Source organism: Enterococcus raffinosus (assembly GCF_019175485.1).
Taxonomy (GTDB): domain Bacteria; phylum Bacillota; class Bacilli; order Lactobacillales; family Enterococcaceae; genus Enterococcus_A; species Enterococcus_A raffinosus.
Genome location: NZ_CP072888.1, coordinates 2248872 through 2364214, shown reverse-complemented (window position 1 = coordinate 2364214; position 115343 = coordinate 2248872). Strand labels below are relative to the sequence as shown.

At 39.9% G+C, this 115343-nt stretch carries 112 protein-coding genes, 1 tRNA gene, 1 pseudogene and 1 other annotated feature (2 of these 115 cut by a window edge); of the genes and pseudogenes, 82 read left to right on the top strand and 32 right to left on the bottom strand.

The genetic code is table 11. From position 1 onward, the window contains the following. The 3 genes from amaP to J9537_RS11555 all read right to left on the bottom strand — a co-directional run. Nucleotides 1-328, bottom strand: the 5' portion of a protein-coding gene (gene amaP, locus J9537_RS11565) for an alkaline shock response membrane anchor protein AmaP (RefSeq protein WP_010745606.1). 248 nt of this gene lie to the left of the window's left edge; only the first 328 of its 576 coding nucleotides appear in the window; the start codon lies at nt 326-328; its stop codon lies off the left edge, out of view. Between the two features lie 263 nt (nt 329-591). After that, on the bottom strand, nt 592-2334 hold the full coding sequence (locus tag J9537_RS11560; protein ID WP_010745607.1) for an ABC1 kinase family protein: 1743 nt from the start codon (nt 2332-2334) through the stop codon (nt 592-594). A 115-nt stretch (nt 2335-2449) separates the two neighbouring features. Further along, nucleotides 2450-2911, bottom strand: a complete 462-nt coding sequence (locus J9537_RS11555; protein WP_010745608.1) for a DUF441 domain-containing protein — start codon at nt 2909-2911, stop codon at nt 2450-2452. Nucleotides 2912-3079: 168 nt separating this feature from the next. Here J9537_RS11555 and J9537_RS11550 point away from each other — a divergent pair, with 168 nt between their 5' ends. The 3 genes from J9537_RS11550 (at nt 3080) to J9537_RS11540 (ending at nt 5476) form a co-directional block, all read left to right on the top strand. Further along, nucleotides 3080-4030 carry an aromatic acid exporter family protein gene (locus J9537_RS11550; protein WP_010745609.1) on the top strand — a complete coding sequence of 317 codons (951 nt, stop codon included), beginning with the start codon at nt 3080-3082 and terminating at the stop codon, nt 4028-4030. A gap of 87 nt (nt 4031-4117) precedes the next feature. Beyond that, nucleotides 4118-4933, top strand: coding sequence for a DUF4097 family beta strand repeat-containing protein (locus tag J9537_RS11545; RefSeq protein WP_010745610.1), 816 nt, complete (start codon nt 4118-4120; stop codon nt 4931-4933). A gap of 27 nt (nt 4934-4960) precedes the next feature. Then, entirely contained in the window at nt 4961-5476 is a 516-nt protein-coding gene (locus J9537_RS11540; RefSeq protein WP_010745611.1) for a VanZ family protein, read from the top strand. 78 nt (nt 5477-5554) lie between these two features. Here the strand turns inward: J9537_RS11540 and J9537_RS11535 are convergent, their stop codons facing one another. Then, on the bottom strand, nt 5555-6244 hold the full coding sequence (locus tag J9537_RS11535) for a YoaK family protein (RefSeq protein ID WP_010745612.1): 690 nt from the start codon (nt 6242-6244) through the stop codon (nt 5555-5557). Between the two features lie 460 nt (nt 6245-6704). Here J9537_RS11535 and J9537_RS11530 point away from each other — a divergent pair, with 460 nt between their 5' ends. Both J9537_RS11530 and J9537_RS11525 read left to right on the top strand, forming a co-directional pair. Next, on the top strand, nt 6705-7460 hold the full coding sequence (locus J9537_RS11530; protein ID WP_010745613.1) for an AzlC family ABC transporter permease: 756 nt from the start codon (nt 6705-6707) through the stop codon (nt 7458-7460). Further along, a complete protein-coding gene (locus J9537_RS11525; protein ID WP_010745614.1) occupies nt 7453-7770 on the top strand; it encodes an AzlD domain-containing protein in 318 nt (105 codons plus the stop codon). Before J9537_RS11530 ends, J9537_RS11525 begins: the two co-directional genes overlap by 8 nt. A 32-nt stretch (nt 7771-7802) precedes the next feature. On the opposite strand, the gene J9537_RS11520 is transcribed toward J9537_RS11525, so the two are convergent. The 3 genes from J9537_RS11520 to J9537_RS11510 all read right to left on the bottom strand — a co-directional run bounded on the left by J9537_RS11520 (nt 7803) and on the right by J9537_RS11510 (nt 9919). Next, nucleotides 7803-8111: a hypothetical protein gene (locus J9537_RS11520; protein ID WP_010745615.1), complete on the bottom strand. Its 309-nt coding sequence runs from the start codon at nt 8109-8111 to the stop codon at nt 7803-7805. Nucleotides 8112-8198: 87 nt separating this feature from the next. Then, nucleotides 8199-9248 carry a sensor histidine kinase gene (locus J9537_RS11515; RefSeq protein WP_010745616.1) on the bottom strand — a complete coding sequence of 350 codons (1050 nt, stop codon included), beginning with the start codon at nt 9246-9248 and terminating at the stop codon, nt 8199-8201. Further along, nucleotides 9245-9919 carry a response regulator transcription factor gene (locus tag J9537_RS11510; protein WP_010745617.1) on the bottom strand — a complete coding sequence of 225 codons (675 nt, stop codon included), beginning with the start codon at nt 9917-9919 and terminating at the stop codon, nt 9245-9247. Before J9537_RS11510 ends, J9537_RS11515 begins: the two co-directional genes overlap by 4 nt. 130 nt (nt 9920-10049) lie before the next feature. Between J9537_RS11510 and J9537_RS11505 the strand changes: the two genes are divergently transcribed. Further along, nucleotides 10050-12398 carry an ABC transporter ATP-binding protein/permease gene (locus tag J9537_RS11505; protein WP_010745618.1) on the top strand — a complete coding sequence of 783 codons (2349 nt, stop codon included), beginning with the start codon at nt 10050-10052 and terminating at the stop codon, nt 12396-12398. 75 nt (nt 12399-12473) lie between these two features. On the opposite strand, the gene J9537_RS11500 is transcribed toward J9537_RS11505, so the two are convergent. Both J9537_RS11500 and J9537_RS11495 read right to left on the bottom strand, forming a co-directional pair. After that, nucleotides 12474-13775, bottom strand: a complete 1302-nt coding sequence (locus tag J9537_RS11500; protein ID WP_218256175.1) for an ISL3 family transposase — start codon at nt 13773-13775, stop codon at nt 12474-12476. Between the two features lie 167 nt (nt 13776-13942). Continuing rightward, nucleotides 13943-15136: a YdcF family protein gene (locus tag J9537_RS11495; protein ID WP_010745619.1), complete on the bottom strand. Its 1194-nt coding sequence runs from the start codon at nt 15134-15136 to the stop codon at nt 13943-13945. A 205-nt stretch (nt 15137-15341) separates the two neighbouring features. Here J9537_RS11495 and J9537_RS11490 point away from each other — a divergent pair, with 205 nt between their 5' ends. Beyond that, complete coding sequence (locus J9537_RS11490; protein ID WP_010745620.1) at nt 15342-15827, top strand: GyrI-like domain-containing protein; 486 nt, start codon at nt 15342-15344, stop codon at nt 15825-15827. Between the two features lie 85 nt (nt 15828-15912). Here J9537_RS11490 and J9537_RS11485 read toward each other — a convergent pair whose 3' ends face one another. From J9537_RS11485 to J9537_RS11470, 4 genes are all read right to left on the bottom strand, one after another. Beyond that, on the bottom strand, nt 15913-17205 hold the full coding sequence (locus J9537_RS11485; protein WP_010745621.1) for a serine hydrolase: 1293 nt from the start codon (nt 17203-17205) through the stop codon (nt 15913-15915). 143 nt (nt 17206-17348) lie between these two features. Beyond that, nucleotides 17349-18143 (bottom strand): TPM domain-containing protein, encoded by a 795-nt coding sequence (locus tag J9537_RS11480; RefSeq protein WP_010745622.1) that lies wholly within the window; start codon nt 18141-18143, stop codon nt 17349-17351. Continuing rightward, entirely contained in the window at nt 18140-19213 is a 1074-nt protein-coding gene (locus J9537_RS11475; RefSeq protein ID WP_010745623.1) for a TFIIB-type zinc ribbon-containing protein, read from the bottom strand. The genes J9537_RS11480 and J9537_RS11475 overlap by 4 nt, the downstream gene beginning before the upstream one ends. Nucleotides 19214-19243: 30 nt before the next feature. After that, on the bottom strand, nt 19244-20479 hold the full coding sequence (locus tag J9537_RS11470) for an SPFH domain-containing protein (RefSeq protein ID WP_010745624.1): 1236 nt from the start codon (nt 20477-20479) through the stop codon (nt 19244-19246). Nucleotides 20480-20661: 182 nt separating this feature from the next. Between J9537_RS11470 and dnaX the strand changes: the two genes are divergently transcribed. The 11 genes from dnaX to J9537_RS11415 all read left to right on the top strand — a co-directional run bounded on the left by dnaX (nt 20662) and on the right by J9537_RS11415 (nt 29352). Continuing rightward, nucleotides 20662-22407 (top strand): DNA polymerase III subunit gamma/tau, encoded by a 1746-nt coding sequence (dnaX, locus tag J9537_RS11465; protein WP_010745625.1) that lies wholly within the window; start codon nt 20662-20664, stop codon nt 22405-22407. Nucleotides 22408-22498: 91 nt separating this feature from the next. After that, a complete protein-coding gene (locus J9537_RS11460; RefSeq protein WP_082718843.1) occupies nt 22499-22813 on the top strand; it encodes a YbaB/EbfC family nucleoid-associated protein in 315 nt (104 codons plus the stop codon). Between the two features lie 28 nt (nt 22814-22841). Continuing rightward, nucleotides 22842-23438, top strand: a complete 597-nt coding sequence (gene recR / locus J9537_RS11455; RefSeq protein ID WP_010745627.1) for a recombination mediator RecR — start codon at nt 22842-22844, stop codon at nt 23436-23438. Between the two features lie 63 nt (nt 23439-23501). Continuing rightward, nucleotides 23502-24146 (top strand): dTMP kinase, encoded by a 645-nt coding sequence (gene tmk / locus J9537_RS11450; protein WP_010745628.1) that lies wholly within the window; start codon nt 23502-23504, stop codon nt 24144-24146. Nucleotides 24147-24158: 12 nt separating this feature from the next. Next, a complete protein-coding gene (locus J9537_RS11445; protein ID WP_010745629.1) occupies nt 24159-24488 on the top strand; it encodes a cyclic-di-AMP receptor in 330 nt (109 codons plus the stop codon). A gap of 1 nt (nt 24489) precedes the next feature. Further along, entirely contained in the window at nt 24490-25428 is a 939-nt protein-coding gene (gene holB, locus J9537_RS11440; RefSeq protein WP_010745630.1) for a DNA polymerase III subunit delta', read from the top strand. A 26-nt stretch (nt 25429-25454) separates the two neighbouring features. Then, nucleotides 25455-26267, top strand: coding sequence for a PSP1 domain-containing protein (locus tag J9537_RS11435; RefSeq protein WP_010745631.1), 813 nt, complete (start codon nt 25455-25457; stop codon nt 26265-26267). After that, a complete protein-coding gene (locus J9537_RS11430; protein WP_028021248.1) occupies nt 26267-26614 on the top strand; it encodes a DNA replication initiation control protein YabA in 348 nt (115 codons plus the stop codon). The genes J9537_RS11435 and J9537_RS11430 overlap by 1 nt, the downstream gene beginning before the upstream one ends. Nucleotides 26615-26760: 146 nt before the next feature. Beyond that, on the top strand, nt 26761-27621 hold the full coding sequence (gene rsmI / locus J9537_RS11425) for a 16S rRNA (cytidine(1402)-2'-O)-methyltransferase (RefSeq protein WP_035016309.1): 861 nt from the start codon (nt 26761-26763) through the stop codon (nt 27619-27621). Nucleotides 27622-27772: 151 nt separating this feature from the next. Beyond that, a complete protein-coding gene (locus J9537_RS11420) occupies nt 27773-28987 on the top strand; it encodes an ammonium transporter (protein WP_010745634.1) in 1215 nt (404 codons plus the stop codon). Between the two features lie 20 nt (nt 28988-29007). Then, entirely contained in the window at nt 29008-29352 is a 345-nt protein-coding gene (locus J9537_RS11415; protein WP_010745635.1) for a P-II family nitrogen regulator, read from the top strand. A 35-nt stretch (nt 29353-29387) separates the two neighbouring features. On the opposite strand, the gene J9537_RS11410 is transcribed toward J9537_RS11415, so the two are convergent. Then, nucleotides 29388-29927, bottom strand: a complete 540-nt coding sequence (locus J9537_RS11410; RefSeq protein ID WP_010745636.1) for an SHOCT domain-containing protein — start codon at nt 29925-29927, stop codon at nt 29388-29390. A gap of 591 nt (nt 29928-30518) precedes the next feature. Between J9537_RS11410 and J9537_RS11405 the strand changes: the two genes are divergently transcribed. The 6 genes from J9537_RS11405 to asnS all read left to right on the top strand — a co-directional run bounded on the left by J9537_RS11405 (nt 30519) and on the right by asnS (nt 38149). Continuing rightward, nucleotides 30519-31622: a baeRF6 domain-containing protein gene (locus J9537_RS11405; RefSeq protein WP_010745637.1), complete on the top strand. Its 1104-nt coding sequence runs from the start codon at nt 30519-30521 to the stop codon at nt 31620-31622. A 191-nt stretch (nt 31623-31813) separates the two neighbouring features. Next, nucleotides 31814-32014: a cold-shock protein gene (locus J9537_RS11400; protein WP_010745638.1), complete on the top strand. Its 201-nt coding sequence runs from the start codon at nt 31814-31816 to the stop codon at nt 32012-32014. 271 nt (nt 32015-32285) lie between these two features. Continuing rightward, on the top strand, nt 32286-35039 hold the full coding sequence (locus J9537_RS11395; protein ID WP_010745639.1) for a helicase C-terminal domain-containing protein: 2754 nt from the start codon (nt 32286-32288) through the stop codon (nt 35037-35039). Between the two features lie 54 nt (nt 35040-35093). Next, nucleotides 35094-35597 (top strand): cell wall elongation regulator TseB-like domain-containing protein, encoded by a 504-nt coding sequence (locus tag J9537_RS11390; protein WP_060789087.1) that lies wholly within the window; start codon nt 35094-35096, stop codon nt 35595-35597. A gap of 26 nt (nt 35598-35623) precedes the next feature. Beyond that, the gene (locus J9537_RS11385) at nt 35624-36811 is read left to right on the top strand and encodes a pyridoxal phosphate-dependent aminotransferase (protein WP_060789086.1); all 1188 of its coding nucleotides are present in this window, start codon (nt 35624-35626) and stop codon (nt 36809-36811) included. 39 nt (nt 36812-36850) lie between these two features. Continuing rightward, nucleotides 36851-38149, top strand: coding sequence for an asparagine--tRNA ligase (gene asnS / locus J9537_RS11380; RefSeq protein WP_060789085.1), 1299 nt, complete (start codon nt 36851-36853; stop codon nt 38147-38149). A 50-nt stretch (nt 38150-38199) separates the two neighbouring features. Here asnS and J9537_RS11375 read toward each other — a convergent pair whose 3' ends face one another. The 4 genes from J9537_RS11375 to J9537_RS11360 form a co-directional block, all read right to left on the bottom strand. Then, nucleotides 38200-38400 (bottom strand): hypothetical protein, encoded by a 201-nt coding sequence (locus J9537_RS11375; RefSeq protein ID WP_060789084.1) that lies wholly within the window; start codon nt 38398-38400, stop codon nt 38200-38202. 17 nt (nt 38401-38417) lie between these two features. Further along, a complete protein-coding gene (locus J9537_RS11370; protein WP_218256174.1) occupies nt 38418-38618 on the bottom strand; it encodes a hypothetical protein in 201 nt (66 codons plus the stop codon). Between the two features lie 38 nt (nt 38619-38656). Then, nucleotides 38657-38908, bottom strand: coding sequence for a hypothetical protein (locus J9537_RS11365; protein ID WP_060789082.1), 252 nt, complete (start codon nt 38906-38908; stop codon nt 38657-38659). 74 nt (nt 38909-38982) lie between these two features. Next, the gene (locus tag J9537_RS11360) at nt 38983-39621 is read right to left on the bottom strand and encodes a TetR/AcrR family transcriptional regulator (protein WP_060789081.1); all 639 of its coding nucleotides are present in this window, start codon (nt 39619-39621) and stop codon (nt 38983-38985) included. 247 nt (nt 39622-39868) lie between these two features. Between J9537_RS11360 and J9537_RS11355 the strand changes: the two genes are divergently transcribed. From J9537_RS11355 to dinB, 8 genes are all read left to right on the top strand, one after another. Further along, the gene (locus tag J9537_RS11355; protein WP_060789080.1) at nt 39869-41926 is read left to right on the top strand and encodes a heavy metal translocating P-type ATPase; all 2058 of its coding nucleotides are present in this window, start codon (nt 39869-39871) and stop codon (nt 41924-41926) included. Nucleotides 41927-42083: 157 nt separating this feature from the next. Continuing rightward, nucleotides 42084-42524: a CopY/TcrY family copper transport repressor gene (locus tag J9537_RS11350; protein ID WP_060789079.1), complete on the top strand. Its 441-nt coding sequence runs from the start codon at nt 42084-42086 to the stop codon at nt 42522-42524. 28 nt (nt 42525-42552) lie between these two features. Then, on the top strand, nt 42553-42762 hold the full coding sequence (gene copZ, locus J9537_RS11345; protein ID WP_010745648.1) for a copper chaperone CopZ: 210 nt from the start codon (nt 42553-42555) through the stop codon (nt 42760-42762). Nucleotides 42763-42801: 39 nt separating this feature from the next. Then, entirely contained in the window at nt 42802-44937 is a 2136-nt protein-coding gene (locus J9537_RS11340) for a heavy metal translocating P-type ATPase (RefSeq protein ID WP_373278372.1), read from the top strand. Nucleotides 44938-44949: 12 nt separating this feature from the next. Further along, nucleotides 44950-47067: a heavy metal translocating P-type ATPase gene (locus tag J9537_RS11335; protein ID WP_060789077.1), complete on the top strand. Its 2118-nt coding sequence runs from the start codon at nt 44950-44952 to the stop codon at nt 47065-47067. Nucleotides 47068-47175: 108 nt separating this feature from the next. Continuing rightward, nucleotides 47176-48204, top strand: coding sequence for a helix-turn-helix domain-containing protein (locus J9537_RS11330; RefSeq protein ID WP_060789076.1), 1029 nt, complete (start codon nt 47176-47178; stop codon nt 48202-48204). 179 nt (nt 48205-48383) lie between these two features. Beyond that, nucleotides 48384-48914: a hypothetical protein gene (locus J9537_RS11325; protein ID WP_010745652.1), complete on the top strand. Its 531-nt coding sequence runs from the start codon at nt 48384-48386 to the stop codon at nt 48912-48914. Between the two features lie 408 nt (nt 48915-49322). Then, the gene (dinB, locus tag J9537_RS11320; RefSeq protein WP_010745653.1) at nt 49323-50444 is read left to right on the top strand and encodes a DNA polymerase IV; all 1122 of its coding nucleotides are present in this window, start codon (nt 49323-49325) and stop codon (nt 50442-50444) included. Here the strand turns inward: dinB and nrdG are convergent. Further along, nucleotides 50436-51038, bottom strand: coding sequence for an anaerobic ribonucleoside-triphosphate reductase activating protein (gene nrdG, locus J9537_RS11315; protein WP_060789075.1), 603 nt, complete (start codon nt 51036-51038; stop codon nt 50436-50438). The two genes, dinB and nrdG, sit on opposite strands and share 9 nt — an antisense overlap. 84 nt (nt 51039-51122) lie before the next feature. Further along, on the bottom strand, nt 51123-53312 hold the full coding sequence (gene nrdD, locus J9537_RS11310; protein ID WP_060789074.1) for an anaerobic ribonucleoside-triphosphate reductase: 2190 nt from the start codon (nt 53310-53312) through the stop codon (nt 51123-51125). Nucleotides 53313-53699: 387 nt separating this feature from the next. Between nrdD and J9537_RS11305 the strand changes: the two genes are divergently transcribed. The 7 genes from J9537_RS11305 (at nt 53700) to dltD (ending at nt 61262) form a co-directional block, all read left to right on the top strand. Next, complete coding sequence (locus J9537_RS11305; protein WP_060789073.1) at nt 53700-54467, top strand: ABC transporter ATP-binding protein; 768 nt, start codon at nt 53700-53702, stop codon at nt 54465-54467. Further along, nucleotides 54457-56469, top strand: coding sequence for an FtsX-like permease family protein (locus J9537_RS11300; protein WP_060789072.1), 2013 nt, complete (start codon nt 54457-54459; stop codon nt 56467-56469). Before J9537_RS11305 ends, J9537_RS11300 begins: the two co-directional genes overlap by 11 nt. 176 nt (nt 56470-56645) lie before the next feature. Further along, nucleotides 56646-56795 carry a teichoic acid D-Ala incorporation-associated protein DltX gene (locus tag J9537_RS11295; RefSeq protein WP_010745658.1) on the top strand — a complete coding sequence of 50 codons (150 nt, stop codon included), beginning with the start codon at nt 56646-56648 and terminating at the stop codon, nt 56793-56795. A gap of 36 nt (nt 56796-56831) precedes the next feature. Beyond that, entirely contained in the window at nt 56832-58343 is a 1512-nt protein-coding gene (gene dltA / locus J9537_RS11290) for a D-alanine--poly(phosphoribitol) ligase subunit DltA (RefSeq protein ID WP_060789071.1), read from the top strand. Next, complete coding sequence (dltB, locus tag J9537_RS11285) at nt 58343-59563, top strand: D-alanyl-lipoteichoic acid biosynthesis protein DltB (protein WP_060789070.1); 1221 nt, start codon at nt 58343-58345, stop codon at nt 59561-59563. Before dltA ends, dltB begins: the two co-directional genes overlap by 1 nt. 200 nt (nt 59564-59763) lie before the next feature. Then, complete coding sequence (dltC, locus tag J9537_RS11280; RefSeq protein ID WP_016250129.1) at nt 59764-59997, top strand: D-alanine--poly(phosphoribitol) ligase subunit DltC; 234 nt, start codon at nt 59764-59766, stop codon at nt 59995-59997. Then, nucleotides 59997-61262: a D-alanyl-lipoteichoic acid biosynthesis protein DltD gene (dltD, locus tag J9537_RS11275; protein WP_060789069.1), complete on the top strand. Its 1266-nt coding sequence runs from the start codon at nt 59997-59999 to the stop codon at nt 61260-61262. Before dltC ends, dltD begins: the two co-directional genes overlap by 1 nt. Before the next feature lie 307 nt (nt 61263-61569). On the opposite strand, the gene J9537_RS11270 is transcribed toward dltD, so the two are convergent. After that, nucleotides 61570-62990, bottom strand: a protein-coding gene (locus J9537_RS11270) for an IS3 family transposase (protein ID WP_376713219.1) whose coding sequence is annotated in 2 segments (ribosomal slippage) — nt 61570-62513 and nt 62513-62990 — 1422 coding nt in all. Because the reading frame shifts where the segments join, the coding sequence is not laid out codon by codon here. 177 nt (nt 62991-63167) lie between these two features. On the opposite strand from J9537_RS11270, the gene J9537_RS11265 reads away from it, so the two are divergent. Continuing rightward, nucleotides 63168-64253 (top strand): hypothetical protein, encoded by a 1086-nt coding sequence (locus J9537_RS11265; protein ID WP_060789539.1) that lies wholly within the window; start codon nt 63168-63170, stop codon nt 64251-64253. 101 nt (nt 64254-64354) lie between these two features. Here the strand turns inward: J9537_RS11265 and J9537_RS11260 are convergent, their stop codons facing one another. Then, the gene (locus J9537_RS11260; RefSeq protein ID WP_010745666.1) at nt 64355-64987 is read right to left on the bottom strand and encodes a response regulator transcription factor; all 633 of its coding nucleotides are present in this window, start codon (nt 64985-64987) and stop codon (nt 64355-64357) included. Between the two features lie 54 nt (nt 64988-65041). After that, on the bottom strand, nt 65042-66142 hold the full coding sequence (locus J9537_RS11255; protein ID WP_060789538.1) for a sensor histidine kinase: 1101 nt from the start codon (nt 66140-66142) through the stop codon (nt 65042-65044). Nucleotides 66143-66294: 152 nt separating this feature from the next. Between J9537_RS11255 and J9537_RS11250 the strand changes: the two genes are divergently transcribed. The 3 genes from J9537_RS11250 to J9537_RS11240 are packed head-to-tail and all read left to right on the top strand — an operon-like array spanning nt 66295 to nt 69536. Beyond that, nucleotides 66295-67227, top strand: a complete 933-nt coding sequence (locus J9537_RS11250; RefSeq protein ID WP_010745668.1) for an ABC transporter ATP-binding protein — start codon at nt 66295-66297, stop codon at nt 67225-67227. A gap of 10 nt (nt 67228-67237) precedes the next feature. Beyond that, complete coding sequence (locus tag J9537_RS11245) at nt 67238-68377, top strand: ABC transporter permease (RefSeq protein WP_060789537.1); 1140 nt, start codon at nt 67238-67240, stop codon at nt 68375-68377. Next, complete coding sequence (locus J9537_RS11240) at nt 68364-69536, top strand: ABC transporter permease (protein WP_071875981.1); 1173 nt, start codon at nt 68364-68366, stop codon at nt 69534-69536. The genes J9537_RS11245 and J9537_RS11240 overlap by 14 nt, the downstream gene beginning before the upstream one ends. 39 nt (nt 69537-69575) lie before the next feature. Here J9537_RS11240 and J9537_RS11235 read toward each other — a convergent pair whose 3' ends face one another. Continuing rightward, nucleotides 69576-69986 (bottom strand): NUDIX domain-containing protein, encoded by a 411-nt coding sequence (locus J9537_RS11235; protein ID WP_060789536.1) that lies wholly within the window; start codon nt 69984-69986, stop codon nt 69576-69578. 152 nt (nt 69987-70138) lie between these two features. On the opposite strand from J9537_RS11235, the gene J9537_RS11230 reads away from it, so the two are divergent. From J9537_RS11230 to J9537_RS11210, 5 genes are all read left to right on the top strand, one after another. Next, a complete protein-coding gene (locus J9537_RS11230) occupies nt 70139-71218 on the top strand; it encodes a M42 family metallopeptidase (protein ID WP_060789535.1) in 1080 nt (359 codons plus the stop codon). Nucleotides 71219-71499: 281 nt separating this feature from the next. Beyond that, entirely contained in the window at nt 71500-72273 is a 774-nt protein-coding gene (locus J9537_RS11225) for a DUF975 family protein (protein ID WP_060789533.1), read from the top strand. Beyond that, nucleotides 72270-73007, top strand: coding sequence for an MBL fold metallo-hydrolase (locus J9537_RS11220; RefSeq protein WP_060789532.1), 738 nt, complete (start codon nt 72270-72272; stop codon nt 73005-73007). Before J9537_RS11225 ends, J9537_RS11220 begins: the two co-directional genes overlap by 4 nt. A gap of 39 nt (nt 73008-73046) precedes the next feature. Further along, nucleotides 73047-74054, top strand: a complete 1008-nt coding sequence (lplA, locus tag J9537_RS11215; RefSeq protein WP_060789531.1) for a lipoate--protein ligase — start codon at nt 73047-73049, stop codon at nt 74052-74054. Nucleotides 74055-74236: 182 nt separating this feature from the next. Continuing rightward, nucleotides 74237-74944 (top strand): GntR family transcriptional regulator, encoded by a 708-nt coding sequence (locus J9537_RS11210; protein ID WP_060789530.1) that lies wholly within the window; start codon nt 74237-74239, stop codon nt 74942-74944. A gap of 85 nt (nt 74945-75029) precedes the next feature. On the opposite strand, the gene J9537_RS11205 is transcribed toward J9537_RS11210, so the two are convergent. Continuing rightward, nucleotides 75030-76229, bottom strand: a complete 1200-nt coding sequence (locus tag J9537_RS11205; protein ID WP_060789529.1) for an enolase C-terminal domain-like protein — start codon at nt 76227-76229, stop codon at nt 75030-75032. A 274-nt stretch (nt 76230-76503) separates the two neighbouring features. Here J9537_RS11205 and J9537_RS11200 point away from each other — a divergent pair, with 274 nt between their 5' ends. The 3 genes from J9537_RS11200 to J9537_RS11190 are packed head-to-tail and all read left to right on the top strand — an operon-like array spanning nt 76504 to nt 79987. Continuing rightward, on the top strand, nt 76504-78333 hold the full coding sequence (locus J9537_RS11200) for a glucose PTS transporter subunit IIA (RefSeq protein ID WP_060789528.1): 1830 nt from the start codon (nt 76504-76506) through the stop codon (nt 78331-78333). Between the two features lie 12 nt (nt 78334-78345). Further along, nucleotides 78346-78999, top strand: a complete 654-nt coding sequence (locus J9537_RS11195; protein ID WP_060789527.1) for a bifunctional 2-keto-4-hydroxyglutarate aldolase/2-keto-3-deoxy-6-phosphogluconate aldolase — start codon at nt 78346-78348, stop codon at nt 78997-78999. Then, nucleotides 78992-79987, top strand: coding sequence for a sugar kinase (locus J9537_RS11190; RefSeq protein WP_060789526.1), 996 nt, complete (start codon nt 78992-78994; stop codon nt 79985-79987). The genes J9537_RS11195 and J9537_RS11190 overlap by 8 nt, the downstream gene beginning before the upstream one ends. A 48-nt stretch (nt 79988-80035) precedes the next feature. Here J9537_RS11190 and J9537_RS11185 read toward each other — a convergent pair whose 3' ends face one another. Continuing rightward, complete coding sequence (locus tag J9537_RS11185; protein ID WP_060789525.1) at nt 80036-81640, bottom strand: MFS transporter; 1605 nt, start codon at nt 81638-81640, stop codon at nt 80036-80038. A gap of 277 nt (nt 81641-81917) precedes the next feature. On the opposite strand from J9537_RS11185, the gene J9537_RS11180 reads away from it, so the two are divergent. Continuing rightward, complete coding sequence (locus J9537_RS11180; protein ID WP_010745683.1) at nt 81918-82421, top strand: S24/S26 family peptidase; 504 nt, start codon at nt 81918-81920, stop codon at nt 82419-82421. A 35-nt stretch (nt 82422-82456) separates the two neighbouring features. Here J9537_RS11180 and J9537_RS11175 read toward each other — a convergent pair whose 3' ends face one another. Next, nucleotides 82457-82765, bottom strand: a complete 309-nt coding sequence (locus tag J9537_RS11175; protein ID WP_060789524.1) for a hypothetical protein — start codon at nt 82763-82765, stop codon at nt 82457-82459. Between the two features lie 170 nt (nt 82766-82935). Next, nucleotides 82936-83301 carry an ACT domain-containing protein gene (locus tag J9537_RS11170; protein ID WP_060789523.1) on the bottom strand — a complete coding sequence of 122 codons (366 nt, stop codon included), beginning with the start codon at nt 83299-83301 and terminating at the stop codon, nt 82936-82938. 134 nt (nt 83302-83435) lie between these two features. Here J9537_RS11170 and J9537_RS11165 point away from each other — a divergent pair. The 4 genes and pseudogenes from J9537_RS11165 to J9537_RS11150 all read left to right on the top strand — a co-directional run bounded on the left by J9537_RS11165 (nt 83436) and on the right by J9537_RS11150 (nt 86456). After that, nucleotides 83436-84389, top strand: a pseudogene (locus tag J9537_RS11165) (zinc-binding dehydrogenase). Nucleotides 84390-84492: 103 nt separating this feature from the next. Then, nucleotides 84493-85380 (top strand): helix-turn-helix transcriptional regulator, encoded by an 888-nt coding sequence (locus J9537_RS11160; RefSeq protein WP_060789522.1) that lies wholly within the window; start codon nt 84493-84495, stop codon nt 85378-85380. A gap of 66 nt (nt 85381-85446) precedes the next feature. Beyond that, nucleotides 85447-86076 carry a GyrI-like domain-containing protein gene (locus tag J9537_RS11155; RefSeq protein WP_060789521.1) on the top strand — a complete coding sequence of 210 codons (630 nt, stop codon included), beginning with the start codon at nt 85447-85449 and terminating at the stop codon, nt 86074-86076. Between the two features lie 113 nt (nt 86077-86189). Then, nucleotides 86190-86456, top strand: a complete 267-nt coding sequence (locus J9537_RS11150; RefSeq protein WP_060789520.1) for a hypothetical protein — start codon at nt 86190-86192, stop codon at nt 86454-86456. Between the two features lie 94 nt (nt 86457-86550). Here the strand turns inward: J9537_RS11150 and J9537_RS11145 are convergent. From J9537_RS11145 to J9537_RS11130, 4 genes are all read right to left on the bottom strand, one after another. After that, nucleotides 86551-86624 (bottom strand) — tRNA-Arg (locus J9537_RS11145). Nucleotides 86625-86684: 60 nt separating this feature from the next. Then, nucleotides 86685-87524 carry an alpha/beta hydrolase gene (locus J9537_RS11140; protein WP_060789519.1) on the bottom strand — a complete coding sequence of 280 codons (840 nt, stop codon included), beginning with the start codon at nt 87522-87524 and terminating at the stop codon, nt 86685-86687. Between the two features lie 99 nt (nt 87525-87623). Then, on the bottom strand, nt 87624-88292 hold the full coding sequence (locus J9537_RS11135; protein WP_060789518.1) for an O-methyltransferase: 669 nt from the start codon (nt 88290-88292) through the stop codon (nt 87624-87626). After that, nucleotides 88292-88939 (bottom strand): uracil-DNA glycosylase, encoded by a 648-nt coding sequence (locus J9537_RS11130; protein WP_060789517.1) that lies wholly within the window; start codon nt 88937-88939, stop codon nt 88292-88294. The genes J9537_RS11135 and J9537_RS11130 overlap by 1 nt, the downstream gene beginning before the upstream one ends. A gap of 146 nt (nt 88940-89085) precedes the next feature. Continuing rightward, nucleotides 89086-89157: a sequence feature (ribosomal protein L21 leader region), on the top strand. A 20-nt stretch (nt 89158-89177) separates the two neighbouring features. Between J9537_RS11130 and rplU the strand changes: the two genes are divergently transcribed. The 26 genes from rplU to J9537_RS11000 all read left to right on the top strand — a co-directional run. Next, nucleotides 89178-89486, top strand: coding sequence for a 50S ribosomal protein L21 (gene rplU, locus J9537_RS11125; protein WP_010740661.1), 309 nt, complete (start codon nt 89178-89180; stop codon nt 89484-89486). A 17-nt stretch (nt 89487-89503) separates the two neighbouring features. Continuing rightward, complete coding sequence (locus J9537_RS11120; RefSeq protein WP_010745707.1) at nt 89504-89854, top strand: ribosomal-processing cysteine protease Prp; 351 nt, start codon at nt 89504-89506, stop codon at nt 89852-89854. 12 nt (nt 89855-89866) lie between these two features. After that, on the top strand, nt 89867-90160 hold the full coding sequence (rpmA, locus tag J9537_RS11115) for a 50S ribosomal protein L27 (protein WP_060789516.1): 294 nt from the start codon (nt 89867-89869) through the stop codon (nt 90158-90160). A gap of 107 nt (nt 90161-90267) precedes the next feature. Next, nucleotides 90268-90534 carry a SemiSWEET family transporter gene (locus J9537_RS11110; protein ID WP_010745709.1) on the top strand — a complete coding sequence of 89 codons (267 nt, stop codon included), beginning with the start codon at nt 90268-90270 and terminating at the stop codon, nt 90532-90534. A 241-nt stretch (nt 90535-90775) separates the two neighbouring features. Further along, nucleotides 90776-92143 (top strand): Trk system potassium transporter TrkA, encoded by a 1368-nt coding sequence (trkA, locus tag J9537_RS11105; protein WP_060789515.1) that lies wholly within the window; start codon nt 90776-90778, stop codon nt 92141-92143. Between the two features lie 12 nt (nt 92144-92155). Further along, the gene (locus J9537_RS11100; protein WP_060789514.1) at nt 92156-93595 is read left to right on the top strand and encodes a TrkH family potassium uptake protein; all 1440 of its coding nucleotides are present in this window, start codon (nt 92156-92158) and stop codon (nt 93593-93595) included. A gap of 385 nt (nt 93596-93980) precedes the next feature. Continuing rightward, the gene (locus tag J9537_RS11095) at nt 93981-96755 is read left to right on the top strand and encodes a sigma-54-dependent transcriptional regulator (RefSeq protein ID WP_060789423.1); all 2775 of its coding nucleotides are present in this window, start codon (nt 93981-93983) and stop codon (nt 96753-96755) included. 201 nt (nt 96756-96956) lie between these two features. After that, a complete protein-coding gene (locus J9537_RS11090; protein ID WP_010745713.1) occupies nt 96957-97457 on the top strand; it encodes a PTS sugar transporter subunit IIB in 501 nt (166 codons plus the stop codon). A 76-nt stretch (nt 97458-97533) separates the two neighbouring features. Continuing rightward, a complete protein-coding gene (locus tag J9537_RS11085) occupies nt 97534-98523 on the top strand; it encodes a mannose/fructose/sorbose PTS transporter subunit IIA (protein ID WP_010745714.1) in 990 nt (329 codons plus the stop codon). A gap of 33 nt (nt 98524-98556) precedes the next feature. Then, complete coding sequence (locus J9537_RS11080; RefSeq protein WP_010745715.1) at nt 98557-99360, top strand: PTS mannose/fructose/sorbose transporter subunit IIC; 804 nt, start codon at nt 98557-98559, stop codon at nt 99358-99360. Nucleotides 99361-99381: 21 nt separating this feature from the next. After that, complete coding sequence (locus J9537_RS11075) at nt 99382-100293, top strand: PTS system mannose/fructose/sorbose family transporter subunit IID (protein ID WP_010745716.1); 912 nt, start codon at nt 99382-99384, stop codon at nt 100291-100293. Between the two features lie 109 nt (nt 100294-100402). Further along, nucleotides 100403-100774 (top strand): DUF956 family protein, encoded by a 372-nt coding sequence (locus tag J9537_RS11070; RefSeq protein ID WP_010745717.1) that lies wholly within the window; start codon nt 100403-100405, stop codon nt 100772-100774. Nucleotides 100775-100933: 159 nt separating this feature from the next. Further along, a complete protein-coding gene (locus J9537_RS11065) occupies nt 100934-102700 on the top strand; it encodes a PTS mannitol transporter subunit IIBC (RefSeq protein WP_082718865.1) in 1767 nt (588 codons plus the stop codon). Between the two features lie 87 nt (nt 102701-102787). Continuing rightward, nucleotides 102788-104839 (top strand): BglG family transcription antiterminator, encoded by a 2052-nt coding sequence (locus J9537_RS11060; protein WP_060789403.1) that lies wholly within the window; start codon nt 102788-102790, stop codon nt 104837-104839. A 28-nt stretch (nt 104840-104867) separates the two neighbouring features. Then, nucleotides 104868-105305: a PTS mannitol transporter subunit IIA gene (locus J9537_RS11055; RefSeq protein WP_060789404.1), complete on the top strand. Its 438-nt coding sequence runs from the start codon at nt 104868-104870 to the stop codon at nt 105303-105305. Nucleotide 105306: 1 nt separating this feature from the next. Next, nucleotides 105307-106446: a mannitol-1-phosphate 5-dehydrogenase gene (locus J9537_RS11050; RefSeq protein ID WP_060789405.1), complete on the top strand. Its 1140-nt coding sequence runs from the start codon at nt 105307-105309 to the stop codon at nt 106444-106446. Between the two features lie 460 nt (nt 106447-106906). Continuing rightward, nucleotides 106907-108175, top strand: coding sequence for a M20/M25/M40 family metallo-hydrolase (locus tag J9537_RS11045; RefSeq protein WP_060789406.1), 1269 nt, complete (start codon nt 106907-106909; stop codon nt 108173-108175). Further along, nucleotides 108172-108978, top strand: a complete 807-nt coding sequence (locus tag J9537_RS11040; protein WP_028020710.1) for a DUF3100 domain-containing protein — start codon at nt 108172-108174, stop codon at nt 108976-108978. Before J9537_RS11045 ends, J9537_RS11040 begins: the two co-directional genes overlap by 4 nt. After that, on the top strand, nt 108959-109447 hold the full coding sequence (locus J9537_RS11035; RefSeq protein WP_010745724.1) for a hypothetical protein: 489 nt from the start codon (nt 108959-108961) through the stop codon (nt 109445-109447). The genes J9537_RS11040 and J9537_RS11035 overlap by 20 nt, the downstream gene beginning before the upstream one ends. Nucleotides 109448-109603: 156 nt before the next feature. Continuing rightward, the gene (nagB, locus tag J9537_RS11030; RefSeq protein ID WP_010745725.1) at nt 109604-110305 is read left to right on the top strand and encodes a glucosamine-6-phosphate deaminase; all 702 of its coding nucleotides are present in this window, start codon (nt 109604-109606) and stop codon (nt 110303-110305) included. 233 nt (nt 110306-110538) lie between these two features. Continuing rightward, complete coding sequence (locus tag J9537_RS11025) at nt 110539-111114, top strand: CatB-related O-acetyltransferase (RefSeq protein ID WP_143142298.1); 576 nt, start codon at nt 110539-110541, stop codon at nt 111112-111114. A 95-nt stretch (nt 111115-111209) separates the two neighbouring features. Next, nucleotides 111210-111917 (top strand): pseudouridine synthase, encoded by a 708-nt coding sequence (locus J9537_RS11020; RefSeq protein WP_060789408.1) that lies wholly within the window; start codon nt 111210-111212, stop codon nt 111915-111917. 69 nt (nt 111918-111986) lie between these two features. Continuing rightward, the gene (locus tag J9537_RS11015) at nt 111987-112691 is read left to right on the top strand and encodes an MgtC/SapB family protein (protein ID WP_010745728.1); all 705 of its coding nucleotides are present in this window, start codon (nt 111987-111989) and stop codon (nt 112689-112691) included. 115 nt (nt 112692-112806) lie between these two features. Beyond that, complete coding sequence (locus J9537_RS11010; protein ID WP_060789409.1) at nt 112807-113481, top strand: response regulator transcription factor; 675 nt, start codon at nt 112807-112809, stop codon at nt 113479-113481. Continuing rightward, a complete protein-coding gene (locus tag J9537_RS11005) occupies nt 113454-114581 on the top strand; it encodes a sensor histidine kinase (RefSeq protein WP_060789410.1) in 1128 nt (375 codons plus the stop codon). Before J9537_RS11010 ends, J9537_RS11005 begins: the two co-directional genes overlap by 28 nt. A gap of 141 nt (nt 114582-114722) precedes the next feature. After that, a protein-coding gene (locus J9537_RS11000) for an ABC transporter ATP-binding protein (RefSeq protein ID WP_218256173.1) crosses the window boundary here: on the top strand, nt 114723-115343 show its 5' portion. Its footprint extends 39 nt past the window's final position; 621 of the gene's 660 nt are visible here — the first part of the coding sequence; it begins with the start codon at nt 114723-114725; its stop codon lies off the right edge, out of view.

Genomic DNA, 115343 nt, shown 5'->3' with positions numbered 1-115343 from the left:
CTTCCTGTTTGATACTTGTCCGGACATACCCTTCAATCGCACGCTTGTCTAAAGCTAGTTTTCCACGTTCTTCCTGTAAAACGAACTTGGTCACTCTCTTTGGATAAAACAGGATGATGAAAATCCCGATTACCGTTAAAATTGCTAAAGCTGCTGCAACCCAGAATAAATAAATCTGAGCATAATTATTCGTTAACACGAACTGTTGCAGGGCACTTAGGTCTAACGGATTTGAAGCGATAAAGTAATAGATTGCTACGACGGATAGAAAAATAGAAAGTAAAACCAATGAGAAAATAATTAAAATGGTTTTAAGAAATTTGTTCATACCGTACCTCCTCACTTCACTATTATTTAACTGTTTACAGTAAAATAATAGAATCTTATTGCTTTTTTGTAAAAAAATCTGCTTATCATCAGATTAAAAAAATCTTTTTTATATAGGTTAATAGAGAATAAGGCAAAGAATAATAATCTTTTCGACCATTTTTCGGTTTTTTTATACTTGGAGAAAAAAATGATAGAGCAATTTTTTTGCGAAAAAAAAAGAAGTGTGCTAGAAATTGTGCACACTTCTTTTTAAGTAATTAATTAACGATCCTTCCATTTTCGGTATCGTCGATAAAGACTCTCGACAATTAGGAAGAGAATGGAGAGGGCTGCGACAGAATAACCAAAGATTCCTAAATCAGAAATAAAGGTATTCCCTTCAGAAGAGGTTTGAACAAGTATCGATGAACCGATTACTAAAGCGGAAAGGATCAGACCGATCACTAACCGATTAACCATTGCTTCCGCACGCTCTAATAGGTTCCGTTGATTTTTCAATTCTAAATTCAATTTTCCTTTGCCTTTTCCAAAGGTGTCTAGAGCATTTAAGGCGTGACTTGGAATTTTAGGTAAGGCTTTTAATGTTGTGAGATAATCCAATCCCGTTTCTTGTAACTCATCTTTCAAGTTCAGCTGTTGGAGAAAGTATTTTTGAGCGAACGGCGCAACGACTTCAAATAAGGACAAATCTGGATTAAGATCCTCAATCACTCCTTCGAGCGTACCAAAGGCTTTGATCAGCATGGTGACCGAGTCATCGATCTGTAGGTTATTCTCATGACAAATAATGACGACCTGAGAAAAAACTTTTTGTAAATCAATTTCTTTAACTGGTAAGTTCAAATATCGATTTAAAAAATCATCCAGTTCATAGGTAAATTTCTCTTCGTCAAAGCTGCCGACCTGTTTGCAGATTGCGTGAACCGCGTTCGTGATCCGTTGATTATCTTTGCTATAGATCGCAATAATCGTGTTGCTCATTTTTGCCTGCATTTCACGATTGATCGTGCCCATCATACCAAAATCAATAAAGTTCAGACGGAAAGGGCGGAGTTTTTCGTTTTTTGCATACGTAAATTCATATGGAAAGCGCCCCATTTTCCCCTGGCGGTTCTTTGTTTTCATTTGCTGATCTTTTTGATTTTCTTCCTTGCTCATTAATTGCAGCAAAATATTGCCAGGATGAGGATCGGCGTGAAAGAATCCGTCTTCGAATACTTCCTTCATAAAATGTTCTATCAGCAATTCACTGATTGTCTTTTTTAGTTCTTTATATGTCGTTTCGCCATGTGCAACTTTAGCATCCTCGGCACTGATTAATTCCTTTAAATTGTTGCCAGGCATTAATTCCATGACAATGACTTTTTTTGTGGAGTAAGCAGGGACCATTTGAGGAGACCGAATTTCTTTCCAACCATTATTCAAACGATAAAATTCTTCTGCTAGAACTAATTCTTTTTTGAAGTCTAACTCATTTTGTAGAGATTCACGGATTTCCTTCAAAATGTTTTTTAGATCAATGACTTTACTTTCCGGTACCCAATTAGCAATTGGAATGGCTTTTTCAAATAAAGACAAATCCAACTCAATTTCGGAGGCGATCCCCGGATGCTGGACTTTCACGACGACCTTCTGACCGTTTTTCAATCGTGCGTGATGTGCCTGGGCAATTGAGGCTGAGGCGAAGGGTTGTTCATCAAAATTGTCAAAAATCTCGGTTAAAGGGAGCTCTAGTTCTTTTTCAACAAGCGATTTAACGGATTCAAAGGAATCTGTTTTCACATCATCCTGCAGCTTGCGTAATTCCTTAGTGAAAGCCAGTGTAAAAATATCTGTACGAACAGACATCATTTGTCCAACTTTAATGAAGGTAGGCCCGAGTTCCTCAAAGGCTTTTCGGACTTCTTCAGGATTCTTTTGCTGAGTAATGTTTTTAACGACGCTGTAATGGTTAACGATTTTTACGATTTGACGCAAACGCGCCGCTTTAGATTGTTTCCCCATCGTTAACACCTCCCACATTTAGGATTGATAGTTAATAGTATGCTTCTATCTTACAAGAGAACTTTCCTAGTTACAAATACCCCTCTGTTTCTTTTGTAGAAGCAGAGGGGGAAGATTAATGATTGGTCACTACTTGAATGACTTGCATAATGCAATAGGTGATTCCCGCAGCAATTACAGGACCTGCAGCGACCCCTTTGAGGAAGACAACGCCCATGATTGTACCAAAAACTAAAGCGACAGTAACTTCTGGGGATTGATTGATCAGTCCCACTCCTTTTGAAGATAAGACAGCGACTAACACACCGCAGATTGTAGCGACCCAGCCGAGAGGAGACTTTAATGTGTTCAGTAAATCTTTCAAAACGATGTCACCAGTGGCGATCGGAACTAAGATGGTCGCCGAGATCAGGGTAACGCCCCAATTGATCCCCTGCTTGTTTAAAAGGGATAAAAATTTATCTGAATGGGGAATTAGTTTTAAAAGTAAAATCGCTAGGGTCGCGATCAATAAACTTTGATTTTTTGCGATAAACGCAATCAGTAAAATAACTCCTAAAAAAAGCCAGCTTTCCATTTCTTCACACCTTCTATGATCCTGCAATTTTCTCAGAAATAAACTAGTCATAGCTTCCAAGAAATAGGTAAATTTTTCAACGTATCTACTATACAAGATTATTCAGGAAGTTGCGACTTTTTTCCAAAGCCACTTTAGTGTAAGCTTTTAATGGAAAGGGGGAAGCAAATGAAGATAGGATTACGTACAATAAAAACAGCCGTTGCAGCACCGATTGCTTTATTATTAGCTAGTGGATTACATCTGGAATCGGCTGCTTCGGCTGCAATTATTACGATTTTGACAGTAACAAATACGAAACGTTCTACTGCTAAGACAGCTTTGAATCGGCTTTTTTCTTTGACCTTGGCGACATTGATTGCGGCAGTCTGTTTTTCGCTTTTAGGGTTTCATCCAATAGTCTTTGGTTTCTATTTACTAGTATTCATCCCATTATCGATTCGCTTTGATTTAGCGGAAGGAATAGCGGTTAGCTCGGTTCTGATCACCCATTATCTGGTTGCTGGAGAGATGCCTATAAGCCTGATTATCAATGAATACCTGCTGATGATCCTTGGTGTCGGTTGTGCGTTAGTAGCCAATCTGTATATGCCTAATACAGAGAAGAAGATTCAAGAAGATCAGATGGTGGTAGAGGTTTCGATGAAAAAGATGTTGGGGCAAATGTCTGCATATTTGAATCAGCCGGCGAAAGAAGAAGAACTACGCCACGAGTGCTTAACTTTGCGGGACTTCGTTCGGGAAGCGCAAGTTCGCGCGCAGGAATTCGAAGAAAACCGCTTCTTTTCTGGTAATAGTTATTATTTCGAATATTTTGCGATGCGCCGTTTGCAGCTACGTGTACTCGCAGACATGCTACAAATTCTAAATCGGTTGGACGCTGCCCCTGAAGATGTTCAGGAATTAAGGGAATTATTTGAATTTACCTCACGAACTTTAGCTGAGGAAAATGACGGTTCTGAAATTTTAACGAAAATTGCTGAGACAGATCAGCGGTATCAGCAAAAACAATTACCGGAAAGCCGTCAGGCTTTTGAAGAGCGCGCGATGCTTTTTCAGCTCTTTCAACTTTTTCAAGATTTTATTGAAATTAAAGCCGGCTTTAATCGGAAAAAGTAATGAGAAAGAATCAGTCTTTTGTCCCATGTAAACGGTTGATAAATTCTTTATGATAAAGATAAGAAAAATAGATAAGGGGTATAAAAAATGAAAAGAGTGGTTATTGGGTTAATTTTAGTTGGGGCTGCGTTAGTAAGTATAAGCAGTATGTTTTTTCATAATCGAATGAGTAACGAGACCTTCACGACAACAAAAGCTGTGAACAAATTAGTTGTGGACGATCGTAATATGCCGATTGATGTTGTGGGTGTTTCTGGAAACAAGACACGGATCAGTTATAAGAAAAGCCGAGATATCAAATATCGAATCAAACAAACAAGCAATTCTCTGCATTTAGAACGTAAAAGAACGATAGGGTTTAATTTTAGCTTCTTCAATCTTGGGAACAGTAATCCAAGAGTAACCATCGAAATTCCGAGAGCGAAGCTCAAGGACTTACAGGTTGAAACATCTAACGGTAAGATTTCGACAGAGAATTTGTCTCTGGACAATCTCGATTTGGAAACAAGCAATAGCAAGATGATTATCAATGATGTTGATGCGCATTCTGTTGATGCAGAAACCAGTAATGGAAAACTAGAGCTCGCGCAAATGAAATTTGAGGACGGCTCTTTTGAAACCAGCAATAGTAAAATGAGTTTGCACAATCTGGAGTTTAGAGAAGGCGAATTTCAAACTTCAAATGGCAAAATTGACTTGATGGATTTGAAGCCGACGGAGTCTTTATCGCTTAAAACAAGCAACTCAAAAATAAACGGAACGATCATTGGAAGCAAAGAGGATTTTGCAACGGACGCTAAGACAAGCAATGCCTCGAATAATTTAGACAATCGTGATAGCGGCTCAAAGGAGTTAGAAGTGAGAACCAGCAATGGAGATATTGAAATTGCCTTTGTTCGATAGTCAGTTTTCTTAAGGGGAGGAGACCTAATGGCTACTAAGAAATTAAGTAAAATATTGCTGCTCATCTATTCATTGTTGCTGATCTGGATTTTGTTGTTCAAACTATCCTTGTCTTTTTCAGAAATTACCGAAAGTTTGGCCCATCCCATGAGATCCATTAATCTTATCCCTTTTCAAGATTCGATGATCGTTAATGGAAAGGTTGCATTAAATGAGATCCTGTTAAATGCAGTCATATTTGCGCCATTAGGTGTTCTTCTAGGCATTTCAGCAAAAAATTGGTCCTTCTTAAGGAAAATTGGTTTTATTTTCTTGTTTTCATTTGTCATAGAAATGCTGCAGTTTATTTTGGGGATTGGTGCGACGGATGCTACAGATTTATTGATGAATTTTGTTGGCGGCTTTTTAGGACTCATTTTCTACCAGGGGCTAAAACAGGTTATTCCAGAGACGAAATTAGATAAACGACTGATCGTAATCGGGACAATAGCAGGTATTTTCTGTCTAGGAGTAATTCTGTTATTGATTTTTGGCAATCGTTAGGCGTATAAGAAAGGGAGTGGTGACAAAAAAACTTGTCACTACTCCCTTTTCTGTATAAACGGTGTTCTAGAGAATCTTCTATTTTTTTTGCAGGATGTTTGTCTTTCGTTGAAAGCGCCAAACTAAAATTGTTTCCGAAATAGCCAAATACAGGAATAATCCCGCAATGATTAAAACGGCATCTGTTCCAAACCTTCGATAAGAAAATACAGACAAAATTGCTCCTGCGATAAAGGCCAAGACGACTAAAAGAAAATGGATGAAACCGGTTTTAGCTGCTTGATCCTTCGTGCTTAAATAGTCGTAAAGATTTGTTGCCACTCCTTTAAGGTTTCCTGTAGTGAACAGATTCGTGTAAGCAAGTCCATTGATTTTATCAAAGGACACCCACTGGATTGCGGCAGTAAAAGCAATAATGATTGTGATGACTGCAGGGTGTGGTTGTAAGACCTGTAGGCTGATAACAAAAAAGACAATCGCTTCGAAATAAAGCAAGAACAAACGCCAAAAATGTTTTTCTTTTCTTTTAAAGTAATCAATTAAGAACTTTGCTAAAAGAATACCCATAAAAAAGAATAAAGTGGAAAGCAATTTTTTTCCAACCATATTCCACTGTCGCTCATAGGCTTGAATGATCGCTAAAATTAAGTTCCCAGTTTGAGCAGAAGCGAAAGCTTCATAACGAATATAAGTATAGCTATCAACCATCCCACCAATAAAAGTCAGCACTAGTCCTACGGAACGATTCTCATGAAAACTATTCTCCATCTATGATTCATCTCTTTTCGCTGACTATCTTACCATATTTTTCAGAAAACCGTTAATCAGTTTCACGATTGCTTCGAAATGATAGGACAAGAATCTGCGTCTCCATGATAACTCGTACAAAAAATAGTGGATTACCATGATTTGGGAATAATTCTTCAGTATATAAACAAGAAACGGGTGAAAATCTACATGAAGTTTTCATAAGAAAACTTTAAAACTTTCCTCTTTTTCTTTAGCAAAAGCAAATAATTGCTTCTTCTTTTATTTTATAATTCGGATTATTGTCGCTGAACCTTGTTTATAGTAGTAGCTATTGTGAAAAGCATAGGATTTTACGAACGGTTGGGTAAAAATTTACTGAAGTAACAAGTTGTTCACAAGGTGCTACTTTTTTATAAAGAATGTGTTAGAATGAAAATGCTTTTTATCCTGTGAACGTGAAGGGAATTGAGAACACACCATGCCTGTAAAAAAAAGGACACCATGGTTAGAGGCATTTTACGCGGCATTGCCGCTTTGTTTGAGTTATATTCCGGTTGGCTTGGCCTGTGGCATGTTGCTGCAAAAAGCGGGATTTAACATCCTATTAACTGTCTTACTTTCGATGCTTGTTTTCTCTGGAGGCGCACAATTTTTAGTCGTCTCAATGATAAGTGTGCATGCGTCATTTGTGTCCACAATCTTAATGGTTTTTTTCTTGGAGCTGCGTTATGCATTACTGGGCTCCAGTTTGTCACAATTTTTTAAAAAGGAAAAGCGATCATTTATTGCACTGTTTTCTCAGTCAATGAATGACGAGAATTATGCGGTAAATTATTTAAAATATTCTACTGATCCTGAATGGAATCGAAAAAAAGCTTTGTTTGTCAATTGGTTTTCAATGGCTTCGTGGACAGCCAGTACCGTAGTAGGCAATATTTTTGGTTCTGTGATCCATGTGGATACAGAATTGGTTCATTTTGCCTTAACAGCAATGTTTATCTTTATGTTTATGATGCAGTTGAACAATGGTCTTTTACTTGTTACTGGTTTGTTATCTGGCGGTTTGGCAGTCATTTTTATGTTAGTAATCAAAAATACTTTTGGTTTGATTTTGGCGACATTATTAGCTTCGTTCACTGGTTATCTTATCGAGCGGTTTCGTAAAACTGCTGATAAGAAAAATGATGGACCGGACCATTATGATTTGACTGGCGAGGAGGTCCACCATGAGTAATACTTCATTGCTTTTGTTAATTCTTTGCCTATTTGGGGCATCCTATTTACCGAGACTTTTTCCAATGCTATATTTTTCGCAACGACAAGTGCCTCAGTGGTTTAGTGATTGGATGAAATATGTGCCGATCTCATTGTTTGCGGCATTAGTCTTTAAGGATGTATTTATCAGTAATAATAGCTTTGATTTGATTGGCAATACTCGAATCATTGCAATGTTTTTAGTGGCTGGTGTTGCCTATAAGACTCGCTCGATGGCTATTTCAGTGATTACCGGTTTAGCCGCTGTGTTTTTATTATCGATGCTTTAAAAAATAGACATCCTTAAATGGATGTCTATTTTTTAATTTTGATATTCAGCAATTGGCCGATAAGTTAAGACCTGCATTTTTCGGTAAAAATCAGCTGGTAGATTTTTCCACGATTCCAAAAGATTGTGGAAAAAACCTCCTTCAGCATTAATAATGTATTCGTTTAATAAAAGACCAAAAGATTTTTTTGGTTTTTCTTTGACTAATTTTTCATAAAACTCAGTTGCTTGCTCTGGATTATCAGCGACAAAAAGAGTATTGACTTCAACATAAGCGCCTTCGATGTTTTGTGTTTCTTCGACAAAATAGACTGATTTAGTAATTTTTTGTCCCTCCATCATATGAGTCATCCTTTCTTATAAGTTACTCATAGCATACAAAACAAATATTAACTAACTGTGAATTTTAAGCCGCTTCGACTCAAATAATTATGAATTTTTTGGGTTATTTGGCAAAAATATTTTAAAAACACTTCCTTGATTGAGGGAACTGTTGACTTTTATTGTTCCTTGGTGTAGCTCGATGATTTGTTTTGCTAAAGCTAAGCCTAAACCATTGCCTTTGGTTTTTCGACTCGTATCACTTTGGTAAAACTTATCAAAAATGCGACTCGACACCTCGTTGGTCATACCGATCCCTTCATCACTGAGAGTGATTACTTTCCCATCTTCTACATCGCTTAAATGAACATGGATGCTACTATTTTTTTGACTATATTTAATGGCGTTATCCATTAAATTCAGCCACACTTGGTAAAGAAATTCTTCATTTCCATTGTAAATCGTATGAGGCAAATCTAAATCCAATGTTAGATTTAACTGCTCCCACTTCGGCTGAAGGAATAGGATGACTTCACGAATTTGTTCGTCTAATCGAAAGTGTTGAAAATCTAATCCCAAGCCTTGATTTTCAAGTTTGCTAAGCTTCAATATGTTATCTGTCAAATGTGTCAGCTGCTGAGTGCCATCTAGCATGCGTTCCAAATAATTTTGACGTTCTTCCTTAGATAAAGAGTCGTCTTGCAACAGCTGTACGTATCCTTTGATTGTAGCAATAGGTGTTTTAAATTCGTGAGAGACGGTAGAAACAAAATCATTTCGTAAGGTTTCAATGCTGCTGAGTTCTTTTACCATAACGTTAAAATCATGATAGAGTTCCTTCACATCCTCCATTTGCTGTTGTTCATCTAATTGGATTGCGAAGTCGCCCTTTGACACTTTACTCATGGCTTGTCTCAAATCACCGATAGGCTGCAAAATACGTTTGCCGACAAAGAATGAAAGGGCAGCACCAATCACTAAACTCAAAAAAATGATGAAATAAAATGGAAAAAGGTGACCTTCTCGCTCGGGGGCTAGCAGCTGATAGTGATTGACCGTAAAAAGCAGACCCACGAAAACAGACAGAACGATGACCATCATTAAAAAGGTAATTGCGACAAAGTAAATCCATAATTGGGAAAACAATTTTTTTCTCATGTGTGGATGACCGCCTTATAGCCTAGCCCGCGAATGGTCTCAATCGAAAAATTAGGATTTGTTTCTAAACGCGTACGAAGCCGTTTGATGTGAACATCAATCGTTCGTTCATCAGTATCCGAATCTAGCCCCCAAATTTCATCCATTAATTGTTGCCGAGTAAAAATTTTATTGGGGTAGGCAAGTAGTTTATAAAGAAGCAAAAATTCTTTCTGTGGTAACGTTTCAGTTAGTGAGGGTGTTTTAATTTGATAGGTTTCCTGATCAAGACGGGTATCACCAATGGTCAACTCTTTCGTATGAACAATTTGTGCTCGCCTTAATAAGGCGTCGACACGTAAAAGCATCTCATTTACATCAATCGGCTTTACCATATAATCGTCAATACCGATCTTAAAGCCGCGTTTCTTATCTTCAAAAGAATCTTTTGCCGTGATAAAAAGAATCGGAAGATCATAGTCTGCTTCTCGCAAACTTTCAGCCAATTCATAGCCATCCATGTCAGGCATCATGATGTCACTGATGATTAGGTCTATAAATTGTTTGTCCAAAATATCTAAGGCTTCTATGCCGTTCATCGCACGAAAAACTTCAAAGCGTTCGTTTTTTAAAGCGGATTGATAAAGTAAGGATAAGTTTTCATCATCTTCCACGATAAGTATTCGATTCATTTGCGTTGCCCTCCCTTTTGCTTAATAATAGTATCAAATCACTGTGAACCTAGTATGAATTTTTGTTCATTTTGAGTTAATAATGCCATGCTATCTTGGCAAAGTAAACTAAGAGAAAAAGGGTGACGCAATGTTAGAGTTAAAGGATATAAAAAAATATTATCATGTGGGGGATACCACCACGAAAGCTTTAGATGGTGTATCTGTCGCATTTCGTCGACAGGAGTTTGTCGCGATTCTAGGTGCCAGCGGTTCTGGTAAGACCACTATGTTGAATGTAATCGGGGGATTAGATAACTATGACTCAGGGGACATGGTGATCGATGGGAAATCGACGAAAACATTTAAGGATTCAGATTGGGATGCTTACCGAAATAATTCTATTGGCTTTGTTTTTCAAAGCTATAATTTAATCAGTCATTTGGGTATTATTGATAATGTGGAACTTGGAATGACCTTGAGTGGCGTTTCGAAAGAAGAAAAGAAACAACGGGCTGAAGATGCGCTGAGACGTGTCGGCTTAGAGGATCACATGCATAAGAAGCCTAATCAGCTTTCTGGCGGACAAATGCAGCGGGTCGCGATTGCACGAGCATTAGCCAACAATCCAGACATTTTACTTTGTGATGAGCCTACTGGTGCATTGGACACAGAAACCAGTGTACAAATTATGAATTTGATCCAAGAGTTATCAAAGGAAAAATTGGTTATTATGGTAACCCACAATCCTGAATTGGCAAGTAAATATGCGGACCGTACCATTCGATTTTCTGATGGTCGGATTATGGATGACTCTCATCCTCATATTGAAGGGAAAAAAGGTGAACAATTTCAGCTAAAACGCACGAAAATGAAATTCATGACTGCCTTGAAGCTTTCCTTTAATAACTTGCGGACGAAAAAGGGACGGACCTTCTTAACAGCCTTCGCTTCAAGTATTGGAATCATCAGCATCGGGATCGTCCTATCTCTATCAAGCGGCTTCCAAAAGCAAATTGATAGTACCCAAGCCGAAACGATGGCGAAGTATCCAATCACAATCTCAAAAACAACCACTGATCAAACAGCCAATCGAAATCAAGCGCTGGGGTCGGAAAAAGCCAGTGGGGCAAGTAAAGAAAATAAGAACAATATTGTTGCGAAAATTAGTGATGAGGATAAGGCGCAGCATACAAATAAAATTAATCAAGACTATGTAGATTACATTAATGATATAGATCCTAAGCTGAGCAATAATATCGGGTTTACTCGTGTTGTGGGAATGAATCTTCTGCGCGATGTAGACGGCGATGTAAAACCAGTAAAATTATCGAACGAAGCACCTGACAGTGGTCCTTCGATGATGAGTGCGATGTCTAGTATGACAGGAATGGGCGTTTCCTCTTTTCCAACACAGTTAGATAAGAATTCAGGGAATTTCTTAGAGGACAACTACAAGCTTTTGTCAGGAGCTTATCCAAAAAGCGATACAGATGTTGTATTAATTGTGGATGCGAATAACAGCACCAATATCAACTCATTGAAGAATCTAGGCTTTGATGTCAAAGATGGCGAGAAAATTGATTTCGATAAAATCGTGGGAACGGAATTTAAGCTGATTAATAATAATGAGTATTACACGAAACTTCCAACAGGCAATTTTATTCCCAACAATGATTACAAAGCGATGTATGATAATGCCAATAATGATACGCTGAAAATCTCTGGTATTTTACGAGTAAAACAATCTTCAACGATGAATCTTTTAGCACCGGGGATTGCTTATAGTAATGAGCTAACCTCGAAAATCGTAAAAGACAATGAGAACTCAGAAATTGTTAAAGCGCAAAAAGAGACCGATACAAACGTTATGACGAACGAGAAATTAGATGATACAACGAAAGATAGTACAATTGCTTTTCTAGGTGGAAGCAGCATTCCAAGCAGTATTATGATTTATCCGAATAATTATAAGGATAAGGAACAAATTTTGAGTTATTTGGATGACTATAATAAAGGCAAGAAAAAAGAAGATAAAATCATCTATACTGACTTAGCAGGAACAATGACAGAGTTAACCGGGGGATTGATGGATGCCATCACGTATGTCTTGGTAGCTTTCGCTGGTATTTCATTGGTAACCAGCATGATCATGATTGGGATCATAACGTATACTTCAGTAATTGAGCGGACGAAAGAAATTGGTGTATTAAAAGCTTTAGGAGCGCGGAAAAAGGATATTACACGTGTATTTGATGCAGAGACCTGTATTTTAGGAGTTGCCTCAGGAACACTGGGTGTCGTCATTGCTTATCTAGCGACATTCCCTATCAACGCGATTTTATACAACATGACTGAATTAAAGAATGTTGCCCAATTGAATCCCGTTCATGGAATTATCTTGATTGTTGTTTCAACAGTCTTGACGATGATTGGCGGACATATCCCGGCAAGAATGGCAGCGAAAAAAGATGCTGCAATTGCTTTACGAGCTGAATAGAAAAAGAAGGGCTCTTTGTCAAATAGGACTGATAGAGTGAGATAAGTACATCTAAGGTAGAATTCCTTTTCTACTTTAGATGTTTTTTGATTCATAGGTAATCAGATTATTTAGTAAGAAAATTCTAGTCTTCATTTTCCGAAAGCTTCGAAAGCCATAAGCGACTCGTTTTAATGCTTTGATGTGGGTATGCAGATTTTCTATTTTGGCATTTGAATAAGGCAATTCCAGGGCTAAACGAATGCCGGATTCATAGGTTATAAAAGCTTTTTTTATATGATGTAGTTCTTTTGGAACGGAATTGGGCATCGTTCTTACAAGTTTAAAGAAAGTGTCCGCCTCTTTGTCGTGAAACGCTTGAAGAATTTCTTGATAGTAAAAATAGGCGATTCGTAATTCGTCAGAGATTGAAAGCAGACGATCCACCACTTCACTTTCGGTGAGATACGCCCAACCAAAATTGCGCCATTTGGTCCATTTGTCATAAACAAGCTTGTCCTGTCGTTTGATCAGAAGCCGAGACAACGCCTTTAATTGTCGATAATATTTGGCTTGTGTTGGATCGTTTCGATCAAAGCTTTTCATGATTCGTACGCGAATATCCTCAAATTTACGAATGAGATGTTTGACAATGTGAAAACGATCCACAACGAGTTTTGCCTTTGGAAAACATTCCTTTATCAGAGAGGCATAAGAAACATTCATGTCCGTCACGATGACCTTTACCTTCAATCGTGCGCGTCGTTCAAATTGCATAAAATAAGAAACGAGAGCCTTTTTCTTCCGTGAAGGAAGAATATCCAGTAATTTTCCAGTATCGCCATCCATACAAGAAAAGGAGTAGGGACCGACTTGATTTTTCAGTGAACGAAATTCATCCATTAATAAACAACGCGGTAACCAATTTCTTTTTACTTTTGTCATGGGGATCAGAGAAGCGAGTGTCCGAGAAACGGTCGACCAAGAAACTCCGCAATGCTTAGCGATTGTCGTCATTGCTTGTTTTTCCGTTAGCTCTTCTAAAATTTTATAGCGCACTTGTTTAGCGATAAAGCAGTTTCTATCGACAATGTAGGTATTCGCCGTAAAATAGGTGTGGCAGCCACGACAGTGGTAGCGTTGTTTCGCTAAAGCAAGATAAGTCAGTTGGTTCGCACATTTATTAAGTTGAATGAGCGATTTTTTCTTTCCGTTCTTAACGATCATGCCTTCATGGTTCACCTGTTTACACAAAGGACAGCGGTAAATTTCTTTACTCAATGTCGCAGAAACAACAAGACTCTTAATCTTTTTAATCCTCTTCGATTCTACATTTGTGATGAGAATGTTTTTATCTTTGATTCCAAGTAGTAGTTTGATATGATGAAGATCAGGCATACAGAACGCTCCTTTGATTGTGTTGTGGTGATTCAATTCTAACGGAGCTTCTGTATGTTTTGTTTTTTCATGCTCAAAAAGGACCGATAGAATGATTTTCTATCAGTCCTAGAAATTATAGAGCCAAAAGAAGGAATGCCAAGATTAAGGCATTCCTTCTTTTGATTTTATCCGATAAAAAAATAATTGATTACTGCCAGAGCAATAAAACCTAAGGCAATCAGTCCACAGACAAAGAGATGAAGGCGTTTATTCATCAAGGCAACGGCAATAAATTCTCTTAGAAACGCATTCGGCAAATAATAGCGTGCGGTTTTTGAACCGATTCCGTCGATTTTTAAGCCAACCTCTTCAGCATACATCCCTGCACGGAAAATATGGTAATTGTTAGAAGTGAAGATCGCGTGATAGCCTGACGGGTTTTCCCGTTCCATAATTTCTTTACTGAAACGCATATTTTCAAGCGTATTCGTTGATTGAGCCTCCATTAGGATATCTTCATCTGGAATTCCTTGCTCCAAAGCATATTCACGCATAGCCTGTGCTTCCGGAATTTTTTCATCCGGCCCTTGTCCACCGGACATTAAAAGCTGCGGCGGCGATAACGTCTCTTCGCTTTGCTTTTTATAAAATTGAATGGCTCGGTCGATCCGTTTTGCTAATAAAGGAGTAACCTTTTCACCACCAATTAAACCAGCACCTAAAACAACGATATAATCTTGATTGAATTTTGGTTGATTAAATTGATAAATGATAGAGATGGATAAAAAGTTCCAAAAGACAACAAAAAAATAAAAAGCAATGGTGGTAGGAATGGATAATAAAATGACTGACCAGTTTGGTAGAATTTTCGGTCCATAAATTTGCATGACTATCAGTGCAATAATTGCCAATGCTAAGATTAATGTTAACAAATTCGGCAGTCTTCGCGATTCATGTCGGAGAACAATAAAACTATTCCCAATCAAAAAAATAATCGCCGCATATAAGCCAAATAGAATAACAATTAAGAAAAGGACAGCTAATATGGCAAGAATTCCCGCGCCAATCAGTGAGCCATTTGTAGCTGTAACAATAGCGACATAGCCCATAAAGCTAATGAGCATTAAGTTAAACAACCACCCGTTTCTTAAGCGACATTTTTCTTTAAAGTAGAAATAGCAGAATAGTAAAAGAAAAAATAATGGAATTAAAATAAAGAATGTCCGATTTTGTATTTCAAGGATACAAAAATATAAGAGCATAAAAATCCCCGTCCAAATAAGAAATCGACTTAGCCGCTTTCCTTTGAAACGAATCCACAAGCCAATTAGTACAATAAAATAAAGAGCCATAGCAATAAAATCTCTTTGCATGCCCAAGTGTATCACGCCTTTCCAAGTTTAAAGATACGACAATTTATGAATGCTGTTCTGCTTCCATATCGTATTTAATAAAATTTCGATAAAATTGTCTATTTATTTCTCTATGTTAGTATACCAAAGAAAAGAGTAAATACTTAGTTAGGAACTATTAGTTGGTTTTATTTTGGAAGATTAGTAAAATTGTGGGGGAGGAGGAATGAGCATGGAGATAAAAGGAGTCAATCGTGTAGATCTGCCTGCGACTTTTGTCATCGGTAAAGAAGGAAGCGGCTTATCAGAAGATAGCGCATCATGGGTCCCTTTGCTATGGGATCAGATGAATAGCCATTTTGAAGAAATAGTGGATCTTTTAGAGGATCAGGAAATGAAAGATTTGCATCTATGGGGACTGATGAGTGACAGCGAACACTGGTTAGAGCCATGGCAAGAAGAAGGACGCTATTTGGCTGGCGTTCAAGTACCAGAAGAGGCTAAAGCTCCAGAAGGTTGGGTACGTTGGGAACTGGCGCCAATGAGCTACTTGACAGTAATGGCCAGTGCAGAAAAAATTGAGGAAGCGACCAATCTAATGTTGGGAGAAATCTTTCCTCTAGAAAAGCTAGAACTTGCTGGAGCAATCCAGGAACATTATTTACCGCATTTTGCAGAAGGTGAAGTTGAATTATATTTTCCTTTCAAAGCAAAATAAAAAAATCGGCTTCACTCTCGAATACTTGGAGTGAAGTCGATTTTTTTATCATCCTGTCTTTTCAAACGATGTCAAAAGCTTTTTATTAAGCAAACAGCCCAGTAATTTTTTGCCAAATTAATTCAAAGGTGCTGGCTTTTTGAACCTCATTCTTTGTTACAAGATCAGTCGTTGCCGCCTCATTTGCTTGAACATAACCTAAGGTATCTTGTGTCAAGGAAACACTGACAGTACCGAGTTTTTCATTTTTGTGAACAGGAGCAATGACAGCATTATTGTCTAATAAAGATTGATCTAAGGTAGTCTTAATCGTTAAGTTTTTTGGGTCCATGTCATTTCGTACCCAAAGTTTGACGGGTTTCTCCATAGCTAGACCAACTGTTTTTTCCTTGCCTTCAGTGACTTTCAGTTCTTTTTTGTCTGTCGGTGTTTGACCTGCGACAGTCACATCCTGCTGACTCCAATTATTTAAGCAGTAATCCATCAACTTGCTCGTTTCTGCGAAGCGCGCATTTTCATCGTTTGGTTGATCTAAAGCATTTAAGATGACGGTAATGACACGGCGACCATCTTTTTGGATCGTACCGACAAAACAAGCACCGGCAAGATCGGTTGTTCCGGTTTTTAGACCATCGACGCCTTCTTTATAGTTGGGGCCATCAAATAGCATGACGTTCCAATTCTTCATTTCATCTGGCTGAGAGGTATTGGGAGCGAAAGTTTTTTCTTTGATTTTTGAAGTTTCTAAGACTTCAGGGAAATCTTTGATCAAATGCTGCGCAACAATGGCTACATCACGAGCAGACATCAAATTCTCATCGTTTTCCTGCGTTCCTGGATACATATGTTCACCGAGGTAGACATTACTTAAGCCAGAAGAATTAATGATAGTCGCATCTTTAATATCCCATTTCACAAGCTGCTCGCGCATTTGGTTGACGAATGTATGCTCATTGCCAGCAATTAATTCAGCCAAAGCCACCGCACAGGCATTTGCTGATTGAACGATCATAGCCTCAAAAAGATCCTTGACCGTGTATTTTTGACCACGGACTAACGTAACATTGGATAAATCAGGAACTGTGCTCAGTTTTTCAGCATATTCTGAAATCGGTACTTCTTGCTCCCAGGTAATTTTTTGTTGTTTAATTGCGTCTAAAACGAGGTATGCCGTGATCGTTTTAGTGATGGAAGCAATGCCTTTGGGAGTATCACCGTCTTGGTTGAAAAAAACTTTTCCTGAGTCAGCGTCAATGGCGTACCCCGCATTAGCATTGACAGAAAAGTCGTCAGCTGCTCGGGCGGAGATTCCTATGAGGCTTTGGAAAAAAAGTACCAGGACGACCAAAACAAAGGGGAATCTTTTCTTTTTATTCATTGGTGGGCTCCTTTACTTCTATTAACCATAAAAGTTTAGCAAAATCATAGGGTGAATTCAAGAAAATACATGAAAACACTAGAGTTTTTCATTAATTCTGAAAGACTCTAGTGTCAGATGATAACATTTTTTATTTTATTTGTTTAAAAGCTGCGTCCGCCTCCGCCAAAGGTTCCGCCTCCACTGGAATTTGTCGTGCTGCCGCCACCTCCGCCTCCGTTGTTATTGGAAGGCTTTGGAATTCGACGAGTAGTGACAAAGGAGTTAACCAATTGATCTTGGCGTTCAGTTAGATCCAATTGGGCATTTTGACGGTAAGGGTAGTGATAGGTTCCAGTCTTTAGTTGATAACGTAAGCGCACAGAGACGAAGAATCCAATTGCCGCCACTGCTGCAATGATCACACCAATTGTAAGTTCAACAGGGGTGATTGATTTGTAATAAGTGATTTTACCAGTTTTTTCATCTTTTCGATAGGAACCGCCAGGGACACCGGCATCAACAAAATCTTTAGCATTAGATAGGTAAGCGGCACTGGCTTGGTAGTAATTGCCATCCTTCATCGCAGCGGTCACATCATCTAGAAGCTGATCTCTTCGCTTATCAGTAATAAAATCGATCATATTCCCTGATGTTGATAGATAAATTTCCCGTTGATTCATATCCAATAAAAGCAACGCGCCATTATTATTTTTTCCAACCCGATCCATTAATTGATCATTAGCGTACTTTCGAGGTTCTTCGGAATTAGTCGTTGTTGTTAGGATAAAGACTTCGCCTTTGATTTCTTTATTGATGGCATCTGCTTGCTTCGATAGCTCTGTTCGTTCTTCTGGAGACAGCAGGTTTGCTTGATCCTCTACTGTATCTGAGGCAGCAAAAGTTCTTAACGGATTGAACAGTGCGAGAAAGCCTAAGAGTAAAAGGAGTTTTTTCATAGCAAATAATACCCCACAATCATTGCGATTATCAGAACAGTCGCGAATATCCCACCAGAAAACAGGCCTAAGCGTTTGTTACTGATTGGCAGCACGCCGCTGACTTTCCCTGTTTGTCCGTTCATGGCATAGTAATACGTTTTATCAGAGGCATTTTGATACGTTACCAGCCAAACAGGTAGCAGCATATAATGATTATCTTGCTTTTCAACATCAACGGATTTATTACTTGGTGTGAACGTAGTATAACCAGAAACGGTATCACGCAGTAAATCTTCCGTGTAGTCCTTCAATTCATGGTTTATCTGCTCAGCAAGATCTTGGATTTCTATATCTCGTTTTTCCGCTTGAAAACCTGATAGGTACTCTGTGTGAAAGTCTACAGCTTGATCAATTGGGAATGGCTGGACGCCTTCAACCATTTTTTGCTGTATATTTTTCTTCAGCGCGTTCTTAGTCAGATGCTTGATTTTTGCTTTTCCTTTACGAAAAATCTGATAAACTTTCGTTTCGGTATATTCGATCTCACCAACGATCCATACACGCAGAGAAGTTCCTTTGCCAGTCAAATTTCCAGAGGTTTCAGCATCTACGACCCAATAAGGAAAATAGACACCCGTCATCTTCTCAATCTGTTGCTCGTTAAAGAAATCTTTCGGTACGAACCGTTTTTTCTGAGTCCATGCCAAAAAATCAGCGACCGCTTTTTTGCGATCAATTTTGAAAGGCAATACTTTATTTGGTAAAAATTCACCAGTCAAACGTCCCGACAAGACAACGGGGTTATGACAAAAGTAGCAATAGGTGGCGGCAGTAGTATGATCCGTAACAATTTGAGCACCGCAACTGGGACAGAGAAAAAGATCCATGTCGCTATCAGTTGTTTCAGTAGAGCTTGTCGGCTCAGAAGAAGCTTCTACGGTCGTATCAGGATTCTTCGCTTCAAATTTTTCAATATCTGCTACAGTAAAAATACTCAGACAATAATCACAGTGGAATTTTTGATCAGTGGGATTAAACGTCAAAGGTCCGCCACAGTTGGGACAGTGATGTGTTAATACGTCTGCCATGTACAAGCCCTCCTGTAGATAGTGGTAGTTTTAGTCTAATGGAACAGCTTTAAAGGGTTTGCCGCAATGAGGACAGAATTTTGGCACACCATTGCTTAGATCAACAACTTCTCCGCATTCACTGCATTTCATTTGAATCTTTGCTGCTGTAGCTGGAGCAGGTTTCGGTTCGCCGCAGTTGCTGCAGAATTTACCAGTATTTTCTTCTCCGCATTTTGGACAAGTCCATTGATCGCCTGCAGATTTTTGTTGTGCTTGTTGGTTCTGGTGTATTTGCTGATTGTTACTCTGCGATGCTTGGTTAAGGAAGTCACCGCCAGCATTCATCCCCATCCCCATTCCGAAGAAGCCTGTAGCGGCTCCTGCGTCATTTTTACCAGCAGCTTCCATACCTCGGGCGACTGAGCCTTGAACATAGCCTTCACGAACATTTGGGTCTCCTAGCATAGCGCCCTCATTCCGCATATTGATCAATTTTGTGGAATCATCTGTGTAAGAGATGCTGGCGACAGCGACAGATACAATCTCCATGCCACGCAGTTCCTTCCAACTGTCATCCAGTACGTCAGATAAGTATTTACTTAGCTCCATACTTTTTGACGGTACATAAGAAATACGTTGACCATCCGCGGACATTTGATTAATTGCCGCTTGTAGCCCAGTTAGAAATTCTTGCAGATATTGTTCATTGATATCGCTGATGTCCACTTGGTCCATGTTTCGTGGAATGGCATTAGCGAAAAATAGAATTGGGTCTGTTACTTTAATCGAGTACGTTCCGTGTGCTCGCAAGAATAGCTCCGCATTGTAGAAATTATCAAAATAATTCAAAGGTGTACTAGTTCCGAATTTGATGCCTTTAATTTCTTGCAGATTTATATAGAATACTTGTTGTTTCTGTGGTGTCACACCGCCAAATTTGAAACGGCTAAAGGTTTCAGCAACAGCTTCCTTTAATGAGCCATTAAACATTGAAGGAGCAGAATTGTTCTCCACCGTGTAATAGCCTTCTTCAGCAGTATAGTCGATGATTTTTCCGCCATCGACAAGAAGCATCATCATATTTGGATAAACGTGAATAACAGAGCCATCTGTAATCACGTCACTGGTTCCTTTTTTATTGCTGCCGCGTTTGTCATCTTTTCTTACGGCGACGCCTTTTGACATGACCGTAGACTGTCCCATATTGGCTGGTTCAATAATTTCTAGCCACTGATCAGCAAGGCCTCCGCCAATACTGCTAGTTGCTGCTTTAAATAGTCCCATGAATATCCCTCCATAAAAACGTTTTTTCTATTATACCACAGGGTTTTTTCGAAACAGAAAGGATGCAACCGGACAGATTAAAAGACGTTAAACAATTGAAGCGAACAATTGGTTTCTATAGTTTTTTTGTACAAAATCACGTATAATAAAAAGCAGTGATTTTGAAAGAAAAGAGGAAAATTATGGCGTATCAAGCACTTTACCGCGTTTGGCGGTCGCAGCGTTTTGATGATTTAGTCGGACAAGAGGCAATCACAAAGACACTGAAAAATGCGATCCAGCAGCAGAAAACTTCCCACGCCTATTTATTTACCGGCCCACGCGGAACAGGGAAGACTAGTGCGGCGAAAATTTTTGCCAAAGCCATCAATTGTCCCAACAGTGTTGATGGTGAGCCTTGCAACGAATGTGAGATGTGTCGTTCTATTACTGAAGGACGGCAAGAAGATGTGATTGAAATTGATGCTGCAAGCAATAATGGTGTGGAAGAGATCCGCTTTATTCGTGATCGCGCGAATTACGCGCCAACTGCGGCTAACTATAAAGTTTATATTGTTGATGAAGTCCACATGCTTTCGACAGGTGCCTTTAACGCGTTGCTAAAAACGCTGGAAGAGCCTAAAGAACATGTGATTTTCGTATTAGCGACGACAGAGCCTCATAAGATTCCTGCAACGATTATCTCAAGAACCCAACGATTTGACTTCAAGCGAATCGATGTTCAAGCAATCATTGGGCGGATGGCCTATATTCTGGAACAAAGTAATCAACCCTATGAAGAGCAGGCCTTATCCGTGATCGCCCGTGCGGCAGAAGGCGGTATGCGGGATGCTTTGAGTATCTTAGACCAAGCAATCTCCTTTAGTAATGAAACCATTACTTTGGAAGATGCTTTGGCTGTGACTGGCAGCCTGACGACTGAAATGATGGATAGCTTCATCGGAGCTTGTCTACATCAGGATGTCAGCGGGGCACTGGAGGTCTTAGAGGGCATCCTGTCTGAGGGAAAAGAGGCTCGTCGATTGACAGAAGACTTACTATTGTATTGTCGAGATCTGTTGATTTATCAGCAAGCCCCCAAGCTTCTGGAGAACCGTGCTGCTTACTTAACAGATACGTTCAAACAACTAGCGGAATCGACACCTTCTGAACGTCTATATGTGATGATTAAGCTTTTAAGCGAAACACAAAACGAAATTCGCTTTACAAACCACGCCAATGTCTATTTGGAAGTGGCCACTGTTAAATTGGCAACACCGCAAACGACTGAGGGTGCTCTATCAATAGAACAGCCGATGAGTTCAGCGGCACCAACTGTGACAAACCCAACGGATCAATCAGAATTAGTAGCATTGAAAAGTCAATTGCAGCAATTACAGAATGACTTGCAGCAATTAAAAGCCAATCCAACAGTTGAAAAAGAAGAGCGGAAAGTAACGCCGAAGAAAACAACTACCAGCTATCGCGTACCAACTGAGCGAGTTTATCAGGTACTGAGTGAAGCAACGAAAGATCATTTGATGAATGTAAAAAATGTTTGGGAAGATCTATTGATGGCTTTACCTGTGACGCAGCGTGCGATGCTAAAAGCTAGTGAACCGATGGCTGCTGGTCCGGGCTTATTACTAGTCGCTTTTGATTATGAGATTGTTTGTCAGAGAGCGGACAGTAGCGAGGAACTGCGCTTGAATATGCAGAACAGTTTGAGTATGATGGTCAAAGATTATACCCCGGACTTTGTCTTCATTACTCGGGAGAGCTGGCCAAGTCTAAGAAAAGCGTTTGTCAGTCAGCATCATGACCGTCCAGTAGCGGCGGAATCAAATGATACTGAAGAAGAGATCAGTCTGATACCGGAAGAAACAAATGAAGTCGTAGAACAAGCCAAAAGCCTCTTTGGTGAACTTGTAACAATTAAGGATGACTAGAGACGGACACGGTTTTCGTAAAGATAGTAAATAGCATGTTAAAAATGAATCGTAAATTAAGTTAAACACGAAGAAGGAGCGAATAGATAAAATGATGCGCGGAATGGGAAATATGCAAGGCATGATGAAACAAATGCAAAAAATGCAAAAAGAAATGGTAAAGGCTCAAGATGAGTTGAATGCGAAAGAATTTACAGGCAGCGCGACCAATGATTTAGTAACAGTGACGTTCACTGGAGATAAAACGATGAAATCAATGAACATCAATCCTGAGTTGATTGATCCGGAAGACCCTGAGATGCTGCAAGACATGATCGTTTTAGCGGTTAATGATGCGATTACTAAGATCACAAAGGAAACTGATCAAACAATGGGGAAATACACAAAGGGACTTCCTGGAATGTAAGCGACTTTGTTCAGAGAGGAAGGACAGAATGCAATATCCAGAACCAATTGCAAAGCTGATTGAAAGCTATATGAAGCTTCCGGGAATCGGACAGAAGACCGCGACGCGCTTAGCTTTTTTTACGATTGATATGAAGGATGAATCGGTCAACGAGTTTGCACGCTCATTAATCAGTGTGAAACGAGATTTGCGTTTCTGCAGTATTTGTGGAAATATTACCGAGGAAGATCCATGCGAGATTTGTTCGGATACGACTCGTGATCGCAGCACGATCTTAGTTGTAGAAGAACCTAAAGATGTTATGTCAATGGAAAAAGTACGTGAATATCACGGTCTATATCATGTGCTTCATGGGGTGCTATCCCCCATGGAAGGGACAGGACCAGAAGATATTAATATCGCGCCATTAATCAAACGGCTTCATGATGATGAGGTCAAAGAAGTGATCATAGCGACAAATGCTACCACCGAAGGCGAAGCGACAGCTATGTATCTATCACGTTTAATTAAGCCTGCTGGAATCAAAGTAACACGATTAGCTCATGGGTTATCAGTCGGCAGTGATATCGAGTATGCAGATGAAATCACGTTGTTAAAAGCAGTGGAAGGACGCCGCGAACTATAAATATATTGCGGTGTCTTTTTGAAAAAGAGACAGAAGATCAAAATTATTTGGGGGATAAAAAAAGTGAACGGATTATTTATTACGATTGAAGGGCCAGACGGTGCAGGAAAAACGAGTGTACTGAATGAACTTTATCCAAAATTACAATTGACGGCGAAACGATCAATTGTCAAAACGAGAGAACCTGGAGGCATCCCGATCGCTGAAAAAATTCGTCACGTGATCCTTGACCCAAGTAATGACCGAATGGATGATCGAACAGAGGCGTTGCTTTATGCAGCAGCGCGCCGTCAGCATCTAGTAGAAAAAGTATGGCCCGCACTGGATGAAGATAAAATCGTTTTATGCGACCGCTTTGTTGACAGCTCGTTAGCCTATCAAGGTGCAGGCAGAGGGATCGGCATAGAAGAAGTTGCCAAGATCAATGAATTTGCTATTGAAGGAACAATCCCTGATATCACGCTGTATTTAGATGTTGATTCAGACACTGGATTACAACGAATCATGAAGAACCGAACCAATCAAATTGACCGTTTGGACTCGGAAGGGTTACAATTTCATCAGAGGGTCCGACATGCTTATTTAAAATTAGCGGATGCAAATCCAGATCGGATCATAAAAATCGATGCTCGGAAACGTTTAGATGAAGTCGTGAGAGATTGTTTTTACGAATTGTTGACACGTTGTCCAGACTATTTCCAATCATGAGAGGTGTAAACTATGAAACTTATTTTAGCGATTGTTCAAGACAAGGATTCTAACCGCTTAGCCAATGAATTTATTGATGCCAACATTCGAGCAACAAAACTATCTTCTACTGGTGGCTTTTTAAAAGCGGGTAACAGTACATTCATTATCGGGATTGAAGACGAACGAGTAGAAGATACATTGGCGTTGATCAAAGAAACATGTCAAGCGCGTACACAATACGTCACGACACCAGTGACATTGGATATTTCCCTAGATGGACAGGTCCCTTATCCTGTTGAAGTTGAAGTCGGCGGTGCGACAGTCTTTGTCTTGCCTGTCGAAGGCTTTCACCAGTATTAAAATGGAAGAAGCACAAAGACTGCAGTCAATTCAGCCAATTGTTTTTCGTCAATTACAAAATAGTTTTGAGCATGGGCGTTTGGCCCATGCTTATCTTTTTGAGGGCGATCAAGGGACCGGTAAAGCGGAGCTGGCGCTATGGTTTGCCAAGCATATGTTTTGCTTAAATTTACAAAATGAAATGCCTTGCGAAAAATGTAATAATTGTCTGCGAATTACTAGTAAAGATCATCCCGATGTAGTAGAAATTGAACCTGATGGTCAGTCTATCAAGGTTGATCAAATTCGTGCATTGCAAAGTGAACTGGCTAAAAGCGGCTTTGAATCTGCGAAAAAAGTCGTGATTATCCACCAGGCTGAAAAAATGAATTCAAACTCAGCGAACAGCCTATTGAAGTTCTTAGAAGAACCACCTGCGAACTTTATGATTATTTTGGAAACTCAATCACTAGGAAAAATACTCCCAACAATTCGTTCGCGTTGTCAAACCATTCATTTTCAGGCGTTGTCCACAGAACGACTACAATCACGTTTGGAATCTGAACAAATCCCTGCGAAAACCGCGAAACTATTAGCAAATTTAACAAATAGTTACGGAAAAGCTGTTGAAATCTCAAAAGATGAATGGTTTAATGAATCTAGAGATGTTGTTATTCAATGGTTTAATTATCTCGAAAAAAATGATCCGCAAGCGTTTATCTATGTTCAAAAGAAATTGGTAAAGACATTCAAGGACAAAACGCAACAGCAGTTTGCCTTTGAAATGTTAGCGTATTTCGTTAAAGAAAAACGTAATCAAGTGATGAAACAAAATCAAACAGCTCTAAAGACGTACAATTATCTGTTGGAAGAAGTTTTGTCAGCCAGTCGAAAACTAGAAGCGAACGTATCATTCCAAAATATCGCAGAACAAATAACGTTGCGCATTGTGTTTGCTTAGCGTTATTTAAGAGAGTAGGGAGAACCATGGTTGAAGTTGTGGGTGTTCGTTTTCGTGATGCCGGTCATATTTATTATTACGCATCGGGGAAAAATGAATATTTTTATAATGATAAAGTCTTGGTCGAGTCGCAGCAGGCGCACCAGATTGCGACAGTGGCAATTCCAAAAATAGAGATAGCAAAAAAGGATTTATCGGATGATTTAAAGACGATTTTACATAAAGCATCTGATAAGGAATTAAAAAAGGTAGCTCAAAATGAAGCTGATGCAGAAGCAGCTTTTAAAGTCGCGAAGGAAAAGATTCGTGCCCATGAGCTAGAAATGAAGCTGATCCAAGTAGAATATACTTTTGATCGCAGTAAAATGATTTTCTATTTTACGGCTGATGGGCGGATCGATTTCCGCGAATTAGTAAAAGATCTAGCAGGTGTTTTCCGCACACGGATTGAACTGCGACAAATTGGTGTACGCGACGAGGCGAAAATTCTTGGAGGAATCGGACCTTGTGGGCGGCCATTGTGTTGTTCGACGTTTTTAGGGGATTTCATTCCAGTTTCGATTAAAATGGCTAAGGATCAAGGGTTATCGTTGAATCCAACGAAAATTTCTGGACTTTGTGGCCGGTTAATGTGCTGTTTGAAATATGAAAACGGCGAATACGAGGCAGCAAAAAAGGAAATGCCTGATTATGGTAAAGAAATCAATACACCTGAAGGACGTGGGAAAGTCATCGGCTTGAATCTACTGAGTAAGGTAGTAAAAGTACGGCTGTTCGGTCGCGATGCGACAGTAGATTTTGATTATCAAGAACTGGTTGAAGCAGGTGATGTATCATGATGGATCGACGTTCCTTGTACGATGGCTTAAATCAATTAGAGCAAGAGATGAATAAAAATCTTGAAGATTTGGTATCTATGAAAGAAACCTTGCTTGATCTTGTTGAGAAGAACGCGACATTGGAAATGGAAAATGAACGCTTGCGGGAACGAATTCGCGAGATTGATGAAAAGAACTCGCCTGTCTTAGATGAGCGCCAGGAGCTTTCAGAATCTCGTTTAAATCTTGAAAAGATTTACGAAGACGGATTCCATGTATGCAATTTGCTCTACGGATCACGTCGAGAACAGGATGAGCCATGCGCATTTTGTTTAGATGTCATCTATCGTGAGAGCAAACAAAAATAAATAGAAAATCGTTTCTGAAGTAAATTGCTTCAAAATCGCTTTTTATTCAATATTAGTGGGTATGACGTTGCTTAGTCACACCCGCTTTTTCTTTATGACTGTTTAGATATACCTACATTAATTTGTATAAAAGCGAAAAAAGGAGAATGACCGTGAAGATTCAAAAAAGCTTTGCGCAGCAGACAGGTACACTGTATTTAGTTCCTACACCAATCGGTAACTTGGAGGACATGACTTTTCGCGCTGTTAAGACATTACAAACAGTGGATTTGATTGCTAGTGAGGATACGCGTAATACACAAAAGCTATTAAATCATTTCGAAGTAAAAGTGCCGCAAAAAAGTTTGCATGAACATAATTATAATGAGCGTATCCCTGAATTGATGAATTTTTTAAAAGAAGGGAACTCAATTGCTCAAGTAAGTGATGCGGGAATGCCCTCAATTAGTGATCCAGGACATGAACTCGTTGTTGCTTGCATTGAAGAAAATATTCCTGTTGTCGCTTTACCGGGTGCAACTGCTGGGATGACAGCCCTCATTGCCTCTGGGTTAATGCCGCAGCCTTTCCTTTTTTATGGCTTTTTGCAACGAAAGAGAAGCATTCAAAAGAGAGAACTAGAGGAATTAAAAAAACAAAAGGTAACGCTGATTTTTTATGAGTCCCCCCATCGAATCAAAGAGACACTGAAAAATCTATTAGAAATTCTCGGTAATCGTGAAGTAGTCATTTGTCGTGAATTAACCAAACTTTACGAAGAGTATTTAAGAGGAACAGCCGAAGAAGTAATCGACTACTTGTCTGAACATGCCTTGAAGGGCGAATGTTGCTTACTAGTCTCTGGTGCAACGGATGCGGAAGAAGAGGAAGTCTTTGAAGGAACCTTGAAAGAGCAGGTCGAAGCGTTGATTTTGGATGGAACGTCTTCTAAAGAAGCAATTAAAATAGTAGCGAAACGACAGGGGCTAAAGAAACAAGATGTATACAAAGAATATCATGAGTTGTAAGAGCAGAAGGTTCCTTCTGCTCTTTTTATGTTAAGTTTTATGACATGAGAAGTTATTAAATTAGATAAAAGTGAAAAAAATGAGAAAAAACTCTTTTTTTATCCAGGATTGATGTTAGAATACTTAACATAAAGAGAAATGGAGTGATTTGATGGCTGCAAATATTGCATTTATTTTGATTTGTTCAGGGTTAGTCTTTCTTATGACACCCGCACTGGCTTTTTTCTATGGAGGGTTAGAACGGCGGAAAAACATTTTGAACACGATGATGATGGTAATCTGTACGATGGGATTAGCTTCCTTAATTTGGGTAGCTATTGGGTATTCTTTATCATTTAGCGGTGGGGGAGATTTTATTGGGAACTTAGATAAGGTGTTTTTCAATGGAGTTTCTACGACGAAAGGTAATAGCATTCCAGAAGGGCTATTTGCCTTCTTCCAAATGATGTTCGCATTAATTACCACAGCAATTTTAACAGGATCAGTTGCTGGTCGGATGCGTTTTTCTGCAATCTTCTTGTTTATTGCTGTTTGGTTGGTGGTCGTGTACTTCCCTATGGCACATATGGTTTGGGGCGGCGGCTTCCTCGATAAAATCGGATCGATCGATTTTGCCGGTGGAAATGTGGTGCATATCAGTTCAGGTATTTCAGGTTTAGTTTTAGCGATCGTTTTAGGTCGCCGACGGGAGTATCACCTTGGCGGTTATCGTCCTCATAATGTTCCGTTTGTTGTTTTAGGAACAGGCCTTTTATGGTTTGGCTGGTTTGGTTTTAATGGCGGCTCAGCTTTAGCCGCAGACGGATTAGCAATTCACGCGATGATTACTACGAACACAGCAGCGGCATGTGCAATGCTATCGTGGATGTTGATTGAGAAAGTTTTAAATGGGAAACCGACAGTGGTGGGTGCATGTACAGGTGCTGTCGTAGGGTTGGTTGCAATTACGCCTGGCGCAGGCTTCGTGTCTATCTGGTCAAGTCTATTAATTGGTGCTCTGGTAAGTCCGTTTTGCTACTTCTTTATCTCAGTAATCAAACAGAAACTAGGTTTTGATGATGCTTTAGATGCATTTGGTTGTCATGGAGTTGGCGGTATTTTTGGTGGTATCGTAACGGGGATTTTCGCAGATCCAGCGATTGGTGGCAGAACAGGTCTAATTTATGGCGACACACATTTATTTATTGCACAGATAGAGAGCGTGCTCTTTACACTAGTTTTTGCCGGTGTAGCCAGTTATTTGATTATTTCCTTAATCAGAGTATTCATGCCAATTCGAGTTTCTCAACAAGAAGAAGCGCTGGGATTGGATAAAATTGAACATGATGAGAATGCTTATCCAACATTTATGGGAATGGATTCTTAAAATAGCAGGAGGCGAATGCGATGAAAAAAGTTGAAGCAATTATTAGACAAGAAAAATTAGAAGCGATAAAAGCGGCGATTGACCAGGAAATTGAAGTAAATGGGATGACAGTCAGTCAAGTATTAGGCTGCGGCTTACAAAAAGGTCAAAAGACTCATGTTCGAGGACAAGAAATTATCACTACACTATTGCCTAAGGTTTCAGTGAGTTTCATCTTGGCTGATGAAGATGTGGAGCGTGTGATTGACTTGATTTTAGAAACGTGTCAATCGGAAGAATGTGGAACAGGAAAAATTTTCGTTTATCCGATTGAAGAAGCTATCCGTATTCGTACACGGGAAACGGGTAAGGCAGCTATCCAATAAAAAATCTGTCCAAGAATTATTCTTGGACAGATTTTTTATTGGAGAATATCTTTTTTGATCTTAGCAAATTCTTCTTCCGTCAAGATTCCTTGATCTAGTAATTCTTTCATTTTTAAAAGCTGTTCAGCTTTACTTAAGGAATCCTCAGTGTTATTTTCTTTCGTTATCTGCTGAATAGTATCTTCCAATTTAGTCAAAACCTTTGGAGCCTCTTCCTCTGTTAAGACGATCTTGATAGCCCCCTCTAAAGAAGTTATTTCCAAAAGATCTAAACTTGTTTCTTTCAACAAACGAAGTCCCTGCATATTAGCTAATGGAATGACCTTGAAATCATCGCCAATCATTTTCTTTTGCCCCATGATAAAGCGCTGATTGGTTAGACCATAAGCGTAAAAGCCGTCATTTTTAGTGGGAGAGGTTCGATTGTGCAGGCCGATAAAGCAAACCAAGATTTCTTCATCTACTCCTAAGTGTTTCTCTAATACAGAAAAAAGCTTCACCGCCCATTGGCGATCCGAACCTGAGAAAAATCCAGTGTCTTGGCAAAATTGATACATTTCTTCAGCAGTTTTCATAAGGTACTCCTTTGTTTTGTTAGTCTCAGTTTAGCAAAACTTGGAAACGCAAACAAATTTTTTTGAAAAGCACAAAAATTTGTTTGATTTTCATTGCGCCTATCATCTAACTAAAGGTTACAGACGAAGATAAAGTCTGAGATTCTATTTTGTCAGACTGGCTTGAGTAACTGTGAAAGGTAAGACTGACAGCTAGTTCATTAGGGAGGAGTGAATTTTTCTAACGTAAAAAATCAAAAGACTTTCGTGCGCATAGGATTCCACTAACGCGCTAAAAGTGAGAAGTGGAACTCGCAAAAAACCACCATAGCCGTCACTATGGTGGAAATGAAGGTTGTTATTTACTCTTGGTAGGAGTAAGTATGAAAAACCAATTCGGGATAATTGGTATGTTTTTATGATAAAGCAAAGAGTCAATGAATTCATGAATACCCGTTTGTTAATTACTAAGAAATGTATTAGAAAAAACTTATGCAAATTCCAGTAAAATTTTTCAGTTAATTTCATAATGTAAGGGTTGCGTTTCGTTTTAAGGAATTTACTAGCTATGGTACACTTGATTTGGAAGATTTAATATAGGAGGGTACATTTATGGCAAATATCAGTAAAAAGTTACTAACTGAATTGACTTCAGAAGAAGCAACCGGTCCGTTTATCACATTTATGTTAAACACGCATCACGCGCATCAAGATGTTGAAAAAGATCAAATCATGTTTAAAAACTTTGCTAAAGAAGCGAAAAAACGCTTTGAGAAGAAATACACTGATCACAGCTTTGAACCATTCCAAGAAAAAATCGATCAATTACTCGCTGATGGAGATTTTTGGCGCAGCGGTACGAAAAGTGTTGCGGTGATCTTGACCGCAAATGAAAGCTATATTCATCGATTGAGCATTTCTGTCGATGATCAATACTATGTGAGCGACTTACCCTATTTATTAGCGATCATAAAAAATGCCCAATTCAATTATGCGTATTACTTGATGGCATTGAACAGAGATTCTATGAAACTTTACTTTGTCCGAAACAAAGAAGTAAAAGTGGTTGAACTTCCAGATGACGCTCCAAAAGATATTGTAACGGCCTTAGGCGACGAGTTGACAGGCGGCAATCTAAATGTTTCTGCTCGTGGTGGAGAAGTGGGTAGTTACCATGGAGTGAACACGAAAGACGAAGAGGTTGAAATTGACTGGGTAAATTATTACCAAACAGTTGATAATTTTATAAAAGAGCTAGATAATCCTGATCAGCTGCCACTGTATCTTTTTGCTTTACCAGAAAATCAAACGCAATTCAAAAAGGTTGCGAAAAATTCTTATTACTCGGATAAAGCAGCAATCAGTGGTTCACCAGCTCAGGCTAGCTTCAATGAAATCAAGGAAGAAGCGCAAAAGCTTTCTGAGCAACTAGCAGAGGTAGAGACGCAAACCTATCAAAAATTGATTAATCGCAAGTTTATTGATCAATTGGTTGATATAGTGCCAGCCGCAAAAGAAGGAAAAATTTCCCATCTATTTATTGCAACTTCTAATCTTGTGGACGGCTTTGGAGAGGACCCAGACGTTGAGTATGACCGTCGTCAAGTGTTGAATGAAATTGCCGACAATGTTATCAAAAATGGTGGACAGGTCTTTGTTCTAGACCAAAAGGATGCACCGGATGAGAAAAGCTTATTGGCGATTTTACGCTATTAATCCTTAAACAGGTCAAATTTATTAAGTAAAAACTTTTTGAGCGATAACCTAGTGTTATCGCTTCATATGTGTTATACTTCTAATTGTAGTTTTTGTACGGTAATATTGGCAAGTTTGTTTCAGACAACATCTTTCCTATTTCACCATTCAAGTAATTACAAATTAATTTTTATCCTAGGAGGATGTTTAACATGGAACAAGGTACAGTAAAATGGTTCAACTCAGAAAAAGGCTACGGATTTATTACAGCTGAAAACGGAAATGACGTATTCGTACATTTCTCAGCTATCCAAGGCGACGGCTTCAAAACTTTAGAAGAAGGTCAAGCAGTGACTTTCGACGTTGAAGAAGGCCAACGTGGACCTCAAGCTACAAACGTTAACAAAGCTTAATTATAGTAGACTTTTATGCCAGATGCGCGAGCATCTGGCTTTTTTTTGCCTAAATTTTGATTATAGAGATTTATTGAATAGAGAATTTCTTTGGAATCGTTTTAAACAAAGATCATTCTTGTAGAAAGTGGTACTATTCAGATATAATGCGTGAGGAAGGTCTTAATAATTATCTTTGATTTAAGAGTGTATTTTCGAATGAGAAGTCTATTAAGGTTATTCATCGAAAGTGATAAAATCAACGCACGAGTTCGGGGAAGGAGGGGTGAGTGTGAAAAAAAATTATGCAGTCGTTGATATCGAAACGACAGGAACTGACCCCAAAACGGATCGGATCATTCAATTTGGTTGTGTATTGATTGAAGAAGGAAAAATCGTTACCCATTTTTCAACGGATATTAATCCAGATCAATCTATCCCACCACAAATTCAGACACTGACAGGAATTACGAATCAGCGTGTTCGAAGGGCGCCCTATTTTGAAGATGTCGCTCAGACGATTACCAATTTATTGGAGAATACGGTTTTTGTCGCCCATAATATCCATTTTGACTATCCCTTTTTAAGTAATGAGTTGGAACGTTGCGGTATGCCGCCGTTAGCAATACCAGGGATTGATACGGTGGAATTGGCACAAATATTCATGCCTACGTCATTGAGCTTTCGACTGAAGGATTTGGCTGAAGAGTTGCATTTAGTCCATGAAAATCCTCATCAAGCAGATAGTGATGCAGATGTTACTGCTCAACTATTATTGAACCTAGAATCAAAAATAAAAGAGTTGCCGATTGTCACCTTAGAGAAGATTATCGAAACCGCCGATCAGATGGCTTTTCAAACGAAGGATTATTTAGAAGATTGTTTAAAAGAAATGCAGGCTGATCCTAGACCCTTATCAAAAGATTTAGTTATTGTACAAGGTTTCGCTCTGCGAAAAAAAAGCGTACCGCTGTTTTCAGAGAATTACTTTGGAACAAAGGCGTATCCTCGCTCTCGAAAGGCAAAAGAAAAAGTTTACCAGGATGAATTGGAGTTTCGAAAAGAACAGGCTCGCTTAATGAATCTTGTCTATGATTTCTTTCATAAAAAAGAGGATAAGAACATCTTAGTAGAAGCGGCGACAGGGATCGGGAAGACATTAGGCTATTTACTGCCAATGAGTTTTTTGGCAACCCCTGAAAAACCGATCATTGTCAGTACGGTCTCTTTGCTGCTGCAGGAACAGATTATAAATCATGATTTACCGCTGATTAATCGATTATTGGATCAGCCGCTGCAGGCTGTAGTAATGAAAAGCAGTCGACACTATATAGATTTAGAGCGTTTCTATCAAAGCTTTCAAAAGAAATCCAAGCAAAAACAGTATACGTTTTACCAGATGGCCCTACTTGTCTGGTTGACCCAGACTGAAACAGGGGATTTTGATGAATTGAATATGACTAGTTTGAAGCATCCATTCTGGCAGGATGTTTCCCACTTAGGTCCGCACACATTGAATTCCAGCAGTCCTTTTTACGACGTGGACTTCATTCGTCATCGTCAGAGGAAACTAGCACAGAGCAATCTAATTGTTACGAATCATTCCTATTTGGCTCAAGAAGATCAGCGAAAGGAACCACAACTGCCTAAAAGTCTCTATCTCATTATTGATGAGGCGCATCATTTGAACCGTGTTTTGGAGAAAATCAGCAGCCAGCAGTTTAATTTGTTGGCGATCCAGCGAGGATTTCATCGATTGTTTGATGATCAGCAATTTGCTGTTTGGCAAAGCCTAGTCCAGAAGGATCATCAGACACTGCATGTACTTGAGATACTTCAAGATGTCATCCAAGAATTGAACGAAGATTTGACAGATTTTTATCAGATTTTTAAAGATGAGTATCCTACAGAAGATGAACGTTTAATTACGAAGGATATGATCGATCAGTTATCCTTAGCTGGAGAACAAGTATTGCAGCGAATCAGACGATTGTATCAAGACGCCTTGACTCTAGGTGATCAGATCCAAGGTTATTTTAGAACGCATAAAGAGACGTTTGGTATCAAAGAACAAGCTGATTGGAGTGATTTCCAGGCATTACTAGAGAATCTAGAGCAACAGCAGGTGGCTTTTGAAACGTTCAGTGAAAAATGGGATGCTCGATATATTCATTGGTTCAATGCTAAACGAAAAACGTTTCAGGTTCAGGACTTAGAGGCTTCATTGATTAGTCAAACAAAATGGTATGAACGGTATCGGCAGATTCTTTATCTAGGTGGAACGTTGAAAATCGGGAGTGATCGTCATTACTTTGCTAAACGCTGGGGAATTCCTGATACGCCATTGAAGATTATCAGTAGTCCCTACGATTATGCGAAACAAGCGCGATTGTACTTACCAACTAATAGTATCAGTGTTCAGTCAACATCGCCTGATCAGTATGCGAATTACGTCGCCGGTGTCGTTCAAAAAATGTCAGAAAATCAGCAACGCCCGATATTGGTATTATTTACCTCACATGATATTTTGAATCGTGTTTATCAACGTGTACGCGTCCCTTTATTAAATGAAGGAAGGGAAGTATTAGCTCAAGGAATCGGCGGCAGTCGAGAAAAGCTGCTAAAACGTTTCTTGTTGTCCAAGGATGCGCTATTGTTTGGAGCGGATAGTTTTTGGGAAGGCATTGATTTACCTGGCGATATTCTGCAGATTTTGATCGTTACCCGTTTGCCCTTTGAAAATCCTCAGCGGCTGCAGGTTAAGGCTCGCAATGATTTTTTGGCCTCTGAAGGGATAAATCCATTTTTCCAAGAGGCAGTTCCCCATGCTGCTTTGCGTTTACGACAAGCACTTGGGCGCCTGATTCGATCAGATAATGACAAGGGAGTTATGCTGCTTTTAGATCAGCGCTTCATCACTGCCAAGTACGGGGAAAAATTGAGGAAGGCGTTACCTAAAGAATTGCCGATCAAACAATTACCACTAGAAGAAATTTTGGCAGAAACTGATCAATTTTTAAATTCTGACAAAAGTGAAGAGAATTAATGAGTGAACGCCCTTCTTTTGGTATAATGTAGCTTGTCTGAGAGGAGTATGATTTTGGATACGAATAGTGCAGGACAACAGAAGCTCAATCGCTGGCTATTAGGAATCGTGACTTTTTTATTGATCATTATTGTGGCAGCGACCATGATTTTTATCCGTTCAAATCGTCCGATGCACCAGGCCAAAAAAGAAGCTGTTCAAATGGCAGAGAAATATGCCGACTTAAAAACGGTGGATCAATTTTATTGGTTTAACCGAGAAAAGACTTATTTTACCGTTACCGGTGAAAATAACACCGGCGAATCGATCATTGTGATTGTTCCAAAATCGGGTGAAAAAATTCGCGTCCTTAATCAAAAGGATGGGCTAACGGAACAACAAGCGGAAAAACGCTTTGAGAGTGATTACCCAGATTTGGTTTTTGAAAAGGCCAATTTGGGCATTTACCGTGATCAAACAGCTTGGGAAATCACGGCAAAAGACGATCAAGGCGCGATTCATTATTACTTGCTGGCCTTCAATGACGGCAAGACGATCAAAGCCATCAAAAAAATCTAAAAATCTTGGTAGGGGAGTTATCAGTTATGAAATTATCACAGCGTGTAACAAACTTAGAACCGTCCGTCACATTAGCAGCGACCGCTAAAGCCAAAGAATTGAAAGCCCAAGGATTAGACGTCATTAGTTTGACTGTCGGAGAACCGGATTTTACAACACCGGAGAATATTGAACAAGCCGCGATTGACGGGATCAAAAGCGGAAAAGTAAGTTTTTATACCGCTGCAGGTGGAACACCTGAGTTGAAGTCTGCAATCGTTGATTTCACTAAGAAAAATTATGATTTGACGATTGAACCCAAAAACGTTATCGTGACAAGCGGTGCAAAATTTGCATTATATACATTGTTTCAAACGATTTTGGATGCGGGAGATGAAGTGATCATCCCAGTTCCTTATTGGGTGAGTTACGGTGAACAAGTCAAATTAGCTCAAGGGAATCCAGTCTTTGTCAATGGAGACCTAAACAATGATTATAAAATCACGATTGAGCAGCTTGAAGATGCTCGCACTGAGCAGACGAAGGCAGTTATTCTAAATTCACCATCAAATCCTACGGGAATGATTTATACAGAGGAAGAATTGCGTGAAATTGGAGAATGGGCAGTCCGTCACGAGCTATTGATTGTCGCGGATGATATTTATGATCATCTTGTTTATAATGGGAACGAAGCACCGCACATTGCTTCTTTATCTGACGAGATATTCCATCATACAGTGATCATCAACGGTGTATCAAAAACCTATTCTATGACCGGTTGGCGAATTGGTTATGCGATTGGGAATGCAGAAATCATTGGTGGTATGACTTCAATTGCGTCACAGGCCACCAGTAATCCAACGGCCGTTAGCCAAGTGGCAGCAGTAGAGGCTTTGATTGGTGAACAAGAGACAGCTGAGAAAATGCGTCAAGCGTTTGAAGAACGGTTAAATACGATCTATCCAAAGGTAGCTGATTTACCAGGATTTAATCTAAAAAAACCCCAAGGTGCATTCTATCTGTTTCCGAACATCAAGGAAGCGATGGAGATGGGTGGTTACGACAACGTGACGACTTGGGTCAATGATTTGCTAGAACAAGAGCAGGTTGCCTTAGTCACAGGTGAAGGTTTTGGATCATCTGACAGTGTACGAATGAGTTATTCAGCTAGTATGGAGGATTTAGAAGAAGCTGTTGTGCGGATTCGCCGCTTTATTGAAAATAGTAAGAAGTAAAAACATCATTTCGGGATAAATATGTTAGGAGAGACATTTGTGGAACAAATTCAAATCATCGATGCCAAGAATCATGTTGGCGAAACAGTAAAAATCGGCGCTTGGGTCGCTAATAAACGTTCAAGCGGAAAAATCTCTTTCTTACAATTACGTGATGGAACAGCGTATTTCCAAGCCGTTGTTGTGAAAAGTGAAGTATCTGAAGAGGTCTTTCATTTAGCCAAAGAATTGACACAAGAAACATCCATCATCGTTACTGGAGAAATCCGTGAAGACACTCGTTCAAAATTTGGGTATGAGTTAGGGGTAAAGGAAATCGAAGTCATTGGTGAAAGCCATGATTACCCAATCACACCTAAAGAACATGGGGTAGATTTCTTGATGGACCATCGTCATCTTTGGTTGCGTTCATCACAACAACATGCCATCATGCTAATTCGTAACGAAGTGATCCGTGCGACATACGAATTCTTCAACAATAATGGATTTGTAAAAGTTGATCCGCCAATTTTAACAGGTTCTGCTCCTGAAGGAACTAGTGACTTGTTTGAGACGAATTATTTTGATCACAAAGCGTATTTATCTCAAAGTGGCCAATTGTACATGGAAGCAGCGGCTATGGCGTTAGGAAAAGTTTTCTCATTTGGGCCAACCTTCCGCGCAGAAAAATCGAAGACGCGTCGTCATCTGATCGAATTTTGGATGATTGAGCCTGAAATGGCATTCATGCATCAAGAAGATAGTCTAGAAGTTCAAGAGCAGTATGTAGCCTACTTAGTACAAAATGTTCTGGATAACTGTGACTACGCACTAGATGTTTTGGGTCGGGATAAAGAAATTTTAAAGAATTACACCGAACTTCCTTATCCACGAATTTCTTACGATGATGCTATTGAGTTGCTGAAGAAAAATGGTTTTGATGATATCGAGTGGGGAGAAGATTTTGGTTCGCCACATGAAACCTTTATCGCAAACTCGTTCGATCGTCCTGTCTTCATTTTGAATTATCCAAAGGCAATCAAGCCCTTCTACATGAAACCACATCCAACTCGTGAGGATGTTGTCATCTGTGCGGATTTGATCGCGCCAGAAGGTTACGGCGAAATCATTGGCGGATCAGAACGTGCGACGGATTACGATTACTTGTTAGAACAAATTCGTGAAACAGGTCTAAACGAAGAAGAATATTCATGGTATTTAGACTTACGTAAATATGGAACGGTACCACATTCTGGCTTTGGTCTAGGGCTAGAACGGACAATAACATTTATTGCTGGTATTGACCATGTGCGTGAAGCTATTCCTTTCCCTCGTTTATTAAACCGAATTTACCCATAATAGAAGACAAAGAAATAACGCTGAGAAGAGTCTCGGCGTTTTTTCTTTGTTTAAAACCCAATTTTTTCTATTAAAGATGCTTTCTCGTCGTTGTCATGTTGGAAATAGAGCTCTTCGTTCTTTTCGTCTTGCTCTTTCAAATTAGTCGTAACCACGGTTTTCACTTCTTCTTTGTCAATAGTCTTCTCAACGATTTGAGAAGCAGCCCCAAGAGTGATTAAAGTCAATGCAATAATAGTTAGTTTTTTCATGTTAAATCTCCTCCTAATTAAAATCCGATTTTTTCAGCGAAAGTATTTTCTTCATCGTGGTCATGTCCAAAATCAATGTCACTGTCTGTTTCGTCATGCTTTTTGAGGTTAGTCGTAACCACAGTTTTCACTTCTTCTTTGTCAATATTCTTCTCAACGATTTGAGAAGCAGCCCCAAGAGTAATCAGTGTCAATGCAATAATAGTTAGTTTTTTCATGTTAATGTTCTCCTTTTATGGTTTTATTGTGGGATAGTTTATTTGAAAAATTTACCTTTGAGTTCTTTTTTTACTAACTTAAAGAATTGTGTCATTACTTTTGAACAGGTTTCGACTGGTATCAAGGTTTCATTACTGATAAATTCAACGATGTCGGTTAAATGTTTTCGAGAGTAGCGGGTGATGTTTTTATCGCAATAGTTTTCATAACTTTTTGTGATACATTCAACGGTGTGGATCGATTCGTTTGTTTGGCTAGCTAATGTTTTGATTGTTTGTGTGTGATTCATGATGGGTTCCTCTTTTCTTGACCGACTGTCGGTCTAAATTAGTTTAATAGTTAAACTCAACAGTGTTTGTTGAGCTATGGGATAAAGATTTTTTGTAATTCTGTCATTGTCTCATCATAAGGGTAGACGGTTGGATTAATATCTAAGACTTTATAGATCAGATCGGTAGCAGCAATGACTCGGCTTTGGATTGTCTCAGGCGCCAATTTTTCAATGTTGTCAAACATGGTTTGAATTCCTGCAATAAGAAATTGAATGCTTTCAAGTGGAAAGTCTGTTCTGAATTCTTCTTGTTGTTTTCCTTCTTCAATAATCTCTGCTAAGAATGGACAAACTTGATTGATCGTTCCTTCAAGCGCTCGTTGTTTCATTAGTGCGTTTTCAGGCATTTGAAACTTATCGACGATTTCTTCTTTGCGAGTATCTTCTGAACTATTCTGTGAAAGAAAAGTGATCAGCTTCTGTAAAGCTGTAGCATTGGACTTTTGAATCTCTTTGGCTCGAAGGATTTCTTGGTCAATGATTTGTCCGATAACGGCATCTAAAACTTCCTCTTTAGAAACGAAGTAATGGTAGAAGGTTCCTTTAGCGATGCCAATTCGTTTCAAAATATCATTGATTGTAGTTTTGTTGAATCCTTTTGTTAGGAAAAATTCTTCGGCAGTTGCGATGATTTCATTTCTTCGTTCATCATGTTCCTTTACGATACGCATTTACTAACTCCTTTCTCTAAACCGACTGTCGGTCGTTGTTTGTATCTTTATAATACCGACCGATGGTCTAGTTGTCAATACTTTTTCGCATAAAAAATTATTTTATTTTATAAACCCTATTATATCAGGGTTTTAAAGCTGAATTATTTTTGAAAAAGCTTTCTTTTTATGCTTGACACATGAGTGATCATTCATATATAATAAACATGAAGAAACATTCATATGTAATTAGAGAGAAGGGTATCTCATGGAAAAAGTATATCGATTAGATGGATTAGATTGTGCAAACTGCGCAGCAAAAATTGAACGTTCGGTCCAACAAATTACTGGGGTTGAGAAAGCACAGGTTGATTTTATGAGTACGAAGCTCACGATTGTCGCTCCAGAAAAAGATATTGATCGAATCAGCGATGAGGCAAAAGAGATTGTTAATAAATTAGAGCCTGATGTTGAAGTTAACAGTGTCCAAACCGAAAAGGTAGAAGAAAGCTCTAAAGGCAAGATTATTCAGATTGGTGTGGCAATTGCTGCCTTAGCCTTACTTGCGATCTTTACACCACCAATGCCTTGGAAGCTGATTGCCTATCTGATTCTGTATCTATGGATCGGATATGATGTTTTGAAGACAGCTATTACGAATATTTTCCATGGAGCGATCTTTGATGAGAACTTCTTGATGGCGATCGCAACGGTTGGAGCGATTGCGATTGGTGAGTATCCGGAGGCTGTTGCGGTGATGCTATTTTATCAAGTAGGAGAGTTTTTCCAGGATTATGCCGTAGCGAAATCAAGAAAATCAATCACTTCATTATTAGCGATTCGTCCTGATTCAGCAAATTTAATTCAAAATGGCGAAATCAAAAAGGTTGCCCCAGAAGCTATCAAAGTTGGTGATCGTATTTTGATTAAGCCAGGGGAGAAGGTTCCATTGGATGGGATTGTGAAGGAAGGAAACTCCATGTTGGATACGTCAGCCTTAACTGGAGAATCTGTTCCCCGCAGTATCCATCCTGATGAACAGATTCTTAGTGGCTTCATTAATCAAAGTGGGCAATTGACGGTAGAAGTCACAACCACCTTTGGCGAATCGACAGTTAGCAAGATTTTAGATTTGGTAGAAAATGCCAGCAGTAAAAAAGCACCGGCTGAGAATTTTATTACCAGTTTCGCACGCTACTATACACCAATCGTGGTTGGATTGGCAGTCTTGTTGGCGGTGGTTCCACCACTTGTTACGGGCGAACCTTTTTATGATTGGGTTTATCGTGCCTTAACCTTCTTAGTTATTTCTTGTCCTTGTGCATTGGTTATCTCCGTTCCATTAAGTTTCTTTGGTGGGATCGGAGGGGCAAGTAAAGCTGGAGTCTTGATCAAAGGCAGTAATTATATTGAAACCTTAGCCAATGTAGAAACGTTGGTTTTTGATAAAACAGGAACCTTAACAAAAGGTGTCTTTGAAGTCCAAACAGTTGAAACAACGATTGATCAAAAAGATTTCTTACGCTATGTCGCGAGTGCGGAGCAAAGTTCAAGCCACCCTATCGCACAGTCAATCGTAAAATATGTGGATCAGCCTTTGGCAGCAGTTAGCCAACTGGAAGAAATTGCCGGTTTTGGTATTTCTGTTGAGATTGAAGGACATCACTTCTTAGTTGGAAATGAAAAGCTATTAGCGAAATATGATATTTCCTTCCAAGCGGTTAATGAAATCGGAACGATCGTTTATGTCGCAATGGATGAAGAATACATTGGACATTTAGTCATAGCGGATGAATTGAAGGATCATGTGACGACTGCTTTGACTGAAGTAAAAAATCTTGGTGTGAAGCGGACAGTGATGCTGACTGGGGACAACCGTGGAATTGCGGAGGCAATCGGCAAGAAAATCGGTATCGATCAAGTCTATAGTGAGTTGTTACCGGAAGATAAAGTTCTTCATTTAGAAGATGAATTGAAACGTGAACAAAAAACAGCTTTTGTCGGTGATGGCATGAATGATGCACCAGTACTTGCGCGGGCGGATATTGGGATCGCTATGGGTGGACTTGGTTCCGATGCAGCGATTGAAGCGGCAGATGTGGTTATTATGGACGATCAGCCGGCGAAAATTCCTACTGCGATTCGTATCGCGCGTAAAACAATGGGAATCGTTAAACAAAACATTGTCTTTGCAATCGGTGTGAAGATTCTCGTCCTGATCCTAGGTGCATTAGGTTTTGCTACTATGTATGCCGCTGTTTTTGCAGATGTCGGTGTAACTGTGATCGCTGTTTTGAATGCAATGCGTTGTTTGAAAATCAAATAATTAATACAAAGGCTTTGTGGCAATCGTTGCTGCAAAGCTTTTTTTTGTGCTCCATAAAAAATAATTGAAAAAAAGCTGTCTTATTGGTTGACGGCGAACGATTACAATTGTAAACTAAAAGTGTGGATTACAAATGTAAACGAAAGGAGTGATACTTATGACTATGACGGTTACACCAATCAAGATTAGTGATTCGGAATGGGAAGTCATGCGGGTGATTTGGACACAGGGGTCTACTACAGCACAGGAAATTATTGCTATTCTTGGGCAAACGATGGAATGGAAGCCTGCGACAATCAAGACTTTGTTAGGTCGCCTAGTAAAAAAGGAAGCTGTGCGAACGGAACAGTCAGGAAAAAAATATATTTATTATCCTGCAATTAGCGAAGGCGAGACAGTTAAAAGTGCGACAGAAAATTTGTTTTCTCATATCTGTGCAAAGAGAATCGGGGAAACCATTGCTGAGCTTGTAGCCGAGGCAGAATTGACGGATGCAGATGTGGCGTTGATCAAAGAGCAGTTAGTAAATAAGAAGACTGTTGAAAAAATCGAATGTAATTGCATTCCTGGACAATGCGAATGCAATCACCATAAATAAAAAAACAATTATAAGGAGAGAAACAATCATGAAAAAACAATTTGCAATCAACGGAATGAGCTGTAATCACTGCGTAGCGAACGTGGAAAAGGCGATCAATCAATTGGATGGGATCGATAAAGTAAAAATCAACCTAAAGAAAAATCAAGGGGTTGTAAAATTTGATGAAGCACAGGTTTCAGCAGATCAAATCGCTGCGGCAGTGACCGAAGCAGGGTATGAAACTGAGGTGATCTAATTGGCAGAGGCAACAGTAGAAACATTCGCGATCACAGGTATGACTTGTGCCAACTGTTCTGCTCGAGTAGAAAAGGAATTGAAGGCGACAGAAGGTGTATTAGAAGCGAATGTCAATTTGGCTACGGAAAAGGCCACCGTTCAATTTGATGAGACATTGACGGCAGAAAACTTAATTCAACGAGTCGAAGCAATTGGTTATGGCGCGATTCTTTTTGACGATGCCCATAAACAAAAAATTGAGCAGGAAAAAGCGGCGCGTCTAAAAAAAATGAAACGGGATCTGATTTTGAGTGCTGTTTTAGTTGCACCGCTGATGATCGCTATGATTGCGATGCTGCTAGGAAGTCATGCGGGCTGGGTTCATTTTCTTCATCTGCCTTGGGTTCAGTTGATCTTAGTAACACCCGTTCAATTTGGTGTCGGAATGCGTTTTTATCGCGGCGCGTATCATGCTTTGAAAACTAAAGCTCCGAATATGGATGTTTTGGTAGCGATGGGAACAACGGCGGCCTTTGCCTTGAGTGTTTATAATGGCTTCTTTAATCCATACAATTCCGATCTATACTTTGAAAGCAGCGGTATGATCATTACTTTGATTTTGCTAGGAAAGTATTTAGAACAAAAAGCCAAAACAAAAACAAGCGATGCGATTAAACAGCTCATGAGTTTACAGGCGAAGACGGCAACGATCATCGTTGACGGCGAAGAAAAAGAGGTACCGATCGAGACAGTGCAGGCAGGTGATCTGCTGCGGGTACGGCCGGGGGAACAGATTCCAGTAGATGGAAAAATAGTTGCTGGTCAAACGACGATTGATGAAAGTATGCTGACTGGTGAAAGCTTACCGGTGGATAAGCAAATTGACGATCAGGTGTTTGGCGGAACAGTTAACACGACAGGCAGTATCCAGTTTAATGCTACTCAAGTCGGTAGTATGACGGTCCTTTCACGAATCATTCGGATGGTGGAAGATGCGCAAGGAGAAAAAGCACCAATCCAACAAATCGCAGATAAAATCTCAAAGGTATTTGTTCCAACAGTTTTAGGAATTGCTTTACTTACATTGCTTGCTACGGGTTTATTCACCGGCGATTGGCAACAAGCGATCGTCCACAGTGTTTCCGTTCTAGTAATCGCTTGTCCCTGCGCATTAGGTCTGGCAACGCCAACAGCGATCATGGTTGGGACCGGCTTAGGGGCAAAATCCGGTATTTTAATCAAAGGCGGCGGTGCCTTGGAGAAAATTGCTCATTTGACAACGATTGTCTTAGATAAAACAGGAACAATTACTGAGGGAAAACCTGTGGTGGCAGATTTTGACTCTTCTGATCCGCAGGCCTTGGCTTACTTAACGAGTTTGGAACAATACTCTGAACATCCTTTAGCCAAAGCAATCTATCAGTATGGGAAAGAGCAGACAGAGCTTTTGCCAGTTGAAAATTTTGAGAGTTTGACAGGACAGGGAGTGACTGGAACAATCGACGGGACCTCTTATTTTGTCGGGTCAAAACGGGGATTGAAGGAGCGAAATATTTCATTTTCCAAAGAACGTGTGCTAGCGTTAGAAGAGGAAGGAAAAACAGTCATGTTTTTAACCGATCAGGAACGCGTTCTGGCGATGATTTCAGTAACGGATCAAGTCAAACATTCTTCTAAAGCTGCGATTGACGCGCTGCATCAGCTTGGAATCAATGTAAAAATGCTGACGGGGGATAATCCTCAGACAGCTCGTTTTATTGGAGCCCAGGTTGGACTTCAAGAGTCTGATATTGTCGCTGAGGTTTTACCTGAAGACAAAGCACAGGTTGTAAAAGAGCTCCAAGGGAAGAACGAATCGGTAGGTATGGTAGGAGATGGGATCAATGATGCTCCTGCACTAGCTTTGGCAGATATCGGGATTGCGATGGGCAGCGGAACGGATATCGCCATGGAGACAGCGGACATTACCTTAATGAACAGCGATCTTCTATCGGTTGAAAAAAGTATTCGTTTATCCAAGTTAACACTAAGAAAAATCAAACAAAATTTATTCTGGGCGTTTTTATACAATGTGATCGGTATTCCTTTTGCGGCATTAGGCTTCTTGAATCCGATCATCGCTGGTGGTGCCATGGCCTTTAGTTCGGTTAGTGTACTGCTAAACTCGCTTAGTTTAAATCAGAAAAAATTGTAGGAGTGATTTCTGATGAAACAGGGAGAACAAAAACAAATGAATGAATCAATGGGAATGGATCATTCAATGCATGAACATCACGAGATGGATCATGGGATGGATGACCACGATCATCACAATATGAATCATGGAATGGGTGGACATGATCATCAGGATATGGATCATGGAGGAATGGATCATTCGATGCATATGGGGAATTTCAAACAGAAGTTTTGGCTCTCGCTTGTTTTATCGATCCCCATCATCGTGCTATCCCCTATGATGGGGATGCAGCTGCCATTCCAATTTACTTTTCCTGGATCTGAATGGGTCGTATTGGTTTTAGCCACGATTCTTTTTATTTATGGCGGTCAGCCTTTCTTGAGCGGTGCCAAAATGGAATTGAAAATGAAGAGTCCTGCTATGATGACCTTGATCGCGATGGGGATATCCGTAGCTTATATTTATAGCTTGTACTCCTTTATTGTCAATAAGATAAACCCTCATGAGCATGTAATGGACTTTTTCTGGGAACTAGCTACTTTGATTGTCATTATGCTATTAGGGCATTGGGTGGAAATGAGTGCGGTATCGAATGCTAGCAATGCCTTGAAGAAATTAGCAGAATTGCTGCCAGATGAAGTCAATAAGCTTGAAGCAGATGGTTCGACGAAAAAAGTGAAGCTGCAGGACATTCATTCTGGCGACCGGTTATTGGTTCGCGCCGGAGATAAGATGCCAACGGATGGAGAAATCATGGATGGCTCCACAATCGTCGATGAGTCAGCAGTGACAGGGGAATCGAAAGGTGTTCAGAAAAACGTCGGTGATAAAGTTATTGGTGGTTCAGTCAATGGTGACGGAACCATTCAAGTAAAAGTAACAGGAACCGGTGAAGACGGCTACTTGGCCAAAGTTATGACGATGGTGAAGGAAGCTCAGCAAGAAAAATCAAAACTAGAATCTATTTCTGATAAAGTGGCAAAATGGCTGTTTTATGTTGCCTTAGCTGCGGGGATTTTAACGTTTATTGCTTGGCTGATCGTAGCAGACCTGCCAGAAGCCTTGGATCGAATGGTGACAGTCTTCGTTATTGCTTGTCCTCATGCTTTAGGGTTGGCGATTCCTTTAGTTATTGCACGCTCGACTTCTTTGGCTGCAAAAAATGGGCTATTGCTGAAAAGTCGACAGGCCTTAGAGCAAGGAAATCAATTGGATTATGTCTTCCTTGATAAGACGGGAACATTGACAGAAGGAAAATTTACAGTAACTGGTGTGGAAGTGCTGACTGATATGGATAAAGAAGAAGTCCTAAAATACATTGGTGCTTTGGAAAGTCAAACCAATCATCCGTTAGCGGTGGGTGTCATGAACTACTTGAAGTCTGAAAAGATCGAACCTTATCAAGCACAGGATGTGTCGACTTTAAAAGGGATCGGCGTAAGCGGCTCGGTTGAAGGACATCAAGTGATTTTGGCCAACCAGAAGGAAGTAGAAAAGCGGAAACTAAGCGTTGATCAAGAAAAGCTGAAGGATTATCAAGCACAAGGAAATACGATCTCCTTCCTATTAGTAGATGATCAATTGATCGCTTTCTTTGCAATGGGAGATACGCTAAAAGATCAAGCGCAAGATTTCATCAAGAATTTGAGGAATGTCGGAATTGAACCTGTAATGCTGACTGGAGATAACAAAGCTGCAGCGAAAGCAGTGGCCGAGTATTTGGGCATCAAAGAGTTTTACAGCGAATTATTGCCGGATGATAAAGAAAAAATTATCAAGAGCTACACCGATAAGAGTAAAAAGGTAATGATGGTAGGCGATGGAATCAATGACGCACCAGCTTTAGCCAGAGCGTCTATCGGGATGGCTATCGGAGCAGGAACAGATATTGCGATTGATTCTGCAGATGTCGTTTTAACCAATAGTAACCTATCGGATATTTTGAAATTTGTACGTTTGGCTAAAAACACACATCGAAAAATGATTCAAAATCTATGGTGGGGAGCCGGCTATAATATCCTAGCCATTCCACTTGCAGCAGGTGTTTTGGCTCCAATAGGAATTTTGTTAAGTCCAGCGGTTGGTGCGATTCTTATGTCCTTAAGTACGATTATCGTAGCTATTAATGCGATGACTTTAAGCGTCTGATTATTCAGACGCTATTTTTTTTTGAAAAAAGTTGAGAAAAAACTTTCGTTCGTTTTGTGCTATTTTTTAATTAGGGGAATTATATGCATAGAAAAGAGGGCGAGAAGGATGATTTGGCAATTTATAGCAAGAAAAAAATGTCAGCGACAATTGGAATTGATCGGATTAGTAAAAGAAGAAATGTACACAGTGACAGAAATGGCCAAGCAGATAAAGGTCAGTCGAAGAACCATACTGCGCTATCTTAAGGATCTTCAGCAAAAGGGCTATGTAATAAAAGAGCGAGAGTGGCATCTAAACTATCAAAATAAAAAAAGCTATTCGGAGCTGTATCGAATGTTGCTGATGACAGATCCACGGTTTCAACTTTTTCGACAGTTTCTTTGGGGTCAAGGTTCTGAAACGGTTAATTATTCTAAATTGAAAGAACTCAATCGACAATTAATCTATTTAAATCTTTCTGCCGATTGCAAAATAGGAGGCTTATTAGGAGAAAGCGGACTGATCTTCTTATTGCAGCTCCGCTATTTACGAGACTTTTATTATTTTGAGGAAGCAGAAATCTTTCAGCAAATGGAGCAATATCATCAGAGGAGTCCTATGATCTCTATAAGTAAAGAACTGTTTCCAGATGATAAGAGTCTCCAAGCCTTTATTGAGAAATTTGAATTGCAATCCAAGTTTGCTCCGTATTTTTATTTTGATTATATGCGGTATCACTTTCAAATATTTGTTGATTTTTATCACTGTCATAAAAGTTATCAGACAAATTTATATCATGAGGTCAAACAGGCTGGTAAAATTATCGGGGAAGTAATAAACTGGAAAAACGAAGTATTAGAGAACACCTTCTATGTGAAGCTGTTCGATCTATTTTTTGGAATTCATCAGGGGCTGCCGCTAACGGTTTTCAATTTAAAGTGGCAGAAAAGCATTGTCTCAGAGAATTATTACCATCTTAGTAAAGAATTGAAGAGGCAACTCCCTTTACTGAACAATTGTCGTGTAGACGAGTTGGCTTTGGCGGTAAAGAACATTCTTTTTGTGAGTCATTATACGGCCTTGGCAACAGCGCCTAACCTAGAATCGTCGCTACTGATTCAAGAAAAGTTTCAGCCTTTTTTACTCTCTGATTAGGGAATGTTTTGATGAAGATTTTTCTTCAAGAAAGGTTATGCTATAATGATGAAGACTATGTTGAAGATGCCGTTCTATTTCACACGTTTGTACTATTTTTTACGTGTGATCAGCAGGTATACAGATGAAAATAATTTAGTTCTTTCTTTTGAGAAACTATTTAATTGGAGGAGAGCAGAATGGGGTTACGAAAACTAGATGTTCCGACATCTTCGATTACAGAAGTAAAAAAATCACCAATGGACGTTTTTGCTCAGGCTCGTAAAGCAGAGACGGGTGTTTACATTTTTAATCGTGAAAAAATTGCTGGTGTGATGCTGACCAAAGAGCAGTATGAAGCATTAGTGGAAGAATTGAATACTTTGCGTGATACTTTATACCAACCAGTAGAGCGAGAGCTTCCTGTTCCAGAGGAATTAGAAGAGCTGGCAACAGCCTTACGAACAACGTTGGCTAAGGGCTCAGTGATCTCTGCTCGTTACTTAGATGAACGCATGGTAGCGACCGGCTTTATCACCAAGAAAACCGGTTTTGGTGGGGTAACAGAAATGATGAAAGAGTTGGAAGATACAGGAAAAATTATCTACCAACTACGTCGTCGCGAACATAACAAAGTTATCTATGCTGAAATTTTTGGCGAGCCGCAAGAATTCCAACGGGGTTCTGCCGACAAGTTGATGATTCGCAAAGTAAATCTGATCGAACGATAGACAGTCGCCACTGTCTATTTTTTTTGCCAGTTTTACTTCCTGCTTTAGCAGATTCGTAAAATGGTATGCGTATGAAAATGCGAAGAATTTTTTACTTCAGAAAAAATTCATCCATATAATTGAGGTAGCTGCGAGTTCCACTTCGTACTTTTAGTACGATTAGTGGAATCGTATGCGCAGTGAAGATAGAACTCATTTTTCCCAAGAAAAATGAATGCCTTTAAAGGAGCTAGCTGCCAGACCTACTTCTTACTTGCGTGATTAGAAAAATCGGATGTGTACGAAAATTATTCATTATAAATTAAACCTCTGCTTAATTTCCTCTTATGTTCAACAGGATTAATTGTCTGTGAACAAACGTTCGTTTATAATAGAACTAGAATGATTCGCTGAAGGGAGGGGAATCGGTTGGCTGAGTTGGTGTTTCCATTAAAAAATGATACATCAAGGAAAATAATTCATATTGATATGGATGCCTTTTTTGCCTCCGTGGAGGAACGGGATGATCCTGAATTGGCGAAGCATCCGTTGGTGATTGCTCGCCATCCTTCCGATACCGGCGGCAAAGGGGTCGTGACGACAGCGAATTACAAGGCGCGGGTCTATGGTATCCATTCGGCCATGAGTGCGCAAAAAGCGTATGAATTATGTCCGCAGGCGATTTTTAAGCCGGGGGATCACGCAAAATACAGTGCAGTTTCAAAGCAGGTACGAGAAATTTTTCATCGCTATACGGATATTATCGAACCTGTTTCGATAGATGAAGCCTATCTTGATGTGACAGAAAATAAGATTGATGCGCGTTCTGCCATCAAAATTGCCCGCATGATTCAGCAGGATATTTGGCAAGAGCTGCAGCTGACCTGTTCTGCTGGCGTCAGCTACAATAAATTTTTGGCCAAGCTAGCTTCTGATTATCAAAAGCCGAAGGGAATGACGGTGATATCACCAGAAGAGGCCGTCGTTTTTCTGAAACGTTTGCCGATTGAAAAGTTTCATGGGGTAGGTAAGAAGACAGTGCCAAAAATGAATGAACTTGGTATTTTTACGGGCGCGGATTTGTACGAGAAGAGTGAAATGTTCCTAATTCAAGAATTCGGGAAGATGGGCTATTCTCTATATCGAAAAGTGCGAGGCATCCATGATTCGCCAGTGAGCATCACTCGTGAGCGAAAATCTGTTGGCAAGGAGCATACCTATGGCCGTCCCTTATCAACAGAGGACGAAGTGTTAAGTCAATTAAGACAGCTGGCAGAGAAGGTGGAAGGATCGCTAAAACGAGTCCAGCGTCATGGGAAAACGGTCGTCGTTAAGATTCGTTATGCGGATTACACGACGGTGACGCGCCGGGTTACTTTGCCTTACTACATAGAAAAGAAAGAAGAGTTGTTTTCTCAAGCAAGCTTGATTTGGGAGGAGATCGGCGGCGTAGAAAAAGGGATCCGATTAGTCGGTATTACCCTGACCAATCTAGATCCCGTCGCCTATGAAAATATTGTATTGCCATTGTGGGAAGAGCGATCAAATTAGATCGCTTTTTTTGATTTGTTCAAAGGCTTTTTCTGAATCATGAAGCTTTTCCCAGATGACCACTTCGCCTTTTGCCAATGATTTTTTAACATCAATGATGCGCTGATTTGAGCTGCCGCGGAATTGCAGCATCAAGTTTTTCTTTGAAAGCTCAAAACGGCCATCAACAAGAATATCAATCTTACTCAACATTTCAAGCTTGTCTTCGCTATCCAGCAGCAGTTCTTCAAAAGTATACCCACTCCAGGACCAAATATCCTTTGTATCACCAAATTCACTGCGTAGACGATGAATCACTTTTAAACAGACTTGTGTATTTAGGAAGGGCTCGCCGCCTAAAAAGGTCACTCCTTGAACATAATCATGAGCAGTATCGGCAATCAGCTGATCTTCTATTTCTTGTGTGAAGGGTTTGCCGTAGTGAAAATTTTGGGAGGCAGCATTAAAGCAGCCTTCGCAAGCAAAGGGACAGCCGCTAACATAAAGACTGTTGCGGACGCCTTCACCATCAACAAAGTTGAAGGGCTTGTAATCGGCGATGTATTGTTGACTTAATTCGCTGGCCAACCACTCTTTTGGTTTAGGATTACGCATATTTTTCACCTTTCAAGTAAAACAGGGAGCGGCAAAGAGCGCCGTCCCTGTCATAAATAGTTCTGTTCATTGGTTCTTTTATTATTACATGTGTTTTACACGAGAAGCGATTTCTTCGTGACGTCCATGTACCATTGGACGTGCTTGTGGGTTGCCTAAGTAACCGCAAGTTCGTTTGACTACATCACATGATTTTGGATCATGATTGCCACATTGTGGGCATTCAAATCCACGTTTTGTTGGTTTGAAGTCGCCTTCGAAGCCACATTCGTAGCAGTGATCGATCGGTGTATTGGTTCCTAGATAAGCGATGCGGTCATAGCCATAATCCCAAACAGCTTCCAATGATTTTGGATTTTGCTGCAGAACAGGGTATTCACAGTAGTGAATGAAGCCGCCTGAACAATATTTAGGATAATCCTTTTCAAAGTCCAATTTTTCAAATGGTGTTGGATTTTTACGAACATCATAATGGAAACTATTGGTATAGTAATCCTTATCTGTAATGTTCTCCACAATACCGAAACGTTCTGTATCTAAACGGCAGAAGCGGTCGGTTAAGCTCTCGCTAGGTGTTGAATATACGCTGAAGTGATAGCCGTATTCATTGCCCCAAGCATCCGCATGTTCTTTTAAGTCTTTCATGATGTCTAACGTGAAGTCTTTTGCTTCTGGGTTCTCTTCCCATTCGCCGCCGTAAAAGACGCTAGCGACCTCATAAAGGCCAATGTAACCTAAAGAAATAGTTGCCCGTTTATTTTTGAATAATTCATTTACGGCATCTGTGCGTTTCAACCGTTTGCCGAAAGCGCCATATTGATAAAGGATCGGTGCGTTTGCCGGGGTCGCTTCTTTACAGCGATCGATTCGGAAAACTAACGCATCTTTGGCAATTTGCAGACGTTCTTCCAGTAACGACCAGAATTTTTCTTTGTTGCCGCCAGATTCTAAAGCGATTCTTGGTAAGTTCAAGGTCACCACACCAAGATTCATCCGTCCGGCGTTAACTTCTTCGCCTTGTTCATTTTTCCAGCCTTGTAGGAATGAGCGACAGCCCATTGGTACCTTAAAGCTGCCAGTTAATTCGATCAATTTATCGTAGTTCAAGATGTCTGGATACATCCGTTTGGTAGCACATTCTAGCGCCAATTCTTTAATGTCGTAGTTTGGATCATTTGGTTCTAAGTTTGTCCCGCGACGTAAAGTAAAGATCAATTTAGGGAAGATCGCTGTCCGTTTTTCACTGCCTAGGCCTTCGATACGGATCTGCAGGATTGCTTTTTGGATCTCACGTTCAAACCAATCAGTTCCAAGACCGAAGCCTAAAGAAGTGAAAGGGGTTTGTCCATTAGAAGTGAACAAGGTATTGATTTCGTATTCCAAACTTTGCATCGCATCGTAAATGTCTTTACGTGTTTTTTGTTTGGCGAAAGCCTTTTGTTTTTCTGGATCATCGATCCATTCCTCGGCATCTTTTAAGTGTTTAGCATAATTTAGGCGCGCAAAAGGAGCTAATAGCTCGTCAGTACGGTCCGCTGAACAGCCGCCGTATTGGCTTGAAGCCACGTTGGCGATGATTTGAGAAATTTGAGCGGTAGCTGTTTGAATGGATTTAGGACTTTCTACTTCCGCATTCCCGATTTTGAAGCCGTTATTCAACATGCCTTTGAAGTCAATCAAACAGCAGTTCGTCATCGGTGTGTATGGATGGTAGTCTAAATCATGATAATGAATGTCGCCTTTTTGATGAGCGTTCGCTACATGAGGCGGCAGCATTTTTAACCCGATGGATTTGCCAACAATCCCAGCAGTTAAATCGCGTTGTGTGTTAAAAACATCACTATCTTTATTCGCATTCTCATTGACAACCGTTTGATCCTTATTGATCAGTTTTCCGATTGTAAAGTTGATATCGGTCGCCTTGCTACGTTGGAAGTCACGGCGTGTACGATAGTTGATATATTCCTCTGCTAATTCATACTCGTTGTGTTCTAATAATGTATGCTCCACAATGTTCTGGATTTCATAAATTTTGATATCGCTAGTAAAACGTTCAGAAATTTCAGCATCCACTCGTTCAACAATTGACTGAATGCGTTCATGAGCCAATGGGTCGACAGATCCTTTGATTTTAGTTTCAGCTTTGATTAAGGCATCGTAAATTTTTTGGTCATCAAATGCTGTGTGACGACCATCACGTTTTACGACCTTTATATTTTTTAGCGACGGTTGATATTCGTTGAGCAACGAATCTTTTGTGTGGATTTCCATCATTATAAACAACTCCATTTCCTTTAAAGTTCATTATCAATCATATAGTATTTTTGATGCCGTTGCAACGATATATAGTATTATTTTTTTGCCAAAAAAGAAAAACACACCATATATAGTGTGTTTGTTTACTGAAAGATAAAAGAAAGCTGATAAGGACAAGCTTCTATGAAAAATAAAATAACTGAAAATAATTTTTCCTAAAAAGTGAAAAAATTGTAAGGTTATTGAAGGTCGTTTCACATAGGAATTCACCTCAAATATGATACCATAAAAGAAAAAAATTTGATGTTACAAATAGATTTCATCGAGAGCATTTGCCAGTTTTTAGCAGTCTGGCAAGCAGAATGGGCATCAATTATTTTTCTAACCCGAGATAGGAGGGATTGAATGGAAAAAATAATCAACGTGCAGCACCTTAGCAAAAGCTACGGCACACGAAATAATAAAGTGACTGTCTTAAATGATTTGAATTTTACGGTGGAAAAGGGGGAGTTTGTCGGGATCATGGGGCCAAGCGGTGCGGGCAAGACCACCTTGATGAATATCCTTTCAACGATTTTACTGCCGACGATGGGATCCGTTAAGATCGCTGGCGCAGACATCACTCAAATGCGGGAAAGTCGATTGACGGATTTTCGACGGGAGAAGCTTGGGTTCATTTTTCAAGACTTTAATTTGATTGACAGCTTGACGGTGAAGGACAATATCATCTTACCGTTGACAGTCAGCAAACTTTCGAACAACGAGATTGAAGAACGGGTGCTTCGATTGGCAGGAATATTAAGGATCGAACAGATATTAACGCGCTATCCAGAAGAAATTTCAGTGGGGCAGCAGCAGCGAACTGCCGCAGCTCGAGCATTAATCAGCAAACCGTTAGTTTTGTTTGCCGATGAGCCGACCGGATCGTTGGATTCGAAGTCTGCGACGGAATTTTTAAACTATTTGGACGATGTGAACCTTCATGAAGAAACAACGATCTTAATGGTTACACATGATCCTTACACCGCGAGCTATTGCAACCGTGTGCTGTTTATCAAGGATGGTCGTTTTTTTGCTGAGATTGTCCGCCGTTCGTCACGAAAAGATTTTTTTGAGAAAGTGATAGATATGCAGGCAACGATCGGCGGGGGTGGCAAGGCCAATGCTGATTAGAATTATTTGGCGCGGCTTTAAAAAACAGCTATCAAACTACCTAGTCTTTTTCTTCAGCTTGATCTTTGCGGTCATGGTGTTTTATTCCTTTACCGCGATGACTTACGAGCAGCCGTTAATCCGAAGTGCCGGGAAAAATACTGAGCTTGTTGGAATGTTAGGCTTCGGGAGTTTTGCGGTTGTCTTGATTCTGCTCTTTTTTATGGCGAGTACCAATCGCTTTTTTATTGAAAACCGCCGCAAAGATATCAGTATCTTCCATTTATATGGGTTGAGCTATTATCAGATTTGTCTCTGGTTTATTTTAGAGATCTTTTTTATTGGTATCTTTTCTTTTGTCGTTGGAATCAGTTTTGGGGTATTACTATCGAAGCTTTTCAGTATGATTCTAGTAAAGGCGATGGATCTGCCGCTGCAAGTGCATTTCTTTTTTTCTACCGATGCGATTATGATGACAGGGTTAGTTGTACTGTTTATTTTAGCCGTTGTTTCTTTTCAAATTTTATGGCTAGTCTCGGGTTACAAATTCACTCACTTAAAGAGGCTTGATTTGCGGAAGATACAGGCGATGAAGGTGCCCTTATGGCAAAAGCTCCTAGGTGTGACAGGGGCATTGTGTTTACTAGGCGGCTGGGGAATGGCTCTGAGCTATATTATCTTTGCGCGCAAAGCGAGTGACCATCTCGGCTTGATTCGAGGCAACATTGTATTGATGGGGACTATTTTTTTACTATGTGTTATCGGCAGCTACTTGTTCTTCGGCTTTACTATGAGATGGTACAATTCTTATCGGCCAAAACGCTTATTCAAGAATCTGGGAATGCTGTCCCGCAGTGAATGGCAATTGCGCTTGTTTAGTGATTGGCGCTTTTTAGGCTCGATCACGGTTGCTTTAGGATTGGCGCTAGCGATTCTGGGTGGGATGGCGGCAATTGTTTCGTTAGAAATGCGTTCTGTAAACGAGATCGCTCCCACCTCCTTAATGATCACGCAAGAAAGCTATAAGAAAATTGCACCTAAACTCCAGGGGTTTGAAGATTATCAGAAACAGTCCTTAACGTTTAATGCTGTTCCGGCGAAACAAAGCGTTGAAATTTCCGGGGAAGGAACAAACTCGCAGCCTGAAGTAATGGATATGATCTCTCTTTCGGATTATCGAGCGTTTCAAAAAATAAATCATACCTTACCCAATATTCATTTAAACACGCCTACGTCAACCATCGTTTTAAGCTCTTATCAGCGATACTTAACGGAATACGCACATTACAGTAGATTTATTTATTTAAAAGATCGTAAATTGACGGTTCAGGGAACCTATCCTAATTTTTTTGGAGACGCGAATTTGCGTTACGGAACGGGGTTGATCGTTGTTTCTGATGAAGTCTTTAATAGCACACCGGGGATTTCCTATACGATCGAAGCCATTGATGTAGAAAAGCAAGAAGAAGAAAAATTGGCAAGACTGATTCACAAAGAACTGAAGGGCGACTGGGGCTTTCCGATTCACTATGAGTTGTCTTGGCGGAATCATCAATTGGTAGGAGATATCATTGAAGGCGAAGGGGCGAAAAATGATGGCTCTACCGTTTATCGATCGGAATATACTTCTTACCAAGAGGTGTATCGAGCGACTCGCAGCAGCATGGGGCTCGTTTTATTCGTAGTAACATTCGTAACGACGACGTTCATCATATCAACGGCAAGTATGGTAACTTTACGACAACTTTCAGAATTTAAACAAAAACGGAAAAAATATCAGCTATTGCGGCAAATGGGTATTCCTGACAAAACGATCTATCAGGAAATCAAACGAGAGAATCGTGTGGTATTTTTCACTCCAGCCTTTTTGGCCCTCGTCCATAGTATGCTGGCGATCTCGGTGATTTCCCACATAGCCAAAGATACCGATTATTGGTTCGTTTACTTATTCTGTGGATTGATGTTAGCAGTCTATGCGCTGTTTTATTGGGCTTCTTGTGCCTATCAGAAAAAACTTTTATAACGGTAAAGCAACGGGGTATACCAATTTACTTTGGTATATCCTTTTTTTGCGTAGAAGGATTTTTAAGCATGTGACAAAACTGTTCGTTTGAAAGCGGTATATGTAAGAGGAACAAATGGCAGATTTTTTTCAAGGTTCTATAATTAGCTCAAAAGAAAAAAGGAGGGGGCGATTGGATGAAGGAATTTTTTAAACGCCCCGCTGCTCGTTACTGGTTAAGTTTTATTGGAAAGACGATTTTCTACTTTGCGGTCCTTTTGATTTTAGTTTACTTATACCATTACAAGAGCATCCAAGGCGGTAATTTTATCTATAACGAGTTTTAATAATAAGTCGTTCTTGAACTGAACGGGGGGAATATCATGCAAAATATTATTACAACGATTGATAAATGGGCAAGTGAGAAGCCAGAGGCGATCGCTTACCAATCAGAAACAGAAAAATACAGCTATCAAACATTGCGGCAATGGTCAGACAACTTAGCGCAATACTTGAATGAGCAACTAACGGACAAAGCGCCGATTGTTGTATTTGGTGAATTAGAATTTGAAATGATCGCTAGCTTTCTAGGTGCTGTTAAGAGCGGTCATGCGTACATTCCAATTGAATCGAATACACCATTGGATCGGATTCAGTTGATTTTAGACGTTGCACAGCCAGCAATGATCTTGAGTGTACAGCCTTGGCCGGAAGAAATTGCTGCGACTATTCCAGTTGTTGCACCAAAGGAACTTCAGGAGCTATTCGTAACATCCCGCGAAAAAAAAGAGTTGGTACCTGTTGAAGACAAGGAGACCTTCTACATTATTTTTACCTCTGGAACAACGGGCGTACCAAAAGGCGTTCAGATCAGTCATAAAAATCTATTGAGCTTTACGAATTGGGACCTAAAGGATTTCGGCATTGAACCCGGCATGCGCTTTTTATCCCAAGCACCCTATTCATTTGATTTGTCTGTCATGAGTGTCTATCCTGCACTTTGCAGTGGAGGGACGTTGGTTCCAATGGAAAAAGCTGTAATCAACGATTTCAAAAAATTATTCAGCTTTCTTCCTCAGTTAGATCTGGAAGTTTGGGTATCTACCCCTTCATTTATGGATATTTGTTTGATGGAGAAAACCTTTGATGGAGCGCACGTTCCTTCATTGAAAATCTTCCAATTCTGCGGGGAGGAGCTTCCTCGTAAAACAGCGGAGGAATTATTGCGACGTTTTCCAAACGCGAAAATCTTTAACACATACGGCCCAACCGAAGCAACTGTCGCAATGACTCAAATCGAAGTGACCGCTGAGGTTTTAGCGCGATACGATCGTGTACCGATCGGCTATATCAAGAAAGATACTGAAGTCTTGATTTATGATGGGGATCAGGAAGCCGCAGAGGGTGAAGCAGGCGAGATTATTATCAAAGGTCCAAGTGTATCAAAAGGGTACATGAACAACCCAGAAAAAACAGCTGCTGCTTTCTTTGAGATTGACGGAGTACCCGCCTACCGTACAGGAGACGCTGGTCGTATAGAAAAAGATGGGTTGCTTCTATATGAAGGACGAATCGATTTCCAAGTGAAGCTCCATGGGTTTCGAATCGAGTTGGAAGACATTGATCACCATTTAGAAAAAGTCTCTTATGTGAAGCAAGCGACCGTCGTGCCAAAATATCAGGAACACAAAGTTCAACAATTAGTTGCCTATATTGTTGCGAACGAAAACGATTTTGAAAAAGCGTATCAATTAACGAAAGCAGTCAAAGAAGAATTGGCAGAAGGGGTCATGGACTATATGATCCCACAAAAATTTGTCTATGTGGATCAGCTGCCATTGACACCCAATGGCAAGATTGACCGCAAACGACTGATGAACGAGGTGAATAGCTGATGCTGATTCCTCACATGGTGCCTTATGCGTCACCGATTTATTTCATTATTCTAATTGTGGCACTGCTGCCGTTGATTCTAAGTTTGTTGATTCGGGGGAAGCGAATCAGCTGGTACCAATCACTGATTACGTTGTTCTTTCTATACATTTCCTTCGGCGGAAAAGATTATCGCCAAGGCTTAGCGTTGATCGGCTATGTGATATTTCAAAGTATTTTAGTATGGTGCTATAACTATTACCGAAAAAATAAGAATCAAGCGGGGGTCTTTTACTTCGCTGTATTTTTAAGTATCCTGCCGCTGATTTTGGTCAAAGTGACGCCGTTTATGGATGGACAGGCATCGATTTTCGGCTTTTTAGGAATTTCTTATCTGACATTCAAGTCCGTTCAGATCATCATGGAAATGCGCGATGGCATGATTAAGGAGTACAGTCCGTTGAACTATATCAAGTTCTTGCTGTTCTTCCCAACCATCTCATCTGGTCCAATTGATCGCTATCGTCGATTTGAAAAGGACTTAAACGAGCCGCCAGCACCAGAAAAATATGTGGATCTGCTAGGAGCGGGGGTCCATGATATTTTTGTCGGTTTCTTATATAAATTCGTGATCGGTTATTATTTCGGTCAAGTGCTCCTGCCCCTTGTTGATCGAATTGCGATGCATCACGGCGGCATCTCATGGGGCTTAGTCGGGTATATGTATGTCTATAGTATGTATCTGTTCTTTGACTTTGCCGGCTATAGTCTGTTCGCCGTCGGTACAAGCAAGCTGATGGGGTATGAAACACCGCCGAACTTTAATAAACCATTCCTATCCTGGAACATCAAGGAATTCTGGAATCGTTGGCACATGACCTTGTCCTTCTGGTTCCGTGATTACATCTATATGCGGTTAATGTTCACCTTGATCAAGAAGAAAACCTTCAAGAGTCGCATCGTGGCTTCTAATGTTGGCTACTTCGCGTTGTTCTTGATTATGGGTGTCTGGCACGGGTTAACTTGGTATTACATTGTCTATGGCATTTACCACGCAACCCTGATCTGTTTAACCGATGCGTGGCTGCGTTTTAAAAAGAAACACAAAAAACAAATTCCATCCAATAAATTTACCCACGCGTTGGCGATTTTCTTAACCTTCAACGCTGTCTGCTTGAGCTTTTTAATCTTCTCAGGCTTCTTGGATAAATTATTTTTTGCCAGTCCGGCTTTTAGCAGATAACTAAAGCTCTAACTGACGGAATAGTTTCAATGCAGGATATCGCATGAACTGTTTAGCCGGATGGTATGCGTACGAAAACGTTTCGAATTTTTGCGTTAGAAAAAATTCGGACAACTATAATGAGCTAGCCCACATGATAAAGGACAGTAACGATAGAAAAAACTATATTTCCTTAAAAAAAACGAAATGGAGCGAGTAACATGGAAGACACATTATTTAGCATTTTAGAAGATATTACAGGAACAGACGAAGTAAGAGACAATCCCGATGTGGATTTGTTTGAAGAAGGATTGATGGACTCTTTAGCAACCGTTCAATTATTGGTTGAGATCGAAGGACAATTAGGCGTACAGGTTCCAGTTTCAGAGTTTGACCGCGCTCAATGGAATACACCCAATAAAATCATTGAACAAGTGAAGGTTCTACAAGCTTAATGAAAAAGAAACTCTTCGGTATCTTTGGGCCGATTCTTTTAGCGGCAATGTTATTGATTCTCTTGTTTTTTTCCCCCTTTAAAATCAACAGCAATGATCCGGAGCTGATCAAGGCTGCTTCAAGTTCGATGGCGGGAAATGTCTTGCGAGGAAACAGTATCACAAAAGAGGCTCTGAGTACTGATAAATACGTCCCATTTTTTGGTTCCTCCGAATTGAGCCGAATCAGTCCGTTTCATCCGTCGGTTTTAGCAGAAAAATATGATCGAGGCTATACGCCATTCTTGATGGGAGCTCCAGGAACCCAGTCACTCACCCAATTCATGATGATGCAATCCCTCGGGAAGGACTTAAAGGATCGGAAAGTAGTCTTTATCATTTCCCCTCAATGGTTTGTTAAACATGGGATAAAACGTGATTACTTTGATGCGTATTATTCTCCCGAGCAAACGTTGAATTGGCTGCTAAACTTGAAAAAAGTACAAGCAAGTGATAAATATTTGGCACAACGGTTAACGCATTACGGTGTAGTAAAAAAAGATGAACGGCTAGAACGGATGCTGGATGCAGTGATGGATGGACAACTGCCTGACAAATCAGATATCGCTGTCAGCAAGTTAAAATTAAACATGCTGGAGCGGGAAGATGAACTGTTCAGTACCATTGGTATGTTAAGCAAACAGGCTGAGATTGATAAAAACGTTAAAGCATTACCGAAAAAATACAATCAAGATGAGCTGGATACGTTGGCTAATCAGTTAGGTGAACGGGCGACTCAAGGAAATGAATTTGGGATTCAGCAACGTTTCTACCACCAACGAATCAAGCCACATATGAACCGTTTAGCAGATTCACAAAAAAATTGGGATTATCGATTCTCGCCAGAGTTCTCTGACTTCCAACTAGCTTTGGATCAATTAGCCAAGGAACATGCGGATGCGCTCTTTATTATTCCACCCGTCAATGGACGCTGGGCGAAATTTACGGGGCTTTCAAAAGAAATGCTGCAACAGTTCTCTGACAAGATTAAGTATCAATTGACGTCACAGGGCTTCAATAATATCGCTGACTATACAGAACAAGAAAACACGCCATACTTCATGCAAGACACCATTCACTTAGGATGGAACGGCTGGTTGGCAGCAGATAAGAAAATTGCGCCATTCTTAAAGGATCATAGATCGCAAGCTGAAAATTATAAAATCAACAATCCTTATTTTTTAAGCAAAGAATGGCAAGAAATGAATCCAACAGAAATAAAATAAAAATGAGACAGCATCAGGTAAAACGACTCGTTCCTGATGCTGTCTTTTTTAGCTTACCAAAAATTTTTTTGGGGCGAAAAAAAGAATTTCACAGACAAAAATTAATGGATGATTGAGATGAAAATAGTTTTACGCTGTTTTTTTACAAATAATAATCGCTTTTAAAAAGTGATTTTATTATTTGATATTGTTATTTTAAATAATTCGTATTCTTTAAAAATACCATATTATTTGAAGTGACCCCAAAAAGTTAGACTTATTTCGGAGTAGAGAAATCTACTCCGTTTTTTGTTTGTTAACATGGCAATTACGCCGCTTTCTGTGCAGCTTTTCGAAATTGAACAGGGCTTTTCCAATTCAATTTCTGTTTCATCCGGTGATTGTTGTAGTAATAGATATAGTCATCAATCGCCGTTTTTAGTTCATCAAAACTGTGATAGGTTTCCCCATGAAAGATTTCTTGTTTTAGAAGACTGAAGAAGTTCTCCATGATTGAATTATCTAAACAATTTCCTTTGCGAGACATACTTTGAAAGATTTTCTGTTTCTTTAGTTTTTGCCGATAGGACTTCATTTGATAAGCCCAACCTTGATCCGAATGGAAGGTGCGACGATAGGGGCAATCAGCCGTGATCGCGATGGCTTCTTCTAAACCTTCCATAATTGCCAAGGCATTCGGCTTTTCTGAAATGCGGTACGAAAGAATCTCGCTATTATACATGTCCATGAACGGGTCTAGGTATAACTTTCTTTGTCGGATCACGCCTTTGGTATCTATTTCAAAATACTTGAATTCTGTTGTATCTGTCGTAATTTTTTGATGACAAATACTCGTATAAAAATGACGACGAATCCGGTTTTTCGCCACTTTTCCAATCTTTCCTCGATAAGAATTATAGCGACGTGATTTACGTGTGTAGGAACGGACTTCGATCCCTAGCTTTCGAATCAAACGTTGAACTTTCTTTTTATTGACATGAAATCCGCGATTTTTTAGTTCATTCGTCATTCGTAAACAGCCATAATTTTTATGTTCTTTACGAATACGAAGCATTTCGGCTTCGATTCCTTGATCGGGATTGTCTCTGTCAAATCGTTTTTGCCAGTACATAAACGTCGCTTTAGGAAAGTTTAACGTCTCAAGAAGCTCAACTAATTTGAATGATCCTCGGAGGCTGTTGATGATTCGTGCGATTGATTCGTTCGTCTTTGTTGGGCTTCCTGTTTTCGCAGCTTCCTCAGCTCTTTTAAAAAGGCATTCTCAATCTGAAGGGAACGCACTTGTTTTTCTAATTCTTTAATACGGTCTCGTTCTTCCGGTGTTGACTCAATTGAACGCTTCTTTTTCTGTTCTTTTTTCTCAGCCAAGGTAGATGGACGTCCTTTCGTTTTTGTGAGTCCATCGATACCATCATCCCGAAATTTTCTCATCCAACTGGCAATGAGAGACGGATTATTCATTTTAAGTACATTGGCAATTTCACGATAAGACAGCTCACTAGTTTGATATAACTCTATCGCATCCAACTTAAATTGAACAGAATAATTCGCATTTTTACGTTTTCTGAGAAGACCTTCTTCGCCAAATTCCCGGTAGGAATTCACCCAATCTAGTATTTGTTTCCTATCCTTAACCGAATGTATCTTTGCTAAATAGCTATAACCTCCTTTCCCATCTAAGTATTCTTGAACGACTTTCAATTTGAATTCAAAACTATATTTAGCCATAAAAAATACCGACCTCCAAGAGTTAGATTTTGGTCTAACTTTTGGGGGTCGGCTCAATTTGGGTTATGTTTTTTTTGCGCGATTTAGCAAAAAAAATAAGAAAATTTTTTTATAGAAAATACGTTATGATAATTTCTAAGAAAAGAAAACGGATACAAAAAAAGGAGCGAGCCTATTATGAAAGCCAACCAAAAGACACAGCCACTAACTCAGAGAGCACTATTTAGTATGAAACGGGAACGATTAGAAGCTAAAATTCTTACCTATTTCAAAAACACACAGGATACAGCCTCAGTCATCGAGTATCTAGTAGTTGTTATGCTGCGGAATGCGATTGTATGCAGCGACTTTTCTTTCTTGTGCTATGATTTAGTTCGAGAATTATTTATAACAGCTAAACCGAATGACGCTTTACGTAAATATTGTGTATATTTCAAAGACTATTTTTCCGCAGAGGGAGAATGGACAACCGTGATCGGTCGACTATTTAGTAACAAAAAAGAATACCAACGATTCACCGAAGTGGCTCGTTTTTATAAAAAAGTATTAGATACACCAAAAACTGGGGAATGCAAGAACCCAGATCTAGAAATTCGCTTGGTTTCTTTTTTTGAGGATGCCAGCGGGAAGAAGCATACTTTGACGATCCGAGACGCGGATGAGAGGGTCAGTATGGCCAAGCTAGCTAAAAGTTTAGAGATCCTAACTACGTTAAGTATTTTTAAAACAAAGGACGGGGTGCGCCGTTTCGTCAAGCTCGTTGATTTTGAACGCCCAGGGACAAAGGATACATTAGAAAAAGTAATGGAAGTGCTGCAAATTGAGGAGGATCAACCTTCCGAAGAAGCGGCAGAAACTATCGAAATCGTTGTGCCCACAGGGATTAATCCCACCACTTTAAGTGAAGAAGAAAGATTGGCTTTAGTTCAAGTGGTTCATCCAGAAGTGGTTCGTTTAGCGGATGCTCGAGTAGTATTTACAGAGCAGGATAAGGAACGAAGCCTATTGGAAGATCCAACTGTTGATCCTCTGATAGAAATTAATGATCCACCTATAAAGTTAGAAAGTGATTCTTTTGCGGGAGATTCAACTGCTGTCGAAACCACGAAATCAGCGACAACTGTTGCACAAAAGCCCAAGAAACATAAGCGCCTCAGTCCGAAAGAAGCCTATGTTCAATCGCTGATTGAAAAAAGACAGAATAAGTCACCGATAAACAGTGGAAATAAAAAGAAGAATGGCGGCAAGAAGAAAAAGAGGTAATAAAAATATAGCATCAGCCAATTGAGGATTTCTTCCTTGGCTTGCTTTGCTGTGGTAACGTTTTGATAATAAAAAGCGCCTAAGGAAAATATCTCCTTAGGCTATTTTTGCTGATAATTTTTGTAATAGAAAATCGCTAATTGGGTACGGTCACGAACTTCTAATTTTTCTAATAGCTGGCTGATATTATTTCGGACCGTCCCTTCACTTAAAAATAGTTCTTTGGCAATTTCCTTATTGTTTTTTCCATTGGCAACGGCAATCAAAATACTTTCTTCTCGTTCAGATAACTCAATAGTAGGTTGAGTTTGTGGTGCTTGACTGGTTAAGATGGAGGCTAATTTTCCGGCAATTTCTGTTCCAAAAACCGTTTGTCCATTATAGACGGCTTTGATTGCGGGGACGATACTAGCTAGGTCCTGCTTGATCAGATAGCCCTTTACACCAATCTGTAGGGCTTCGCGGATGTATTCATCATCGGAAAAAGTTGTTAGTAACAATATAACAGCGTCAGGAGCTTGCTTGAAAATTTCTTTTGCAGCCTCTATTCCTGTACTCTCTCCCATACGAATATCCGTTAATAGAACATCAGGATGTTCCTGCAAATATAAGTTCACCGCTTCAGCGGCAGAATTACCCGTATTTAGAACGTGTATTTCTTGCGACAGGTCTAAAATAGTCCTCAATGATTCTGTAACTAGTGGATCATCATCAACAACGACAACACGAATCATACAACTTCTCCTTAATCTTCATTTTTTATTCTAATAAGTAAAGGCTAACTTACATCAATTGATTTCTCGGAGTGCCGAGTGAGTATTTTTCGGTAGGATGACATGGATCATAAAATGATTGGGAGTTTGTGAGAGATGCATCTGACCGCCGATTTTTTCTAAACGTTGCTGCATACTTTTCAATCCAATACCGCTCCCGCTTTTTTTAGCCAACGTTCCATTATCAAGAATCTGTAATCGATAAAATGCCGGCAGCTCGTTGAATGAAAGAGTGACATTGGTCGCGTTACTGTGCTTCATAACATTGGCCAAGGCTTCTTTCATTACCATTAATAGGGTACGATCCTGCTCTTGAGTCAAATTTTCTGGGATATTGCCACGAATAGTCACTTCACAGAATTGAAAATCCGCAATAAGAAAGTCCAATCCCTTTCTGAAGGAAAGCGAGGTTTCATGCAAATCATGAACACTTTCGCGAATATTATCCATCCCAGTGTGAATAGTCACTTTTAATTGAGTTAACGGCTCTTTCAAAGAATCCGCTTGATTGATAGCTTCGATTGCTCCTAATTGAATGATGGCGCTAGAGAGCAAATGCCCGACGTTATCATGGATGTCACGAGCGATTCGATTTCGCTCCTCTGAGATTTCCAGATCGATGAAGGTCTCTTGTGATTGTATCAATTCTTGATTTTTTTGTTTTAGAAGTTCTTGTTTTTCCCAGCTATCATCCTTTAACTGCAAAAAAGCTTCTTCTAGTTCCATCTGTTTTTTCCCACGCCAAGCTAAGAGTATAGCAAAGCAGCTTAAACAAAAAATCAGTAGGTGCTCAGATGAAGAATAGCCATCTTGGAATAAAGGAATGACCAATACAATCAATCCCCAACTCCAAATGACTTCTTCTCGCCAGGAGATTCGCAAATTAGCTGGCAAAAAAATGAGCAGCATAGGCCAAAAAAAACTTAAAATTAATAGTGGAAAGACCCCCATTGCTTGGCCTAATGATTTTTTCAGCAATAGGGCGGGTGCGGCTAAGAGAATACTGGCCAATAGGTAGACGACCATTTGTGGTTTGAACTCCTGCTGAAACAAGAGGACGATACCGATAATTTCAAAGAAGAAAAAATCCGCCCAATATTTATTTAAATGCTTCATTGTCTCTCCTAACTTCTAGCTGAAATATGATTTCACGTAAACTTCTTCACAAAATGACATTTGTCATTCTATGATTGGCCGAAACTCACTGTAATAAATTTTCTAATTTTATTATAGTAAATGTAAGATGAAAAGGAAAAGGAGTTTTTCAAATGTTAATTGAAATCGAAAACTTAGTAAAGCGCTACGGTGATTTCACCGCTTTGAACCATTTAAACCTATCCGTGAAAAAGGGTGAAATTTTGGGTCTATTAGGACCAAATGGGAGCGGAAAATCTACCACTATCAATTGTGTTCTCTCATTGCTGACTTATGATCGAGGCTCAATCAAAATTTTCGGTGAAGAGATGGGACCAGAAAAATATGGAATCAAACAAAAAATCGGGGTTGTGCCTCAAGAGATTGCTCTTTTTGAAGAACTGAGTGTTACGGACAATATCAATTATTTTTGCGGGTTGTATGTGCAAGAAAAGAGCAAACGAGAGCAATATGTAGAAGAGGTCATTCAACTTGTTGGTTTAGAAGAATTTCGAAAATTTTATCCTAGACAGCTAAGCGGCGGTTTGAAGCGTCGATTGAATATTGCCTGTGGGATCGTGCATAAACCAGAGCTGATCTTTTTAGATGAACCAACTGTCGCTGTCGATCCACAAAGTCGTAACAAGATTTTGGATAGTATTAAAGAGCTGAACCGTCAAGGAGCGACAATCGTTTATACAACTCATTATATGGAAGAAGTCGAGATCTTATGTAACCATATTGTGATTATTGATCAAGGACAAGTAATCGCTGAGGGCAGTAAAGAGCAACTGAAAAATATGGTTCGCGAAAATGAAAAATTAATTATCGAGGTTCCAGGATTGACTGAAGAACAAGTGGCAACGGTTGAGGGATTCCCATCTATTTTGGAAGTAACTTATGATGAGAGCTATCTAAAAATAACCACTAAGGATTTGAAAAAGGCACTGCTGCCAATTTTGAATTATTTTGAAACAGAAAAAATTATGTACGCCAATATCCACACGCAAGAGGCAACACTAAACGATGTTTTCTTGGAAATCACCGGAAAAGAATTAAGGGATTAGGGGGGAGATTATGTTTATTCGTTTATTTATTTATCGCTTGCGCGTCTTATTAAGAAATCGTAGTCTGCTTTTTTGGACCTTTGCCTTTCCGGTCGTTTTAGGATTATTGTTCAATCTAGCCTTTGGCAACTTAGATGAAATGATGTCCTTAGAAACATCGAAGGTTGGGATCGTCTCTACAGATGAAACGAAAGCAGAACAGTTTAAAACGGTTTTAAAGGAAATAAAAGACGATGATGATGAAGTGGTCTTTAAGAGTAAAGAACTGTCAAAAAAAGAAGCACAGGCACAATTGTCGGATGATGAGATTGCCGGCTATTTTGAAATTGATGCAGAGACTATCGAGCTATTTGTTAGTAAAAGCGGCACGCAGCAAACCGTTTTAAAGGAACTTTTGAATCAATATCTACAAAATACAGATAAAATTGAAACGTTGATGGCAACTGGGACGGTACAGCCACAAATGTTCAATCAGGTACTTGAACAAAAGAGCTATGTAAAAGATGGCAATGGTACTGGAAACTTCAACTTGAAATCTTTTTATTTCTTTACGTTAGTCGGGATGACCGTCATGTACGGATTTATGTGGGGACTGCGCAACGCGAACGATCAACAAGCCAATCAATCGCCAGAGGGGATGCGTCTATGCTTGATTCCACGGAATAAATTGCTGGTGTCCTTTGCCAATATGCTGGCAAGTTTTGTCCTCTTCTTCGTTCAGACGACCTTGATCTTGATGTTTTATCGTTTTGTTTATCAAGTCGAGTTTGGGGATCATTGGAACTGTATCCTACTCGTTTGCGCCCTTGGTGCATTTACGGCGATTTCTTTTGGGACGTTGATTGGGAATGCATTATCCAAGCTGGCCTTTCAACAAAAGATTTCGATTGGGATCTCTATATCCATGATTATGAGCTTTTTAGCAGGAATGATGGGATCACAATCGATCAAATATTGGATTGATGTCCATGTTCCATTGCTAGGACGAATCAATATCGTAAATCTAATTAGTGAAAGCTTGTATCAGCTGTTTTATTATCAATCTCTCGATCCCTTTTATACGAATTTATTGTGGCTAGCTGGGGTTGGTATTTTATTTATCCTATTAAATTATTCTTTTGAGAGGAAGGTGCAATATGACCACTTATAGAGCGATCCTGCAAATTCTGAAGAAGAATAAGGGGAGTCTGTCATTAGGGATAATCATTATGGTAGTTATCACAATGTTTTATGCCGGTCAATTAACTAAAGACGCAGAAGAATTGACGGGTGCGAAAATTGCCGTTCTCTCAAAAGATGATTCTGCTATTGAAAAAGGCTTTGTAGATTATTTAGGAAAACAACACACGATTGTTCAATTAAAGGATACTTCTGAAAAGAGTTTGGATGATGCGCTTTACTTTGATGAAGTAGAGTATATTCTTGAGATACCTAAGAATTTCTCAGAAAAATTGTCTAAAGGAGAAGACGTGAAGCTAACAAGCAAGACCCGTCCAGCAACCTTTTCACAATCCTTAGTGGACACAACGATAAACAACTATCTCAATACCTTTTTGACGTATCAAAAGCAAATGCCAGAGCTAAGTCAAAAGGAGTTATTAAAGCAAACAAAAACAACCTTGAGCAAAGATGGAAAAGTACATTTCGATTCAAGCTACCATAAAAAGAAGAAACGAAATGTCACGGGTCAGATTTATAATCTCTTGGCTTATGGAATGTTCATGACAATCTTCAGCGGTTACGCGGTAGTGAATTTGGCCTTTAATCGGGAGGAAATCAGTCGCCGAAACAGCTGTTCACCCATTTCCCGTCGGAAACTGTCTCGCAAAATATCAATAGGCAACTTGGCCTATTCAGTCTGCTGCTGGCTTCTATTTGTAGCCTTCGTATTAGCAGTTACTAGAAATAGCATGGATCAGGTGATGGGGTATTTCCTGCTGAACACAGTATCATTCTTTGTCGCGATTGTTAGTTTCTCTATTTTGATCACCAGTATTTTACAGAAGGAAGATGCGATCAGCGGGATTAATAATATCTTTATAATGGGAAGCTGTTTTGTCGGCGGGGTATTTGTTCCAAGTGAATTTTTACCCGATGCGGTGAATAAGATCGCTGCTTTTACGCCAACCTACTGGTTTGTACAGAACAATGAATTGATCGGAAAAACAGTCAGCTTTGATCAGGCCTTTTTAGATAAGTTTTTATTCCAATCAGGGGTTCTATTAGCCTTTGCCGCTGTATTTTGGGTGATTCATCTGATCACGATGCGGGAAAAGGGCACTTGGTCATTGAAAAAAGTTCAAGCCTAATTAAAAAATCAGCGTGTCCTTCCTAGCACGCTGATTTTTTTAATCTTCAAAGTAAATTTGCTGTTCTTCACCAAAAAAGATTGGCAATAGATCATTTAAAGTTCCTGCAAGCTGCTGTGTGGTCAATGCTGTCTTTTTTACCCAAAAAAGATCATCAGGCACTACTTGTTTCTTTACTTTGGCAGTGTAAAGAAAAGCCAGCTCACGTGTTTCTTTCGCTAAATGATTCCACTCTGCTGTCCCACGCAAAAGTGGCTGTACTACTAACCCAGTTTCTTCTTCGATTTCTCTAACGGCTGCCTCATAGCTGCCCTCATCCTTTTCTACATGTCCGCCAGGAAAGGTCCAGCCGGGCCAATCCTTTTTCTTCCGGTCTTGGACCAGTACCTCGTCTTGGTCGTTTTCGATCATTACCATCATGGTCAGTTCAATTGCTAATACGCGTGCCATTCGATCACCTCCTAGTGATTATACAACATACTACGCAGATTTTTTTGACAATGGTATACTGATTTATAGGTAAAAAGGGTCGTTCTTCATTTTTTAGAAGAGTATCCTAGTAAGTAGTATTTTATTTTTGAGGTAAAGCAGGAGGAGTAAGAGTGGAGAAAAAGGAAGAACAATTATTGATCGATCTGACATCAGCCCGAGGAATCGCGGGAAATGAAGACGAGGTCAGAGAAGTTTTCAAAAGCTATGCACAGGATTTTGCTGATGATATTTTCTTTGACGGTTTAGGCAGTGTGATCGCGAAACACGGAGGCGGCGGAGGTCCCAAAGTATTTATCTCTGGTCATTTGGATGAAGTCGGCTTTATGGTAACAAAGATTACGGAAAAGGGATTTTTAGAATTTCAAACGATCGGCGGCTGGTGGAATCAAGTCATGCTGGCGCAACAAGTGGAAATCAAAACTCGTAAAGGAAAGATTATCCATGGGGTGATCGGTTCTAAGCCACCTCACGTGTTGACACCGGAAGCACGTAAAAGACCGTTTGAAATTAAGGATATGTTTATTGATATCGGGGCTTCTAGTGCGGAAGAAGCAAAAGAATGGGGCATTCGTCCTGGAGATATGGTGACGCCGTATATTCACTACCAACGAATGAATGAGTCTAAATTTTTACTCGCAAAAGCATGGGACAACCGAATTGGTACAGCTGTCGCGTTACGGGTATTAGAAAATCTATCTAAACGGGAGCATCATAATGTTTTGTTCGCCGGCAGCGACGTTCAAGAAGAAGTTGGTTTGCGGGGGGCTCGTACAAGCTCACATATCGTAAATCCTGACATCGCTTTTGCTTTGGATACAGGGACTGCTGGAGATACACCAGGAATGACGCCGAAAGAAGCGGACTCTGTGTTAGGCAAGGGACCGCAGATCCTGATTTACGATGCCTCTATGGTTCCTCATAAAAAATTATTGGATTTTGTGATTGATGTGGCGGAAGAGTTAAACATTCCTTTCCAATATACGGTCATCGCTGGTGGTGGAACCGATGCTGGACAAATGCACTTGACCCGTGATGGTGTGCCTTCGTTAGCGATTACTGTACCGGTTCGTTATCTACATTCACATACATCGGTCATCCATGAAGAGGATTATTTTAATACAGTAAAACTAGTCACAGAAGTTGTTGCACGTTTAGATTACGAAACAGTTGGTGAAATCAAGAATTATTAAAAGCTGTCGCTAAATTGGTTGCATTGGATTTTTTGTTTGTTCCTATTCTTTGAATAAGGGGTATTAACAGCAGGAATACAAAGATCGATACAAAACGAACCGAGCTGAGTCATCTAAAAAGAGAGTTGAAATTGTTTGAGAAGCTCAGTCCAGGAAATGTTCCAATTGCTCTTGAAGCCAAACGAGTCGAACGTAAAATACAGCATTTAACCAAAGAAATCTCAGAATTAAAAAAATCGTAGAAAAAAATTTTCCGCGAATCGTGAATAAGGAGTGTATCTATGAGTCTAAGTGAATATCGTCAAAGAGCCAAAGACCGTCTGAATGGTCAATGGGGGATCAACGTGGGGTTGATCGTAATTGTTGGATTGTTAACAGGAGCGATCAGTAACGTTTCCACGATGACCAGCAATACAAATCTTCAATTAGGAATCTCATTTTTATTGAGCATTTTTGTTTTATTTGCTTTCAGCTATGCCCTCTATTACATCAGCTTGTACGTCGTGCGTGGCGGTCGAGCAGAATTAGGGCAAATTTTCGTGGTCTTTCAACAGGGCTATTACGTTCCGTTGATGCTGATCAATATTATTGCCCAAGTCGTACAATATGTATTAGCGGCAATTTTCTTTATTCCATTGTTACTGCAGGCGGGCAGCAGTGTGTACATTTCGCTGATTTCAACAGGAGGCGTGACCAGTGTAGACAACGTCTCTACCTTGTTGAATGTCGGCATTCTTAGTTTGTATGTTGTTTTGACACTGGCTTTCTTACTCGTGACAACAATCATCAGTATCATTTTCAAATTTGCTGTTTGGGTAAAATTTGATTATCCAGATTTAAGTGTGGGCGATTGCATCAAGCGTGCTTGGTCATTACTGAAGGATCGTTGGGGAAAATATATCTTATTGCAATTATCCTTTATTGGATGGTATATCTTAGGTTTTGTGGCTTTGATCGTAGGACTGCTTTTCGTGGCTGTCTATGTAAACACGGCAAGTGCGGCATTCTATGATCAAGCGTTACAGGAAAAAATTGATCAGGGGGAATTCGCATGAAATTGACCGTCCTTGGTTGTTTAGGTGCCTATCCTTACGAAGGACAAGGAACGACTAGTTATTTGCTGCAAGCGGATGGCTTTAATTTATTATTAGACGCTGGCAGTTCAACGCTTGTTGAGCTGGAAAAGGAGCTGGATCCCTTGGATTTGGATGCAGTGATCTTAACTCACTATCATCATGATCATATTGCGGATCTAGGGGTATTGCAATATTATTGGCAGCTCTATCCAACGCAAACACCGAAGCCTATTTTGCCGATCTATGGGCACACAGAAGACGAATTTCATTTCAACGATTTGACGATGGAAGGCGTTACTGAAGGCCGCGCTTATTTTGAAGCAGAAGAATTGAAACTTGGACCGTTTCTTGTTACGTTTATGAAGACGATTCATCCGGTACCTTGCTATGCAATGCGCTTTGTCGAAGAAAAGACCGGTGCTGTCTTTGTCTTCACGGGTGATTCTGGTTATCTAGAGTCCTTCAATGAGTTTGCCAAAGAGGCCGATCTGTTTTTAGCAGATACGTACTTATTTGATGGAAACGAACACCATAAAGCACATTTTACAGCTGGTGAAGCGGGCACATTTGCCAAAAATGCGGCAGTCAAAAAGCTAGTGTTGACTCATTTGCCTCAACAGGGCGATTTAGAAGAACTACGTCAGCAGGCGGCTGCTACAAGCAATGGCATTCCAGTTGAATTGGCACAGCCTCACAAAGTTTTTGAGATTTAAAAATAATTTATTCCTTAACAGGAGCTAGGAGTTGGAAACATGCTATATGTACCAAATGACAAAGAACGTGATCCACGAATAAACCTTGCCATCGAGACGTATCTATTACAGAACATGCCATTAGACGAACCGATCCTGCTTTTTTATATTAATGAGCCGTCCATTATTATCGGTCGTAATCAAAATACGATTGAAGAGATCAACAAAGAATACGTGGATGAAAAAGGGATTCATGTTGTTCGTCGGTTAAGTGGTGGAGGGGCTGTTTATCACGACCTTGGGAATTTGAATTTCAGCTTCATTATGCCAGATGATGGCAACTCCTTTAGAGATTTCAAAAAATTAACGGAACCAATCGTTGAAGCCCTTCATAAGCTGGGGATCGAAGGGGCTCAGTTAAAAGGTCGGAATGATTTAGTAATTGACGATAAAAAGTTCTCCGGTAATGCGATGTATTCAACCAATGGCCGGATGTTTGCTCATGGAACCTTGATGTTTGATAGCGACATTGACGAAGTGGTCAATGCCTTGAAGGTCAAAAAAGACAAAATCGAATCAAAAGGAATTAAGTCGATTCGTTCTCGAGTGACAAATATTAAGGATTATTTGCCAGCAGATAAACAAGACATGACAACAGAAGAATTTCGCCAAGCGATCCTGTTGCAAATTTTTGGCGTAGAGAGTGTCGATCAAGTAAAGACTCATGAGCTGAATGAGGAAGACTGGAAAGCTATCAATCAAATTTCTGATGAGTACTACAAAAATTGGGATTGGAACTATGGCCGTTCACCAGAGTTTAACTTGGAGCGGCAAAAACGTTTCCCAATTGGTTCAATCGAAGTACGTCTAGATGTAGCGAATGGTGTCATCGAAAAAGCGAAAGTCTTCGGAGACTTCTTCGGATTAGGTGAGATCAAGGACGTAGAAAATCAATTGATTGGTACACGCTATGAGAAAACAGCGCTAGAAGAAAGCATCGATCAAATCGATTTGACGCATTACTTTGGCAATATTACCAAAGAAGATTTCCTATCATTAATCTATTAAAAGCTCGCGACCTTTCCATTTGAGAAAGGTCGTTTTTTTGTGAGGCGAAAGTTTTTTCGAGTAAGGCTCAGCTTTGCTCATGCACAGAAAGAAGAAGCGGATTAAATCGTGGTAGCCGACTGAAAACTTTGGCTTCTTTTGGTAAGATAGGAATAGAAAAAAGCCCGACAAAGGAGCCCTACATGAAAAAGCGCGAGTTCATTGTTCAAGACATATTGAGTAAGATTTATCAGGAAGAATTTAAAGAAGGAAAATTACCAAATCAGCGAAAGCTGGCACAAATCTATGGCGTATCTCGATTTACCATTCAGCAAGCGGTGAAAAATTTAGAAGAGATTGGGATTGTCCGCGTTGTTCAGGGGTCTGGAATTTTTGTCCATGAGAAATGGGTGAAAAATCCACTGATCTTTAATTCTTTGACTCGTACTCCTTACGATCGGATTGACTCAAAAATGATTGAATTAAAAAAGGCGCCAGCCACCTTAGACGAACAAAAGATTTTCCAAATTGATGAAGGGGACGAGGTGTGGACTTTTGAGCGCATCCGCATTGTCAATTACAAAATTGAACAGTTGGAAATCTCGAAAATGCCAACAGCAATGTTTCCAGATTTGTCACAAGAGGTCATTGAGCATTCGATCCAAAATTATGTCGAACAGAAAGGGTTTCGTATATCCCATTATATTACCAGTTATGACCCAATCACCACTTCAAAGGAGCAGTCAAAGCTGCTTTTGTGTAAGCGTGGAACCCCTGCGATGCAGATTACAAATCGAGCTATTTTGGAAGATGGACAGGTTTTTGAATACAGTAGCATCGTGGCGATCGATTACTCAGTAACGTATATTCGGCCCTTTGATCGTGAGATTCATCGTTCAAGGATTGATTAGAAATTTCATCACAAGAGAAATGGATGCTAAAAATATGTAGTGAAACACAAAAAGGTAAAGTCCGAAAGTAGACTTTACCTTTTTCTTATGGGGTTACAATTGTTCCATCTGGTGTTCGACTTTGCGTCCATTCATGGGGACGGTAAACGACAGGATATTCAGCAGCCATCTCTTCATTGAAGGTCACCCCGATTCCGCTTTGTTCGATCGGATAAAAGAAGCCCTGCTCTGGTGCTGGAATGTTACCAAAGAGCTTCTGAGTATTTTGGGGCACATCAATATTTTCTTGGATAGCTGCATTGTGTAAATGAATATTTAAATGTGTATTGACTGCTAAACCAATCGGTGTGATATCCGATGGTGTATGCCAGGCGATTCGAATTCCCATGGCTTCACAGAAATGGGCCAATTTCAATGCAGGAGTGATTCCACCAATTTGAGATACATGTGCGCGCATATAATCGATTTGACGATTGCGGACTAACTCCTTCCATTCCATGGGATTGTTGAATAATTCTCCCGTCGCAATCGGTGTCGCAGATTGACTGCGTAATTGCGCAAGCCATTCATTTTGGTTTGGTGGTAAGATATCCTCTAAGAAGAAAAGATTATATTTTTCCGCAGCTTTTGCAAAGTTGATGGCTTGATTAGGATGCAAGCGTTCATGAACATCGTGCAGCATTTGGAATTGCTGACCGTATTTTTTTTGAATACTAGCAAACATTTTTAACGTTGTTTGCATATACTCTTCCTGGTCGAAATAAGAGCCGTTAATTGGATTTTCGGGGGTCTCTAATTTGCTGGGATTACCGCCGTAAAAACCTAATTGGCAACGAATGTAGCGATAGCCTTCTGCAAGAAATTTGTCAATCTCACCGTACAAAGCGGTTAAATTATCTGCGACAGCGTGGGTATAAGCCGGAATTGCTGTGCGTGCTTTACCACCTAGCAGTTGATACAAAGGCATGTCAGCTAGTTTTCCTTTAATATCCCAAAGTGCCATGTCCACACCGGAGATTGCATTGTTGGTAATCGGTCCGTTTCGCCAATAAGAGTTGACGTTCATCACTTGCCAGATATCCTCAATTTGGTTCGCATCTCTACCAATAAGTAAAGGTTTCAAGTATTCTTCGACGACCGTTTGAACGGCTAATGGCCGAAATTGGAAAGTTCCACAGCCGACGCCGGATACCCCTTTATCAGTTTCGACCTTTACGACTAATAAATTATGACGGTCCGGTTTGATTGCGAAGCTTTTTATATCAGTAATGATTGTTGGTGTCATTTTTTTCACTCCAATGTACGTAAATATGAATCATTTGCAAACTCATTGAAACATGTAGATGATAGGGCTGTCAATTTGGACTAAAAAAAGAGAGTAAAGAGATGTAAAAACAGTCCAATTTTTAAATAAATTTTATGTGAACGTTGATATAAAGCTGATTTCTTTTGTTTTTAATAAAAAAGGACTGGTTTTACAAGGGAGTATGACCATGCTACTATGTTGTTGAAAACGGAAACACGTTTCGTCGAGTTTCAAAGAATAAGGAGGAAAAAAAGTGAAGCACGAAGATGTAGCAAAGCAAATCATTAAAAATGTTGGTGGTGCAGAGAATATCAATAATGCTTGGCATTGTATGACTAGGTTGCGTTTCAATTTAAAGGATGAAAAGCAGGTTAATTACGCTGAGTTGGAAAAAATAGCTGAAGTAGTTGGAACGAAGTATCAAAGCGATCAGCTGCAGGTAGTCATTGGAACGAATGTAGCGGATTATTTTGGACCAATTGTCAAAGTGTTAGGTCTTGATGAGAATAATCAACAAGCTGATGGAGAGAAAAAAGGAGCAGTATCCTTATTCATGGACACTGTTTCTGGAGTATTCGGACCAATTGTTCCAGCGATTGCCGGTGCGGGCATGATCAAAGGGCTAATGGCGGGATTAGTTGCATTGAATGTGATTTCTAACCAAACAGATACCTACTTAATCATTGATATGATTGCCAGTGGGGTATTTACGTTCTTGCCATTTTTTGTTGCTGCCTCGGCTGCTAGGATTTTCAAAACAAATCAATATTTATCGGTCGCTATCGCTGCCACACTACAATTTCCGACGATGACTACGGCAGTCGCTGAAGGCTCTGTTTCCGCCTTTAAGCTGTTTGGTGTGATTCCTGTACCTGTCTTTAACTATGCAGGAACGGTAATTCCAATCATCTTTGCAGTATTGGCCTTAAGTTATATCTATCGTTGGGTCGATAAGGTGCTGCCGCAGGTTTTACGGACAGTGTTTACGCCAACTATTTCTTTATTCGTAGCAGGATTGGTTACTTTGACAGTTATTGGGCCAATCAGTATTCACTTAGGAAACCTATTAGCGGCTGGTGTGGCTTGGTTATTCTCCATTTCTCCTGTTTTGGCTGGTGTTGTGGTGGGGGCAATTCGCCCAATAGCGATCTTCACTGGATTACATCATGCGATGACTCCTATCGCTTTGCAAAATTTTGCGAACCAAGGCTATGATATGCTGATGCCAATGATGTTCATGGCGAATATGGCAATTACAGGTGCGACAGCTGCAATTTATACGAAGGTCAAATCAAAAGAGGAAAAATCACTGGTTCTATCTTCGGCAGTTTCTGGTTTACTAGGAATTACTGAACCTGCTTTATTCGGGATTTTATCAAAATATAAGAAGGCTTTCATTGCCGCAACTATCGGTAGTTCGATTGCATCGGCATTTATCAGCTTTTTCGGTGTTCGTATCTATGGTTATATCTTATCAAGTATCTTCAGTCTGCCGGCCTATATCGGTCAATACTTTATCTTTGCGGTTCTGGGAATTTTGATTGCATTGATCTCTTCCTTTGTAATCACGTATATGCTCGTTCCAGTCGAAGAGGCAGAAGAGGATGACTTTAATAACGAAGTAAATCTACATTCTGTTGCTAGAGGCAGTTATGTTCCACTAGAAGATGTGCCGGATGAAGTCTTTTCAACAAAAATGATGGGAGATGGATTTGCGATCAAGTCAGTTGATGGTGCCGTTTTTGCTCCTGTCAGCGGAACAGTGACAACCGTCTTTCCTTCAAAGCATGCAATTGGAATCAAGACTGGTAATGGCATTGAGGTTCTTGTTCATATGGGGATCGATACAGTAACGTTAGATGGAAAAGGCTTTAATGTATCAGTAAAAGTTGGCGATAAAGTTACAGCGGAATCAAAAATTGCTCAAATGGACCTAGACTATATTCATAGTCAAGGCAAGGAAACAATGATCATTGTAGTCATTACCAACATGGAGCGAGTACTGAAATTCTCAGGAGAAAGAAATTTAGAAGGACAACATCAAGCAGGTGCCTTATTGGAAAGAGCTTTGCTAAATGGATAGGAGAAGAAATCAATGAAAAGAATAGAAATCTTATCACGCATAGAAAAGGCCGGGGTCATTGCGGTTGTCAGAGGAAAGACTCCAGTAGAGGCAGTCAAAGCTAGTCAGGCCATTATTGCCGGGGGGGTGAAGGGGATTGAAGTTACTTTTACAGTCCCTAATGCGCAATCAGCTATCCATGAATTGGTAAATGATTACCGAGATCAGGATGTAGTGATTGGTGCGGGAACAGTCTTAGATGCAGTAACCGCTCGGCTAGCAATTATGGCAGGAGCAGAGTTTGTTGTTAGTCCAAGTTTTGATCAAGAGACTGCAGAACTGTGCAATCTATATCAAATCCCTTATCTGCCAGGCTGCATGACTATAACAGAAATGCAGCAAGCGCTGAAAAATGGTGTAGATATCATTAAACTTTTCCCAGGAAGTGTTAGCGGGCCAAGTATTGTTTCAGCTGTAAAAGCACCGCTGCCTCATGCAAACCTCATGCCTACTGGTGGTGTGAATTTGGAGAACATGCAAACTTGGTTTGAAGCGGGAGTTGTAGCGGTTGGTGTGGGTGGTAATTTGTTGGCACCAGCTGCAGAAGGGGATTTCGCTAAAGTAACGGAAATTGCACAGCAATATGCGACAAAGCTGCAAAAGATTCGGAGAGAAGCAAATGGCTAAGATTGTCTGTTTGGGAGAAATTATGTTGCGGCTATCTGTCGAAACAGGGATTCGTCTGAACCATACGCAACAATTAGAGGCATACTACGGTGGTGGCGAAGCGAATGTTGCTGTCTCCTTAGCTAACTATGGACATCAAGTACAATTCGCTAGTAAGATTGCTGACAATGGACTTGGTCAAGCAGCTGAGCGTCATTTAAGAAGTTACGGAGTAGCTACTGACTATTTGTTAAAAGCGCAAGGTAGAATGGGAGTTTATTATGTGGAGCAAGGGAATGCTCAACGTGCAACTTCTGTCATCTATGATCGGCAATACTCTACATTTTCATTGATGAGTGAATTGGAATGGAAGCTGCAAGATCTATTTTCCGATGTGGAAATTTTTCATATTTCAGGTATTACTCCAGCACTTTCAGAATATTGGAAAGAACTGACCATCGAATTAACCAAGACGGCTAAAAAGACTGGTTGCAAAGTAAGCTTCGATTGTAACTATCGTCAAAGTCTTTGGAGCCAAGGTGAGGCGGGGGCTTTTCTAAAAAAAGTTTTGCCTTTAGTGGATTATTGTTCAGCTGGAAAAATGGACGCCATTTATTTATTAGGTGTTCCAGAAACTGAAGAGGATATTGTCTATTATTATCAAAAAATGCAGGAGCTATTTCCAAACATAACGGCCTTTTATTCTACAAATCGCAGCGTTCATTCAACCTGCGTCCACGAATTACAGGGAACACTGTGGCTCAATGGAAAATGCTACACCTCAAAAAATCATCTAATTGATCCAATTGTGGACCGAATTGGCGGTGGGGATGCTTTTACTGGTGGAATCTTACATGGTCTAATTAACGATTATTTGCCAATTGAAACAATTGAATTTGCAACAGGCGCTTCCGCTTTGAAACATTCAGTAAAGGGTGATTGTAATCAATTTACTGAAGAGGAAGTAGTCTCATTTATTCAAAGTTCTACCGCAACAATCAAGCGATAAAAAAATCAGGGAACCGCTTCTTCCATAAAGCGGCGCCCTGATTTTCTTTTATAACCCTAAGGTGATTTTAAAATACTGTTTTTTCTCTTTGTTTTGCCAATGCCAATCGCCATTTGATCGCTTCACTGCTTGTTCTAACTCTTGATGAGAACTTACAGGTATAATTGCCTCGACGGATTCATCAAAGGAATGACGAGTAAACGCACTTGTGCTGCTTTCAATAATTAACTGTTGGTTTTCTTGCTTCATTGAAATATCAATGGTTCCGAAATTCGAATCGTTTAAGAATTTTTCGAATAGTTGAATGAGTAAATACAGGTTTTCATCTTTTAGCAGTTGATTTTCTTGGTCTACGATTAATTGGCAAGAGAAAAATTTAGCTTGTTTACGAAATTCATTTTGATAGTAGTCCCGCATTTGCTGCAGGAAATAAGTTAAGGAGAGTGCTTCTTTATTCATATACGCTTCTTTTTCTGCTAATAGTTTAAAGGTGACTAATAGGTTATTTTGTTTTTCGTGCACTCGTATAAATTGCTGTTTATCTTCCTGCTGCTTTATACGGTAGCGACGAATGAAGCGAATCGCTTCGCCGAAATGATAGCCGCTGATCAAAATCATCAGTCCGCCAAATAAAATCAACGGCCAGTCAGTTGTTAAGTTCGCCGCTCCAGCGAAGAGCTGGATATAGAAAAAGCAGTGAATAAAAGCAGCCATGATAATTCCTGGAGAACAAATGACATAAAATCGATTTTGATCTGCCGATTCAGCTAACGCGATGGCCGCTGTATAGAGGGTCATAAAAACGTTAAATCCGCTAAAAATTTGTACCGCAACTGGAAGCGACAGCCTTCCTGCTATTATGCACAGAACACCAAAAATCAATAGAAATAGCTGTGAACCAACGCCATAAAAGTAATAGTGTTGATATTTTTTGGTTCTCAAAAGATAATAACTGGTCAGAAAGACTGGGATCAGAATTGCTGTCAGGTTATACAGGATCGACAATGTTTTAGGCTCAAATAGCGTGCTGGCTGGAACATTCAAAATAATTGACTGTAGCCCAATAAAAAAAGTAAATCCGATCAAGATCAAGGTTTGAACAGTCTCTTTCTTCGGTCCCTTTCTCTTTAAGAAGAGAAGGATCATCATCAAAACAATAAGCGTAGAACAGGTGATCCAGAGCAGAAGTTGTGGCAGAGAGTGCAGAATAAAGTAGCGATCAACTTCTGCTGCTTCACCGATAAATACTTGAGCAGGAATGCCAGCATAATAATCATAGGGTGTTTTTGTGACGATTCGTAATTTTTCTTTTCGATAGTTACTGGGTAGGTGAATCGCCGATTGCAAAAGTCCAGGATCTTTCTGCTGCTTCGTTGGCGCATAGCTATAAATAAGCCTTTCACCAATATAGACCGACACCCATTGATGATTGGTACGGATCACTATCTGCGGGTCTTTCAGCGTCATGTCCAGCTGTTGTTGCATAATGAGGGCACTATTTGGCTGAATATTCTTTAAACGTTGTTCGGTTTTTCCGAAGATATATTGATCTGAATGCCCCTTCACCATAAACGTCCAGCGATCGTTTAGTTTTTGGATATCTGCGCTTTTGACTTTTTCTGTGAAGGTGATACCGCAAAAATAAACAAGCATTAAAATAACTAATATTATTAAAATAGCACCTTTTTTTGACTGGAATCTGAAAGAACGGTTTTTATTTGTCTTCACTATTATTAAATAACATCCTTTCGTTTTTGGAAAAGAGAGAGATTTCCGTTCGACTATAAAATAATAGTAACATAATAGTGTTTTTAGTCAAAATATATTTGATTTTTTATTTGATTTGAGATTTAAAAATAGATTTCTATGATTAATGTGCTATGATATAAATAAGGGGATGCTTCTTTTTTGAGGGAGGTGGAAAGGTCTGTTGAAGAATAAAAAAATAACTGTTTTTTATGGTGTGCTAATTTTCCTTTTATTTTTATTAGCTGTTTTAACCATTGTCATCCCAAAGGTGCTGAGTGTCACGCCCTATGTCATTTCAGATGACAAGATGGCCCCGGAGTACCACAAGGATGGATTGGTTTTTGTAAAAGATGTCATAGAACCGATCCATGTCGGAGATACTATCACGTATTATGAAAATCAAGGGAAGGCAATTAAAACGCGTCGAGTATTAGCGGTAGATAATAAGATCGAGGGATATTTTGTTAAAGGGGATAATACTGACAAAGCAGAAATGGGCTTGGTTCATAAACGAAATTTAATTGGTCGCCCGCATTTTTATTTGCCGTACATCGGCTTTTTAGCTGATACGAAAGTCATGAATATTTTGAAAAGCACACTATTTATCGGTGCGATACTGATGACTCTTTCCACGCTTTTTTTCCAAACAGAGATGAAGCAGAAATTGAAGCAACAGATCGAATAAAAAGACCTTCGTCCGAAGGTCTTTTTATGACGCTATTAATAAGAGAGAGACAAGCTTTCCTTCATTTCGTCTTTTACCTCTTTCATTTCATTTTTAGCCTCTTTCATGTCGTCATTTAGTTCGTCGCGTTTCACTTTTAGTTCCTCTTTCACTTCTTTAGAGGATTCTTTGATTTCATTGCGACTATCAGTTAACCCAGCCTTAATTTCGTTTTTGGTTTCTCTAAGCTCTGTGCGAAATTCCGAGTTCCAAACAGGTCGGAAAATATACCGATTCACCGTCAATAAACCAACGCAAGCAATTCCCAAAATTAATACCATAATATCTAACCCATTTCTCTTCATTTTCATTTCCTCCAATTATCTAGTTTGTCCACCAACGAACGCTGCACTTTATTTTGTCTTTGATTTATTACTACACTCTCATAATAAGGAAAAACTGGAAGCGTTACGTCCAACTAAAGACCTATCTTATTCTCGGATAAAAGGCTGGAAAGTGAAGAACTGACTACTTTTTATAAGACAGTATAGCCGGCTTGGGTTAAGACAGAGACAGCCGCCTCATATTTTTCCATCTTGATTAGAAGATAATCGGTATTAAAGGTTGAGACAGCAAAAATACTGATATCAGCCTCTGCCAAGACTGTGGCAATTTTTGCTAAAATCCCCACTAAACTAAAATCCAGAACCTCTTCAATCTTAAAGGCTCTCCAGCCATCTTCCCGTTTGATAGTCTCGGAAGGAACATTAGCTGTTGCAGAAACAATGGAATTTTCTTCATCAGTTCTTCCAATAAATAGAGGTTGTTGGGTGAAATATATCTGGCTGAAGTCGGACACCTGATAAACAGATAATTCTTGAGGTAAGAGAACTAGTTTCATTTAGAACACTCCTTTCGATGATTGCCTCATAGTGATTAAAATCTATCAGAGCGTCGAACGAAATGCAATCTGATTTTTTGCTGAAAAAGGGTAGCCATAGTATATTTGAGGAAATAAATTAAGGAGTATTTGCCATGAAAGCATTGTATTTTGAAACCTTTGGCGGCAGTGAAGTTTTGCAATATGGCGAGCTTCCATGTCCTGTCATTAATGAGCATGAAGTATTAGTAGAAGTAGAGTATATCGGTTTAAATTTTGCAGATATTTATCGACGACGAGGGGAATACCATATTGAAAAGCACACGCCCTACATTAACGGCTATGAAGGTGCGGGAGTTATTGTTGAAGTCGGTGCCAAGGTAACGAAACAAAAAATTGGTGAGACGGTACTATTTGTAGATGTCCCTTTGGCAAATGCTGAATATGTGGCGGTTCCAAGTGAACAAGCGATTCCTTTACCTGAAGGAATCGACAGTAAGCTGGCCGCAAGTATCGGTCTTCAGGGGATGACCGCAGATTTCTTAGCCCACGACCTTGGAAAAAATGTATCGGGAGAAAAAGTTTTTATCACAGGGATCAGTGGCGGTGTCGGACAAATTCTTTCTCAAATGCTGGTGGCTGATGGCATTGAGGTGTATGGTTCTGCTTCCTCAGCAGAAAAACAAGCATTGGCCTTATCCCACGGAGTGAAGCAGGTTTATCCAAGTCGTGAACACTAGTGGGTTGAAACGATCGAAGGGCAATTTGCGACAGCGTATGACGGTGTTGGATCAACCATTCAGCAAAGTCTAGACTTGATCCAACATCGTGGCAAGGTTGTATTTTTCGGTATGGCAGGCGGCGATCCTATTAAAATCGATCCCGTCGATTTAATGTCAGAATCAAAAAGCATTTTAACTGGAGACTTGTGGGATTATCTAACAAGCTATGAAGAGCGCAAGGTTCGTAGTGAACGTCTCTTCAACTATTTCTCCAAAGGACAAATTTCAATCAGCGAGCCAACTGTTTTTCCTTTGTCAGAAGGAAAACAAGCCCATGAATTTTTAGAAACAGGAAAAAGTATCGGGAAAGTCTTGTTGCAACCGTAATAGAGGAGTAAGCGCTGCTTAGAAAATTGAGCAGTGCTTTTTTATGAAACCTGACATCAGGCTGCAGGTTTTCGATGCTATACTAAAGATGGAGGTGAGGAGCATGGCAGAGTATCGACTCTTTCAGATGGTGTACTATTTAATGGATAAAGGACAAACCACCGCGCCTGAGTTAGCAAAGAAGTTTGAAGTTTCGATTCGAACGATTTATCGAGATATAGATATTTTAAGCGCTGCAGGCATTCCTGTTTACACAACACAGGGAAAAGGCGGCGGCATTTTTCTTCCTGAAAAGTTTGTTTTGAATCGTTCGCTGATTTCAGAGGAGGAACAAAGGCATATTTTAACAGCGTTGCAGGGATTTAACGGAATGAATGAAGAGAGAAATCAAGAGCTGCTAAAAAAATTAGGCGCCGTCTTTCAAAAGCAGACGACGAATTGGATCGAGATTGATTTTTCCGATTGGCATCCGCAGCAGGAAGAATTGTTTCAAGCATTGGAGCAAGCCATTTTTCATAGGACACGTATTTGTTTTCAGTACTTCGGTCGAGAGAAATCCAGTTCAGATCGTAAAGTAGAACCCTTGAAACTCATTTTTAAAGCAAGAGAGTGGTATTTATTTGCCTATTGCTGTGAAAAACAGGAGGATCGACTCTTTAAACTTAAACGAATCAAAAAGCTGAAGCGGACAACTGAATCGTTTGACCGCGTCACACCAGAAAAAGTCCTTCAGCCTGAAAAAATCTATACAGCAGAAAGACTCACCATTCAATTAGCCTTTGATCCAGAGCTGGCGTATCGTGTCTATGAAAATTTTGAAGAGGTAGAAGAAGGGGAAGGTGGGCGGTTGCTCGTTTCTGCCGAATATCCCGTTAACGATAGTCTATATAGCTTCTTGCTATCATTTGGTAGTCTGGTGGAGGTTTTATCCCCATCCACAGTTCGCGAGCAATTAATCAAAAAAATCGATCAATTAAAAAGTATTTATTAAACCTGACACGAGGTTGCAGGTTTCACTCGCTATAATGAGGATAAAGTTGAAAGTGAGGGTGAACAAATGAAATATGAATGGAAAAAACAAGAAAAATATTTATACGGTGCAAAAAAGAAAGCGGAAATCGTAACTGTTCCACCACAGAAGTTTTTGACGATCAAAGGTGAAGGAAACCCCAACCATCAAGATTTTTCAAATCGAGTAGGTGTGCTGTATCCCGTTGCGTGGGGCATCAAGATGGGATATAAGAAATTCTATCAAGTACATCCTGAACAGCAAGAGCAGTTTGAATACTCTGAGTTTGCCATTTTTCCGTTAGAAGGTCTATGGAGTACTAAAAATACACAGGACCTAACGGATAAAGAAAGCTTTGAATACAAAATCATGCTGCGTCAACCCGATTGGATTACGGAAGAAATGTTTGAGACCTCCTTAGCAGCAGTGCAAAAGAAAGACCCAAATGATATGCTGCAGGAGCTTTCTTTTGAAACGATTGAAGATGGGAGATGTGTTCAAATCCTGCACCTAGGTTCTTTTGATGATGAACCAGCTTCTTTTCAAAAGATGGATCAATTTGTAACAGAAAATGGCTTAACCCGTAAAAGTTATCACCATCGAGAGATTTACCTAAACGATGCTAGAAAAACAGCGCCAGAAAAGCGGCGAACCATTTTACGTTATCAGATTGTTTAATGGAAGAGAGCGTTTTCGGCTACGAGGGTTTTACTTTTTATTCGTCATTTTCAAGCACAACTTTCGTCTTCTTTCAGGCTTTCTAGTATAGTGGTTCTGAGGGAGGTGGAAACATGGAAAATCTTATCTTGATTGGACACATTATTTTTGGTATCGCTTCATTTGTAGGCTCTTTATTATTGACGATCGGTTTTAGAAATTCTTTCGCCAAATTGACAGGGATCCAAAAATCAGGCATTGTTTTGACCGTTGCCAGTTTGTTCGGAACGATTGCTTTTGCGATGTTGACGAAAGGCAATGTGATGGGAGCCGTTCTATTCATCGTGTTAGGTTTAGCAATGTGTGCACTATTAGTAGTACCAAAAGCTGTGAAGGAATAACTTAGACATCCTCGCTCGGAGAAGCTTCTCTGAGCGTTTTTTGTATACAACAAAGTAAAAGCCCCTAGAAACCAGCGTTTCTAGGGGCTGAAGACATCACAGGAGGGATTCGAACCCCCGACCGTCCGCTTAGAAGGCGGATGCTCTATCCAGCTGAGCTACTGTGACAGTAGTTTTGCAACAATAGCTATTATAGAAAAACTACCTTTGCTTGTCAATGCTAATTCGTTATTTTACTGATTCAAAAAGATAATCTTTGATTAACTTCAATGTTTTTGGATTTTCAATCAGGGATCCATGATCCGCCTGTTCGTTCACGATGATCTCTTTGTATTTTTCACTATCCCCATAGATCATGCGTCCAGCAAGCACACTTGTTAATGGAACAGTCATATCGGAGTTTTGATTATCGACATTCCCTGCGATGTTATAGACCGTGATATTCTTAGGTATATTCTTCTTATTTTTCAAATAGTATTTTAATAGATCACTCTCAGCTTTTGGCTTTTTGAAGGTCGTACTATTTTCATTGTAGTCCCAAGAGGTATCGTTATACGGAGTACCCAAGGTAATTAAATGATAGAGAGAGGGGTCATTGCTTTTTTGTTCATTTTCTAAATACCCAGTTAGGATCAATCCGCCATTTGAATAGCCTAAGTAATCGTACGTGTTGAAGGTGTAATATTTTTCCGCATACTCTAGCGCTTTTTGAAACCAGCGTGATTGTTTTGGCAGAGAGGGATCTGAGCCATCTTCAAAGGCGACAGCAATGATTGGCCGTTTCGTGTCTTTGGTAAAATGACCAGAGGAAGTGATGGAATCGTCTTTGTTCACGGTGATTTTTATTTCATCCACATTTTTTTCTGTTTGCTTTAATGAATCAACTAAACTATCGAAACGATCCACATCGCCATTCGTACCTGGTACCATGATGACAGGTGCTGGAATCGGTAGAGGATTCGTTGGATTTTTTGATGCATGGACATGGTCTTTTGTTTCAAATAAGATGATTCCGAGGATACACACCAAGATGACTGATATGATGCCTCCTACTTTTTTGTTCTTCACAGGAAACTCCTCCATTTCAGTTCCTTAGTCTACGCCAATTTTTTTCAGGTACAAGTAAAAAGGCGGAAATTCAAAAAAGTTTCAAATTTCCGCCATTAATTATTTATTTTTTGAAATCAATGCGACACCATCGCCTAAAGGCAATAGAGTAGAGGTAAGCTCGGGAGATTTTGTGACTTCCTCTAAGAACTCATTCAGGTGCCGATGAATCGAACGGTTTTTTCGAGGGATTTCTTCGATCGGCTGCAATACCGTTCCTGCTTGGAAAATATCATCTACCATCAACACGCCATCCTCTGATAATAGCCGCAAGCATTCAGGTAAGAAGGTAATGTATTTTGATTTTGCACTATCCATGAAGATGAAGTCATAAGTCCCCTCAAGCGTGCTAAGTAAATCCGCTGCATCTCCTTCTAACAAGGTTACCTGATCTTCTAATCCTAGTTTAGTAAAATTGGCTTTGGCCTTTTCGATCATGACTGGAAAACGATCGATTGTAGTAATCTTAGCATCTTTTCCAAGAGTTTCCGCCATTAAGCTGGCTGAAAAACCAATCGCCGTACCAATCTCCAAAACATTTTTCGGCTGTTTTTGCTTCAATAGAAATTGAAGGAAGACCACCGTTTCATGAGGGATCACCGGCACGCCATTTTCATGGGCCAGCTCCTCCAATTCTCCTAATGCTCCCGTTAATTGTTTTTGTTCCGTGCGTAAGTAGTGTAGGATGTCTTCATTAATAATTGGGCGGTACATCATTTCATTGCGCATTATATTTCCTCTTTCTCTAGTAATTTTCCTAATGTTAGCCAATCGTCCTTGATTTTTTCACTGAGTGAGCGATTATAAAAAATCGCTGCTGGATGAAAAAGAGGGACGACGGTGTATTCTTCTTTTGAGGGTTGATACTGATTTAGTTCATTGTTAAGCTCTAAGACCGGACCATGATAGATTTTGCCATGGCTTTCACTGATCTGCCACTTGGGTCCAAGCAGTCGCTGCAAACCGATATTCCCTAAAGTCGCAATGATTGTTGGTTGAACAGACACCAATTCGTAATCTAAAATCGGTGCGTGAGCCAATATCTCTTTTTTATTGGGTGTACGATTAGGATACACGGTTTCACTTTCTTTGGTTCGTTTATTTATGCGTTCGATTATTTTATAGGGACGGCTTCTGACAGCACTAGTAATATAAGTATTTTCTCGAGTGAGTCCGATCGAAGCCATCGCCTGAATCAGTTCTTTTCCGGCTGCACCTGAGAAGGGGATATGATTGACGACTTCCTTTCGTCCAGGTGCTTCTCCCACCAGCATCAGCTTTGGGTGCGTCGGACCTTGACCTGCAATAAAGCCTTCGAGCTGAAAATCCTTCGAACGTTCAGCTACTAACGCCACCAATTCTTTTGGATACTCCATTCTTGCCACCTCGCTTTACTTAGATGGAACCTTCTGCTTTGGCTGTCATCTTTATAATAGTAGAAAAAAGCAGGACGCACGTCAATAATTAATCATTGACTTGACCTATCTTTTTTAGTAAACTATGAATGTTGTAATTGTGGAACCCACAGCTACAACCGCACAGAACAAGTTAGTAAGTACTTCGGTCACTTGGGATGGCGAGTCTAAGTATATTATATAAGGAGGTGCCACAAGCATGTACGCAATCATCAAAACTGGCGGTAAACAAATCAAAGTTGAAGAAGGTCAAGCAGTCTACATTGAAAAATTAGACGTTGAAGCTGGCGAAAAAGTTGTCTTCGACCAAGTTGTTTTAGTAGGCGGCGAATCTACAAAAGTAGGAGCTCCTATCGTTGAAGGTGCAACTGTTGAAGGAACTGTTGAAAAACACGGCAAACAAAAGAAAGTCGTTACTTTCAAATACAAACCTAAAAAACATTCACACCGTAAACAAGGTCATCGTCAACCTTACACTAAAGTTGTCATTGACTCAATCAAAGCATAAAAAAGAAGGTGCCTAAGTTGATCAAAGGTACATTCACTCGAAATCAAGCAGGTCAAATCAGCGAATTTACTTTAACTGGTCATGCAGAAGCTGGTCCATACGGTAGCGATATCGTTTGTTCGGCGGTTTCCGCATTAGCTATCAGTACAGTAAACAGCTTGGATGCACTAGCAGGTGTCATTCCGAACATCGAGACCAACGATGATGAAGGTGGTTATCTTCATGTGGCGTTGAATCTGGATGATTCCATGACTCAAGAGCAGATGAATATCTCGCAAATTTTGCTAGAGCATTTGTTACTAGGCTTGCAATCAATCGAAACTGAGTATTTGGATTTCATTGAAGTCCAAACAGAATCTAAATCATAGGAGGTGCAGCTCATGTTATTGAATATGAACTTACAATTATTCGCCCACAAAAAAGGTGGCGGTTCTACATCTAACGGACGTGACTCAGAATCAAAACGTTTAGGCGCTAAACGTGCTGATGGTCAAATTGTTACTGGTGGATCAATTCTTTACCGTCAACGCGGTACTAAGATTTTCCCTGGTGTAAACGTAGGTATCGGTGGCGATGACACATTGTTTGCTAAAGTTGACGGCGTGGTACGTTTCGAACGTAAAGGTCGCGACAAAAAACAAGTGTCTGTATACCCAGTCGCTCAAGAAGCTTAAGAAACTTGAAGTCTTAATCCTGTTAAACAGGGTTAGGGCTTTTTTTTCGCTTCTTTTCATGACTTACGGTACTATTTTAGTATGGAAAGAAGTTAGAGGTGTTTTTTATGAGTAAGAAGGATCATACAATATTAGTTTTTGGGCGAATTGCTTCAGTGTTATCTGTGCTGATGTATGTTTCGTATATTCCCCAAATCATGAACAATTTAGCTGGAAACAAAGGAAATCCGATTCAGCCGATGGTGGCAATGGTCAACTGTATTTTTTGGGTCATTTATGCATCTATGCAAAAGAAAAAGGATTATCCGATTATTATTGCAAATGTGCCCGGCGTTTTTCTGGGAGCTATCACTTTTATTACAGCAATTATGTAGAAACAGACTAACACCTGAGACTAAAATGCGGTCTCAGGTGTTTTATTGTGTGCTTTTTGAAGGTGAAAAGCTACCTTTAAAAAGCTTTTTTTCTAGTAGAGAAGCAATCAAAGAATTATTATTCGAATGTTTATTAATTTTACTTAAATTAGGGATATTCTTTTTCTGAATGTCCGTTGTTTTCTGTTATGGAAACGACTAGAATGGTAGTTATAATACCATTTTTTAGCTGGAGGATAGAATGAAAATTATTATTTTAGGTGCTGGGAAGGTCGGCAAGGCGCTGACACAGCATTTATCCGATGAGGACTACGATTATGATGTGGTCGTCATCGATTTGCACGCAGAAAAAGTTGAAGCGATTGTGAATCAATATGATGCGCTGGGCATTGTTGGAAATGGCGCTACCTTCGATATTTTGATGGAGGCAGGCGTAAATGAAGCGGATATCATTATCGCTGTAACTGAATCGGATGAGTTGAATATCTTGGCTTGTCTGATGGCGAAAAAGATGGGGGCGCAAAATTCTATCGCTCGTGTACGGAATCCGGAGTATCTAAAACAACGCTCCTTTATGCGAGATCAGCTAGGGTTGACGATGATTATTAATCCTGAACTGGAGGCGGCAAACGAGATTCGACGGATCTTATTATTTCCTTCTGCCTTTAAGGTGGATACTTTTGTAAGTGGAAAAATTGAATTAGCTGAGTTCCGACTTAAGGAAAATGCACGCTTGATTGATGTGCCATTGAATCGTTTGTATAAGGTCTCTAAGACCAATGTTTTGATTTGCGCTGTTAGACGTAAAGAAGAGTTGATCATTCCAGATGGAAATTTCGTTCCTAAAACGGGAGATCGCATTCATGTGATGGGGCAGCACCGTGATCTGGTTCGCTTTTGCCACGATATTAATTTATTTGAGCAAAAGACAAAACGAATCATTATCGTAGGCGGTGGACGAATTGCCTTTTATTTGGCGCGCCAATTAGCAGAGCATGGAATTCATGTGAAGATCATTGAGAACAATCCTAAACGCTGTCTGGAGCTTTCGCAGAAACTACCGGAAGCGACTATTATTGAGTCGGACGGCAGCGAAGAAGAAGTGCTGCTGGAAGAAGGCATTGAATCTATTGATGCTTTAATCGCCTTAACTGGTTTGGATGAAGAAAATATCGTGATTTCTTTGTATGGAAAACAGATGAAGGCAAAGAAAACAGTCGCGAAGGTGACAAGAACCAATTTCCTCAATGTGTTGAATCAACTGGATATTGATAGTGTGATCTCACCTAAGAATATTATTGCAGGACATATTCTGCGTTTCGTGCGAGCGAAGAATAATAAGGACGATGACAGCAGTGTTAGGACCCTGCATCGTTTAGTGAATGACGATATTGAAGCTTTAGAGTTTGTGGTTACACCGCATACTAGCTTCTTGAATAAGAAGGTTTCTGAAGTGAAATTGAAGAATAATGTGTTGATCGCTGCAATTTCTCGAGAACGAGGGTTTGTGATTCCTAAGGGAGATACTGAAATCCGATTGAAGGACCATCTCGTCATTATTACGACAGATCGCAGAATTTGCTGCTTGAATGATCTGGTGAGGAGTTAACAGGAGAAAACGATGAATAAAAAAATGATTCTTTTTACAATTGGTAAATTACTTCAGGTGGAAGGAATTCTTCTTCTGTTACCAGTACTTGTCTCATTGATCTATCAAGACAAAGCTACGCTTTCCTATCTTAGTGTCTCTGTTTTCGTTCTGTTAATCGGTACGTTACTAAGTCGCAAAAAGCCTAAGCATCGCAACATCTATGCGAAGGATGGCTTTTTCATTGTAGGAATCAGCTGGGTGATTCTTTCTTTTTTTGGTTCGCTACCTTTTCTGTTAACAGGAGAAATCCCCTCGTTTACCGATGCATTTTTTGAAACTGTCTCAGGGTTTACAACCACGGGTTCTTCTATTTTGTCCTCGTTAGACGGGTTGAGTCGAGCCAGTTTGTTTTGGCGAAGCTTTACCCACTGGATCGGGGGAATGGGGATTCTTGTTTTTACAGTGGCCTTTATTCCGATCGCTTCGGGAAGAACGATGCATATACTAAAAGCGGAAATGCCTGGACCGGTAGTAGGTAAATTAGTATCAAAGGTTCATGTTACGGCTCGAATTCTGTATGTTATTTACGCGGTATTGACGCTTGTTCAGGTGATCTTGTTGCTCCTTGGTGGAATGCCGCTATTTGATAGTCTCTTAAATGCATTTGCTACGGCTGGGACTGGCGGCTTCTCGATGGATGATGCCGGGATTGCTTTGTATAGCAGTCCTTATATCGAGGGAGTTATTACGGTCTTTATGATCCTATTTGGGATCAATTTCAATTTGATTTATTTCTTTTTGATTGGAAAAATTGCACCGGTATTGAAGAGTGAAGAATTACGTGGGTATTTGGCTATTATCGCAGGATCGACACTTTTGATCACGATAAATATTGCCTCACAATATCCTTCGATGCTGTCGGCGTTTCGATACGCAGTGTTTCAGGTCGCTTCAATTATTACGACTACGGGCTTTACCACGACTAATTATGATATATGGCCAATGTTTTCTCAGATCATTTTGCTATTGCTGATGTTCATTGGTGCCTGTGCCGGATCAACCGGTGGTGGGATAAAGGTTTCACGGATCCAAATTCTTGTTAAGAATGCGTTGCAGGAACTTAAAAAGATTATCCATTCAAGAAGTGTCGTAACCTTGGAATATGGCGGTGAAGCAATCGCGCCTAAAACGATCGGGAATATCCATGCCTACTTGGTACTGTATCTACTAGTTTTTGTCGCGGCGTTCTTACTTCTTTCGTTGGAAAATATGGATTTTCAAACAACCTTTTCTGCGGTCGCGACTTGTATAAACAATGTGGGGCCTGGGTTTAAAGCGATTGGTCCGACTGGAAATTTCGGTTTCCTATCGGATTTGTCAAAATGGACCTTATCATTTGCTATGTTGGCAGGAAGATTAGAGATTTTTCCGATTTTACTTTTGTTTTCGAAATCGTTTTGGAAAAGTTAACAATAGAAAAATGTGTAAAGTCTTGTCTCTATGTGAGATTAGGCTTTTTTTAATAGGAATAATGAAAAAATTTGTCGGAGGATAAAAAATACAGTTTTTTTTGCGAATTGGTGTTATACTCATGTTTCTTTTTCCTTCTGGAAAAAAATAAAAGAAATTCCTTTATATAATAGAAGAAAAATTTTTTCCAGTAAGGTCAGGAAAGAAAGAATTCCTAAGAAATTATAAAAATCATTAAGAAAAGCTAGCCTAAAACCGGAGAAATTCCCAAAAACTTTCATTTTTAAAAAATATAGTGTATTATTTTACAGCGAAATGTTTGACATTTTAAGAAAAACTATAGATGATTGATTATAGGGAATACACTAATAAAGTAGGTGACTATATGGAACGACGAATTGACCGCATTTATCGCTTTGTTTCAGAAAATGCAAATGTAACGACGAAGGATGTTGCAGATTCATTGGATATTCAACGAACAAATGCCAGTAAGGATTTGAATCTTCTTGTGAAGGAAGGCCAATTAAGTAAAAGTGAAGGAAGGCCCGTCCGCTATTTTGTTTCGACCCAATCAATGGAAACGTCGTTTGACACCGAAGCGCCTAAAGTAAAAAACACTGTGGTAGAACCACCGGAAAAAAAGATTTTGAATCAGAATAAGGGAAATGTATTCACTCAGATCATTGGTTCAACGGGAAGTATGCGCAATGCCGTTGAGCAGGCCAAAGCCGCGATCTTGTACCCACCTCGCGGATTGAACTGTTTAATTACCGGCCCAACTGGCTCTGGTAAGACGTTTTTCGCTCACGCGATGTTTCAATTTGCGCAAACTGAAGGTGTGGTTGAAGAGGATCGCGAACTTATTGTGTTTAACTGTGCGGACTATGCCAATAACCCGGAATTATTAATGAGTCATCTGTTTGGTTATGAAAAAGGTGCCTTTACTGGTGCGGATACTGAAAAAGAAGGATTGATCCAGCAGGCTGATGGCGGAATGCTGTTTTTAGATGAGATTCACCGCTTGCCACCGGAAGGGCAAGAAATGATCTTCTATTTTATGGATCATGGAACCTACAGCCGTCTAGGTGAAACTGGAAAAAATCGTTTTGCCAATGTCCGAATCGTGGGTGCAACTACGGAAGATCCCCATTCGGCTTTATTAGATACATTTGTGCGCCGAATCCCGATCAATATTCAAATGCCGGCCTTTAGCAGTCGTCCTGCTGCGGAGCAATTGGATTTGGTCCGTGTAATGGTGGCAATGGAAGCCAATCGGATCCAACGAAAAATCACTTTGACGGAAGATGTTGTTAAAGCTTTACTTGGAAGCGTTTCTTATGGGAACGTCGGACAATTGAAATCTAACGTGCAACTGATCTGTGCTCGTGGTTTTATGAATCACATGATGCAAGAAGAGATTCACATCACACTGAATGATCTGACCGAAGGAATAAAAGCTGGGTTAGTTCAGCTTTCTGCGGATCGAATGAAGACAACAGATGTATCGCCTTATCTTGAACCAGAGATGATAGTCACTCCGAATGAGATTGATGAATTGATCAAAACCGATACCTACGAACTGCCTTATAATTTATACGATATTATTGGGGATAAAGCGGCATTACTAAAGACAGAGGGACTAGATCAGGAAACCATCAATCATTTTATTTCAACCGACATTAATGTTCATTTGAAATCATTTTATAAAGATCATGGCTTTACCTTTGATACAGAAACTCGTTTAACCGAATTTGTCGATAAGCATGTTATAGATGTAAGTAATAAAATCGCGGTTCTAGTAAGCGAACGCCTAGAAACGCATTTTCAACAAAACTTTATCTATGCGATGAGTCTTCACATTTCTTCTTTCTTGAAAAAAATTCATGTAGGAGAAACTCGGGAGACCAACGCTAACATACGGGAAATGGCGAAGGACTATCCAACAGAATTTGCTGTCGCTCAGGAGATTCGTCAATTGGTCGAACAAGAATTTCAAGTAGTCATTCCAGACAGTGAAGACTATTATTTAACAGTGCTACTGGTTTCCTTAAGGGAAGATCAGTCCGCTGGTAAAATCGGTGTAGTCGTAGCTGCTCATGGAAATAGTACGGCGACTTCTATGGCTCAAGTTGTTCGCGAGCTACTAGATGTCTCCAACATTATCTCTGTGGATATGCCGCTAGATATGCATCCGCGAGTTGCCTATGAAAAAATGCGGGAAGCAGTTACGCAGATTGATGAAGGCAGTGGCGTATTGATCATGGTTGACATGGGCTCTCTCGCTACTTTTAATGAAGAAATTCGAAAAGATACAGGAATTGAAGTATGTACCTTAGATATGGTGACGACGCCGTTATTAATTGAAGCTGCACGGAAATCCAGTGTATTAGGTTCAGGAGTAGATGAATTGTATGAGTCACTACAAGGGTTCCGCGGGTATGGACACGTTACACAGGAAAAAGAGGAATCACATGAGAAACAAGCGATCTTAGCTATTTGTGCTTCTGGAGAGGGAACGGCTCAACGATTAAAAGAAATCATCGAACGTCCGTTGAAGCAACGCAACTTAAAACACATTGAAGTGCTAACTTTGTCCGTTGCAGATATTAAATCGAAGGTTCCTGCTTTTAAGGAAGAATTCAAAATACTAGCAACGACGGGAATTATGGACCCTAAAGTTGGAGCACCATATATTCCAATGGAAAAATTCATCAATCAAAAGGCGGATCAAATTCTTGATGAATTGTTACTAGAGAATGATTTGTCGGAACAGGAAGAAGTCATTTTAGATGAAACCAAGGCAAGAGAATTGTGTACCAAATTTATGGAAGAAAGCTACACGTTTATCAATCCTTATAAATTGATTGACCCATTGTGGCGATTAGCCCAAACAGTCATTGATAGTAGCGGAGATTCATCGGATTACGCCTTAATGGTGAACTTTGTGATGCATATGGCGGGAACAATCGAACGAGGAATCTTGCAGCAGCCGTTGAAAGTAGATGACGAGTCTAAGCGAATGTATCAAAATGTAACGGATAACGTCGTGATGAATCGCGGGTTAAATGAATTGGAGAGTCAGCTCCGTATTACAATCCCGACTTCTGAACGCTATTATATTTATCAATTGCTTAAGAACAATGAAGAAATTAGAGTATAAATAATACACAAAAAGGGATACAGTATACTGTATCCCTTTTTGTGTATCGTTATAAAAAGAGATAACTAAAGAATTTCTTGCTAGTGTATTTTGGCACGGTACTTGCTTTATTATAAGTGAGTGCCTGTGTGTTAGTGTACTCAAGAAAATGTAGCACAAGTCTTTTAGCATCTGAGCCTTGTAGTAGCAGGAGGTGGTGGGATGGTAATGGATATTCGACTCACTCGTATCGATGATCGTTTGATTCACGGTCAGGTAGCGACAGTTTGGTCTAAAGCGACAGGGATCGAACGCATCTTAGTAGTTAGCGATGAAGTTGCGAACGATGAGTTGCGTAAGTTCCTCCTGAAGCAAGCCGCACCGCCGGGAATCAAGTCCAATGTCGTCACAAAAAGGAAACTGATTGAAGTGTATCAAGATCAATTGTTTGATGGAATGAAAATCATGCTATTGTTTGCTTCCCCGCAAGATGTGGTAGAGGTCGTTGAGGCAGGTGTTGATTTGAAAACGGTCAATATTGGTGGTATGCGATTTTGCGAAGGCAAAAAAATGATCACGAATTTTATTTCTGTGGATGGTAACGACGTAAATTCATTTATTCAGTTGACAGAAGCAGGTATTGAATTAGAAATTCGACAAGTACCGACAGACCGGAAGACAGATCTGATGCAATTGATCAAAAAAGAGAAGATGCTGCAGTAAATTAATTTTGGTTACAGGTTTTTTAAGAACTTATTTATATTTTTGAGCTGTAACAATAATAGTAGGAGGTATGAAGATGGTAGGAATTATCATTGCCAGTCATGGTGAATTCGCTAATGGTATCTTGCAATCCGGAGCGATGATCTTTGGAGAACAAGAAAATGTCAAAGCAGTAACTTTGATGCCAAGTGAAGGACCCGATGATGTTAAGGCAAAAATGAAAGAAGCAATTGCCTCTTTCGAAAACCAAGACCAAGTTTTATTCTTAGTCGATCTTTGGGGTGGAACTCCTTTCAACCAAGCCAACAGCTTGTTTGAAGAACACAAAGACACATGGGCAATTGTTGCCGGTATGAACTTACCAATGGTTATTGAAGCTTATGCTTCACGTTTCTCAATGGAAACTGCGCATGAAATCGCTGCTCACATTTCTGGGACAGCTAAAGAAGGCGTTAGAATTCGCCCAGAGGAATTAGAACCAGCAGAAGCTGCACCAGTTGCGGAAGCAAGCAATCAACCAACAGGTGCGATTCCAGAAGGAACTGTACTTGGAGATGGACATATCAAGTTCGTATTAGCTCGTGTAGATTCTCGTCTACTACACGGACAGGTTGCTACAGCATGGACTAAAACAACAGGTCCTAGTCGGATCATCGTTGTTTCAGATGCCGTTGCAAAAGATGATCTACGTAAGAGATTGATCGAGCAAGCAGCGCCTCCAGGTGTTAAGGCAAATGTTATTCCTGTTGATAAAATGATCGAAATTTCAAAAGATCCTCGTTTCGGAAATACGAAAGCGTTGTTACTTTTTGAAAACCCTCAAGATGTTCTACGTGCAGTTGAAGGTGGCGTTGATATTAAAGAAGTTAACGTTGGTTCAATGGCTCACTCAGTTGGGAAAGTCGTAGTAAGTAAAGTATTGTCAATGGGTCAAGATGATGTTGATACTTTCGAGAAATTGAAAGCGAAAGGAATCAAATTTGATGTACGTAAAGTACCAAATGATTCTAAAGACAACATGGATGAAATCCTTAACAAAGCAAAAAATGAATTGAAAAACGCTTAAGCAACAAAATTAACTTAAATAGGAGGGCTTATAATGTCTGGTATTTCAATGGTATTAGTAGTAATCGTTGCCTTTCTAGCTGGTATGGAAGGGATCTTGGATGAATTCCAATTCCACCAACCGCTAGTAGCATGTACATTAATTGGTTTAGTAACCGGTAATTTAGAAGCAGGAATCGTTTTAGGTGGTTCGCTTCAAATGATCGCCTTAGGTTGGGCAAACATCGGGGCTGCCGTAGCACCGGATGCTGCATTAGCATCTGTTGCATCTGCAATTATTTTAGTTTTAGGTGGTCAAGGAGTTAAAGGTGTTTCTTCAGCTATCGCGATTGCTGTTCCTCTAGCTGTTGCTGGATTGTTCTTAACAATGATCGTTCGTACTTTGGCTGTGCCAATCGTTCACTTTATGGATGCTGCGGCTGAAAAAGGCGAAATGCGTAAAGTTGAAATGTGGCATATCATTGCGGTATGTATGCAAGGTGTTCGTATTGCGATCCCTTCTGCAGCATTACTAGTAATTCCTGCTGACACTGTACGTGGATTCTTAGAATCTATGCCTGCATGGTTAACTGATGGTATGGCTATCGGTGGTGGTATGGTTGTTGCCGTTGGTTACGCAATGGTTATCAACATGATGGCTACAAAAGAAGTATGGCCTTTCTTCGCAATTGGTTTTGCCATTGCAGCTCTATCAGAATTGACATTGATCGCACTTGGTGTTATCGCTGTTGCATTCGCTTTGATTTACTTGAACCTACAAGAAAGCTCAGGTGGTTCATCTAATGGTGGCGGAGGCAATACTGGAGACCCACTAGGCGACATTTTGAATGATTATTAAACTTGAAGGAGGAGAAATAAAATGGCAGAAAAAATCGAATTAAGTAAAAAAGATCGTTTAGCCGTTGCATGGCGTTCTACCTTCATTCAAGGATCATGGAACTACGAACGTATGCAAAATGGTGGTTGGTGTTTCGCAATGTTACCAGCTATCAAAAAATTATACAAAACTAAAGAAGACCGTACAGCAGCAATGCAACGTCACTTGGAATTCTTTAATACTCACCCATATATCGCATCACCAATCATCGGGGTTACATTAGCACTTGAAGAAGAACGAGCAAATGGTGCGCCAGTTGATGACGTAGCGATTCAAGGGGTTAAGGTTGGTATGATGGGACCTTTAGCCGGTGTTGGTGACCCAGTATTCTGGTTTACTGTACGTCCGATGTTAGGTGCCTTAGGAGCTTCTCTAGCTCTAGCTGGAAATATCTTAGGACCAATCATCTTCTTCCTTGCTTGGAATATTATTCGTTGGGCATTTATGTGGTATACACAAGAATTCGGCTACCGTGCTGGTTCTAAAATCACTGACGACCTTTCAGGTGGATTATTACAAAAAGTTACTAAAGGTGCATCTATTTTAGGGATGTTCGTTTTAGGAGCACTGGTACAGCGTTGGGTAAATGTGAAGTTCACTCCGGTTGTATCTACTGTTAAGTTAGATAAAGGTGCTTACATTGAGTGGGACAAATTGCCTGCTGGTGCTCAAGGAATTAAAGAAGCTTTATCTCAACAAGCTTCAGGTCTTGCACTAGATAGTTCAAAAGTAACTACTTTACAAGATAACTTAGATTCATTGATTCCTGGTCTTGCTGCATTACTATTGACATTACTTTGCATGTGGTTATTGAAGAAAAAAGTTTCTCCAATCGTTATCATTCTTGGTTTGTTCGTAGTAGGTGTTGGCTTACACGTATTAGGTATTATGTAAGAAAGTCAATCATTGAAATGCTCGGGCTTGCCCGAGCATTTTTTGCTTAATAAGAGTAAAATACGTATAATGATTTAATAGATACATATATGGAAATGGAGTAGGTCTAATGGTTCAATCAATCAATACGAAGATCGATTTGACAATCGATGCTACCTCGTACTTAGGTGTGGCTGATTATGGAAAAATTATGATTGGTGACAAAGGATTTGAATTTTTCAACAATCGTGATGCCAGAAAATTTGTTCAAATCCCTTGGGAAGAGGTAGACTACGTTATTGCTTCTGTCGTTTTTAAAGGGAAATGGATTCCTCGTTACGCAATCCAAACGAAAAAGAATGGGACATATTCTTTTGCTTCAAAAGAACCAAAAAAGGTTTTACGAGCAATTCGTGAATATGTGGATCCTGACCACATGGTTCGATCACTTGGCTTTTTTGATGTCATTAAACGTGGTGTTCGAAATAAACTTCATAAATAAGTAAAAGTCGTTTATCTCTGTGATAGACGGCTTTTTAATTTTGTCACAAACTTCTGTGCCAAAGCTCTATCTAGATTTGATTGAAAGCGGATACCTCAGAGGATATGATAAATATGTAAACGAAATCATTTTATCTTATTTCTTAAGGAGGAAAAGAAAATGGAAATGCAAGCTACTGGACAAAAGGGTGGACTTAAAGCAAAAGTCCAGCGTCTCGGAAGTCACTTGTCGGGAATGGTCATGCCCAATATTGGCGGCTTTATTGCCTGGGGTGTTATCACTGCCTTATTTATTCCAGATGGATATATTCCAAATGAGCAGCTAGCGTCACTAGTTGATCCAATGCTGAAATTCTTATTGCCATTATTAATCGCTTATACAGGCGGCAGCATGGTACATGGACAACGTGGTGCGGTAGTAGGGGCGATCGCAGCGATGGGGGTTATCGTAGGATCAGATGTGCCAATGTTTATCGGTGCAATGATGATGGGCCCTCTAGGCGGCTGGTGCATCAAGAAATTTGATGACGCTTTCCAAGAAAAGATCAAAGCTGGATTTGAAATGTTAGTGAATAACTTTTCTTCTGGTTTGATTGGATTTGCTTTAGCAATTATTGGGTATTATGCGATTGGGCCAGTCGTTGGCTCGTTAACCAATTTGATGGCAGCCGGTGTTGAATCAATTATTAATATGCATTTGTTACCACTAGCAAACATCTTTATTGAACCAGCGAAGATTTTATTCCTGAACAATGCAATCAACCATGGTATTTTAACGCCACTTGGGATCGAGCAGGCAGCAGAAGCTGGAAAATCTGTTCTATTCTTATTAGAAGCTAACCCTGGACCAGGTTTAGGGATCTTATTAGCCTTTACATTATTTGGTAAAGGTGCAGCGAAATCTTCTGCTCCAGGAGCAATCATTATTCAGTTCTTAGGTGGGATTCACGAAATCTACTTCCCATATGTCATGATGAAACCCCTTTTATTCCTAGCTGTTATGGCTGGTGGGGTTGCCGGAACCTTTACTTTCCAATTGTTAGGTGCAGGGCTGCGTGCTGCTGCTTCTCCAGGATCAATCATTGCTGTAATGGCTATGACACCGCCAGATGCGATTTTTGCTAACCTAGCTGGGATCGTTGTAGGGTGTGCTGTTTCATTCTTAGTCGCTATGATTATTATCAAGTCGGATCACAACGAAGAAGATGATTTGGCAGCAACTCAAGCAGCAGTTGCAGATGCAAAAGCACAATCAAAAGGTCAAACCGCAGTGAAAGCTGACAACCAAGAAATGTTTGGTAACATCAACAAGATCATCTTTGCTTGTGATGCGGGGATGGGCTCAAGCGCGATGGGGGCTTCGGTATTGCGCGATAAAGTGAAGAAAGCGGGTTTGGGATTGCCAGTTTCAAACTCAGCAATTAATAACTTAACAGACGATCCAAATGCTTTGATTGTCACTCAAGAAGAATTGCATGAACGGGCTTCACAAAAGGCACCAAGTGCAACCTTTGTTCAAGTGGAAAACTTCATGAACTCTCCGCGTTACGATGAAATCGTTGAACGCCTGTCTACTGAACCAACTGCAGGTGACAATGAAAAAAAGCCGCTGACAGATGATGTGGTAGAAGGATTAGCAGACTACTCGAAAGTCGATCACATTATCTTTGGTTATGATCAAGTGAAGGGCTCAGCAAATATGGGAGCGACGATCCTGAAAAAATTATTGAAGGACAATCAATTAGCGTATCCGGTAACAGTTGAACCGATAAGCTCACTAAAAGATGAAACAAACGCTTTCATCATTACTAATAATGATGAAACAATCAAAGCTGAGCAACAAGCGCCAAGCGCTACTCATGTACCGTTGTCAGATTTGGTCGCTTCGGAAAAATACGATAAAGTCATTCAAAACTTAAGGAAATAAGTAGTCTTTTATCTAGAATCGTATTACTCTTAAAGCAGTGGGGATTCTCACTGCTTTTACCCTTTTGAAATTATTGGAGGAGATATTGTGTATTTTTCGATTCGCGAAAAAAAGATACTTTCCCTTTTATTAGATTATCCTAACGGCATTACACCGGAGGAATTGCAAGACATTTTACAGGTCAGCAAGCGAACGGTTTACCGTGAGATCTCAAGCATTGAGAAAACCATCAAATCACAGGACATTCAGATCATCAAGCCACGAGGCGAAGGCTATCGTATCGTTGGGGAGACAGTAAATCTGGAGCGCTTGCAACAGCAATTGGAAGAGAAACAGGCGGAACTGTTTACCGATAATGTGCAACGTCAGAGTGCGATTGTTTGTTCGTTGCTATTGATGGAGGAAGAAACCACGATTGAAGGGCTGGCGATTGATTTTAAAGTAAGTCCGGCCACGATTACTTCTGATTTAGCAGCAATCGAAACGAGTTTGACCGATTATCGGTTAGAGCTGCAACGGTTAAAGGGGCGAGGAATTCGGATCGTTGGGCGGGAAAAACAGCGTCGCCAGTTATTGAGCAATTTGATTTATAACGGTGTTAGCGAGTTTGATTTTTTCCACTTCATTGATTCTTTAGATGAAGAAAAAAAGACGACGGACAATTTTTTCTTGAATTTACTAAGTCAGTCGAGCTTGCTACTATCACGAACCATCTTCGAGCAGGTCTCTCAACAAGCTTTTGAACAGGTGACGGACAATCAATTGCAGCGGGTCTTGATTTTGTTAGCACTCTCTATTGATCGAATGGGTCAAGATCGATTTGTCGAAGTCGAGCAGGAGAATAAAGCCAAACCAGAAAGCATGCAGATTGCGAGTCAGATCATGATTAAAGTCGCCACAACGATCAAAAAATCGATTCCGCCCCAGGAGGTTCGCTTCTTTGCTTTCCAACTGGAGGGTGTGAATTATAAGAAGCCGCAAAATATTTTTATCGATAGTTTTGACGTCGAGCTTTCCTACAAGATTAAAGAATTGATTCGTTTAGTTTCTGAAGCAACTGAGATTGATTTTCGCAAGGATGAGCAGCTTTTTAATGATCTATCTGCTCATATGTCTGCGGCTTTGAAGCGGAATCTAACGGTTATTCAAGGAGCGAATAACCCGTTACTACAGAAAATTCGCGACAAGTACCAAGCGTTGACGACAGCGATCATCAAAGAATTGGCGGTTGTTTTTCCGGATCATCAATTTACTGCGGATGAGCTGGGGTATGTGGTGATTCATTTTGCGACATCTTTGGAACGGCATCCAAACGGGCGGGCTTTATCCGCATTAGTCCTATGTTCTAGCGGTATTGGTACGGCACGTATTTTAGAGAGTCGCATCCATAAGTATCTGAATGAAATTGAGAAAGTACAGGTTGCAAAGATTTCTGAAATGAATCAATTAGACTATAAAAGTTATGATTTGATTCTGGCAACGGTATTTTTACCGGGCTTTAATTTGCCCTACAAGGTGATTTCACCTCTTTTATTAGATGATGAGATTAAAGAAATCAAGGAATATATTCAAACACTGCATCCTGACAAGGTCAGTGAAATAATTGATGAACCGGAACAAGAGCCAAGTGAAGCCTTTGATGAGATTTATGAAACGATGCGAATCGCCAATAATCTGTTGCAGAATTTTGATGTGAAGCCAATCCATGCACAGGAAACGATTGAACTTACGTTGGAGGAAATCATCCAGCAGCTGCAAGGCACGATCGTTTCAGATGCTCAGATAGTTACGGATAAAGTAATTAAGCGCTATTTAGTGGCACCAATTGGTGTTCCAAATACGAACTTTGCGTTGTTCCATTGTGCGGATGCTCATGTCAAGGAACCGTTGTTTACAATCTATGACTTGGATCAGAAATTCTTGATTCAAGGAATGGACAAAAAGAGTATTGAACTAACACGGGTCTTGCTGTTATTAGCACCTGATCCAATGCCGGAAAGCCACCAAAGCTTATTAGGAAAAATCAGCAGCTCAGTGATCGAAAGTGATCTGAATACTGAAATCTACAAATTTGGCAACAAAGAGATTATTTATCAATTGTTAAGCTCTTTGTTTGTTAAAGAGATTCGGGAAAACTAACGATACTAAAAATCGGAGGGAATTGAAAATGGAATTACAGCCAGAAATGATTTTATTAGATCAAGAATATGCAAACAGGGAAGAGGCAATTCGCGCCAGCGGGCAGCTTCTGGTCGATGCAGGTTGTGTAGAAGAAGGCTATGTGGATGCGATGATTGAAAGAAATGAATTGGTTTCTGTCTATATGGGAAACTTTATCGCGATTCCTCATGGAACCGATGAAGCGAAGCGCTTCGTTAAAAAGAGCGGTATTTCAGTCATTCAGGTTCCCACAGGTGTACATTTTGGAAAAGATGATACGGAAGATGTAGCGATGGTCCTGTTTGGCATCGCTGGGATTGAAAATGAACATTTGGATATCTTACAGAAGATCGCGATTTTCTGTTCAGATGTAGAAAATGTCGTGAAATTAGCAGATGCAAAAACAAAAGAAGAAGTTATCAGCTATCTTCAGGAGGTAGAATAGGATGCAAGCAACACATTTTGGCGCAGGAAATATTGGTCGTGGATTTATTGGAGAAATATTGGCAAAAAATGGGTTTTCCATTGATTTTGTTGATATTAATGAAACAATCATCAATGCTTTGAATGAAAGAAATGAATATACGATCCAATTAGCGGATGAAAGTCAAAAAGAAATCCACGTTTCAAATGTGGATGGGCTAAACAATCAAACGAACCCAGAAGCCGTGATTGATTCAGTAAGTAAAGCGGACATTGTGACAACGGCGATTGGCCCTAATATCTTACCTTTTATTGCGGAATTAATCGCAAAAGGAATTCAAAAACGACGCAGCGAAGGAAATAAGGCTCCATTAGATGTGGTGGCATGCGAAAATATGATTGGCGGCAGTCAATTCTTATTGGAAAAAGTCCAAGCTTTTTTATCTGATGAAGACAAGGAATATGTAGAAACATACATCGGTTTTCCTAATGCAGCAGTTGATCGCATTGTGCCGATCCAACATCATGAAGATCCTTTGTTTGTATCTGTTGAACCATTTAGCGAATGGGTGATTGATGCTACACAAAGTAAAAACAAAGAGTTGCGTCTTGAAGGTGTGGAATATGTAGAAGATTTAGAACCGTATATTGAACGGAAATTGTTTTCTGTTAATACAGGCCACGCGACAGTTGCTTATACAGGTGCCTATGAGGGCTACAAAACGATTGATGAAGCGATTGCGGATCAACGGGTACTAGACAAGCTCCGTGCGGTTCTTGGAGAAACGGGGAGTCTATTGATTGATAAGTGGCAATTCGATCAAGAAAAGCACTCAGCTTATATAGATAAAATCGTTAGTCGTTTTGAAAACAAGTATATTTCTGATAGCATTAGTCGTGTCGCACGGACACCTATTCGCAAGTTAGGCTTTGATGAACGCTTTATTCGTCCAATTCGCGAATTAAAGGAACGGGGGTTGGCTTACACCAATTTGGTGGATGTTGTAGTGATGATCCTAAATTATGATGATCCCAACGATGAACAAAGTGTTGAACTGCAAGGCTATCTAAAAGAGAAATCTGTTGCGGAAGTGATCCAGCAAGTGACAGATTTGCAGGATGATGAGTTGATTGCGGAAATCGCCGCAAAATATCAAAAATAAAAATCTATTTCCCAGCACAAAATAAAAATTTGTGTTGGGATTTTTTTGTGAAAAAATAATAGAGTTAGAAAATAGTCTTTACTTAGTGACGAAATTTTATTTCAAAAATTATAATAAACGTTTCGGCTTTTATTAATTATGAACAAACATAGAGAAAAAAGTGAAAGACTATTCTTTGTCATGTATCCTTAAATTAAAAAGAGAAAACATTATTTAGAAACATTTTTTGTGTTATGTGCGAAAATAGTTCGTGTTTTAAACAAAAACCGCTTGATTCTTTCTTGTTAAAACGATATTATAGAAAAAGTCGGGAAATTCAATTTCACATATAAAATGAGGAATACAGAATTTTGCACGATTTTTTTCGGGTAAATTAAGAAAAATAGAGGATTTGAATGCTTTTAAATATGAAATTTCTTTTCATCTATCGATTCTTTTTTTCAAAATAAGGGGGAGTTAAATGACGACGTTTGCTGATTATTATCAAGAGTTGAAGGGGTTCACTGACGATTTATTTTTACATCCAGAATTAGGCTACAAGGAATATCGCACCTCGGAGAAGGTCATTAATGAATTGAAACGGATCAATCCACAGATTGAATTTTCTAAATTTTCTGAAACTGGAATCAAAACTTTTTTATCTACAGATAAGAAGAAGACGATGGCCTTCATCGCAGAGCTGGATGCTGTTTATGCGCCGACACATTTTCAAGCGGATCCAGAAACGGGAGCTGCTCATAACTGTGGGCACTTTACCCAAGTCGCGATTGCTTTATCCTTGTATGATCATTATGTAAAGACCCAGAACTATAAAGAACTTGATTTTAATTTGTGCTTTATTTTTGTTCCTGCGGAGGAATATTTAGATCTTGATTATCGAAAAGAACTACGCGCGGCTGGAAAAATTCAATTTTTAGGTGGGAAACCAGAAGCGATGTCCTTAGGGATCTTTGATGATGTGGACTTTGGTGTTTGTGTTCATGCGATTGGGGAAGTATTCGAACGTCCTACTATTGAAGTCAATTGTGATCTGGCGGGCTTCTTGTATAAGAGATATCATTTTTCGGGCAAGGCAGTTCATGCGGGTTTTGATCCGTTTTCAGGAATCAATGCGTATAGCATGTCGACCTTGTTCAATACCGCAATTGGATTGAGTCGTCAGCAATTTAAAGATACAGAATCCATCCGTGTTAATCCAATCGTAATGGGCAGTGACATGTCCACAAATGTGATTCCAAATCATATTACGGTTGGAACGGATTTACGCTGCAAAACATTGGAATATCTGCCAGAGGTTGCTCGCAAATTAGATCGCGCGGCTCAAGGAAGTGCTTATGCGCTAGAAGGAGAAGTAACCATCGAAACAGAGATGGGCTATCTGCCGTTTGTCCAGGATCGATATCTGAATAGTTTTGTGGAGCGAGCATTTGCGAAGTTTGATAAGATTCCAGATATCATTGATGACCGTGGAGGAATCGCAGCAGCGGGTGATATTGGTGATTTGGCATTTATGATGCCTTGTATCCAAATCAGCTACGGAGGATTTGAAGGAACGATTCATGGAGATGATTTCAAAATGATTGATCCAGCATTTGTGCTAGAAACGTTTCCTGAATTTTTAGCAGAAGTTTTATCAGAAATGTCCGGTCATTTGGACGAGTCGAAATTATATCGCCGTTCATTTAAGGAATATAAAGAATTGATTGATTCAATTGGAGGGAATGTATGAAAAAGCAGTTGGTTTGGTTAATTGGTTTTGTGGTTGTTGTTGTAACGGTTGCGGAAATGATTGGGATGCAATTCATCTCGTTAGGAAGTACTACGATCACCGTGTTGCCATTAGTATTTTCTGTTTTACTAGCGATGTTGTTTGGCTTACCAATGATACGTAAAGGTCTTATCGCAAAGATTTATTCAAAGAGCAATATTCAATTTTCTGCAAAGTATTTATTATACATCATGCTGCCGCTAATGGCTCGCTATGGCGCCGATGTGGCACCAAGGTTGAAAGAAATTTTAACAGTGGGCTGGGTTTTTCTATTTCAGGAGTTGGGGAATGTCGGAACGGTACTTATTGGGTTACCCGTCGCATTGATGCTAGGATTACGCCGTGAAGCAATCGGAGCGACTTTAGGTTTAGGACGTGAAGGTGAATTGGCGTATATTTCAGAAAAATATACATTGGATTCGGCAGAAGGTCGCGGGGTACTGTCCCTCTATCTAATCGGGACTTTATTCGGATCGATCTTCTTCAGTATCTTTGCGCCGATTATGGCTGGATTAGGCTTTGATTACCGCGCGTTGGCGATGAGCTCAGGAGTAGGTTCTGCAAGTATGATGACCGCAGCCTCTTCTTCACTGATCGCATTAATGCCTGAAAATGAAACGACCATTGCTGCTTATGCAGCGGCAAGTCAATTGCTGACCAGCTTCCTGGGCACATACACGATGGTCTTCATTGCGGTGCCATTGCAACGTTTCATGTATAACCTAATGACAGGAGGAGCACGCCGTGGAAAAGAAACAGTCTAACGAGTATATCAAAATTTCACTGGTCTTATTATTGAGTATTTCACTGATCTTATTTACCCAAGGGATCAAATTAATAAAAAATCCAGAGTCTACACCGATAACCTTCAATACCATTCAAGGGTTAGTAGTCTTATGGGCATTTTCAATGATTGGCGTCTTCATCTCAACGTTAGTAAAGAAAACCAATATTAAGGTTTTAGCTGATTTTCCAATCTTGGGCTGGGTATCTCTAACGTCATTGTTTTTCTGCTTGTTGTCTGATTTCTTTGTCCAAGCAATTGCTGGGGTTGATTTCTTGTCCATTACGACACCGATTTTAGCTTTCGCTGGATTATCAGTGGCAGATAGTTTGATGGATCTGCGAAAGACCTCTTGGAAAGTTGCGATTGTCGCTGTCTTTGTTTTTATCGGGACTTACTTAGGAAGTGCTGTGATCGCCCAAATTGGGTTGTTCTTATCAGGAAAATAGCTGAGTTAGCTGAAGGAGTGCGTGAAGCTTCTTCAGCTTTTTTTGATGGGACATCGTAAGAAAAACTTCATATTTTGGTCTAGACTTTGTTGTTGCAAATTCGATAAAAGGGTGTTAAAATTGGTGTATACCAAATTGATAAAGGAGCGTTTACCCATGAAAGTAATTCGCGTGAAAGATGCCAACGAAGGCGGAAAAAAAGCATTTGAAATCATCAAAGATGGAATGGAAAACGGCGTAAAAGTATTAGGTCTAGCAACTGGTAGTACCCCTGAAACTTTATATAAAGAAATGACTTCTAGTGATTTAGACTTTTCAGAAATGACTTCTGTAAACTTAGATGAATATGTTGGATTAGCAGGCGACGATGTACAAAGCTATCGTTACTTCATGAATGATCAACTATTCAACAAAAAACCATTTAAAGAAACATTCGTACCAAATGGGAAGGCAGAAGATTTAGAAGCTGAATGCAAACGTTATGACGGTGTAATCGCTGATCATCCAATCGATTTGCAAGTACTAGGTATTGGACGCAATGCTCACATCGGATTCAACGAACCTGGTACACCATTTGACGTAACGACTCATGTTGTTGAATTAACTGAATCAACGATCGAAGCGAACAAACGAAACTTTGATAAAGTTGAAGACGTACCAACGCATGCTTTATCAATGGGGATCGGTTCAATTATGCAAAGCAAAAAGATCTTATTGATGGCTTTCGGTGCAGACAAAGCGGATGCAATCAAAAACATGATTGATGGCGAAGTAACAACGGATGTACCTGCAAGTGTATTACAAAACCATGCGGATGTAACGGTCATCATTGACGAAGACGCAGCAAGCAAATTATAAGAAGCAGTCGTTTAGTGCCAGGGAAAATTTCCTTGGTACTTTTTTTATTTAAGAATAGAAGGGTGCTATACTGGTTTTAAGAGAAAGAATGATTAGGAGAGTGATTTGATGAGAAGGTGCATTGTTTAAACTGGAATAGTTGTCTAATAGAAAAATGATTACCATTAAGGAGTGAAAAAACTATTCCAGTTAAAAAGCTTTACCCTAGAAGCAACGATAATGAGACGATTTATTTGAATGCAGCGATTACGCGACCGACTATTTCTGTCGGAGATTATACAATCTATAACGATTTTCGCAATGATCCCCGTCAGTTTGAGGAGAACAATGTGTTGTATCACTATCCCATCAATTATGATCAGTTGGTCATTGGAAAGTTTTGTTCGATAGCCTGTGGCGCCACCTTTATTTTCAACAGTGCGAATCATCGCCAATCGGCGTTATCAACTTATACATTTCCTCTATTTTATGAGGAATGGCAGTTGGATAAACAGGAAGTCACTTCGGCTTGGGACAATAAAGGGGATATCATCATTGGAAATGATGTGTGGATTGGTTATGAGGCAACCATTCTGTCAGGCGTTCGGATTGGTGACGGAGCAATTATTGGCGCGCGTGCCTTAGTCACAAAGGATGTGCCGGCGTACACGGTGGTTGGCGGAGTACCGGCGAAGGAACTGAAGCAGCGATTTGATCCATCTACGATTCAAAAATTACAGCAGCTTCAATGGTGGGATTGGCCGTATGAAAAAATTCAATGGGGGATTCCGTATTTGAAAAATGGTGACATCGATCAATTAACAAAGTAATCAAAAGCTCAGTCGCAAATGTGGCTGGGCTTGCTTCTTTTCTTTCCTTTGGCTATAGTGAAAAATAGAAAAGTTAACCGGAGGAAAAAAGCAGGATGCGTTTAGATAAATTTTTGGCTGAGGTGGGTTTAGGTAGCCGCAAGGAAGTAAAACAGCTGATTAAAAAAGGACAAATTTCAGTAAATCAGCAAAAAGAGAAATCAGATAAAAGGCAAGTAGATCCTGAAAAGGATCGGATAGAGTTTGATGGTGAGGAGCTGCATTATCAAGAGTATTACTACTATTTATTACATAAACCAGCGGGAGTAGTGAGTGCGACGGAGGATGCGCGTGACCGAACAGTCATGGATGTATTTTCGCCAAAGGATTATCGCAAGGACTTGTTCCCAGTGGGGCGATTGGACAAAGATACAGAGGGACTTTTGCTGATCACAAATGATGGAAAGCTGGCCCATGAATTGTTGTCACCAAAAAAACATGTAGAAAAAGAGTATTTCGCTGAAGTTAGCGGAAGGATGACAGTGGAAGATCAACAGCAATTCGCTACGGGGATTCCATTGGATGGAGAATTAACGCTGCCAGCAGAATTGTTCATTGATGAAGTTGCAGAGCATTCATCCAAGGTTCGGATCATTCTTCACGAAGGTAAATTTCATCAGGTAAAACGTATGGTGAAATATTGCGGAAAAGAAGTGACGTACTTAAAAAGAATTCGAATGGGTGAAGTGACTTTACCGGATGATCTAGCGAAAGGCAGCTATCGTCCATTGACAGCGGAGGAGTTACGCTTATTAAAAGGCTGAGAGACTCTCTTTTTTATTGACCGTGCTATACTGGAAGTGAAGAGATATAGAAATTGAGGTGGTGCACAAATGGATTTAAAATTATCAGTTTATGAAATTATGCTGCGGCTGTTTTTAGCTATGATTATGGGTGGCGCCATCGGTATTGAACGAGAATACAAGAATCGACCTGCAGGAATTCGTACACACATCTTGGTTTGTATGGGGGCGACGATCATCGCTCTGATCCAAGTAGAGATCGCGGATCAAGCCTTGCGCTATGCTGCGGCAAAACCGGAGTTTGTCGGTGTCGTTCGAGCGGATGAAGCGCGATTGATTGCCCAGGTTGTCAGCGGGATCGGTTTTTTAGGAGCGGGTACGATCATGGTCAGCAATCGGTCAGTTAAGGGACTAACGACTGCGGCCTCGATCTGGGCAGGTGCTGGATTAGGGATCGCGATTGGAATGGGGTATTATACTATCGCTATCTGCAGCTTTGTTGGGATCATGCTAGCATTAACAGTCGTTAAACGGATCATTAAAATCAATGCCATCAAGAAATTGGAGATTCGTTACATCCACCGTGAGGCGACCAAAGAATTTATCATGAATTATTTTGAAAGTAAGAAAATCGAAGTGGAGGATGTCGACTTCGATGTCGATTTTATGGATGACTACCGTATTTATACGAATGTTTATACGATTGATCTGCCGCGAGGGATGAATTACACAGATGTGATTGAGGATCTTTCAATGTATAAGAACATCACCAAACTTCGAATGATCAATGTTTAAAAAAGAGGATGAAATCATTGAAAAATGATTTTGTCCTCTTTTTCATTAAAGTAGTGTTGTCAGAGCCTTCGTTCATTGATAGAGTGAAAGTATGTAAAGTTTCTAGGAGGAAAAAATGGGAAAAATTCTTTTGTTAGAGGATGATCTAAACTTAAATAATGGGATTCAGCTATGCCTAACCAGAGAAGGGTATGAGGTTTTGGCATGTTTAGATATTGCTTCAGCAGAACAGACCTTTCAGCAAAATGATGTTGATCTAATCATCAGCGACCTTTCTTTGCCAGATGGCAGCGGCTTAGATTTTTGTCAAAAGATTCGAGAACAGTCGAACGTGTTGATCTTGATGCTGACTTCTTACAATCAAGAGCATGATATTGTGACGGGCTATGTTCATGGAGCGGATGATTATATGACAAAGCCTTTTAGTTTAATGGTCTTAGTTTCTAAGGTACAAGCGATGATGAAGCGTGTCGCTAGTAATCAAGGACAAGAATTGCTTTCGGGAGAGTTATCTGTCTCTTTAACAGAAATGAAGGTCAAATTACATGGCGAGCTACTCCCTTTAAGCAAGACAGAAATTCAATTGTTAATCTTCTTTATGGAGAATCCGAAACAGATTTTGTCTTCGGATCAGCTGTTGAACCAAATATGGGATACTAAAGGAGAATATGTTGATACTAATACAGTTTCGGTCAACATCAGTCGGCTGCGGCAAAAGGTAGGTAAAGAGCGGATCAAAACAGTTCGGGGAGTGGGCTATCTATGGATCAACGACGTTCAAAAAAAATAATTCTTCTCTATATTTTACTGACTGTGAGCTGTTTGATTGTCTTTATCCTGCATAATATGAAACTCTATTCCGACCTGCAGGAGAATCAGCAGGCCACTCTAGCTAGACTAAATAAGGAAGCATCTTTTTCTGAAGCGAAGCTGATTGAAAATTTTGATGCGTCGAAAACGGCTGAGTTGGTAATTGAAGGAAAAGAATTGGAAGAAAAATATGGGTTATTAGGAAAAATGAATCTATCACATATTTTACAGACCTATTTTATCCGAAATCTAGCATTATTTCTTGTTTTTTGGTCTGTATTATCGGTCCTTTTCTTTTGGCTGATTCGTCAAAAACGAAAAATTTATGATCAGCTAGAGGTAAAAACAGAAGAATATCAAGAAGCAACTGCCTATAATGAATTGATGCTGCAACGAAGCCAACGTGAAGAAGGGAACTTGAAATCCAGCATTACAGATATCACTCATCAACTAAAAACCCCCGTAGCATCATTGAAATTAAGCCTAGATATCGCACTTTCAGATCAGTATGAAGCAGCTGAACGGCAAAATTTTGCGGAACAAGCCGAAGTCCAAATCAACAAGCTTAATCTGATGCTAGATGGTTTATCCAAAATTTCGCAGCTAGAAACAGATCTGATTCAATTGAAGCCAGAGAAATTATCCTTGCAGCAGTTGATCAATCAAGCGGTGAATGGTGTCATCATGAAGGCGATCGAAAAAGAAATCGAAGTGGAAGTAGAGCTGCTGGAAGACTTTTGGGTGTGGGTTGATAAAAAATGGACACTAGAAGCTTTGGGAAATGTTTTAGAAAATGCGGTTAAGTATTCGCCTGAAAAAACGACAGTCAAAATACAAGCATCGTCATTAGTGACGTATGTTTTAGTAGAGATTAAAGATGAAGGACCGGGAATTTCAAAAGAAGAGCAAAATAAGATTTATCAGCGCTTTTACCGTGGTTGCAATAGTTCTGCTGTCGAAGGGTCTGGTGTCGGACTGTATCTCACACGCAAGATCATTGAAGGTCAAGGGGGGACAGTCATGGTGAAGCCACGTCATCCGAATGGTTCGAATTTTCAATTGACGTTGCCACTAGATTAACTCCTCATTTGGATTTATGAATGATCAAAGACCTCTTTTGATGTTTCTTACAAATTTGTTATGTTCGCTGAAAGAATCCTGCAAGGGTTCTTTTTTATACTAAGAGTATAGAAATGAGAAAAAGGAAAGAGGGCGTAAAAAATGATCTTAAAAATTAGAGACTTAGTAAAACATTATGATGATGGAAATGCAATCGTAAAGGCGGTTGATCATATTGATTTGGAGATAGGAAAGGGCGATTTTGTAGCAATTGTTGGTAAATCAGGTTCTGGGAAAAGCACGCTCCTAAACCTGATCGGCGGATTGGATCATCCAGCTTCAGGACAAGTTATTGTTGATGGAAAAAATGTTTTCCGAATGAAAGATGAACAATTGGCCGTCTTTCGTCGACAAAAAATTGGCTTCATCTTCCAAAATTATAATTTGATCCCCTCCTTGAACGTATGGGAAAATGTCGTTTTACCCATTGGATTAGACAATCGAAAGGTCAATACAGCGTTCATCGAAGAATTATTAACGACCATCGGGCTCAATGATCGAAAAAAAGCTTTGCCTAGCATGCTTTCTGGAGGACAACAGCAGCGTGTGGCAATTGCTCGGGCGATTGCATCGGAACCAGCAATTATTCTAGCGGATGAACCGACAGGAAATCTCGATACGAAGACAGAATTAGAAGTGATGTCACTACTAAAGAAATCTGTTGAAAAATTTGGTCAAACCTTGATTATGATTACGCATGATGAAGGGATCGCGCAAACGGCT

Bases quoted from the DNA above. Each gene is read 5' to 3' on its own strand.
- J9537_RS11560 (WP_010745607.1), bottom strand. From the start codon at position 2,334: ATGGGGAAACAATCTAAAGCGGCGCGTTTGCGTCAAATCGTAAAAATC.
- J9537_RS11555 (WP_010745608.1), bottom strand. From the start codon at position 2,911: ATGGAAAGCTGGCTTTTTTTAGGAGTTATTTTACTGATTGCGTTTATC.
- J9537_RS11550 (WP_010745609.1), top strand. From the start codon at position 3,080: ATGAAGATAGGATTACGTACAATAAAAACAGCCGTTGCAGCACCGATT.
- J9537_RS11545 (WP_010745610.1), top strand. From the start codon at position 4,118: ATGAAAAGAGTGGTTATTGGGTTAATTTTAGTTGGGGCTGCGTTAGTA.
- J9537_RS11540 (WP_010745611.1), top strand. From the start codon at position 4,961: ATGGCTACTAAGAAATTAAGTAAAATATTGCTGCTCATCTATTCATTG.
- J9537_RS11535 (WP_010745612.1), bottom strand. From the start codon at position 6,244: ATGGAGAATAGTTTTCATGAGAATCGTTCCGTAGGACTAGTGCTGACT.
- J9537_RS11530 (WP_010745613.1), top strand. From the start codon at position 6,705: ATGCCTGTAAAAAAAAGGACACCATGGTTAGAGGCATTTTACGCGGCA.
- J9537_RS11525 (WP_010745614.1), top strand. From the start codon at position 7,453: ATGAGTAATACTTCATTGCTTTTGTTAATTCTTTGCCTATTTGGGGCA.
- J9537_RS11520 (WP_010745615.1), bottom strand. From the start codon at position 8,111: ATGATGGAGGGACAAAAAATTACTAAATCAGTCTATTTTGTCGAAGAA.
- J9537_RS11515 (WP_010745616.1), bottom strand. From the start codon at position 9,248: ATGAGAAAAAAATTGTTTTCCCAATTATGGATTTACTTTGTCGCAATT.
- J9537_RS11510 (WP_010745617.1), bottom strand. From the start codon at position 9,919: ATGAATCGAATACTTATCGTGGAAGATGATGAAAACTTATCCTTACTT.
- J9537_RS11505 (WP_010745618.1), top strand. From the start codon at position 10,050: ATGTTAGAGTTAAAGGATATAAAAAAATATTATCATGTGGGGGATACC.
- J9537_RS11500 (WP_218256175.1), bottom strand. From the start codon at position 13,775: ATGCCTGATCTTCATCATATCAAACTACTACTTGGAATCAAAGATAAA.
- J9537_RS11490 (WP_010745620.1), top strand. From the start codon at position 15,342: ATGGAGATAAAAGGAGTCAATCGTGTAGATCTGCCTGCGACTTTTGTC.
- J9537_RS11485 (WP_010745621.1), bottom strand. From the start codon at position 17,205: ATGAATAAAAAGAAAAGATTCCCCTTTGTTTTGGTCGTCCTGGTACTT.
- J9537_RS11480 (WP_010745622.1), bottom strand. From the start codon at position 18,143: ATGAAAAAACTCCTTTTACTCTTAGGCTTTCTCGCACTGTTCAATCCG.
- J9537_RS11475 (WP_010745623.1), bottom strand. From the start codon at position 19,213: ATGGCAGACGTATTAACACATCACTGTCCCAACTGTGGCGGACCTTTG.
- J9537_RS11470 (WP_010745624.1), bottom strand. From the start codon at position 20,479: ATGGGACTATTTAAAGCAGCAACTAGCAGTATTGGCGGAGGCCTTGCT.
- dnaX (WP_010745625.1), top strand. From the start codon at position 20,662: ATGGCGTATCAAGCACTTTACCGCGTTTGGCGGTCGCAGCGTTTTGAT.
- J9537_RS11460 (WP_082718843.1), top strand. From the start codon at position 22,499: ATGATGCGCGGAATGGGAAATATGCAAGGCATGATGAAACAAATGCAA.
- recR (WP_010745627.1), top strand. From the start codon at position 22,842: ATGCAATATCCAGAACCAATTGCAAAGCTGATTGAAAGCTATATGAAG.
- J9537_RS11445 (WP_010745629.1), top strand. From the start codon at position 24,159: ATGAAACTTATTTTAGCGATTGTTCAAGACAAGGATTCTAACCGCTTA.
- holB (WP_010745630.1), top strand. From the start codon at position 24,490: ATGGAAGAAGCACAAAGACTGCAGTCAATTCAGCCAATTGTTTTTCGT.
- J9537_RS11435 (WP_010745631.1), top strand. From the start codon at position 25,455: ATGGTTGAAGTTGTGGGTGTTCGTTTTCGTGATGCCGGTCATATTTAT.
- J9537_RS11430 (WP_028021248.1), top strand. From the start codon at position 26,267: ATGGATCGACGTTCCTTGTACGATGGCTTAAATCAATTAGAGCAAGAG.
- rsmI (WP_035016309.1), top strand. From the start codon at position 26,761: ATGACCGTGAAGATTCAAAAAAGCTTTGCGCAGCAGACAGGTACACTG.
- J9537_RS11420 (WP_010745634.1), top strand. From the start codon at position 27,773: ATGGCTGCAAATATTGCATTTATTTTGATTTGTTCAGGGTTAGTCTTT.
- J9537_RS11415 (WP_010745635.1), top strand. From the start codon at position 29,008: ATGAAAAAAGTTGAAGCAATTATTAGACAAGAAAAATTAGAAGCGATA.
- J9537_RS11410 (WP_010745636.1), bottom strand. From the start codon at position 29,927: ATGAAAACTGCTGAAGAAATGTATCAATTTTGCCAAGACACTGGATTT.
- J9537_RS11405 (WP_010745637.1), top strand. From the start codon at position 30,519: ATGGCAAATATCAGTAAAAAGTTACTAACTGAATTGACTTCAGAAGAA.
- J9537_RS11400 (WP_010745638.1), top strand. From the start codon at position 31,814: ATGGAACAAGGTACAGTAAAATGGTTCAACTCAGAAAAAGGCTACGGA.
- J9537_RS11385 (WP_060789086.1), top strand. From the start codon at position 35,624: ATGAAATTATCACAGCGTGTAACAAACTTAGAACCGTCCGTCACATTA.
- J9537_RS11375 (WP_060789084.1), bottom strand. From the start codon at position 38,400: ATGAAAAAACTAACTATTATTGCATTGACTTTAATCACTCTTGGGGCT.
- J9537_RS11370 (WP_218256174.1), bottom strand. From the start codon at position 38,618: ATGAAAAAACTAACTATTATTGCATTGACACTGATTACTCTTGGGGCT.
- J9537_RS11365 (WP_060789082.1), bottom strand. From the start codon at position 38,908: ATGAATCACACACAAACAATCAAAACATTAGCTAGCCAAACAAACGAA.
- J9537_RS11360 (WP_060789081.1), bottom strand. From the start codon at position 39,621: ATGCGTATCGTAAAGGAACATGATGAACGAAGAAATGAAATCATCGCA.
- J9537_RS11355 (WP_060789080.1), top strand. From the start codon at position 39,869: ATGGAAAAAGTATATCGATTAGATGGATTAGATTGTGCAAACTGCGCA.
- J9537_RS11350 (WP_060789079.1), top strand. From the start codon at position 42,084: ATGACTATGACGGTTACACCAATCAAGATTAGTGATTCGGAATGGGAA.
- copZ (WP_010745648.1), top strand. From the start codon at position 42,553: ATGAAAAAACAATTTGCAATCAACGGAATGAGCTGTAATCACTGCGTA.
- J9537_RS11340 (WP_373278372.1), top strand. From the start codon at position 42,802: ATGACTTGTGCCAACTGTTCTGCTCGAGTAGAAAAGGAATTGAAGGCG.
- J9537_RS11335 (WP_060789077.1), top strand. From the start codon at position 44,950: ATGAAACAGGGAGAACAAAAACAAATGAATGAATCAATGGGAATGGAT.
- J9537_RS11330 (WP_060789076.1), top strand. From the start codon at position 47,176: ATGATTTGGCAATTTATAGCAAGAAAAAAATGTCAGCGACAATTGGAA.
- J9537_RS11325 (WP_010745652.1), top strand. From the start codon at position 48,384: ATGGGGTTACGAAAACTAGATGTTCCGACATCTTCGATTACAGAAGTA.
- nrdG (WP_060789075.1), bottom strand. From the start codon at position 51,038: ATGCGTAATCCTAAACCAAAAGAGTGGTTGGCCAGCGAATTAAGTCAA.
- nrdD (WP_060789074.1), bottom strand. From the start codon at position 53,312: ATGATGGAAATCCACACAAAAGATTCGTTGCTCAACGAATATCAACCG.
- J9537_RS11305 (WP_060789073.1), top strand. From the start codon at position 53,700: ATGGAAAAAATAATCAACGTGCAGCACCTTAGCAAAAGCTACGGCACA.
- J9537_RS11300 (WP_060789072.1), top strand. From the start codon at position 54,457: ATGCTGATTAGAATTATTTGGCGCGGCTTTAAAAAACAGCTATCAAAC.
- J9537_RS11295 (WP_010745658.1), top strand. From the start codon at position 56,646: ATGAAGGAATTTTTTAAACGCCCCGCTGCTCGTTACTGGTTAAGTTTT.
- dltA (WP_060789071.1), top strand. From the start codon at position 56,832: ATGCAAAATATTATTACAACGATTGATAAATGGGCAAGTGAGAAGCCA.
- dltB (WP_060789070.1), top strand. From the start codon at position 58,343: ATGCTGATTCCTCACATGGTGCCTTATGCGTCACCGATTTATTTCATT.
- dltC (WP_016250129.1), top strand. From the start codon at position 59,764: ATGGAAGACACATTATTTAGCATTTTAGAAGATATTACAGGAACAGAC.
- dltD (WP_060789069.1), top strand. From the start codon at position 59,997: ATGAAAAAGAAACTCTTCGGTATCTTTGGGCCGATTCTTTTAGCGGCA.
- J9537_RS11265 (WP_060789539.1), top strand. From the start codon at position 63,168: ATGAAAGCCAACCAAAAGACACAGCCACTAACTCAGAGAGCACTATTT.
- J9537_RS11260 (WP_010745666.1), bottom strand. From the start codon at position 64,987: ATGATTCGTGTTGTCGTTGTTGATGATGATCCACTAGTTACAGAATCA.
- J9537_RS11255 (WP_060789538.1), bottom strand. From the start codon at position 66,142: ATGAAGCATTTAAATAAATATTGGGCGGATTTTTTCTTCTTTGAAATT.
- J9537_RS11250 (WP_010745668.1), top strand. From the start codon at position 66,295: ATGTTAATTGAAATCGAAAACTTAGTAAAGCGCTACGGTGATTTCACC.
- J9537_RS11245 (WP_060789537.1), top strand. From the start codon at position 67,238: ATGTTTATTCGTTTATTTATTTATCGCTTGCGCGTCTTATTAAGAAAT.
- J9537_RS11240 (WP_071875981.1), top strand. From the start codon at position 68,364: ATGACCACTTATAGAGCGATCCTGCAAATTCTGAAGAAGAATAAGGGG.
- J9537_RS11235 (WP_060789536.1), bottom strand. From the start codon at position 69,986: ATGGCACGCGTATTAGCAATTGAACTGACCATGATGGTAATGATCGAA.
- J9537_RS11225 (WP_060789533.1), top strand. From the start codon at position 71,500: ATGAGTCTAAGTGAATATCGTCAAAGAGCCAAAGACCGTCTGAATGGT.
- J9537_RS11220 (WP_060789532.1), top strand. From the start codon at position 72,270: ATGAAATTGACCGTCCTTGGTTGTTTAGGTGCCTATCCTTACGAAGGA.
- lplA (WP_060789531.1), top strand. From the start codon at position 73,047: ATGCTATATGTACCAAATGACAAAGAACGTGATCCACGAATAAACCTT.
- J9537_RS11210 (WP_060789530.1), top strand. From the start codon at position 74,237: ATGAAAAAGCGCGAGTTCATTGTTCAAGACATATTGAGTAAGATTTAT.
- J9537_RS11205 (WP_060789529.1), bottom strand. From the start codon at position 76,229: ATGACACCAACAATCATTACTGATATAAAAAGCTTCGCAATCAAACCG.
- J9537_RS11195 (WP_060789527.1), top strand. From the start codon at position 78,346: ATGAAAAGAATAGAAATCTTATCACGCATAGAAAAGGCCGGGGTCATT.
- J9537_RS11190 (WP_060789526.1), top strand. From the start codon at position 78,992: ATGGCTAAGATTGTCTGTTTGGGAGAAATTATGTTGCGGCTATCTGTC.
- J9537_RS11185 (WP_060789525.1), bottom strand. From the start codon at position 81,640: ATGCTTGTTTATTTTTGCGGTATCACCTTCACAGAAAAAGTCAAAAGC.
- J9537_RS11175 (WP_060789524.1), bottom strand. From the start codon at position 82,765: ATGAAGAGAAATGGGTTAGATATTATGGTATTAATTTTGGGAATTGCT.
- J9537_RS11170 (WP_060789523.1), bottom strand. From the start codon at position 83,301: ATGAAACTAGTTCTCTTACCTCAAGAATTATCTGTTTATCAGGTGTCC.
- J9537_RS11160 (WP_060789522.1), top strand. From the start codon at position 84,493: ATGGCAGAGTATCGACTCTTTCAGATGGTGTACTATTTAATGGATAAA.
- J9537_RS11155 (WP_060789521.1), top strand. From the start codon at position 85,447: ATGAAATATGAATGGAAAAAACAAGAAAAATATTTATACGGTGCAAAA.
- J9537_RS11150 (WP_060789520.1), top strand. From the start codon at position 86,190: ATGGAAAATCTTATCTTGATTGGACACATTATTTTTGGTATCGCTTCA.
- J9537_RS11135 (WP_060789518.1), bottom strand. From the start codon at position 88,292: ATGCGCAATGAAATGATGTACCGCCCAATTATTAATGAAGACATCCTA.
- J9537_RS11130 (WP_060789517.1), bottom strand. From the start codon at position 88,939: ATGGAGTATCCAAAAGAATTGGTGGCGTTAGTAGCTGAACGTTCGAAG.
- rplU (WP_010740661.1), top strand. From the start codon at position 89,178: ATGTACGCAATCATCAAAACTGGCGGTAAACAAATCAAAGTTGAAGAA.
- rpmA (WP_060789516.1), top strand. From the start codon at position 89,867: ATGTTATTGAATATGAACTTACAATTATTCGCCCACAAAAAAGGTGGC.
- J9537_RS11110 (WP_010745709.1), top strand. From the start codon at position 90,268: ATGAGTAAGAAGGATCATACAATATTAGTTTTTGGGCGAATTGCTTCA.
- trkA (WP_060789515.1), top strand. From the start codon at position 90,776: ATGAAAATTATTATTTTAGGTGCTGGGAAGGTCGGCAAGGCGCTGACA.
- J9537_RS11100 (WP_060789514.1), top strand. From the start codon at position 92,156: ATGAATAAAAAAATGATTCTTTTTACAATTGGTAAATTACTTCAGGTG.
- J9537_RS11095 (WP_060789423.1), top strand. From the start codon at position 93,981: ATGGAACGACGAATTGACCGCATTTATCGCTTTGTTTCAGAAAATGCA.
- J9537_RS11090 (WP_010745713.1), top strand. From the start codon at position 96,957: ATGGTAATGGATATTCGACTCACTCGTATCGATGATCGTTTGATTCAC.
- J9537_RS11085 (WP_010745714.1), top strand. From the start codon at position 97,534: ATGGTAGGAATTATCATTGCCAGTCATGGTGAATTCGCTAATGGTATC.
- J9537_RS11080 (WP_010745715.1), top strand. From the start codon at position 98,557: ATGTCTGGTATTTCAATGGTATTAGTAGTAATCGTTGCCTTTCTAGCT.
- J9537_RS11075 (WP_010745716.1), top strand. From the start codon at position 99,382: ATGGCAGAAAAAATCGAATTAAGTAAAAAAGATCGTTTAGCCGTTGCA.
- J9537_RS11070 (WP_010745717.1), top strand. From the start codon at position 100,403: ATGGTTCAATCAATCAATACGAAGATCGATTTGACAATCGATGCTACC.
- J9537_RS11065 (WP_082718865.1), top strand. From the start codon at position 100,934: ATGGAAATGCAAGCTACTGGACAAAAGGGTGGACTTAAAGCAAAAGTC.
- J9537_RS11055 (WP_060789404.1), top strand. From the start codon at position 104,868: ATGGAATTACAGCCAGAAATGATTTTATTAGATCAAGAATATGCAAAC.
- J9537_RS11050 (WP_060789405.1), top strand. From the start codon at position 105,307: ATGCAAGCAACACATTTTGGCGCAGGAAATATTGGTCGTGGATTTATT.
- J9537_RS11045 (WP_060789406.1), top strand. From the start codon at position 106,907: ATGACGACGTTTGCTGATTATTATCAAGAGTTGAAGGGGTTCACTGAC.
- J9537_RS11040 (WP_028020710.1), top strand. From the start codon at position 108,172: ATGAAAAAGCAGTTGGTTTGGTTAATTGGTTTTGTGGTTGTTGTTGTA.
- nagB (WP_010745725.1), top strand. From the start codon at position 109,604: ATGAAAGTAATTCGCGTGAAAGATGCCAACGAAGGCGGAAAAAAAGCA.
- J9537_RS11020 (WP_060789408.1), top strand. From the start codon at position 111,210: ATGCGTTTAGATAAATTTTTGGCTGAGGTGGGTTTAGGTAGCCGCAAG.
- J9537_RS11015 (WP_010745728.1), top strand. From the start codon at position 111,987: ATGGATTTAAAATTATCAGTTTATGAAATTATGCTGCGGCTGTTTTTA.
- J9537_RS11010 (WP_060789409.1), top strand. From the start codon at position 112,807: ATGGGAAAAATTCTTTTGTTAGAGGATGATCTAAACTTAAATAATGGG.
- J9537_RS11005 (WP_060789410.1), top strand. From the start codon at position 113,454: ATGGATCAACGACGTTCAAAAAAAATAATTCTTCTCTATATTTTACTG.